Raw genomic sequence first — 115,343 nt, forward strand, 5'->3', positions numbered from 1 at the left:
ATGTCTGCCGTATTTATGAGAAAAATATTTTTTTTGAGATTATATAAAGCTTTGCAATGATCTAGCGCTACTTGTGTTGGACTATGTGACATAGAAAGTATCTGTCCAGCTACAACAACTACCAGATCTTTGTTTCGTTCTTCATAAGGAATCCAATTCCCTTCGTTAGCGATTTGATTATTAAAATACTCAAAATATCTTCGATATATTTTTTTCAATCTGTTAGTATTTTTTTTCGTTTTCAATTTAGGAGTAGTAAAAAGAAGGCTGGTAATTTGCCAATAAATAAAATGAAGCACGTCTATCCTTACTTCTTTTTCTATATATTCAAAAATATCCTCCAAAAACTTCTGATCCTTTGTACATGCGAGTAGAAATGACGTTAAATATAGTCCCCAATTCTTATAATCTGATATCATTTGTTCGATTTCAGTTACTATCTCTTGACGACTATTTGAATTTAGACTTTCAAAGTTTCCATTTAATTTGGTTAACTCATGATCTAGTAATTTGTATACTTCCACAATTGATAGTTTATCATTTGACAGTATTTTTTCTATTTCAAGCGTTACTTTGGAACTTCTCATTAGGAACCTCTTTTCATTCTATAATTAAGATTGTACAGAGGGAAGCTGGATTAGGATTTTAGAAACAATGTAACAAGCACATTAATGGGATGTTCGATATGGATTCAACATATATTCATCGAAAAAAAGCCTTCATTTGATTAATAACAAAGCTCTGCTCATCCACCGACATATTTGTTCCAGAGGGCAAACAAACCCCTTTTTCAAATAATATTTTGCCAATATCCCTGCCATCTTCATGAGTAAAATATACGGCATCTTTAAAGAGCGGTTGTAGATGAAGTGGCTTCCATACTGGTCGAGATTCAATATTATCTTTTCCTAAATACCCTATTAAATCACTAACGCTTGTACCAATAATCTCAGGGTCTATTATCATTGTTGTCAACCATCGAGTAGACTTGCCAAAACTCTTTTCCGGCATAAATTGTATTCCATCCACCCCTGATAGCTCATAGCTGTACTTTTCAAAAACTTCTCGTTTCTGTTGAATGCGTTCGTCCAACACACGAAGCTGCCCTCTTCCTATACCAGCCAGGACATTGCTGAGACGATAATTGAAGCCTACATCCTCATGCTGATAATGTATCGCCTTTTCCCTCGCCTGAGTTGCGTAATATCTTGCTCTACTTAGTGCTTCTAAATCATCTGAAACCAGCATGCCCCCACCTGAAGTAGTAATAATTTTATTTCCATTAAATGAAAGAATGCCGAATTTCCCAAGCGTTCCACTCATTTGCTTGCCGTAAGTTGCTCCGAGTGATTCCGCAGCATCTTCTACAATCGGCACCTCGTAATAATCACATATTTTTTTCAACCGATCGTAGTCTGCACTTTGCCCGTACAAATTGACTATAACTACAGCTTTAGGTTTCTTTCCCTTATCTGCATAAGTCTTGAATGCTCGCTCTAGTGCCTCAGGGGACATATTCCAGCTGTCTGGTTCCGAATCGATAAAGACAGGAATTGCACCTTGATATAAGATCGGGTTAGCACTGGCAACAAAGGTAAGAGAAGAACAAAAAACAATATCATCCTTTTCCACACCAAGCAATATCAAAGACAAGTGAATCGCTGCTGTTCCAGAACTTAGGGCAACTGCACCTCCACACCCCAGATAACTTGCCACCTCTGTTTCAAAAGCGTCAACATTTTTACCCAAAGGTGCAATCCAGTTTGTTTCGAAGGCCTCTGCGATATATTGTTGTTCAAACCCGCCCATATGCGGTGAAGATAAATAAATTCTATCTCGATTGGACATTTTGTTTCATCCCTTATCCTTATAGGTTTTTTATTACTTTGGCCGGACAACCCACAGCTATAACTTTTTCTGGCAAATCGCGGATGACACAAGAAGCTGCACCAACGATGGTATCACACCCTACACGAACACCAGGTATAAGACTTGCACCTATTCCTATATGAGCACAGCACCCGATCTGAACTCCACCTGCCATATGTACACCTGGGGAAATATGCACGAAGTCTTCTATTCGGCAATCATGATCTATAGTAGCCGCCGTATTAACAATGACATGCTCTCCAACAAACGCGTCAGCGTTAATTACAGCATTAGGCATGACAACCGTCCCCTCCCCAATGAATGCGCTGGGTGCGACTACAGCGCTTGGGTGAACAGCAGTACCAAATTGAACTGAAGCAACTTTTAATTGACTTACAATCTTCCTTCTGGTTGTATTATCTCCGATTGCCACAATGAACAGCGCCTCTGGATACAGAGATAATAGTTGAGCAATCTGATTACGGTTCCCCAAGATCGGCAATCCGTTCCATGCTTCTTCTTTACAATGGTCATCCAGAACTCCAATGATTTCTTCACCACAGGACCGTAAAATATCCACGATGACCTTGGCATGTCCTCCTGCTCCAAAAACAATATAGCTCAAGGCCGATCCTCCTTAATAGGTAATGGTCTTTTGAATAAGCTGCTCTGACTTGGATGTTCGGTTCAATATATCTACGATGCGAGAGCTTGTGTTATCTCTACTGTAAATATTGTCGGCTGCTTTAACAATTTGTTGGAAAGACTCAGACATTGCGTACTCCATTGCAGAAGTCAATTCGAGCTCATCAGCTGCAATATCTATTGTGTTCACAGAACGCTCTCTGCCTGTCTGGCGAGTTCCGATATTAATGACTGGAACATGAAAGGAGGCAGCCTCAATAATCCCCGATGAAGAATTTCCAATTAATATTTTTGCATTTTTCAACATCGTCAGATAATCAAGTTGCTCAAAACTGGTTACAAGGTGCAGCCCTTTTCTTGCAGAAAAACGATTATATACATCAACGATCGCATCAGCTCCAGCATCCGAATTGGGCATCACACAAATTACCTCATTCTCCCCAGCCAAGAGAACTTCCATCATCTTACCAAGGATGTGCATATCCGCTTCTTCCGTAGTGACAGGATGATAAGCAAACAGCACATAATTGTTATCTATATTCAGATCGTATTTACGTTTCGTCCTCTCTAGCTCAGGCAGGGATGTATTCATCATCGTTTCAATTCTCGGAGCACCGACTACATGAATTCTCCAAGGTTCTTCGCCAAGCCTAATTAGGCGCTCTCTGCTTCCATTTGTAGCCACAAAGTGAATGTGGGCCAACTTACTAATCGCATGCCGAACAGACTCATCAATCGTGCCGGATACCTCTCCACCATGCAAATGAACAAGCGGAATGTTCATGTGAGAGGATACAATCGCAGCTGCAAGCATTTCTCCCCGATCTCCTAATACAACAACGAAATCTGGTTCCAAAGCTTCTACGGCTTGTGTCATGCCCATGATTGCTATTCCAATAGAGCGAGACATATTAGCATGGGTAGATCCCTGAAGCAGACAGTCTACCTTAGCAGATACACGAAATCCGTCCTTTTGGATAGCGTCCAATGTATACCCATGCTGTGGAGATAAATGCATTCCTGTAACCAACAGGTGGAGCTCCAGAGCATGTTCTTCCTTAAGAGCCCGCAAAACCGGGTAATATATCCCATAATCAGCTCGTGTTCCGGTAATCACCAATACTTTTTTCATTGCACATCATCCCATGATAACAAATAGTCTTCATGTACATCCTTTAAAAGCTGCTTACCAACCAAGTCATCAAAATATTTAGGCTCTATTCCAGTGCCCGGACGCTTGATAACTAGATCTTCTCGAGTTAATTGCTGGCCTGTTTTTTTAGGTGTTGCCATCACAATACTTTTTCTTGCAACGGCTCTGGTGCTTTCCTCGGAAGGCATACATCTTTTAACACCATCCCCTAAAGCCTGCTCCACATTTCGAATCGCAAGAACCATCTTTGAAAAGTCAGCAGGCTCCAGTGAAGCCTTATGGTCAGGACCTGGAAGATTTTGATCCAATGTAAAATGCTTTTCAATAATTCTAGCTCCCAGTGCTGAAGCCGCTATAGCGATCTCAATCCCAGCCGTATGATCTGAGTAACCTGTGACCTTATTAAAGGCAGTAGATATTGTTTTCATAGCTAGCAGATTCACATCTTCTAAAGGCGCCGGATAGTCAGAAGTACAGTGTAGTAATAGTACTTCACTTTTTTTAAATGCTTGTAATGATTCTCCAATTTCATCTAAATTAGACATCCCGGTCGATAGAATAATCGGACGCCCATAGCTATCAAGCTTCTGAAGAAAGGGGATATTATTCATATCTCCTGATCCTACCTTGAATGCGTCAATATGAATTGAATTCAGAAACTCAGCACTTTCTTCATCAAAGGGTGTAGAAAGGAAATCTATCCCTTTATCCTCACAGTACCTTTTCAAAAGAACAAAATCCTCAAAGCTCAATTCCAACTGTTTTAACATATCTAGTTGGCTTTCAGCTGAATTGGTATTTTCTGTCTGATAATTAGCCTTCTGGGCGTACTTGGTCACCAGCTTTTCGCTTTTAAAGGTTTGGAATTTCACTGCATCGGCACCGCATAAAATCGCTTGATCAATACACTCGAATGCAAGCTCCAATGATCCGTTATGATTGACTCCTACCTCCGCGATAATATAGATGGGGTTGCTACCATTATTTAATAAGAGGTTTTTCATGTTATATTCCTCCCTCCTACTGCAAGGATTCCTTGTGATTGGATTCTCTCCAAAAAAACTCTGCCATTTTTAAATCAAACTCGTCATCTATGTCAATAGATCGTTCTTTAGGCATAATGTAGCCACAATTATTAGGACCAACCAAAGTGTCACTATTCATCAACAGATCTCGTTTTACGATATAGATGGCTCCGTTTAAAGCATGCAGTTCTTTCAGATCTTGTCTCCTCAAATGCTCCCGTTCACCTTTCAGGTAGGGCGTAAGCCGTCCGTTATCCATTTCCCTTAGTAGATAGGGTTGCACTCCAGACAAAGCGACACTTTGAAGTGAATCAGCCTGATGGTCTAAAAATATTTTATATGCTTCTTTAATGTCCATAGCATTTCGCAGTGGAGATGTGGGCTGCAGCAGCATAATAACATCAAAAAATTGATTTTGCGTCTGCTCATAAAATTCAACTGCATGCTTCAATACATCAATGCTTTTGGCCTTATCGGTAGCCAGTTCATCGGGCCTTATAAACGGAACATCTGCTCCGGCTTGGCCTGACACACGAGCAATCTCTTTACAATCCGTTGAAACTATAACTTCGTCTACACAACCACTGTTTAGCGCGGCTTCAATGCTATATTGAATGAGCGGCTTATCATGTAACAATCTTATGTTTTTACCAGGTAAACCTTTTGATCCACCCCGCGCAGGAATAATCGCCAAACATTTGTGATTGCTCATCATACAATACCTTTTGTAAAGCCCAATCCGTTCTGTTCAATAAGCTCCCGAATGGCTTTCGGGAAAATCTGTGGTGCAGTCATCGAAGAATATTCTTGACGAATAGCCTTTTTAAAACCTTCATAATCCTGCTCTGCGGTATGAAATAACGAAGGAATGATATACATCTGTCCATTCTCCAATGCTCTTTCAGATTCCTCAAGCGTCATGAGTTCCTCATATAGCTTTTCACCCGGCCGGATTCCGGTCTCAATGATTTCTCCACGATAGGGTTTACCAACTGCCTCTTCATATGAATCAACCAAGCATTGGGCCAAATCCGTAATTTTGAGAATCGGCATTTTTAGTACGAATACTTCTCCGCCTTGCGAATAGTGCGCCGCATTTATGACCAATTGAGCGGCTTGAGGAATAGACATCATAAACCGAGTCATCTCTGCATGTGTGACCGTCACCGGTATCCCTTTAGCAATCTGATCACGGAATAAAGGAATAACAGAGCCCCTGGATCCCATAACATTTCCAAAGCGGACACAAGAAAAGATGGTACGTTTGCTCCCTTTATACAAGTTGGCGGCAGAAATTAAACGTTCTGATAGCAGCTTCGTAGCTCCCATCGTATTCGTTGGATTTACCACTTTATCTGTGCTGATGGCTACTACTTTTTCTACATTATGCTCAATAGCCGTCTCTATCAGATTTTGTACGCCAATAACATTCGTTTTCACTGCTTCCATAGGGTTATACTCACATGCAGGCACATGTTTGAGAGCAGCAGCATGAAAGATATAATCCACATCCTCCATAGCATAACTCAGTCTTTGCTTGTCCCTGATATCACCGATCAGATAACGGATATTCGTATATTCTTTTAATTCCTGCTGCAGATCAAACTGCTTGCTCTCATCCCTGCTAAAAATCCGTAAGGCTTTAGGGTTATACGATAAAATATTACGTACAATTTCGCTTCCAATCGAACCTGTGCCGCCCGTAACCAGTACAATCTTGTTGGTAAACATAATGACCTCCGGAGTGTAAAACGATTAATTTATATATCTTTATGGATCACTGCATCGCTATCTGTTTTTTTATCTAAACGGCGAATCGATTCTGAAAACATTTCTTCAAGTATTGGAATTTGTGCTGTGATATCCTGTAGCAGCTTACCTAGATGCTCATAGATTAGATCAGACTTACGAGTCAACTGATGTTCTGTCACAATCACAGGGAGCACCTGATCAAAACGCGCAATTTCGATAGGCATAATGGACTCAAATATAGGTGAGAACCATTCCCTGTTGGCAATCCCCCCCCACATCTGCTCTATGGATTCCATCATATTTTGAGCCTTTGCTGGTTTAGTCCGGCTAAACTCGCGTAGCTTATTCATAAGCTTGTGAATGGCTGCAATCTCAGAGCGTACATTGGAAAGGTCCTCACGTGTCGCTATCAGCTTATCTCTGACATCCTGCACCTTATTCATATCAACAGCAATATTTATTTTGTTTATCAAATCGGCAATTGCATCATGATCAACAGATTCTGATACCATCCACTCATAGATCTCATCCATAGGCTTGAATGGAGCACCCTCAATCACTGCACCATTGCGGCTTGAATTGACAAATTCAATTCTCGGAAGGGCCGTAATAAGATTTTCGAGTCCATCCTTCATCAAAGAGAAACTCTCGTCTGTAGTGTTGTATGTTCCCTTTACATTCAGTACTTTCTTAGGCGCTTCTTGCACTGTCTTATCCGTAGCTTCGGCTGCAAAATGTTCAATTCCATCTGCGTAAAATTTGTTATCAGGGAACGACAAATCCTGACCTGCAAGTATGATCCGTTTAGCCCCTAAACATGCTGCTGCTTGAATAGCCGTTCCTGCAACCGTTTCTGTGGGGGATATAAAGAGTTCCTCTTTACTGAGTCCAAAGAAATACTGAGATACAGCATCACTTTTCATAATACTATGAATTTTCTCTGCGCAGTTCTGATCCGAAATCTCATAATAAGATGAGGAGGTAAACAATAAAGGCTGCTCCCTTGTTACAGAAGAAGCAAAGATTTTCTTATTGACTGGATGTCCATCCATAATAACAGCAAGGTGAGGCTGTATTCCATGCTTTACTAAAGCTTGAATACTGGAGCCTGCTGAAATAATCAGTACATGAGGACGTAATTTTTTCAACCATTCGATATCTTCTTGTAACGATGGTCCCGATGATACAACAACCACCGTTACACCCTCAAAAGCATAAAAAAGTCGCTCAATGGAAGGAGTGTATAACACATCAGAAAGGTGATATAGATAATTCCGAGTCCATTCTTCTCGAAAACGATTCTCTGTATGTTTATCTACCAGGAAGCTCTGACGATATTCCTGAAATTGTTCCTTTACTTCACGCAATAAATTCATATCATCTGATAGATACTTGCGCAGTGCGATAAACCCCAAATCTTGCAGCATATAACTACTTAACATATGAAACATCATATTGAGCTGAGATTGGCCAACCGATAACCAGTACAAATTGGGATGTCCCAACAAAAGACTGAGATCGTAATCCGTCACTGATTTACGAAACAGCTGCTCATCCGGCTCGTATACAAACAACCAGTGGTTCGGATAGAATTCGAGGAGGTCAGCAATACTGAGCCCCCTTTCAAACCCATATACAAAAATAATCTTCCCATTTCCAATAGATCCATCGACAGCATTGAGCCAAGCGATATCCCTTTCAAAGGGCTCAGTAAACAAAGGTATAGATAAGTCATCATTCAGCAAACTGTTTATTTTGGTTGCAACATGAGGGAACCTTTGCTCTAGAATTGTATGGTTTATTTGTAGTTGAGACAAGGTAATACCACCGTTTCACATTAATATTTGTTAATTAGTATATCGGATTTACTCTTAATGGAATGAACCTTTTCACAAAAATACCCCCATTCTAAATCGAATAGGGGGTACGCTCCATAAAGCATTTTTTATTTGCGATGATCAATAAACAAACTGTCTACAGAATAAGCTTGCTGGTATGCATGCTGCTGCACACGAATGGCTCCGCGTTTCTCCATCCATTGACCAGCCTCATCCTTTAGTACATGCATACGCTGTAAAATTGAAGAATCGTTACTTAGTATGTCACGAATTTTCTGCTTATCATTTTCCGTTAACGATGATTGATAGGGCTGCATCTGTTCTACAATGCGCTGTCTTTGATCTGCAAACTGTTCAAAGTCTTCCTCATTTAAATTCAGAAGGTTAGATAACACTGCTTCTGTCCTATGTTGTAGCTCTTCAAGGAGTACTTGCATATTAGGATCTGCCATCACACACTACCAACTACACCAGGCATTTTCATGGCTTCCAACCAAGCTTCCCGTAGGTCAGTCAAATGTTCCAGCACCTCTTGTGCCGGAGCGGCTATTTTGTGAACATTCGCCTCAATCAGCTCATGCAGCATATATTCATACACTCGCAATAAGTCATGGGACATTGGATACTCAAAATTCAACGCAGATATCAACTCGTGTACAATAGCTTGCGCTTTACACAAATTATTATTTGCTTTCTCGTTATCCTTATTCTCTATCCCCTCAATCCCCGCACGAACGAAACGAATAGCCCCATCGTACAGCATAATCAGCAGTTTAGGTTTGGATGCAGTTTGCGCTTGAGTCTGCCGGTATTTCTGATAGGGTGTATTGATCAATTGTAAAACCTCCTTTATGACGACATGCCTGTAAGACTCGAAGATGTACTATTATACTTGCTAATTGCCGTCTCCATCGCAGTGAATTTTTTATAATAGTTAGTTTCAATCATCGTTAGGCGACTAGTCATGTCACTAATTCGACGGTCCAGGCTCGACAATTGCTCTCCCATTGTACTCGTAGAAAGAAATGAAGCAGTTAGGTCCTTACTAACTTTTGAAGTACCCGCTGTATCGGCCATTCTTTGAAGTGAGGTATTCGAAATTTTCTTTAGTTTAGCAAGAATACCGTCTTGCTGTGTATATTTATTTGTTAGCGCCGTGCTTGGATCCTGTTTCCCAAAAAAATTTGAGATAACATCTGGATCTTTTTCAACCGCTGCGCGCAATTTGTCTGCATCTAGAATAAGCTTGCCTTTCGTATCATACGTACCCGTAGTGATTCCCAGCTCAGACATCATTAAAGGCTTATTCTTACCATTTGCATCAACTCTGCCGATATCTACACCTTGAATCAAAGCATTACGCATTTCAGATAATGTATCCTGCAAGATGGGATCGTTTCTAAGCATGCCACTCTTAGCCTTGGTTGTCCAGAGCTTGACTTCATCATCGCTCATAGCGGCTTTTTGTTCCGTCGTAAGCGGAGTGTATTTTTTATATCTTTCTTCACCAACCTTACCATTGAGTGTAGCGAGAACATCATTATACGCATCGACAAAACTTTGAATATTTTCCACAATCTTATCGGTATCTTTGGTAGCTTCGATCCTTGTCGCAGCACCACCAGCTGCCTTCAGCGTAATATCAATGCCATTAATGGTAAAATTATTTGATGACTTTTTGACTTCAAGTCCATTTACCTTTAGCACAGCATCGGTTCCGTTCGTTGAAGACAGTTTAAACTCACTACTAATTTGAGCATCGATATTGAATATTTGCGAGCCCGTAGTTTTACTTGTTAACGACAAACCAGATTTGGCATCATACAGGGCAGTTACTCCCGTCTTACTGTTATCATTAATTTTTTTGACAAATGACTCAATGGTTTCGTTTGCATCCACATCAATAGTGGTCCCACCAACCTGAACCGTACGAGCTGCCCCATCGGCAAATGCAAGCTCGGTGCTTGCCTTTTCAGACCATGTGCTGTCTGAGACAGATCTTGCGGCAGTAGCGAGATTGGTTACTGAGATATCCAATACTCCACTGGCAGACGATGAAGCCGAAGCAGTCAACGCGTCACTATTTCCCGTTACTGTTACTTTCTGCGGATTCATTGAAGCAGTACGGCTTAATATCGTCAACTTATCTTGTAGAAATGAAACAACTTTAGTACTAGCCTCACGATAGTTTTCTCGTTTCCATTCCATCAATTGTTTCTGTTGATTCATTTTGTCGAGCGGTACACGCTCAGCTGTCATTAGCTTTGTGACTACTGCATCAATATCCATGCCTGAGGCAAGACCACTTATTCTTGTTACCATAATTGTATGTCCTCCTATATTTTCTTATCGATAATAATTCCTGCAATCTCCATCATTCTAGCGGCTATATCCAGAATTTTTTCAGGAGGTACCTCACGAATCAGATCGCCCGTTTCCTTGTTCATCACTTTTATCATGATTGCATGTGTCTTTTCATGCACAGAGATCTCAAATGTCTTCTGCGGACCTTGTATAGCATCAATTACTTTCTGTAGCTCCAAAACTGCTTCCTCATGTGTCGGTTGCTTCTGACTGGTACCACCTCTATTGGTTGTTCGAACAGCATCTTGTGTGGTAACATAATTTACTTCGGCATCTGAAGGGGCTTCACGTTTTATTCCTGCTGATAGCTGAGTCGGCAACGGATTCCCAGTGCTAGGGGGTATCATCGAGTCCATAAAATAACCTCCATTAAAATTTTTTAGACACAATAAATCCGTTCTGTACTTGAAATGCTAATACATTATATATCGGTAGATGGGTGTAATTATTTATGAAAAAACTAAAATAAAAGCAAAAAAAGATCCTGCTTCTCGCAGGATCTTTTTTTTGTAATTGCTGTCGTTTAAAATTAACGAAGCAACGACAGTACGCCTTGTGGCGCGGAATTTGCTTGTGACAGCATGGATTGCGATGCTTGCAACAAGATGTTGTTTTTGGACAGAGCAACCATTTCTTTTGCCATGTCAGTATCACGAATACGGGATTCGGAAGCTGTCAGGTTTTCTACAGTTGTGCCCAAGTTGTTGGAGGTATATTCCAGACGGTTTTGCATAGCACCAAGGTTCGCACGTTGCTTAGCAACTTTTTCAATTGCATTTGTTGTTTGAGACAAAGTTACTCCAGAAGTAAGACCACGGATTTCAGTGGAATCGATACCTTTGATAGTAATTACGAACTTGTTATCATCAGCTTGGATTTTAACACCTGGTCCGCCGGAAATTGCAATACCGTTGAATTTAGTGTTAGACAGAATTGCGTCAATTTGACCACCCAATTGACCAAGTTCTGCTTTGATGTTGGATTTATCGCCAGCACTGTAAGTATCATTGGATTGTTGAACGCTCAGTTCTTTCATACGAGTCAGCATGGAGGATACTTCGTTCATTGCACCTTCAGCTGTTTGTGCGAAAGAGATACCATCTTGAACGTTACGTTGTGCTTGTTCCAGACCACGGATTTGACCACGCATTTTTTCGGAAATGGAGAGACCAGCAGCATCGTCAGCTGCACGGTTGATACGCAGACCTGAAGACAATTTTTCCATGTTTTTGCTTGCTGCCGTGTTGTTCAATTGCATGTTACGGTGTGTATTTACTGCAGGTAAGTTGTGATTGATAATCATTTTAAATTTCCTCCCTGAAATGGTTTGATTCCCACGTCCTTGTGGTATAAGCGTCTTCACAGGTCGGCCGCCCTGAAGAATTACCGCTCTAAAATATATATCGACCCTTAAGCTATAATTGTTTATAGCATTCCAGATTTTTTTAAAAATATTTTCTTAGAAGTTTACGACACTGTTATATAGACGATTATACCTATTACTGTTTCAGATGAATAAGCAAAAACAAAGGCCGACACTTTACTCGTGTCGGCCTTTCTCAATGAATGTGCACTACTATTATTGTTTAATCAGGACTTTCTCTTATCCATTTCTAACATTGCATTATGAATAGCATTCGAATCCATAACAGCAATTTGATTATTTTGCTGAATAGCATCAAAGACTTCTTTTCGGTAAATATCGATATCCTTAGGAGCAGAAATACCGATTTTCACAGTATCTCCTTCAACAGAAAGAACTGTAATGACGATATCATTCTGAATTACAATGGATTCGCCCTTTTTACGTGTTAATACCAGCATTAGGACTCACCGCCTTTGCTGGACTCTATTTCATTCCATAAGGGATGCTTAATAGTATAGTTCGTATTTTGCAAAACAATTTGCTTCCCCGTTCGCTGTTCAATGTTAAAAATTAAAGGTGCAAGCAAATTAACCGTCGTTTTAGACTGATCGCTGTTCCATGTACAAATACATCGTACTGATATTTGTTCCTGACTTGTAATCCCAATATCCTCTAGAGCATCATCAGATAACTCAAATTCATAATCTTCAAAGAAATCAAATGGATTTACGGTGATAAAAATAGTAGCTGGCTGCTCTACTGCACTGAAAAGACTAAATAATTCATTATGTTCCTGCAGCTGAAATTCCCGAAGTTGTTCAAATCCTGGTATTCCTTTTGGAAACACATAAAGACTAGTATTTTTCTCTTGGTTTTCTTCATCTAATTTCTGTTCTGGGGTCATAAGTAACTCCTCCTATAAATAGTAACAAAAAAGCTACGGACCACTCGTCCATAGCTTCAAATCACAAATGTCAAAGATAAAAATCAGCTCATAAAGTCCATCAAAGATGGCTGCATGATCTTAGCAGATGATTTCAGGGCAGCTTCATAAATGGTTTGGGCAGATGTAGCTTGAATCATCAGACTAGCAACATCCGCATCTTCCGTTTTAGCTTGAAGTGTCGTCAAGTTCAAATTTCGCTCTTCCAAACGGGATTGTATCAGTTCAACTCGATTCGTACGTGCACCCACTTCAGACAAACTTGTCTGCATTTTAGTAAAGCGGGATTCAATACTTGAAAGTTGACTCGATATTGCCGTACTATTTCCGCTGCTTAGTGCAGAAGATATAGCATCCATAACCTTAAAAACATTATCCGCCTCTGTTGATTTCCCAAAAAAATCGCTACCGGACGTATTTACCCGAAATGCATCTTGGTCTCCAACTGCATAGCTGACAGCGCCTTGATCCGGATTAATCTGATCATAACTTGTTACCGTAGCAGATAGCTGATACGGCATCTGATCATAATTTTGTCCATTAAAAACATACTTCCCACGAAGCTGGCTGTTACCAATATTCATCATTTGTTCTTTTAACTGATCAACTTCTAGCTTAATCGAATCCAAGCCGGATTGAGGTAGTGTTTCACTTGAAGCCTGTACTGTCAGCTCTTTAAGACGCTTCATTACATCACTGGCTTGTTGCATGGTTGTATCAGTGAAATCCAACCAGCTAACAGCCGCATCTGAGTTCGTCTTGTATTGTTCATTAGAAGCTAACTCAGCTCTGTAACGTAGCGCATAAGTTACCCCCACTGGGTCATCTGAAGGCTTGTTCAGCTTACGACCAGTCGAAATCTGATTCTCCATTTTACCCATATTACTATTATTTCGATTCAGGTTACTGAGCAATTGCATATTAGTCATCCCTGAAGTCACTCGAATTGGCATGGCTTACTCCACCTTCTCATTATACTAGAGACCTACGCGACCTGTACCATTAATCAGCTTTTCCAACAGTTGATCAAAAGTTGTCATGAACCGGGAAGCTGCACTATAAGCATGTTGGAACTTGATCATGTTTGACATTTCTTCATCAAGCGACACCCCGCTGACGGATTGTCGGTTCAAGTCCACTTGCTCGGTCAACAGCTGTGCATTTTTCGATTGACGCTCTGCTTCCTGGGTTTGGACACCTAATTGTCCAACAATTGAACTGAAGAAGTCATCTACCGTAGTAGATTGGGCTTGAGTTGTATTAAAACCAAACTTCACATTTTTTAGGCTCGCCATAGACAATGCCAAAGCATTGTTACCTACAGTTACCTTTTCATTAGCTGTTCCCGTTCCATCTACACGCAAAGAACTGGCAATTTTATTGGGATCATCTTGAATATCCTTATTCAGCGTAATGTTACCGGCTGTAATAGCAGCTCCATCTTTCGAGGTAAAAAACACTCCTCCCTTTTCTGGAGTTGTGCCACTGAGTGTGTATCCCAATTGATGGAGTCCATTAATCCCTTGTACAGTTACTTTCAAATCCGCGGTCAAGGTTCTGTTGTTATTCGCATTTGAGTAAGTAACTGCTGCATTGTTGACACCTGAATTTAGTACCGTTCCCTCAGGCAGAACTGTACCTGCGGGCAAAGTAATTTCAATGTTGCCATTCGCCAGCGTATTAGCTAACTGGTCCATCTGAGTTTTGTAATCTGCTACATATTTATCTCTGGATAAAATCATACCGTACACTTCGCCACCAGTTAACGCTCCACCTTGATATGCAGCCTCAAGGCCAGCCGCTGTAATAGCAGTTACCTCTGTGCCCGCTACAGCTATCTGTCCTGCCACCGTTACCTGATAACCGTTATCCAGCTGAGTTACCTGCACATTTGCAAGCTTGGACAACTTATCAACTGCATAATCCCGCTGATCACGCAAGTCATTTGGATTATCCCCAAGTTGTTCCAACTTGTAAATATTACCATTCAGGTCCGCTATAGACTGCAATAACGAATTCATCTCAGATGTTTTTAATGTAACGTTATTAGTTAAATCAGAACTGAGTGCATCCAGTTGCTTGCTAGCCTGGTTCATCGCATCTGTCAGAGCAAGCGTAGTCTCTTTTACAATTTTGCGATTCGTGACATCCTGAGGGTCTTGGCTCAGATCTGACCATGAATCCCAAAAATTATCCATGACCTTACGAATACCTGTATCCGAAGGTTCATTCATAATGGTCTCAAGCTTGTTCAGTGTGTCATAACGGATGTCCCATCCACCTTGAGAAGAACTTTCATTACGATACTGATCGTCCAGAAAAGTCTGACGGACGCGCTCAATAGCAGTGAATTCAACCCCTGTACCCATTTGACCTCGTACTACGGAACGATTCAAACCGTAGGCTTCCATAGAATCCGAGGCCTTCATACTAACCACTTGTCTGGAGTAACCAGCTGTGTTGGCATTTGAGATATTGTGTCCGGTTGTATTAAGTGCTGCCGTTTGTGTGTTTAAGCTTCTTTTCGCTGTTTCTATACCATGAAATGTTGAGACCATATTTTCCTCCTTCAATTAGGCGCGTGTATCAAATAGTCCCGCTCGTACAGTAGAGGTGCCTTTGTCAGCTGGACGCTGATAGACCGCTTCAGATTCCGCATAATATGACATACTCTCAATAGAAAAATCAATATAGGAAAGCGCCTGTTGTATAAGCTGTTGATTCAACTCATTTAATTTTTTCAATTCTACAAGCGTATCCGCTAGATTTTTTTGAATTTGAAGGAGGCGCTGTTTGTCTTCTACATCAAACACAAGACGAGACAACTCCGTAATATTGAGATTCAACTTAGACTTAATACCACGTTCCTGCAAAAATTCATATGCTGCCTGCAGGCGTCGCTCATCCAACTGTTCAATGTGTCTGGACATCTTCGATTCCTGGTTCATGACTAGAATGAGCTGATCTACCTTATTTGATATCAGTGCTTCTTTTTTTTGATTTCCTAATGCAATCAACTGCCCGTGAGCCTCTCTAAGCTGCTCCAGCACATCAATCAATCGCTCTAAAGGCATATTCCTTCACCTAGCTTTCAGAAGACTGCTTGAAGTAAGGTAACAGCTTCTCTGCAATTTTATCGGCATCCACACGATAGGTTCCAGAAGCTACTTGCTGCTTAAGCTCCTGAATTTTCTTAACACGGTCTGCATCACTGCTGCGGTTCAGCATTTCCATTGCTTCCGGAGAAATCGAAACCTCATCCTTGCGGCGGGACTTCTTAAGCTCCTCTTGACGTCCTGTTTCAATATTTCGCTGATATGGATTAATAGCTCCGATGCGGTTGGTCTCGTTAATTTTCATAACTTCCACCTTCCTTAGTTATTTGATATGGTCAGAATGTATCAGACGACATAGCGTCGAACATGGTTCGTATTATGCCTCACTTCTTTATTTTGTGCATGTTGCTAAAAATAAAAAAACCGATAAGCTCTATAAAGATTATCGGCGGTATTTGAAACTTTTTGAATAGCTGAATGCGTTTTTAATTCCCCTGTACTACTTTCCACGAAGTTTATCAATCGCGCTGTAGGTACCTGAGCCCATATTATTACTTTGATCCTGATTACTACTTTCGCGTACAGCCTGATGCAGGTCTTTAGTCAGACGTGTTCGACAAGAATCGCACATATGCCCTTCACGAATCGGTATCCCGCATACCTCGCAAGGATACGTCATATTGGGCGCATTAGCAATGGAAATACGTCCCTCACGTATAAATGTCGTGATTTGCTTTACAGATACCTCAGTAGCCTCTGAAAGCTCATGCATATGAATGCCCTTATTTTCACGTATATGTTTGACACAACGTTCGTATTCAATTTCAATTTCTTTAATACAGTTCTGACAGATTCCCCTGACGTTCTTAATAAACAGCTTTCCACAGCGAGGACAGTTATCCAAATTCATCCTCTGTAGCGCCCCTTTCCAATTTCCGATCTTTAATTACTTTTATCCTTACATTAACTTATAATGAAGAGCCTCGTCTAGCAAATATTTCAAAAAAAGATTTTCAGATTTTACACAATTGCACATTTTATAAGCTATCATATTAAAAGTATAAGAGAGAATGATCCATCAGCAAAAGTTTCTCTATATTTATATGCATCAATATGCAATGACATAAAAATAAAGAAAGCCCATGAAGGCTAATAGCTCAGCCTAGTGCATGTATCTATTTATCGTCAAACATTACACCGTACTTTAGATAGAAAATAAAATAAGCGCCATTCCAGTTATTTTCGGGAATAGCGCTTCATTATACAATTAAAATAGCTATATATGAATATGAGTAAATGTAGAAACTATCAAGATGAGGGAAAAACCGGGCGAAACAATCCTCAGAAGAATTCATGTTCACCTGTGCCCCGAATGACATCAAGGAAATCCTGTAGATCCGGGGGAACGGCGCCCATACGAATGCTCCGCACATGGAGTGTGGGTATTCATAAATCTCATGGACCTAACATCATCTCAACTTATAACATATCTGAAATCAAGCTAGATGCATCAGTGGAAATTTGCAGCCCAAAAAAACAAGCTATTTTACAATTAATTATTCAAAAAAGCATTGTTTTAATAGAGGCCTTCCCGTATACTATAGTCAAACGCTTGGTTTAAAAAACACACTTCATTATACATTTATAATGATAATTATTTATTTGTGTTTGTTTGCGGCACTTGCAGTTCTTGGCCTACTTTAACCAGGTTATTGATTTTAACCAGTTCTTCAACAGTCACACCGTATTTTTCAGCAAGAGAAGCCAATGTGTCGCCCTCTTGAACACTTACAGTGATTGTATTTACAGTTGCTGGTGTTTCAGTTGTAGTCGTTGCTGGTTTTGTAGTTGTTGCTTGATTGTTGTTCTCAGTAGCTGGTTGAGCTGGTGTTGTAGTTGCTGCATCTTTAGTAGTTACAGTTCCAAAAACTTTTTCTTCAAATGCTTTTTGTGCTGCTTCTTGTTGTTGAATGATCAGTTGCTCCTCATAACGATCCTTATTTTGGTCAGAGTTCGATTTTGCCATTACTTGACCTGTTGCAAGCGGACTCAACAAAGATACTGCACCTAAACTAACTGCCAACATACTAGATACTGCTACTTTTTTCATTACGTTTTTCATGATTTTTTCTCTCCTCTTTTTAACTTTAAATTTTAATTAACTGCTTTACTACTGAGCGAGACACTCCCAATGTCCGCTCTTTAGTCATTAGCTAATCACTTATTACCAATCATGTTAGCTATCAACAGATAGAAATTGTACTCCTCTTTTCCAAAAAAATCAACCTCTAAATTGAAATATTCTGTTTTCATCCCTCACTTCCTTACTTTTTGTTTGTCTCTATATTTTTTATTATATACCTCTCTCTAGCTCGTTGTCAAATCCTGCTGATTGTACGGCTTAAAAGACTTTTACTCTATCATTTAATCCTTCTTTCAAGAGAGTTATAACCTCTTTTTCATAGTTTCAAGCAAAATTTCATGGAAAATACTAGATATTTAGACTTATGATCTTGCTAAGGTCAGGCAAAAAATAGTCAAATGTATTCCTTGCTCTAATGCCTTTTCTTTCAAAACACGTGCACACGCATGCAATGTGCTCCCCGTTGTATAAATATCATCTACAAGCAAAACGGTAACGGAAAGCTTGTTCTCCGTAACACATTGAGATTCAGTTTTTAAAATAAACGACTTCATCAAATTCGCCATATTGGGGTGGACAGAAAACGCATTATTCATGGTGTTCATGCGTTCCTTTTTGGATTTAAAGCTTTGTTTGCCTGTATCTTGTGGACGAGCAAGTAAAGATAGGAAGGGGAGCTTATTCCGCCTAGCAATCTCTTCTGCCAAGATCTGAGCCTGATTGAAGCCTCGCTCTGTCAGCCTCTTCTCACTTACCGGGACACAGGTCACTACATCCACACTCCACAAAGATTGCTTGAAACGAGAATATTTATGGCCTGCAAACTCATACCTCATCGCCTGATAGGCTCGATTCATGATCTCGCCCAGCAAGGAACTATACTTTTCATTTCCACGATATTTGAACTGCCCAATCCATTCTCTCATCATCGGTGTATAGCTGGTTGCACTCCGATTGCACACATAGTAACGTACTAATCGGTCAAGCCTTACGCAATCCGGGCAAGACGTCGGACGTCCACAATAAACACAACGAATATTGTAAACCCAAGGAATTTGAAGCGAACAAGAAGTACAAATTCCGGGGAATTCGGAAAAACGCCCTGTGAGAGTGCCGCAAGCCATACATGTTTGGGACTGGCGATGGAATAGCCAATTCAAAAATAGACGGGTTGTTGGAATCATCCTCATACCAGAATGCACCTTTCTTGGTAGTTTACGTACCGACATTGTTTCAGGTTTCACATTTCCAAAAAAACTTTTTTTATTTAATGCATTTAGTGCTTCGCCTCCTTCAGGTATCCTCTTTTCCGAGCCAGTGCATTCATACGTTTAATCTGTCTAATTGCTCTCTTTTGACCTCGAGTCCATTGGGGGGATGTAAAAATAACACCTCCACATGGGTCATCCTTGGACCTTCCTGCACGACCCGCCATTTGGACAAGAGAGGCTTCATCAAAAAGACTGCTGTCCGCGTCTAATACGTACACATCACTCCGTGGAACAGTTACCCCTCGCTCCAAAATAGTCGTTGTAACCAGAACACGTATTTCAGTAGCTCGAAATAAGCGCACTTTAGCGGTTCTTTCTTCATCCTGTGAGGAGGTGCCTGCAATAGGTACATCAGGTAATTGTTTAATCAGCAGCTTCACAAGTCCCTGAATATGTGAGATTCGTGTCACAAATAGGAAAACCTGTGCCCCACGTTGTATAGATACGCGTAGGCGTTGAATAAAGGATAGGGGAAGCCGACCTTTTTGCAGCCAATGTTGCACTGAAGCAGCCCCCAGGCGAAATGGGACAGGTAAGGGATGACGATGAAAACGAACGGGAACCTTGGCGTGTGGCAGTAGACCGCGTGCAGCCTCTTTCTGCAAGGATTGCGGTGGTGTAGCAGACAAATAGATAAACTTTCCCTTCGGCTTACATACTGCTCGTGCAGCAAAGGCAAGCATAGGATCATTGTGATAAGGGAACGCGTCTATCTCATCAATCACAACCAAATCAAAGGCTTGACGATAACGCAATAGCTGATGTGTCGTAGCCAGTGTCAACTGTCCCCTTTGCCACCGTTCTGCGCTTCCCCCGTAGAGCGTCACCATGCTCACATCGGGAAAAGCAATGGCCAAACGAGGCGCTAACTCCAGTACCACATCACGGCGTGGTGTTGCCACAAGTGCCGTTCCTCCGTGGTCCAACACATATTGCAATAGCGGAAACATCATTTCCGTCTTGCCTGCGCCTGTTACAGCCCAGAGCAGAAAACGTTCTACCGTGGTATCAGGTACCTGCCGATCAGCGTTATGCCTCGCACCTTCGCCAGGTTTTGGCGAAGACTGCTTGCTGTGGGCAAGGGTGCTGCCATGCGAAGCGGCAGCATCTGATCCCCGGCGTGCAACCCTATCGCGCCGGAACAACGCCCGGAGCCCACGGCCTTCCGGGCGAAAACGTCCCCGCACTTCGCCGTGCGGTGCGGCCAAAAAGCGCAGCGCCGCTTCGGCGGCGGCACGTTGTGCAGGGCTCAGCCCCCAGCGGTCGAGTTCCGTCGCCGGGGCCCTGCCTGCTGTGCACGGCAGGACGGGTTTCGCTACGCCACGAAGCAGCAGCGAGCATTCACGGCTGCGCCCCAGTGCGAGACATGTCTCGCAGTAAGCGCACGCCTTACGTCCGCACGATGCGCAGCTCGTGCGATGCACTACCCCGCTGCCACAACGATTGCAGCGAAGTTCATGCGTACGCGCGGCAGACCAGCGCGTACGTGGTGCTGGAGCGAGGCCAGCAGCAAAGCTGAGTCGGCCTTGCAGATATGCAAGTTGTGCAGCGGATCGCCAAGTATGCTCCAAACCTGGCGCTGCCAGCAGCGCTTCGACTTCCGGAACGAGTAACTGGCGTCCTGACAACAAATTAGCCAGTTCATTCGCTTGTCGTGTTAAACACTCCCTATCCAATCCATCAATTCCCGTGATGAGACTCCTTTTTTGAATAGAACGTAAAACTCCGTCTGTTTCCCGTCCCTCATCTCCACCTTTTGTACAGGAAGTCCACCCTTGTACATGATCCCAAATGCATATATTTTCTACTCCTCCAGATAAAATTCGTTCTCCATCAAAAGGCTCAAGAGCCAGTTCACTTTTTAGCTGTGCGAGAATATAAGCCCACCACTGCCCTTTTCCCCATCGCTCCATATCTGCCAATTCCTTAAATGTTTCGCACAACTTTATCCCCCAGGACAAGGGAAGCTCATCTCCTAATAACACCCATCTTTCGACAACATTCTCCTGCCCCTCATCTTGATTCATCCACCATGTCATATCTACTCGAATATCCACAGATAATCGGAGAGTCCAATTCCCTTTATACCTCACTGCATATATTGAAATCTTCACCTTCCCCTGCTCCTCCCATTCATAATTTTTGCGGTTCTTGTTACCCCAGAGAACAGCAAAAAAGCACACTCCTATGGCTAATAGCCTGAAGTGTGCTTCACATCAAGTAGATCTCAACGAAATCCCTGTCGTCTTGCCTATGCAACTGTTTTAAAACATTTATATCCGATTTTAACCACGATGTCCACAATCCCCTATCGCTAAGGAACAAATGGGGCGTCCGCCAACGACTTGACCGTTCTAAGATCAATAACAACCTGCTTTTCACCGCCTGACTTCGGTAAGACCGGGTTCCCCGGTGAAAAACGACTTGAAATGACTGAAACCTCCATATGACTATAGCGTAGTAGCCGTGTCAGAATCGGTAGCGTATCGTCCATAGATTCATCATCCAGTACCGTCACATGTAGCGGCCTCCGGTGTAGCCAGGCAAGTATGTTCAGCGAACGCATCCCCCATTCCACACGATCTCCGTCATTGGACGTAATCACAATATAGCGAGTCGCGCGATGACCTGGAGATATTGTGCGTGAATCTTCACCATTGTGATAAGCCCGAACCGCCTGTCGTATATACATAAGATGAACGACTGCGGCTCCCACACCGTATATAAGCAATATCCAAACCAAGTGAGCCGTCACGAGGGTTCCACCTCCTCCTATAGCGACAATATATGCCGTATAACAGGAAGAGGTGTCACGGTTATGTACTGGGTTTCCGTATGAGCGGACATATCGCTCCCAAAGAAGGGCGGTACAGCATTCATATCTATTAGCATCTGCATCGTCTAATGCATGGAAAGACTACACTTTACAGCGTAACCCATCCATATTTAATTGAGTTAATAACTGCTTGTGTACGGTCATCAACTTCCATTTTTTGCAGAATGCTGCTGACATGGTTTTTGACCGTTTTCTCGCTAATGAATAAATATTCACCGATCATCTTGTTACTCTTACCTTCAGCCATCAGACGCAGCACTTCAGCTTCACGACGGGTCAATGGATTATTTTCACCTGCGACAAACTTCACGCCGGCTTCCTTCGTATGGCCTTCAGCCATAGCCCCTGTTTCATTCAGGTAGGTCATCCGGCGAAGCTGCTGAATAAGCTTACCCGTTACCTTCGGATGGATAAACGCATATCCTTCATGAACCGAACGAATTGCATTAATGAGGGACTCGGCCTCCATATCTTTTAACAGATAACCATTGGCTCCCTTGCGCAACGTCTCGAATACATAGCTTTCATCATCATGAATGGATAATATGATAACTTTGACATCCGGGAACATCTCACGCAGTTTTTCGGTTGCCTCTACACCATTTTCAATTGGCATATTAATGTCCATCAGAACAATATCTGGTTTCTCTACGTTACAGAATTCCAACACTTGAATACCATCGCCACATTCTCCGATGACCTCAATGTCGTCCTCCATATTCAAAATACGTTTAAGTCCTTCACGGAACAACTGATGATCGTCCGCTAAGAGAACTTTAATGGGTGCATTGCTAATTTCCTGATTTTCCATGTTGTTACTCCTTTCCCTTTTCCACGTTGGTTGGGATATGAATCACTATCTTGGTGCCTTGATTCTCAGCTGATTCGATCTCCATTCTCCCCTCGAGCAGTTCAACCCTTTCCCGCATACCAATCAGACCAAAATGCCCATGATCTTTGCTTTTTTGCTGAAAAAGCTCTGGCTTAAAGCCCAAACCATTATCTTGCACCACGATTTTTACAAGCTGCGCCTGATAGGTAATCTCAACAAGCACATAGGTAGGGTAAGCATGCTTGGCAGCGTTGGTCAAAGCTTCCTGGATCAGACGGTAAATGGCTGCTTCCATCGCGGAAGAGAGACGGTGTTCCTTGCCCCTTGTTTCAAAAAGCGATCTAATTTTCGTTTTTTCTTCAAAATCCTGCACATATTTCCGGAGCGTCGGAATAAGTCCCAGGTCATCCAGGGCCATAGGACGCAAATTGAAAATGACCTTTCGCATTTCCTCAAGACTGGAGCGAACCTGTTTCTTCAAGTCTACTATTTCGTCCTGAACCATCTTAAATTCCTGCTTGGCGATCATTCTTTCCACAATTTCCGTCCTAAGCACTAGATGCGCAAGGAGCTGCGCAGGTCCATCGTGAATTTCACGGGATATACGTTTGCGCTCCTCTTCCTGAGCCAAAATAATTTTCAGACCAATAAACTGCCGGTTTTTGGCCGATTCGATGATCCGCGTCACTTGTCCCAATTCACCCGACAAATATTCCAGCACGACCCCCATCTGCGAACCGATGGTTTCAGCGCGCTCGACAGAAGCCTCGACACTTTTGGCCCGCTTTTGAAGATCATCTCTTCTGGCTTTGAGATACATTTCCTTCTCGCGGAAAATCATCACATCGAGTTGAAGCTGTGTTGCCTTCTCATAAGCCTGCTTGATATCCTCTTCCGAATAGCGAACGAAGTCGCGGCTGACCTCAGTCAACCGAATGCGGGACCGCCGATAGTTCATTTCCAGCTGGTCCACCTTTTCGATCGTTTCTGCTGTTTCCTTCAAGACGCTCTGGAGCTCCTGATTTAACGTGACCAGCTCGGTCCGGGCCGTGTCCAATATTTCGAACATCTGATATTTGCTGTTCTCCATCACCTGGATGGCATTTTTAATGACTCGGTCTATGATATCGGCTTGAAAGTCCACAAATGTTCTACTCCAATCCTAGCATTTCAAGTATATATCATACCATATCATGACTGGAGGGTGATGGTCTTCGTTTCTTGTTCCCATTTTACAGTCATTCCTAACTGCTCAGAAACGAGTCTTAATGGGACTAAAGTCCTACCTCCTAGCACAATGGGTGCAACATCAGTGCTTTGACGCTTCCCGTTCAGAACAACTTCTTTTTTCCCTACGGTCAAATCCATCAGCACACCGCCGCGCATAATGGTGATCCGCTGATCGCCCGCATTCCATTTGGCTTGTCCGCCAAATGCGTCCAGTACATACTTGATCGGAACATACGTTGAACCATCGCGAGTCATCGGAGCGGCATCAATCGTGGTCGGCGTTCCGTTCACCGTCATTGATTTTTGTCCAATCGTCATTTGAGCTGTTCCTTTTTTGAGTCCTTCTGTACCGACCGTTCCCGGTGTATTAAAAGAAATATTATCAAAAGCAACATTCCCTGTTTTAGCACGCTCGTCCTGACCCTCTGCTACATTGACCACATAAAGACGCTTCAGCTTCGCCGGATACGAAATATTCAAACCGCTCATATCTGCGTTAATGGTTTTCCAGCCGTTCCAGTCGATCACTTTAGCGAGATCAATATATGCTGTTTTGCCTTGAGCATCCTCTAGCTCCACACGCAGCCAGTTCAGACTCTTATCCCCTCTGACATCAATTGAGATAGAAGTAGCCGCCTGTTCAAGCGTTTTCCCGGATGTGCCGTTCAATTGAGCGTAAGCATACATTTTACCACTGCCGTTCGTCATATCGTAGTTCAGCTCTAGCACTTTGGAATTGGCATGGTCGCCATCTCCTTGTACAACAGCCGCTGTGCCGGTAACACCTTCCACATTCGAAGTAAAATCAACCGGATACGAAACATTTTCAAAGTTCTCCCAGTTGTTTGTACTTGCTCCGCCAGCAGACAGGAAGACGACAGCGCTGAAACCATCATAGCGACCAATGGCATAGCCCGTTTTCACGCCTGCATCCACTGTATTTACCGTAAGCTGATTGTCCTTGACACTTCCCTTAAAGCCGATGAACTCCCATTTGAGCGCATCTGACGTAATGCTGACACTCTGTCCATCTTTTGTCTTTGCCGTTACCGGTACAGCGATTTTAGCTCCAGCGGTTAGCGAGCCACTTCCAGTACCAGCGGTAAGTGATGAAATTTCATCTGCTCCAAGCACCGTGACCTTGGTTGTAGCGCTGGCTGAGCCACTGGATGCCGTTAAAGTAGCAGTTCCCGGTTTGGCTCCCTTTACAGCGCCGCCGCTCACTGAAACAACAGCCGGATTGCTGGATTTCCACGTCACTTGTACTTTCGAGGTATCGAATGGATTGTAGTAATTGTCATAACCTTTGAAGGAATAGCTTCCGGTTTGTCCAATCAGCAGCGTTTTATTGCCCTTGATGGTGAAGCCTTTGAGCGTTCCTTTAGGAGCATTGGTATATACCCCCACTCCATTTACAATACTACGTTGCTCTGTGCCATATTCTGTATTGAACGTAAGCCCCGCTGTCGTATCTCCCAAATCACGAGTCACCATGGTGGTAGAGCCGCCGCCGTCAAGATTCATACCCTTCCAGACGCCAATATCTTTCATCAGCGTTTGCAGCTCACTCAAGGATACACCAACGCTGTTCCCATTCTTCTCAACAGCAATGACATAAGCGTAACGCTTGTCACGAGAATATCCCAGAGCTGTACGCGCACGCGTCCCGCCTATGCTTGTTGTGCTTCGAGAAAAAGAGGTTTTCTGACCGTCATTTACTAATATGGTATGTCCACCAATCATCATTTGAAGGTTAGAAGGATCTACTTCGCTCCCTGTCGATTTAACACGAAGGTGATAGCTTGTTTCTACCGTCTGTCCCACGGTCAGATGCGCTTTGGCATAATCAGCAGCTTTACCATGAGTACGTAAAATATAGCCATCCTGCGGAACGGTCATATTCAACGTAGCATTGTCGGCGACTTGTGTAACCACACCATTTTGTACCAATATCTCGGTGGGCGTTGTCGAACTGTTTTTGGGCCGCTCAATCGCTTTCCAAGCAGATGTATAAATATACATAGCATTAGAGTGGCTATAGCCGCCCCCACTCGTCTCAGGCGAATACGAAGCCTTGTTCATCCCCGCCAAAGAGAAGGATGACCCATCTCCAGCTTTTACTGTACCTTCAAAAGTAAACTGCTCCACCATGGGAGAACCATCCTTGGTTACAGCAAAGGCATACATACCCGTTAAATCAGACGGAGTAGACATCAACACACCCTTGGATACTTGTCCACCGATCGGCGCTCCCTCGCTGGAGGTATTAAAATAATCTCCGTTTACACCAGCAACCGCCCCGGTCTCTTTTGCCATGCCACCTGTACTCTGACGGGTCGTAAACTGTCCATTCTTCCCCGTCATGACATCCAGCTTGACGTACGGATTTTGTAAGTCCACTCGAATGATATCAGCCAGCGCTGTTCCTTTGGACCCTTTAAAACGATATTTCAATAATGTTGCACCCGAAGTAATGATCTCTTCGCCCAATTTTACAGTTGAACCAGAGGCTGCACTTGCGATTGGAGCAGACATCCAACCATTCAAGGGAATTAGAGCCCCAGTTCCAGCAACCGGACCGACCCATAATACCCCTGCCAGTGTTAACACGGCCCATCTTTTAGCAATTCCTCTGCCATTTACTTTCACTTCACTCTGTTTCTTATTACTTAAAAACATTTGGATAATAGCTCCCATCTCCAGTGTATTCAAACGGTTTTATTCCGCACGTGTACTCTATCAATAAACAAAAAAATCCTCTTATGTTAATAGACTTATTATATAGGCAAAAGTTACGAAAATCCCGTCAACTAATTCATAAAATCTAAAACGATGAATTGACGAATGCAATATCGGCGCACTATAATACATTTGAACTTATTAGTTCAAATAATACTGATTAGTTCAAAACTCCAATTATGACCCTATCGGAAGGATTGATAATCATGAATAAACAACGGGCCATCATCATATTCACTTTATCCCTGAGCATCGCAATGACCGGATGTTCTACAGAAAAAAAAGATGCCGCTCTAGGTTCATCTGCACAGCCAACCGTTGTGCGCACCGCAATCGTCAAATCCACGCCACTTCATACGGCCTATAACTTGTCAGGCACTCTTCAGGCTTATGAGGAGAACACACTGGCTTTCCAAAATGGAGGCACTGTAGCCAGTGCATATCTCACTGTCGGTACTGCTGTACAGAAAGGCGCCGTTATTGCTAGTCTGGATGACGCTGACTACAAGCTTCAGGTGGCACAGGCGACAGCCTCCATCTTGGAGGCACAGGCTGGTATTGATAACGCACAGGCTAATTTACAGGCTGCTACCTCCGCGATTCAATCCGCCGATGCCGGCATTACAGGAGCTCGCGCGAATGTTAACAAGGTCAATAAAGGCGCACGTGCTCAAGAGAAACAACAAGCGCAAGCTACTGTAGATAAGGCACAAAGCGCTTATAACAAGGCCAAGACGGATAGCGAGCGTACACAGAAGCTGTTTGAGGCAGGCGCTGCTACCGCATCAGATAATGAAAATGCTCGCCTGAATGCTACCGCAGCCCTGAAAGATCTGGAACAAGCCAAGGAATCCCTGTCCCTTTTGCTGGAAGGAGCCACAGCCGAAGATCATCAATCCGCCCAAGCTTCCTTTCAAGATGCGCTTGCAGGTAAAAGCAAAGCCCTTGCGGCCAGTGAACAGGCTGCAGCTTCCCAAAAACAAGCTCATGCCAACTACGAAAAAGCCCTTGTTGCCAAGGGGCAGGCAGAACTTGCACTTTCACGTACACGTCTAATCTCTCCTGTGAACGGTGTAATCTTAGACAAAATCGTGAATACAGGTGATTTGGTCGCGTCAGGGCAAGCCGTCTATCGCATAGGCTCCATCGACCGCCTCAAAGTACTGCTTCCTGTACCAGACAGTGAAATTAAGGATTGGAAAAAGGGTCAACAAGTAGAAGTGGCGCTCTATGAAGAGACTCGTCAAGGTACGGTGTCTAACATCTATCCTTCGACCAGCACCGACACGGGAAGGGTTAACGTAGAGATTGTTATAAACAATCCACAGCGAGACTGGTTACCCGGTCAGGTCATTAAAGCTGCTCAACAGGTGACTGACAAGAATGGGATTCTCGTTCCTGCCGAAGCAGTCATTAACACGGGAAGCAAGCCTTTTATTTTCAAAGACATTCAAGGAAAAGCTGTTAAAACCCCTGTGGAGCTTGGTAATCAGGTTGTAGATAATCAGTTGCAAATCGTATCGGGACTTCGTGAAGGCGAACGTATTATCGTTAAAGGGGCAGAAAACCTGTTTGATGGAAATGCGATTCAGTCGGAGGAAGGCGGACGCCCATGATTGAGTACATCGTAAAAAAACGAAAAATTACATTGCTGTTTTTTGTCATGCTGATTTTGGTCGGAATCTTCGGCTTTTTCCAGTTACCACAGCAGGAAATGCCGGATGTCACCATACAAAATGCCACAGTAACAACAGTCTACCCTGGTGCTTCACCACAAAAAGTAGAACAAACCGTAACTAAAGAGCTGGAGAAACGCATTAAGGAAGTTGAAGGTGTTAAAACGATTAGTTCGACTTCTGGTAACGGATTCTCCTCTATTTTAATCGAATCCAAAAACGGAGTTGATCCTCAAACGGTTTGGGATAATATGCGTAAAAAAGTGCAGGATGCACAAGCTGATCTTCCTCAAGGCGCTGAAGTGCCTGTTGTAAATGACAAGCTAACCAGCTCTTTTATCGGCTCCTATGCCCTAACAGCTGACTCTTCCGCACCACTGTATAAACTAAATGATTTAACAACAACTTGGAAAGATCAGCTCAACACCATTTCTGGCGTATCTAGCGTCAAATTCAATGGTCTCCCTGATCAAGAAGTACGTGTTCATATTGACAACCAGAAGCTTCAGCAATACCAGCTGTCATGGGGACAAGTAGCTCAAGCAATCCAGTCTCAAATTGATCGGGTTCCAACTGGTAATATTGAATACAACGGACGTACCTATCAACTTATTGTTCGCGAGACCGAAAAAGCTGATGAATTGAATCAGGTCCTTTTGACACGCACCAAAGAAGGTAATCCTGTATATTTGAGAGATGTCGGCACAACGGAGCTGGCACATCCTAATACAGAATACTTTGCCTATGTAGAGGGTAAACCGGCTATTACGCTAAGTATTGGAGCAGAAACAGGCACAGACATCCCTTCTATGAGCGAAAAGGTCAATACCAAGCTCAAAGAACTGGAGAAAACACTTCCCGCAGGTGTTCACTTTCAAACTCTTTTTGCACAAAAGGATCAGGTAAGCCATATCTTTGACGACTTAAAGCGTGAAACGATTCTTGCGATTGCGGCCGTTATTCTCGTTTGTATGTTGGGGCTGAATTTGCTCACCTCTGCATTTGTTGCACTGGCCATTCCTATTTCGGTTTCGATTGCCATTATCTTTTTGCCTATGTTCGGTATCACTCTAAATCAGATTTCCGTTGTCGGTCTGATCATCGTACTCGGCATACTCGTGGATGATGCCGTAGTTGTAAATGATAATATTGAGCGTAGACTTACGGAATTAGGAGAATCACCCTCAGTCGCAGCTGTAAAAGGTACCAAAGTGGTCATGCTTTCTATTTTGGTTGCAACTCTGGCCACCATCTCCGCTTTCGCGCCATTGTTGTTTCTTCCTGGAAATGTAGGTGCCTTTATTAAACCCATTCCTGCTATTGTCTCCCTGACCATGCTTGCCTCTATGATTATGTCGCTCACCATCATCCCTATTTTTCGAGAATGGTATGAGAAGCGCAGACAGGCTCGTCACCCTCAGGGTAAATCTAAACCAGCAGGCTTGCTCGGCCAGCAGATTCATTCTTTAAACAAGCTCTATTCACAAAAACTGATGCCTAAGGTCATTCAGCGTCCCTTGTTGACAGCCATGGTCGGACTCATGCTTGGAACAGCCGCCTATGGATTAGTTCCCTTTACCTCAGTTGAACTTTTTCCTGAGTCGGAAGATCCTCATGTTTCACTAAATGTAAAAATGCCTGTAGGCACTTCAATTGCGGAAACCGACCAGGTCGTTAAAGACCTTGCAGGCTGGGTGAAAAAGCAACCTGAAACTTCCAAGGTCGTCTACAGCGCTGGAGGGACTGCCCCACAACTTTTTAGTGACATTAATAGTTCGGGTGGAAATATTAGTTATAACGAAACGGTGGGGCAGATTGCTGTCGTCGGCAAAGAAAACGTATTCGATCTCAATACGACAGTTGATGCTTGGGAACAACATGTTAAGAAATCCTACCCTGGAGTTACAGTTACGATGTATGTTCCTCGTCTCGGGATTCCAGTGGGTAAGCCCGTTTCTATTCGTATCTCAGGTCAGGATCTGAATGAACTGCAAACCATTGCCCAGAAGGCAAAGGAGCAGATCGCGACAGTAGAGGGCACAACAGGCATCGTGGATGATATAGGAATTGAACGATATGCACTGGAGCTTGAGGTCAACAAACAAGCGATGGATCAATACCTGGTAAGTTACACAGATTTGACTCGCACCCTGCTTCTATTAAAAGAAGGAGCCCAAGTCAGCCAATTTGATACTGGAAACAGTCTGGTAGATATTAAAATGTATTTGAATCACAGCGACGAGAAGCCAAGTAAGCTTTTCCAACAATTAAGTGTAGTTAATGCAGCTGGTAAGCAAATTCCATTAAACCAGCTTGTCCAGATTAAGCCGTCATTTGCTATTCAGCAAATCAAGCATTACAATATGGAGCGGACGATTACGGTGGAAGCCGATTTGAACGGACGAACTGCAAGCGAAGCGATGGTTGATGTTGAAAGTAAGCTGGCACAAATGAAGTTCCCAGAAGGCTACAAATGGGAGGTTGGTGGGGAAACCTCTGACCAATCGACCATATTCAAGGACTTAGGACAGCTGGCGATCGTTGTAGTCTTGCTCATTTTACTCTTGATTACTATGCAATTTTATTCTCTCTCCATTCCTATTATTATTATGACGACCGTGTACCTGGCAGCAGCCGGCGGGATTATTGGTATTTTCTTGACCGGTATGCCTATTGGTTTTATGAGCATCATGGGAATTATTGCACTCGCGGGCATTGTTGTGCGGAATGGGATTGTGTTAATTGAATTTATCGAGGATGCACGACATGAAGGAATGGAATTAAAGGAAGCCGTAATACAGGCGGCCGCTGCTCGCTTCAGACCGATTTTATTGACATCTTTGGCAGCTATTGTAGGTATGATTCCATTAGCACTATTGGGAAGCCTGCTCTTTAAACCACTGGCGTTTACCGTCATTTTCGGTTTGTTATTCTCGACCTTGTTAACCTTGTTTGTCGTGCCGTCCTTGTATATGATCATGGCCAAGTACAAGATGCGCCGTCAACTCAAAAAACAGCAGCACACAGTTATCACACGTGACCAACCTTTGTGATGTATGAAGTGAATTCGATGTTGTCGAGTTGGCCGGTCCCTAGGGGGAAGTATGTATGGAAAGTAAAAAAAATGATATTTTACAGGCGGCCATTCGGCTGTTCTCCAGAAAAGGCTATTATTCAACATCTGTTGAAGAAATAGCCAAAGAAAGTGGGATGGCGAAAGCATCCTTCTATAAATATTTTCAAGGAAAAGAAGAACTCCCTCTAGAAATGTGTATCATTCTGGAAAATAACATTGAACAAGACATCCGGGCTCTCTACAGCAAACCTAATCTTTCTAAGCACGATAAACTGCACGGTTTTATTGTACTTTACTTGAAAAATCTCGTTGAAAACAAAGTGTATCTCATGATGGATCTTCCTGAGCCTTCCATGCTTATTTTTCAGAATGAACAACTCAATTACGCATTCGAGAATCATGAATACAAATTGTACAGATGGGTTCGCGACTGCCTGATTGATATTTTTGGACCGAGCATTGAAGATCATGCATGGGATATGACCTTTGTACTTAAAAGCATTGTGTTTGAATATATTCGCTTCTTTGCCGATCGGATGGATGATGAAACGATTGAACATCTAACACAGTTTATTATCTTCTTATCCAGTTCCTTGGCAACCAGCCTGAACAATGCTGATTCAGCTCCACATTTGTTCTGGAGCAAGCAAGGCTGGTTACCTGAAAGTGCTCTAAGTAATCCCTTTGACCAAGGCCGTCAAATTAACAGCCTTCTCCACTCCTTGGAAGACAGTATACTGCTGTCTTCGTGGAGTTCAGAGGAGAAACAAGAGTGTCAGCAAATCTACGCTCATTTAAAGGAAGAGGCTCTGAAATCGAACCCTCAAAAAGGCCTCCTGAAAGCCCTTTTTGCGTATTTGGAGCAGTACAAGGAACTGCAAAAGGTTTGTCGTTTACTTAAAAATTTATTGGACCATGCACCGATATCCGAGTAGTCACTCAGTATTCGGTACTTCGGTGCAATTCATACTTAACAGCGAAACACATCAAAAAAGACTGTTCATGCAAAGCATGAAACAGTCTTTTTGGGTTATTGCTTTTATTTTGATAATATACGAGGAATTACAGCCCCGCTTGTTCTTTTAGAATTTCAGCTTTATCTACGCTCTCCCATGGTACATCCAAATCTGTACGGCCAAAGTGACCGTAGGCAGCAGTTTGCTTATAAATTGGACGACGCAGATCCAACATGCGAATGATGCCTGTTGGGCGCAGATCAAAGTTATTTCGGATCAATTCAACTAGCTTCTCATCGCTTACTTTACCCGTACCGTATGTATCGACGTTAATCGAAACAGGCGTAGCTACACCAATGGCATAAGCAAGCTGAATTTCCACTTTGTCTGCCAATCCAGCTGCCACGAGGTTTTTCGCTACATAACGAGCAGCGTAAGCAGCGGAACGGTCCACCTTGGTCGGATCTTTACCGGAGAATGCTCCCCCGCCGTGACGCGCATAACCACCATACGTATCCACAATAATTTTACGGCCTGTCAGACCTGCATCTCCTTGAGGACCACCGATAACAAAGCGTCCTGTCGGATTAATGTAATATTTGGTTTGCTCATCCAGTAATTCGGCAGGAACAACTGGCAAAATAACTTTTTCTTTGATGTCTGCTTGAATTTGCTCCAAAGTAGTATCTTCCGCATGCTGCGTAGAAACCACAATAGCATCAATACGAACAGGTTTACCATTTTCATACTCTACCGTTACTTGAGTTTTACCGTCTGGACGAAGATAATTCAGTGTTCCATCCTTACGCACTTCAGACAAGCGTCGTGCAATACGGTGAGACATAGCGATAGGCAAAGGCATCAACTCAGGTGTCTCGTTCGTAGCAAAACCAAACATCAATCCTTGATCCCCAGCCCCAATGTTTTCCGTTTCTTTATCTACTTCAGCAGGATCACGGCTTTCCAAGGCAGCATTAACCCCTTGAGCAATGTCCGGCGACTGTTCATTCAAAGAAGTCAATACAGCGCAAGTATTATAATCGAAACCGTATTTCGCACGTGTATAGCCAATTTCCTTAATCGTATTACGTACAATGGATGGAATATCCACGTATTCCGATTTGGAGCTGATTTCACCAATGACGAGAACGAGACCAGTAGCTACCGATACTTCACATGCTACCCGTGCATTAGGGTCATTAGCCAGAAAGGCGTCCAATACAGCATCGGATATCTGATCACAGATTTTATCCGGATGGCCTTCTGTTACAGACTCGGACGTGAACAAATGGCGGCCTTTTACAGACATGAATTTCAACCTCCCACAATTAAAATACATGAGGATTTATTAAAAAATCCTGACATGGCAATGGCATTATTCAGATACCTTCAAGCCAACAAATGGCGGAAGATATCTTGTTACCTTATTAATAAAAAATGAACCTTTTCCGGTAGGAAAAGGTTGCGTACAAGCCTCAAATGCCATGATATCCTATTTAAAACAAGGTGTCAATTCGTGCAGCCTAATTACAACATTCGAAATTGAGGTAAGTTTACATGCAAATCATTTTCGATTCACATGTAAATAACCCCAATTTATACGCTACTATATGATCAAAAACTGTAGAAATTATTGCTATTTACAATGTACCAAATTCAGATAAGCTTCGTTCAGCAGATTGTATCAGTCGCTTAGTAATTTCACCACCAACTGAACCGTTCTGTCTTGAAGTCAAATCACGCCATGCTACATTTTGGCCCCCCGCAAACTCCCCCAATTCTGCAGCAAATTCACTGTCAGCATTGGGATGTATATGAGTATATTGAGGATTATAAACTGGTAGCCCAAACTCAGCAGCGATTTCATACTTCAAATCATCTAACCTGGCACGGCTTTCGGGAATTAATCGTCTTTGACCTCTTGACGCCATCGTATACACCCTCCACTAAACATATTGTCTTTCATGGGGTTAGTGTGCAGCGATTAGGTTCAATTTAGCCAAGAACAATTTGCTATCCCAAGCAGTATTTAAGAAAAAGAGCCACCGAAAGCAACTTATATACAAAAACAGTTTACTGAACAGTATAACCGCCTCGTACCATAACGACCAGACCAAACTTCTGACCTTCTTTTACTTGAATACCTCTTCCTTCTCTAGGAAAGGATAATAAATGATTTTTTTCGACAGCCTGATTATGGACAATTTCCGTTCCAGAAGTAATATCAATAGCACCACTGGCATCCATACTATACACAACAGCATAACCATTACGTAAAATAAACTCTGACCCTGCTTTGGCAATCAGTTTTTGACCAGGCTTTACATCAACTACCTTTAAAGCCTCTGTCTGCTCTGGTGTGGAAGTTTTTCCTGCACCAGAAGCTCCTGACGCTGTTGTGTTAGAAGTAGCGTTTGTTGTTGGAGTAGTCGAACTAGTCGTTTTACTACTCGTATTACTTGCTGGTGTTCCACCTTTAATTGCCTGAGCAATTTTTTGGTCAACATAGCTTTTGGTTACGACTGGATCATCAGCTGTGCCAGGTTGTCCAGAACTGGAGGCACCATTAACTGAATTGTTCATTAAGGAACCAGCAACAATTCCTCCACCAAGTAAAACAGCAGCCAGCGATACTTTATAGCGTGATTTCATGAAGTCCTCCTACAGCAGGTTATAGCAAGTATAGTTAAGTTTTAATTATTGTGCGCTAGCTCCAGAAGAACCCTGCATAGCCCAAGGCTTATCAAAAGCCAACTTCAAAGTATCAATATTTGTAACTATATCTTCGGCCTGTTGCTCAGCAGTAGTGACTTTCAAATTAGCTTCATAAACCTGAAGCTCTGTAGCCAACCCAACATCAAATTGCTTCTTAGCCATATCTGCCGCACTTCTAGCACTCACCAAACCAGCTTGAATCTGTGAATATTGACTTTCCAATGCTTTGATGTTGTTATAGATTGTTCTTACTGCTTCTTCGAGTTGTCTCTTTGTACCCTCTGTTGCATACTGAGCTTTCTCAACATTAAGCTGTTCGGCTTCGTAAGGTGTGTTACCTGGCGTACTAAAATTGTAGAGCTTCAAGCTCAATTCAGCCAAATCCACTTTTTGCTCACTTAACCAAATGGCAGTGCTGCTAGTAAGTACTTGGCTTACTTTAGTTTCCACATTATCTTTAAACTCTGAATAAACAGGTTTATCCTTTAATTCATAACGGTGCTCAGGTTTGTAACCAATCACTTGGTTCAAGGATACATACGCACTATCTAAATCTTTTTTTGCCTTCTCTAAAGCAGCTTGATTTTGAGTCACCTGATTAGTTGCTTGCGTAACCTCATAATCACTCGACATTTGGTTATCTCTTTTAATTTGTGCAACTTTCAGCTTGCGCTCAGCATCTTCAATATTCAAAGCAGCCAGTTTAACGGCATTCTGCTTTTGAAGAAGCTTATTGTAAAGATCCTTCACATTGTACTCAATGCCTTCTTTGGTCATATCCAAGTTCTTTTTAGCAGCCTCATAATTAAGGTTCGTTTGAGCATAACCTTTGAAAGCCTTATCTTGACCTTCATCACCTGCTTCTGCTGGGACAAAGTCAATATTCTTGCCTGCTTCTTTCATTATTTTTCCAGCTTGATCGATATTGGTTGTAGCTGTTTTAACTGAAGTACTATCAGCTACAGCCAGTTTAACGGCATCATTATAGGTCAAAGAATCATTATAGTAGGTATCATAAGTAACTTGGGTCACAGGAGCTACGAGAGGCTTACTGGACAAACTATTGGTTTGATCGCCTGTAGTGCTACCACTAGCTTGATTGGAAATGGTTACTGTTCGTGTAGTCTGATCCCAATTTACTTTGGCGCCTAATGATTGGCTCACAAAACGTAAAGGAACGAGTACTTGACCCTTTTGAATTTGAGTTGCTGCATCGAGTTGTACAGGATTACTATTTTTATAAGCAAGCTTGGAACCAACATTCAAATCCAATGTATCTTCATTTTTAGAAGCAGTTACTTTTTTAGCTTTGCTGTCCCAATCGACTTTCGCACCCAAGCTTTCAAAAACACCACGGAGAGGCACCAAGGTTGTATTTTGACTAACAACTGGGGACTGGGTATATTGCTGTGTTACACCGTTAATAATAACCTTTATATCACCTGGTTGAGCTCCTGCAAGACTGGCGAACGCAGAAGAAAGAACCAATGTGGACAGTACTGCCACTCCAAAACGTTTCATAATTTCTCTCCTTTGTCAATAAGACTAATAAAAGAAAAGGGCTCCAAAAGGAACCCTCTTCTCATCTAATTCAGTTAACTCAAAAGAGTTGCTCTTAAATTAGTTGTTGTTTTCAACAGTTACTGTTTTAGCAGTTGCATCATAGTTGATGGATGCATCCAGCGCTCTGCTCACCCAGAAGATAGGCAGTACAGTACGGTTTTTGTTAGTTACAGCTTTAACGTCCATACGAACCACAGAACCGTTAATAGTCAACAGGTTTGTGTTCAGTTTGATTTGAGCAACGCGGTCACCTTTAATCAGGGTAACTGTGGAAGTTGCTTTGTCAAACAGGATGTTTTGTGGGGATACACCCAAAGCTTCAGCTGCATAACGTACTGGCAAGTAAGTGCGTCCGTTTTCAGCATAAGCAGCTACATCAGAAGTTTTACTTTCGCCGTTCACAGTGTAGGAAGTGCTTCCCAGTGTGAAGACAGCTTTAGTTTTAGTAGCACCTGGAGCTGGAGTTCCAACAGTTGCGATTGCTACTTCAGCAGCTGCAGTGTTGTTGTCTTTCCAGTTTTGAGTGTTGTCAGTTGCGCCTTTGTATGCAGTGTAAGAAACTGCGCTACCTTTCAGCTTAGCTACGATGTCACCTTGAGCTACAGTACGGTCAACAGTCAGCTTAGGAGCCGAGATTGTGATAGTACTTGGAGTAGCACTTTCGCTGTCGATGTAGAAGCTCAGACGGCCTTTGTTGCTTTCGCCGTAAGTATCAGTAGATACGCTCTTCACTTTAACGTCACCAGCTGTAACTTTTACTTCTGGAGTAGAAGCAAAACGTACACCTGTTGGCAATTCCAAGATTACTTCACGGCTACCGTCTTTCTTAACGAAAGCTTCTTTAGCAGCTTCAGTGATTGTGATATCGCCAACTTGTTGATCGCCCAGACCGATTGTCAAGGTTGGTTTGGAAGCAGCAGCCAGAGTAACTGCTTGTTTCACAGTTGCAACCTTAACAGTACCGCTCAGACCTTGGCTACCAGCAACATCAACGTTCAGATCGCCGGAGAAACCTGGTTGCGTAGCAACTTCAACGTTTTTCAGTTTCAAAGTACCAGCATCAGTTGTGCTGTTAACGTTTTTGAAAGTCAGTTTCAAAGTACGTTTGTCGGAATCAGTGTAAGAAACATCTGCTCCGCCCATTCCGTTAGTGTTCTCCATAGAACCGGAGAAGTTGCTTCCTGGGTTGTTGCTTTCAAAAGTAGACTGCCAACGAGCACCCTCAGGCAGACGCAAAGTTACAGTACGTCCATTAACAAAAGATTTAGCAACAGTTTCTTTGATTACGATGTCGCCAATTTTTTGCTCGTCATGACCTGCAAGGATAGTTGATGGAGTAGCTACGGAAACGCCACCACCGATTTGACCATAGCTACCTACTACGAGGGAGCTAACATCAGTTGTTGCATTACCAGAAATGCTAACTGTTACGTCGCCTTCTTTAGCGCTAGTTTCATCGTCAACGTAGAAACCTACAGGCAATTGGAAAGAAGTTTGCTGACCACTCACTTTATCCAAGGACAAAGTCAAAGTATCGCCGTCAGTAGAATATTTTACATTTTCTGGTTTGATATCAGTACCAAACAGAATAGTAGCTGCAGATTTAGGAGCGGAATCCCATTTGAAACCGCTAGGCAATTTCAACTTAATGTTGTTGTTACCCAATGAACCAGCAGTTTCTTCTTTAACTTTCAAAGTTGCAGTAAAGTTTTCTTCACTAGAAACAGTATCAGCAGCGGACAAAGAAATTTGACCGGAAGAAACCACGTTACCGATTACTGTTTCGCCGCTAGTCAAACCGCTTGCGGAAGCTGCATCAATAGCAACTTTAATAGGGCCATTAGCAGGTCCAGTAACATTTACTTTACCAAAGTTCAGGTAAAGAGTAGCGTCATCTGCAGAGTTGCTGAAGTTCAATTGTACTCTTGCAGAGTTGTTAGTCAGTTTAGTAACTGTTACTGCATTAGCATCGTTATATCCAGTGGATTCAGCATTCTTAGCAAGATTGTTGTCACCTGCATCCAGGAATACGCCCAAGCCATAAGTAGCGTCAGTTGCACTGTTCACACGACCAACACCGTTTCCAGCGCCGGCAAATTCAAAGCCTTTTGGCAATGTTACTGTGAAAGATGCACCAGCAGCGATGGAAGCTTGTGTAATGTTCATTTTCGTTCTGCCCAATTCAGCATTAGGTTGTGCACTGGAGCTAATGCTAGGATTGCTCAGGTTTTGATAGCTAGAAGCTGCATGGATTGCAGTTGGTGCAGTCAATGCTGCGATTGGAGCTGCTACACCAGCAACCAATGTTGCTGTTGCCAGCACGTTGATCATTTTTTTGTTAAACTTTGTCATAACCTTTTTTTCTCCTCCTTGAATATAACCAGAAATATTATTTTTGTCTTTTTGTCGGATCTTGTCACTCATCAGTCGTTACACCTCCTTTCCGAGCTTTATGAGAACCCTTATAAAATGATATCTGTGACAATATCACAGAAGCTTGGAATCTAGTTGAAAGAAAGCGTCCATTTATGACGTACTCCAGTATTATACAATGTGATAACAATGCAGTAAAGATTTTTTTTAGCGAATTTTGTCTTTACGCTTTTGTACCCCTTTGTTTCATACTCACCCAATTAGACGTAGCATGGGTTCAAAAAGTTGCGTCCGTTTCAAAAAAAAATTTTATTTTTTTTGATTATGTATTCCGCTTTCCACAGTCATAATTATACTATTGAACCTGTTCCTCCGTCATCCTACAACTTTTACCTTCTCAACCTTAAATGTACAAGGATTATTTTCGTACATTTAAGTCGGTCTTTAATGGAGTATATTCGTTAAGAATTATCCATAGAATATATAAAGCACATATAGTCTATAGATTCTCTTGAAATCTAATACTCTAATACACTTTAAGTAGTAGGAATGACGGAGTAACAATGATTTACAGTAAATATAACCGAGACAAATTACTTCACTACATTAATCTTCGCGCCATCCGTAAGTAGACTAACACCCTTAACGACAACATTTTGTCCTTCAGCAAGCCCCTTGGTTACCTCAACCTGTTTGGCACTTTCCTGGCCTGTCTGCACTTCTACCCGCTTAGCAACAGTTCCCTCCACTACATAAGCATACTTCTTCCCTGCCTGCTCCGTAATGGCATCCTGCGATACCAAAATGTTTTTAGGAGCTTCTGATTTCATGTATACAGTTACAACCATCCCTGATTTTAATTCACCAGAACCATTAGGGACTGAAATCTCGACAGGATATGCCTTAAGATCATTATCCATTACCGGATTGACAGCCGATACTCTGGCCTCAATCCGCTTATTTAACGAGTCCACGCCTACAGTTACAGATGAACCCACCTGCAACTTAAGAAGCTCAGCTTCAGAAACGTTAACTTTAGCAATAATAGGATTGGTATTCGCAATTGTAGCAACCGCGGATTGTGCACTAACCATTTGCCCCTGGGTTCCTGTTACTACTGATATTGTGCCAGAGATTGGAGCTTTAACTACAGCATCCACCAATTGACTACGAGCTGTGTCTAAACTGGACTTAGCCTGATTGACAGAAGCACGAGCTACGTCAATGCCCGTTTTCTGTTGTGCAAGACGTAATGATTTTTGAGCATTATTATATGTTGTTTGCGCACTTTCCTTAGACGTTTGTGCATTATGGAGTGTGATCTGTGCATTCTCCACCGCAGTTACAGCCCTTCTATGCGCTATTTGAGACTGCTCTAACTCGGATTGAGAAAGAGCACCCGCACTAAACAGCTGTTGGTTGCGATTGAGCGTATTTTGAGCATCACGCACGGAACTCTGAGCATCTACCAGACTGGTCTGAGCTTGAGTGATCGTGTTGTCTTGCTGGACAAGCGCACTTTTGGCTTGATCCACGCTGGATTCTGCCTGCTGCACCGATTGCGCTGCACCTGACTCTGCCTGCTTTAAATTGGCCAGGGCAACCTGGTACGACTCTTGAGATTGCTTAATGGAGTCCCGCAAGTCCTTTTGGTCTATAGTAAACAATGTGTCGCCCTTATTTACTTTTTGCCCCACTGTAAGGTTAATGCTTTGAATTTTGCCACTAATTTTCGGAGACACCTGAGCCGTCTCTTTAGGAGCAAAGCTACCAATGATACCTGTTGAATCGTTAATACTACCTTTGGTCACTTTGGCCACTTGGACCGGAATGGCTTGCTGCGCCGCAGTTGAAGCGGCAGGGGCCTCCCCCCCACCGCAACCCGCTAATGCAACTGATAAAAGCAAAGTTGTAGCAATCAGAGCACTTTTTTTATTCATTATGTTTCTCCACCTCACCTTATATATGAACACTTTTTTGTAGTTTCGCTTCTTTTTTTAATTCTCTCTTCGCTTGTCTTTTTAATTTCCGATTCTTACGTTTTTGTATCATATTATCCATGATGACGTAGACTACCGGAATTAGAATCAATGTAATAACAGCTGCGAAGGATAACCCGAATACAACAACTACTGCCATCGGTGCTTGTGTTTCGTTACCCTCTCCTGTAGCGAATGCCATTGGGAGCAAAGCTAGTACAGTAGCCAGCGTGGTCATCAAAATTGGACGCAACCGCTCAGACGCTCCATGAATAATAGCTTCATCCCGATCTTGGCCGTCTTTTCGGAGCTGAATTATAAAGTCAATCATAACAATGGCATTGTTGACAACCAACCCGACGAGCATGATGTAACCCGTCAAAGCTGAAACGCTGAGACTCGCCCCGGTTACAGCTAAACCGATAAGCACACCAATTACCGTAGGTGGAACGGAAAACATAATAACAAACGGTGTGAGCAACGATTCGAACTGTCCTGCCATAACCATATAAATGAGCACGACAGATAGTAAAATAGCTATCGCCAAGTTCGTAAAGGACTCCAGCATTTGTTCATTTTGTCCACCACCCGTATCTGCACTGTAGCCTTCAGGGAAGTGAGTACTCTTCAAAAGAGCATCTATTTTTTGATTAATAGTAAGAATATCCCCTGTTCCATCAATATCAGCTGTAATCTGCACTTGACGCGTTTGGTCTTCACGAGTAACAGTATCGGGTACAGTCCGTTTATCAATACTTACTACGGAAGACAAAGGTACATCAATACCTTGCGAAGTGGTAATCCGTAAGGCTTTTAGATTTGACAAATCATGGCGGTTTTGCTCTGGCAACGATATCTTCACATCAATCTGATCCTCACCTGTACGATAGCTTGTGGCGACTGATCCATTAAAAGAAGTATTCACTGCTGATAAAATTTGAGTTGCTGATAAGCCATATCGACTCGCAAGCTCCCGATTAACGGTAATCTCATATTCTTCGCGAACAGCACTCAAGGTACTTTTCACATTGACCGTACCTGGTATGTTTTTTACGTCCGCAACGAGATTGTCCGAGAGTTCTCTCAGGACGTCAATATCGTCACCTTTTAAGTTAATATTAACAGCCGCTCCGCTTGAAAGGCCTGTTGTAGACGCCATTGTAATCTCTGCATCCGGAATGCTATCAAATTTTTTACGAAGACCCTCAACTATAACATCTGTTGCCTGATGTCCATCCTTCAGTGTTACACTTAGATCTGCTGAGTTGGTTGGAGCTGCCCCTGAATAACCAGAATTGCCACCAGAACCAACAGTCACTGTCATTTTATCCAGATCCGGAACTTTCAAAATTTCTTTTTCTATATCTTGAACAACCTTTTCCGTTTCTTCCAAGACCGTTCCATTAGGAAGTTTCACGTTAATTGTGAATTCCCCAGTATCGGATGCTGGGATAAATTCAGCCTTAACGAAAGGAACTAGAGCCCCAGCTGCCACAAACATTAATAAAGTAATAATTAACACAGATTTTCTATGGTTAATTCCCCACTTCAGTATACGGCGATACCCACTCTTAAATTTCTCGAAGCCAATATTAAACCACACAATAGGGTTAACACCCTTATAAGTACCTGAAGAATAAATGGATTCATCTGGCACGGTAGGTAGCCAACGTGAGCCCAGCATCGGCACAATCATAAGGGATACAAGCAAGGCTGCAATGTGAGAGAAAATAACTGTTAACGCCAACGGTTTAAATAGAACTCCCGCAATTCCGTCAACAAAAACAACTGGTAAAAATACTACGATCTGCGCAAGTGCAGATGCCATAACGGCATTACCCACCTGCTTGGAGCCATCAATAGCCCCTTGTAGCATGCTTTTCCCTTCATGTCGCTGTCTAAAAATATTCTCAATAATAACAACCGCAAAATCGACAAAGGATCCTAACCCCAGAAGCAAACCGCTCAGTGAAATAATATTAATGGTTTGTCCGGTGAAATACATCATCATAAACGTAGCTACGAAGGAAATTGGAATAACGATAGTAGCAATAATGGTAGAACGTATACTATTCAAAAATAATAGCAACACAATAGCTGCGATAATAAGTCCCAATATAGCATGCTCTACTAATGAGTGTACGGAGTCGCTAATGGGTTTGGATGCATCTGTTACCATCTCCAATTGAGTTCCCGGAGGCAATTCCTTCCGTATCGAATCTAAACTATCCTTTACAGAATCGGCGATTGAAAGGGTATTCCCCCCTGTAGCTTTAGTAACAGAAATATTGATACTTGGCTTTCCGTTATAGGTAGAAATGGTTGTAACATCATCCAAGGAATCTTCAACTTTCGCGATGTCCTTTAGCTTAATGCTTCCCTTCCCTACTGGAATTGGCGTTTCACCCATTTCTGAAACAGCTTTGTATTCACCTTGAACCCGAAGTTGGATTTCTGTATTGCCTCGGTACACCGAACCAGCAGAACCCGCTACGTTATTAGACGATAGCGCTTGGCTGATTTGATCTAGCGTAATGCCATAGCTTTGAAGTTTGGCTTGATCTACGGTAATCTTCACAAGCCGAGCTTGCCCACCTGACATGTTGGCTGCAGCTACTCCCGCAATTCTTTCAAGCCGCGGCTCAATAATATCTTCAGCAATAGGCTTCAACTTGTTAATATCCTGGTCTCCTGTAAGAGAGAGCGTAATAACCGGCGTTGCGTTGAGATCCACCTTAAGGACACGCGGCGAATTAGCCGCCTTGGGAAGAGACCCTTTAACCCCATCAACTTTATCTCGCATGTCGAGGGTTGCTTGATTGATATCTACTCCCCAGTTAAATTGAATCATGACCATAGATGTTCCTTCTGAAGACTCGGACATGACCTTATCCACGTTCTCAATAGAAGCCAGACTCTTCTCAATAGGTTTAGTAACCAATTCCTCAACTTCTGTAGGCGTTGCATTTGGAATACTAGTCACCACTGCAGCGAATGGCAGCTTCATATCCGGCATTTGCTCTACAGGAAGTCTTAACGCAAAAATACCGCCCCCGATTAACAAAGCAATAATTAACATAAATACTGTTACAGGACGGCGTATTGAAAACTGAGACATCTCATCACTCCCCACTCACTTCTCTATGTAATATTTAAGCACACTCATCCACTACTACGATGAAATAGGCGTAAAGTTTCAGATAAATGTGCAAAAAAAACATATAAAAAAATAATAAACACATTTTGAGATAAACACTTAAAAAAAAACAGTTAATTACATACGTTTAATGTGAATCAAAAATAAAAAACGTTGTAATGCTTAGCCAAAGTTTTCATCTCATTGATATTATGGCATAGGCCCTTAATCCCAGTCAAATAGCTGATTTATAAAAAACATCCCTCACATGTATATGAAAGGGAATTACCATTTCGCATGGAGGGATGTTTAATAAATTCAGGTGTTTTGTTGATTAGATTTTAGGAAGCAGTTTTTTATCAGCCATAACTTTAGCTACAATAATCGCTGCATCTCCGCGCAAGGTCAAGGAAGTAGGATTAAACATATATCCTTTTTTCAGATCACTTGCATCCACAGGTGACCCTGTGATAAAGCCTTTCTTGGCGATAGCCAATATAGATGCTTGCGCATAGTAATCAATCTTGTCCGCATCTTTAAAGGTTTTAGACAGGTTCTTCATGATTTTGTCATGATCTGTTTCCAGCTTCAAATTCAATGCCTTGGCAATAATGACTGCTGCATCTTGACGCGTGATTACATCTTCCGGCATAAAGATTCTTGGTTGTGAACCTTTGACAATACCGGCACGCGCAGCTGTTTCAATATAACGATAATCATAGAGCGCATCTGCTGATATCGTATTTGGAATAGACACGTCGTCAAAATGCTTCGCTCCGCTGAAATTAAGCGGAATTTGCAGACCTTTGACGATCATAGACGTAAATTCGCCTCTTTTAATGTAGCTGTCAGGTCCAAAGCTATTAATTGGATCCATTGGGTTCATGACACCTTTAGCCAAAATGGCTTCGATGTAATCTCTGGCGTATTTGTGCTTAATGACATCACTATACGTTTCTCCAACTTTAGCAACTACATAGTAACCGAAACGATCAAACGGTACTTTAATGGTGTGTTTTTTCGGATCCACCACACCACCAATGTTCTGCCAGTCTTTAAGATCAGAATCAAAATAGAACACCGACATTTGTTTCCCTGCATCCTGAGCAATACTGCTATCATACGTCAGCGTCAATGTAGCACGCTTGGAAGGTACTAGCTCGTTAGATGGGTCACGCCAGTAGAAGTTTTTGATCTTGCTATTGTCATTTTGCGATTTGTTAGCCAATTGATATGGATCAGCACCATATGTCACCGGATCGTAAGCATCCGTTTTGATATCATCTGCGGTACCAGGGTCAATCCAGAATACCGGACTGGACTTGGTAAAGCGACTTGGAAAATCCCGGTTGAAATATTTACTTCCATCTGCGATCAAGCTCCGCATATCGGACAATGCTTTTTCAGTTTCAAATTCATGACGATCTACCACACCATCTTCGCTATTTGCTATCGCAAAGTACAAAGTATGGCCAGAGAAAACCTGGTTTTTGAATTGCTGTGGTTGATCGTAATCCCGGCGAATTAGACTCGTTCCCTTCGCAAAAGCAAGTGTAAGATTACCATCGAACACTTTGTGCGATGTTTTCATCGCTTCCATGTACTGCTCGCCAGGGATATTAGTAGGCACATATTTAACAGTAATAGTCTGTTTCAGTTTTTCTTTGCCTACAGTAACCACTACATCAATTTTATTATCTTTGTTGGCTTTTAGACCTGTAACGATGGCTTTGTAAGTTGATGGATAATCAATGGTGCCATCATAATCAGAGTCGAAACCCTCTTGAACTGCTGTTTCTTTACCTACCGTAACACTATCTGCATTACCTGCATTTACAACAACTTGCACAAAGTTTTGATTCACGATTCTCTTTTCAGGGAGTGGACGCAAAATATCAAAAGATGTGGATTGACCGGATACTTGCAGTCGGAAAGTAGCAAATGGTCCGCCCTTGCCGCTATTGTACAAGGTAATGTTATAAGCTACTGGTGTTCCATCTTGCGAAATAGTTTGGTTTTTCAACACAAAGCTGAAATACTTTTTGTCCGGATGGTAGTACACAAGCAGGTCTTTTAAATCTTTATTTGTAAATTTATCTGTAGTAGAACCGGAATTGTATGTTGTCTTAGCATCTTCTGCTGAGAAAAACTCGTTACTCAGTGTCCAGTTGACTTCACTGTCATCCGATCCCTTAATCTCCAAAATATATTGATCTTTATTAGCAATATCACTTAACGAACCATTTACCTGATCTGCTTTACCCAAATCAGCAATACTGAAAGTACCAAATACATTGATATTTTTCAGAGATGTATTGTAGTTGGTGTCATCCACTTTGGTGAAATTAGCATCTTTTGATTTCGGAGCAATTTCGCTATATTTCGGCGTATTGCTCAAGCCGCTAACTGGTGTAAAAGGGATGATTCCTTGTGTGTTGGGAACAGGAATTACTGGAATATTCGTCTGTGTAAAGTTTACTTTTACCGTATTGCTGTACTCAATACCTGGCTTGTATACAAACTTGATTTCATTATTTCCGTTCGCCAAGGCATTGGCTGCGGCTGTCTCCGAGGAAGCAGCAAGCTTGAAGTCCGCTCCTGAACCATCCAAATCAACCAATACATTATTAATATACAGAAATACATTTCGGTTACTTCCAGTGTAATGAATATCTGCTGCGTTGCTCACATCAAGCAATTTACCTTTAAAGTTGCCCAGCTGAGTCAATTTATAGGTATTCAAGTTTGAGCTGGATGTATTCAACGGAATTTGTTGCCCATCATAAATCGTGTCGTATTTCATGAACGGACCCTGCAACAGATTCACCGTAGCTTTAATTAACTTGGTCGAATCACCATTCAGATAAAAATTCAGTACATTTTGTCCTTCTTTAGGCAAAGTGTCTACATAAGCAACAATTTTCTTCACTTGCGTTGACTTACCATTAATTGTACGAATCACATCTTGAGGCGACCCTACAGTATGAACCGTTACTCCGGAAAGCTCACTAATTGAAGAAGGTGCACCATTAACAACGATAAACTCCATACCTACGGGTACAGATGCAGCATCTGTAGTCTTGTTCTTCATAGAGCTACCTGTTAATTTCATAGCTTCATCTAGGGCAGCTGCCTGATCAGACCCGCTTCCTTTAGTTCTGTTCAACAATTGAGTATTAAAATCAGGAAGATAGTTAACATCATCAATATACGGCTGAGTGCTGCTGCGCAATGTAAATTGGACAGCCGATGGAGCTGGAGGTGTACTGCTATCCGTATAAGTTATGCCCAAGGATGCTCTGGTCAAATGATCAAGTACAGCTTCCGAAGGTACAGTCACCTGAAATGGATATACTTTATAACCATTTGATGTAACTACATTTGCAGTATCAATTGTGGCATCAACCCCAGTCGCACTACCTACAGCACTACCATTGTTACTCACATCGGTAAAACGTGCATTGATTGTGGCCACTCCTGGATCGGTTGCACCGCCTGGCACCAAAACATTACCTTTTAAAACCACACCACTTGTAGACGATACGGTAAAGTCAGGCGAAGTGGTCAAATCAGCAGAAACATTCCCATCCTTATTCAGGGTCAAATCAGAGAATTCCGGTTTACCCGTATAAATCGTAATTTCACGTGTAACTGTGAGGGCCTGAGTTCCGTTGCCCACTTTAATAGTCACTATATTTTTACCTGGACTGAGTACCACACTACCTGTTAATTTATATGCGGTATAAGAGTTAACTGTATACGTATTACTGCTTTTTGCAGACGTGAGCGTTACACTGTCAGCATTAGGAGCCGTACCTTGAATGACTACTTTCACATCATCCGTACCGCTATTGCGTGCGTCTGTCAGCACCGCTGTCTGATTCTCAAGCAACTGCTCGGTTTCACCATTCAACGTAGCAGATAGATCATAAAGCTTAGGCCCATCCTGATACTCAATGTAAATGGAGTCCTTCATATCAGCCGAATTTTGGCTACTTTGAAATGTAATCCGGTTCAAACCAGGAAACAGTTTAATGTCTGTAACTTTAAGCGTAGAGCCACTGACTGTAATTCCGCCTTTTTGACTCTCGTTCTTATTAACCACGTTAAGGTTTGTTCCATTTTTAGAGAGTTGGAATACACTATAAGATATAGTACTTCCGTTCACTCCGTTAATCGTACCGTTAACTGTAACTCGGTCAGTGTTTACCATTCTAGCCGAATCCACATCATATTTTTCACTTGGAAAAATAAAATAAGTTCCCGTCGCAGCATGAGCCGTACCTACCAGGGCCGCCGGCACCAAGCCAATGATGAGACCAACCGTCAGCAACATGGATAGCAATCGTTTCAAATCATTGTCCTCCTTTGATTCTGTCGCACCTTGGGGTACGTAATCATTCAATACTTTTTTTATCGGTAGTAAACATACAAAAAATTAGTAAATTCTCAAAAAAGGAGGGATTTTTTTTACAGCAAACATCAAAAAAGCCTTCAAACCCGCGGTATACCGCCAAGCTTGAAGGCTTACTTTTTAAATTAAAATTATAATTTCGAACGCGTTTGGGAATCTGGCTTAGCCAGCAAGCGAATCAGTGTGTTTATAACTGGGCGTTTGGTTTTGCCAACAAGACCAATAACCTCTGCACCAATCTGTAGGAAGAACATCATAATACAAATCACGACAAAGGTGACCCAGTTCGCTTCATTAAGCGCAGCAGACGATTGAATCACGGCCAATACACCGAAAAATGCCGCAATACCGTAGATAATCAACACCGTCTGTCTGTGACTGAAACCTAGTTCGCGTAAGCAGTGATGCAAATGACCTTTATCCGGAGAGAAAATCGGTTTTTTCTGCAACTTGCGACGAATGATAGCAAAGAATGTATCTGACAAAGGTACACCGATAATAATCAATGGCGTAATAAAAGATACGATAGCAATTTGCTTGAAACCAAGCATGGATAGCATGGCCAGACAGAAACCTAAAAATAATGACCCTGTATCACCCATAAATATTTTCGCAGGATGAAAGTTGAAAAATAAAAATCCGATAATACTGCCCAGCAGTACAAGACAAAGCATAGCTACCATGTAATTGCCCATCAATACCGACATCACAAAGATAGTCCCAATCGCAATTCCTGAGACACCTGCAGCCAGTCCATCCAGACCGTCAATCAAATTGATGGCATTCGTTACACCTACGATCCAGAAAATCGTAAGCGGAATGGAAATCCAGCTTTCCAAAGATGAGTATGCATCCTGAAAAGGTACATTTACAAAATCTACACGAATATCAAAAGCAAACACGACCATACACGCAACGGCAATTTGAGCCAAAAATTTCAATTTTGCATTGAGATCAAAACGATCATCGAGAGCACCAATCAGTGTAATCAGCGTGCCGCCAATCAGAAAGGCTGCGATAAAGTTAATATCCCGAGAGGACAGCATTCCGTCAGGCACAAAAGGTAACACCGCCAATAAGGACAACAGAAATGCCAAGAAAATCCCCAGTCCGCCAAGACGCGGCATAATTCGGGTATGTACTTTTCGGGCATTCGGTACATCGACGGCTCCAACCTTCACAGCGAATTTCTTGACGAGCGGTGTCAGTAACAGCGCAAGTCCCAGTGCCATGATGAACCCAATAATATAGATCAATAACATTTGATCATTCGACCCCCAATTTTAAAGCAATCCCTTTTCAGATGTAACCGCATTGAATTATACTCTGATCAAAAATAAATACCAAGCTTCATATTCTGGCAAATTAGCGGGTTTTGAAGGCAGATTCAAGCTATTTATCACACTTTTGTGACGTTTTCTTTTTCGCGCATCACTTTCGCGGCGAATTTCGGCAGCGCAAGCATTCTTTTGTATCGGCTTGGCTCTTTGAGGAGTCTATATAACCATTCAGCCCGTAGCTTTTGGAACAATTTAGGTGCGCGTTTGGTTCTGCCTGATATAACATCGAAGCTACCGCCAACCCCCATCATCACCGGCACACCCAGTTGTTCCTTATATTTACCAATCCAGGGTTCCTGTGTGTCCGCTCCACGTGCTACAAACAACAAATCGGGATTTGCTTCACGAATGGCTGCAATCACCGCTTCATCCTCTTTAGGTCCAAAAAAGCCATCACGCTTGCCACAAACCGTAATCCGGGGATAAAGCTCATGTACCCGCTTTGCGGTCGCTTGAATCACCTCAGATGTTGATCCCAGTAAATAAACCTTCCAATGATAGTTTTCTCCAGCTGCAAGTAATTCATGTAACAAGTCAAAGCCCGCTACCCGCTCAGGCACAGGATGTCCTACATAGTTTGCAGCCCAGACCACGCCAGTCCCATCTGGAACAATCAACTCTGCCTTTTTCATCACATTCATGTACACTGGATCTTCCAATGCAGCCATGACCATAATCGGATTGGCAGTGATCACTTGATGGGGCTGGCGAGACTCCACTGCTTGAATTAATACCTTTAATGTATCTTTCATATTAAGCCTTGATACCGGAACACCGAAAATCGGGACGGTAGGCACATTCGTAACCTTATCAACTGTCACTGTATCCATCATCCTTTGCGACACAAGTAATTAACGATATGCTGTGCCGGTAAGCGAGCCTCACTTTTTAACAAAGCAATGGCCGCTCCCTGGCTCTCGATCCATTGACTTCGCTGATCCAGCAACCGTATAGACTCATTAGCCAGCTTTTGTCCATCCAGTGCCTCTGTAGTGCCTACAGGCTGGCTACCGACACGGCTGAGGAAATGATCAATTTTGGGATCGTAGGATATCCCCAACGGAGGCACTTGGTGGGATGCTGCATAGATCAAGCTGTGTAATCGCATCCCGATCATCAAACTGCAACGACTGACTTCCAAAAGCATCTGTTGAGGATCGGTGACTTGATCGCACATGCTGACAAGGCTTCCCGTCCCCCTAATATCCCCCAACAAATCCATTACCATCCTTGAAGCCTGCTCGTCATCAGGCAGATGGAAAGGTAAAAAGCGTAAGTGTACACGGCGCTCAGCAGCTAATTTTTTCAAGCCGTCCGCAATAGCCGTTAAATCGCGACGCTCCTTATCCCAGTAACGTACAGATACACCAACGATCGGAAGTTTATCCTTATCCGTCTCAGTTGCTGCTTTATGTTGCTCGGAACCCGAGGGCAATGGAAGCCCCATTACCGGATCAGGAACAACTTCGACAACCGGTTTTTTTAGTTTCATAGTACCCAGTAGTGCGGCAGACTGCTCATCTCTTACAGAAACATATTCACAACGCTGAAACACAGAACGGATCATAGGATAAAATATCTTCCGTTGTACCGGACCAATGCCCTGAGCATATACAAACGTCGGTTTTCCAGCCCATTGGGCCAGTTTCAGAATCGCCAGATAATACGGAATACTTTTAGGGCTTGTTGCATCCTGGAGCAAACTACCGCCGCCACTTATTAGCCCATCGCTGTTTTTAATCGCTCTACGAACTTCCCCCAGACTCATCCGTGGTACAGCTTCTACTCCGTACATTTTCTGTGTCCAAGCGGGGTCAGAAGACAGAACAACAGGCTTGATTGTAATCCCCGCCTGACGACTCTCCTCCTCTAAAGCTGTCAAAATCGACTTAAGCACCGCCTCATCTCCACTATTGTTAAAGCCGTAATAACCCGAGATGATTATCGTTTGAGCTGTGGTGACCATTTCTTCCAACACCCTTCCAGCACTTGCCACACGACAATTGCGATGATTCCCAGCACCAGGCCCAAGCCCAAGCCTAACAGCCCGCGACTAAGCGACAATGCCGCTGGAGAGTGAATGTGAGCAAAGGTATCCACCATAGAGGCTTGACCAATAGCAGCTATAATCAGCAAATAGATTGCTTTGCGATATTTCAAAGCCAGGAATGCCCCTGCAATAAACAGTGGGTGAGCCATCAAAAATTCCTTATTGCGCGGACGTACACCAAACGCATTTTCAAGGAAGTTCCGGAAGACCAACTCCGTGTTCGACACCGTACCCGCATTTCCGGTACGAGTCAAATAGTAATAACCTGCGGCTGCGATAACAGCCAGTGCGATAACCCACAATACAGTAATCGGCGTACGTAGCAGCTTGGAAATTTCCTCCCGTATAGAAACGCCACGATAAAAGAAAATATATATCGCTGCCAAGAAGATCGGCAGAATGTGAAGCAAGCTTACACCTCTAAATTGATTCAGCACAAGGCTGTAGGCAATACTGTTCAACAGCGCAATAACGAAAGGCACCGCAGCCAGCGACAAAATCGCCGTCTGCACGTACAGTATAAACGTTTGAATCAAACGCTGACCTACAGAAAGTTCAGCACCCTGTTCACGTTTAATTCTAATCGTACGCACAGCGATGATCATTGCAACCGTAGGTCCGCTAATCGCTGCGAGTAGAGCCAGGCCTTGCTCCATCAAGCTAGAGTTCAAAACATAAAGTCCTGCTGAACCTACCAAGCCAAGTGCAAATGCCAGCAAAGTCAATGCCGGGACGAAATAGGACACCGTAATGGAGAAGAATGCCAGTGCACCTAGTACGACAATCATTTTCAGATAGCGCTGAATGGACGAATCGACGACTTGGAACGGTTCAGCCTGTCCGAGTTCAAACCCCTTTTTCTCCATCCGTTGTACAGCGTTACCCGGCTTGTCCAAGCTGTGGATTAGGTTATCTACCGAATCCTTCACCTTGGCTTCAGCAATACTACGGCTAGGCGCGGTATTCAGATACAACATGCGAATATTACGGTCCTTGGTGGCCAATGCAAAACGATCGGCCAACGTTTCAACATCGAGCGTTGAATCTTTATCACTCAATGAGTATAAACGCACAACATTATAGTGGATATCGTAAGCGAGCTTATTGAAGCCTGCTTGCGGTTTTTTTAAGTTTTCGATAGCAGCTAGGCCAATATCGTATTTGTTCAGCAATTTAGCAAATGCCGCTAAGCTATGCTCTTTCTCGTTATCGGTGAAGCCTTTGACTGAATCACCTTCAAACAAAATGCGTTTTACACCATTTTGCTGAAAGGAAGCAAGCATCTCTTCCGTCAACTCCTGGTTGTAAGGAAGACTGTCGCTCATCCGTGGAACAATAAAAAATCCTTTGCTCCGAAGCTGCTTCATCGCAATCGGGTCAGGCTGCATGGGCTTGAGATACGCATCCTCTGGAGATGTTTCCACAACTAACCCTTCCTGTCCCTGATAAGTCCAAGGTTTTACATTGATGTCCAGGCTTGTAAACGTACGTAAAATTAACGGCTTTAATGCCTCGGCATTTTCTTTATCAGCGAAAACAATATACGTAAAATTCTCATTTGCAGGTGAAAGCCGTTTTTCCATATCGGCAACGTTCTGAGTTGTATAGGTTACGACGCGACCCGCTTTACGGAAATCATCCAACGTACTTTCATACATCGCCATGCTGTTCACACCCGCTTGCTGTAAGCGGTCAAGTTGCTCATTCAGATAGTCCTGCGGGTGAGCCTGATACGAGGCTGCCTCTGTCAAATCCCGATAATCGAATACAATCTCTACTTTTTTACTCGAGGATTCTGTCTTCACACGATCGGCGATGACTGGAATGGAAGCCAGCAAGCCGACAGCCACCAAAATCCATAACCATTTTCGAGAAGCCGTATTCCAATACTGCCATTTCTGATACACCAAAGAACCTCCTTAATATTCGGGATTTTGCAAAATTCAATGCTGCCCACCTCGTCATACTCAGCCTTTTGGTAGGTCACTCATTGAATTTTGCAAAATCCTCCGTTGCCGGAATAAGCCTATTTTCCCAAAGCCTCTTCCAGGTTATTCTGCAATACAGAAATGACCTCCACGGCGTACTGCCCTTTGCCGTGAGAGGTCACCGATTACTATATCTTATCCAATTACCTTAACCTATTCTATTATAAAGGGATTTTTCTCAAGCGTCTACGCGAGCCATAACAGCATCGACCAGATGGCTGATTCTTTGCTCCGCGTCTGACAGCGAGGAACCGCGTACCGCAAAGTATACTTTGATTTTCGGCTCTGTGCCCGAAGGGCGCAGGCAAAACCACGAACCGTCCTCAAGTAAGAATTTGAGTACATTTTCCTGTGGAAGTCCGTCCAGACCTTGTGAGTAGTCCAGTACCTTGTCTACCTTCACGCCTGCAATCTCTTGAGGCGCGTTGCTACGCCAATCGGTCATTTTGCCCTGAATTTGTGCCACTCCATCCTTACCCTTAAGGGTACGAGACTCCAGCTTCTCAAGGAAGTAGCCAAACTGCTCGTACAGCTCTTGTAAAACATCATAGAGCGTCTTACCTTGTGTGCTGTAATAAGCAGCAGCTTCAGCGATCAGCATAGCCGCCAAGACAGCATCCTTATCGCGAGCATAATTCCCTGCCAAATAACCATAGCTCTCTTCATAGCCAAACAGGTAGGTGTACTCGCCAGTTTGGTCAAATTGGTTCATTTTCTCGCCAATATACTTGAAGCCAGTTAGTGTGTTAAACACGGTTGCTCCAAAATGTTCGGCAATGACTGCACCCATTTCGCTGGTTACGATGGTTTTGATAACAGCCCCATTATTCGGAAGCTTGCCTGTTTCTTTCAGTTGATTCAACAAGTAGTAAACCATGATCGCGCCAGACTGATTACCGGACAATACCACATATTCGCCATCACGGTTTTTCACAACTGCACCCATACGGTCAGCATCAGGGTCTGTTCCAATCAACAGATCTGCACCAATTTTCTCACCCAGCGTAATTGCCAGCTTAAACGCATCACGTTCTTCTGGGTTTGGCGACTTGACAGTCGAAAATTCAGCATCTGGCAACTCTTGCTCAGGCACAATATGCACCTGTTCAAAACCGATTTTCTCCAGCACACGACGAACCGGTACATTTCCAGTGCCATGGAGAGGTGTAAACACAACTTTGAAGTTTTTGCCTGGTCCGGCTGCAATCAGCTCACGGTTCACACTCACACTGGCTACCGTATCTACAAACGCTTCATCTTCCTCTTCTCCAAGCCAAACCAACAATCCCTGTGCCTCTGCTTCCTCACGTGTCAGACTGCGAATGTCGGCAAACGAAGGAACCTCGCGAATATAACCAATTACCTGCTCAGCCTGATCTGGAACAAGCTGACCCCCTTCATCGTTGTATACCTTGTATCCATTATACTCAGGAGGATTGTGACTCGCTGTCACAACAATCCCTCCACTGGCTCCCAAATGACGTACACTAAACGAAAGCTGTGGCGTTGGACGCAAGGAAGGGAACAACTTAGCCACGATACCATTGCCCGCCAGCACCAAAGCTGCATCCAGAGCAAATTCTGGTGAAAAATGACGCGAATCATGTGCAATGACAACCGAAGGTTTGCCTTCTTTACCAGCATGCTGTTCTAAAATATAGCGAGCCAGCCCTTGAGTCGCACGTCCAATGACGTAACGGTTCATCCGGTTACTTCCTGCCCCGATCACTCCACGCAGACCGCCTGTACCAAATTCCAGCTCTTTGTAAAAGCGATCCTCCAGTTCCTGCTCGTTGCCTTCCAATGCGCGCAACTCCTGTTTGGTCTCTTCATCAATATAAGGGTCTTGCAGCCAGCTCTCAATGCCTTCTAGTGCTTTTTTACTCAACTGCGTCATACGGAATTTCCCCTCTCCATTTTTGGGTTGTCAAAACAGGATTTCTATGTACACATGCACTCGGTTCGGACGTCGTGCTTATGTTGGCAGAGCTTTATTTATTGGGGAGGGTCAGATAAAGCAAACATAATTTCGCCCTCAGCTACTACCGTATCGCCTACTTTAGCTGTAGCTTTCCCTTTGCCAAATGCGCCTTTGGAACGAGTGATTTCCACTTCAAGCGTGAGCGTATCTCCAGGAACCACCTGTCCACGGAAACGGAAACCATCCAACCCTGCCAAGAACCCGATTTTGCCACGATTGCTTTCTAGGTGCAGTAATGCGACAGCCCCAACTTGAGCCAGTGCTTCGGTGATCAACACACCAGGCATAACAGGATACCCCGGAAAATGTCCAATGAAATGAGGCTCATTCATCGTTACATTTTTAATGCCTACTGCTCTTTTCCCTTCCTCCAGCTCAATAATACGATCCACCAATAAAAAAGGCGCTCGATGTGGGATAATCTCCTGAATTTGATTAACATCCAATTGCAATTTGTCCATTTACCTTAATAACTCCTCCCGCTTGCAGGTTTGACTCTGTATCAGTCATGAGTTACTGCAAGCATAATATTACCCCGCTTACGCTGCATAAAAACAGCTCATAACGGCAACAATGTTAGATATCCTTCACCTACTGCAGAAGTGGAGGTTGAGATAAGGGGCTTTTTCCGCCGGTTATGCAACCTGAGGCGCGAAGAAGCCCTTTTGCCCGTGCTTGGTTTTACCCCGCAGTGTTATAAACTTCCCCATCATTATACAGTTAACAGATGCAAAAAGAAAATTACGCGGAAGTACCATATTGGGTGCTCCGATTATGGGGTGAAGCGGAGATTCAATTGAGCAAAGCGGGAGGGGCTGCACGATTTATTTGATCTTCCGATCGCTGTTGCCCCTAAATTTTCTCATTTTATAAAACCTGCAGGGTTAAAATTTAGGGGCAAAGGCGAACGCTATCGCTTCTCCAGATTCAAATAAATCCCTCCGCCGAGTTACTTTTGGCTCAAAAAGAAAGCTCGCTTCAATAATGCTCGCTTGCCGTGAAGGGCAGAGAAAACCGAAGGCCTCTGTGATGGCCTTCATTGGCCACAATCCATGCGTGCTACGCTGGAGGCCCCTCCCTTAAAAGCATAACAAAACCCTGCGCCACTGGCACAGGGTTTTGTTATATACTACCCACACAAATTGCGGGTGGTTTATTTTAATAAAAGTGGCCCTGATGGCGGGTAGCCAGCCGAGCGGGCAGAATTGTTCTGAAGAAGCGCAGCGTTTGCCTTTATCCCCGGATTCAAACCTCCAATGTTTTATAATCAAAAGGAATCTGGGGATAACAGCAATCGGAAGAACAATCTGCACGCGGAGCGGTCTTTTCCCGCCACCCCACTCTTTTAAAGTAAAATTAAGGCGCAAATATAAGATCAATGACATGCTGCCAGGTTTTCCACTCGAACACGCCTGACAACCCTTGCTTACCTACAATTACATATCCTGCAATTAAGCCGCCTAACAGCGATAACAAGAGCAGCAACGGAACTATGAAATAACGAGCAGTACGCCAGCGGGACTTCGTCTTTTCAGGCACCGGACGGGAATCAGATTGTTCTTCTTTCATCACCAAATCCTTAAGCCCTCAGATTGTTGGCCAGGTTCATCATCGTATCGCTAGAAGTTAGTGCCCGTGCCGCCATTTGATACATCCGCTGAACTTGCATCATATCCGTCATTTCGCCCGCTAAATCCACATTAGATTCCTCAAGATAACCGGAACGCACAGATACGTCCGCTGGAACAGCACCTGCCACACCTGCTGCTCCGAATACATTTGCCTCTGTTACACCATTCAACAACACGAATAGGTTATCATCCCGCTGTTCCAGTCCCTCTGGACGCTGTACATCCATTAGCTTGATTCTCTGACCAACCGTCGGATTCCCGATTCCATTAGCACGAATCAGCAATTCGCCATCCGAGTTAATAGCCACCTTGGAACCCGCTGGAGCAGTCACAGGAACATCATTGTTATCCAGCACGGAGTAACCTTCAGCAGTGGTCAACATCATCGTCGCACTATCATTTGGATCAGGAACAAAATGAAAGCTACCGTCACGGGTCCAAGCTTTTTGCCCATTCCCCTGGACTTCAAACATGGCATTACCTTGAATCGCCAGATCGGTAGGAAGTCCCGTCTCCTTGAGCGGACCTTGCTCCATATTTTTCATGATTGCAGCCGTTTTAACTCCGTAGCCCAAATTATAGCCGAGCGGCATGGCCCGTCCATTTTGGAGATACGTTGAAGGCTGTTGCTGCACATTGGCCAATACATCTTCAAAGGAACCCTGTTTACTCTTATAACCCACTGTATTGATATTAGCAATATTATCGGCAATTAAATCCAAACGCTGCTGCACACTGGCCATAGATACCATTGCGCCAATCATGGAGTTGTTCATCACTTACCCCCTGTTATACACGGCCTACTTCATTAACGGCCTTGTCTAAGCTTTTATCATAAAATTGAATTACCTTCTGATTCGCCTCATACGCTCTTAACGCAGCCATCATATCCACCATCGACTGTGAAGCATCTACATTAGATACCTCCAGATAACCTTGACGAACGGATACAGCGTCATTAGCGGTCATCATTCTAGCTGTAGCACCGTCCGTATCATTCAGGCGGAAATTTCCATTGCCCTCACGAACGAGCTGGTACGGACGATCAATGACACTAATACCGAGCGTCGTCCCTAACGTCTGGTTGGACTGGCTATCTACCAATTCGCCCAGCTCATTTACTTTAAGCGCTGAGACAGCCCCCGTCAATTGAATTGGCTTTCCATTCGTATCCAGCACCGCTGAGCCAGTCGATGAAAGCAATGCTCCTGCTCCATTTACTTGAAAATGTCCATCACGTGTATAACGAACGTTACCATTACTGTCCCGCACCGTAAAAAACGCTTCTGGACGGTAGGTGACTTCACCGTTAGCATTGATGAATTTCCCTGCCTGATCAAAAGCCATAGGTTGACCAGTAGCTGGGTCGTTCACATTAATATTGGACTGTATCGCGAAATCCGTCGCTTGTCCACTGTCCTTTAATGCTCCCTGAATGTAAGGGGAGAGGCTTTCCTCAGCAAAAACGCCAGTATTGAGCTTGCCGACCGTACGGTCCGGGTTATCAGGGTTACCACCCGTCATGGAAATAAGCATCTCGGGGAAAGAACGCTGAACACTGTTCTCCTGTTTGTATCCCGTCGTATTCATATTAGCAATATTTTGCGTCACGGTGTCATGGCGTCGTTGTTGTGTCATCAATCCGGCGGCCGCAGTATATAAACCTCTCAACATGTATGGTGCACCCCAATCCTATACTCTGCTAAAATCATATGCTCGCGCGGAGGCAGGCAACCTGTCTGACCGCACACGAGTCTCTTATAGTCACTATCGGCAGATTAGAACTTTTTCTTAACCACATGATCCAAATTATCCAGCATAATTCCTGTACCTTTAACGACACAATGCATCGGATCTTCGGCGACCAGTACCGGAACACGCAACTCTTCAGCAAGCAGCTCGTCCAATCCGCTAAGCAAGGCACCGCCACCAGTCAAAATAACACCACGGTCAATAATATCAGCTGACAGTTCCGGTGGGGTCTGCTCCAATACAAACTTGGCCGCAGCAACAATCGCCGACACAGGATCTCTAAGCGCATCCTGCACTTCATCCGCAGAAATACTTAACGTTTTGGGCAATCCGGATACCATATCCCGTCCACGGATGTCCATTTCTGCACGCCGTCCGCTCGGATGCACGGTTCCGATAGCAATCTTGATATCCTCAGCCGTACGTTCCCCGATCAAAAGCTTGTACTTCGTTTTTACATATTTCATGATGGCTGTATCAAATTTGTCCCCTGCCATTTTAATGGAAGAAGCTGTTACGACATCCCCCATAGAGAGGACTGCAACGTCAGTCGTTCCGCCACCAATATCCACTACCATGTTGCCACTAGGCTCAAAAATATCCATTCCTGCCCCGATGGCAGCCGCTTTTGGTTCTTCCTCCAAAAATACTTCCTTGGCCCCGCTACGCTCCGCCGCTTCACGAATCGCTTTTTGCTCCACTGAGGTAATGTTCGTCGGCGCACAAATTAGAATACGAGGGTGGCTGTACCAGCTTTTTCCCCCTACCCGATTGATAAAATATTTTAACATCGCTTCTGTTACTTCAAAATCGGCGATGACACCATCACGTAATGGACGGATGGCTATGATATTACCAGGAGTACGTCCCACCATACGGCGCGCTTCCTCTCCGACAGCCAGAACTCTTTTTGTATCGCTTTCTATCGCGACAACGGAAGGTTCGTCAAGAACAACCCCCTTCCCTTTGACGTGGATAAGCACGTTGGCCGTACCGAGGTCGATACCGATATCATTACTGAACATATTAAAAAGGCCCCCAAAGTGATATTTTAAAAGCTAAGATTCGACAAGAAGCGGCAAATATATGTATAAACCTATGGTTACATGTCATTTTTCGTCTTGTACCATCTTTTAACATATCATACTTCAGGGGGTTGATTCAATGGCTTTGCCAGCCAATTCACTATATATTTTTAGGACTTGCCGGAAACGAGAATCTCCCTTCGTTTGCCACTCGTTTTTTTGTACTTAATTTTCGTTGCTTCTCCTCCCCTCAGATGGCGGATGGATTTATGGTATTCGAGAATGTGCTTCACCTGATCGGCAAGATCCGGGTTGATTTCAGGCAGCCGTTCGGTCAGATCTTTATGCACCGTGCTCTTGGAGACACCAAATTCCTTGGCAATCGTACGGACCGTATTCCTTGTTTCCACGATACAGCGACCGATTTTGATGGTCCGTTCCTTGATGTAATCGTGCACGCTCCCGCCTCCCTACTGTGGATAGTTTGGTACATTATATGAGGAGCGTGCCTATATATTCGCGGTTTGGCGGGAAGACATGCTTCGGAAGGCCTATTTATTTGGCAAAAGCAGCTTATGTTTACCTTATGCACAAAAACAACAAAAGAAAAAAGCAGGGAATATGGATTCCCCGCTTTGCATGCAAAGCCATGACCAAATTTATTTTTTAGGAAGCAGACCTGCTGGATTCACCGGCTTGTCATCCTGATACACTTCAAAATGCAGATGTGTTTTCAAATCCTTCTCAAGCTCGTTACGACCCGCTAAAGCAATCACATCGTTTTGTTTCACTTGATCGCCTTCTTTTACTTTCAGATCACTCAAGCTTTGGTACACCGTTTTGAGATTATTATCATGCGTGATTTCTACGACATTACCTACCAGCGGATGTTGTTCTACACGAGATACTTTGCCACTCAGGGCGGCTCTCACTTCAAACGCCTGATCGTCGGCCCGGGAAAGATCAATTCCAGTGTTAGCGGTAAATGTTTTATCGTACTCTACCATAGCTGCCGCCTGCTCATCAGCTGTTGCGTTCTCATCAAAGAACGGCTTTACGACTTGTACTGCGCCAGCATCTGCCACTGGCCATGCGATATTTTCCGACTGGGCAACTACTTCCACGCTTTCTGGCTGTTCTCCGTTAACATCGGTATTCACTGCACTTGTGCTTTGTACCGATGGACTAGCTGGGTCAGGTTTGAAAGACTTCTGGCTGGCATCCTGATAGACCCACACTAAGGTTAGTATAATGGCTGCTGCGGCAATGTAGGCTGCCGGGTATGCCCACCTTTTGGACAACAGCTTTTTCCACGAAGACGGCCGTGAAGCTCTTCCACCCTGAAAGGTTTTGGGTGTTTCTTCATGGTTTTGGTTCTGGTTTTTATTTTGTTCATTCATTTGCTCATCACCTCAGTAACCAGTGTTACCGGGTGCAACTCTTTTATACTTCAAAGTTTCGAAATATTTACTAACTTAGAATACGAGAGGCTTGCGCAAAAGAAATGCCAGTATAGTAGTGAAGGAGAATTTGAGTGGCAGTATGACCTTCCTTAGCCATTCCATTGGCTCCCCACTGACTCATACCAACACCATGACCATAACCATAGGTTGTTATAGCAATCCGATCCCCCTCAGCCTTCCACGTAAACTCAGCCGAACGTAACCCCAGTTTGTTACGGATTTCCGGCCCTGTAAAGATTGAGCCACCAACCTCAATCTTCTTGATGCGATGCCCTTCTGTCTTGGAGAGTATACGAATCTCTGGCATACTTCCTCCTCCAGTAGAGGCGGCAATTGCAGTACGACTCAATCCCAATCTATCGAACACACTCTGACGACTCAGTGTGACGGTTTCTGTATAACGTGGGGCCAGCTGCTTGTCCCATGGACTTGACACACTTCGTAAATAGGGCACTGCCTTCGCCCATACATCCTCTGAATTTTCGGTATAGCCGTTGCTAGTAGAAAAAAAAGAAGCGGTAATGGGCTTACCCTCATATACCATGATGGTATCCTTGGTGTCGCGTACGGCCTGCTGAATTTTAGCCAGCTCTGCGGATTTACCAGAACGCCCCCATTCTCTAGTAAGTTTGGCTTTGGAGATATAAGCCTGATGTTTAACAGTATCCGTCACATCTGCTCCCGCCGGCGCACCGCTAGTGTCATCAGCCAGCAAACGTCGGGCAATGAAGGTACGCGCGGCAATAGCCTGTGCTTTTAGTGCCTCGCCCTCGAAGCTGGGCGGCATTTCGGCGGCTACTACGCCGACAATGTATTGCTCCAGCGGTAACGTCTCCGTGCGACCGGTAGACGTGACGTACACGTGCACGTCCGGCTCTGCTGCCACCGGCACGCTGCGCGCTGGAGCAGCGGGCACCGCCGGTATCGGCGGGACGCCCGGCAAGCGCGTGACGGGAGTCTCGCCCTTTGCCGTCACGCTAGGCGCAGCTGGTGCTGCCGTGCGACTGCTCGGCGGCAACGGCTGCGCCGTCTGGCGAGGCCACGCCATTAGCGCGGGCACAGCCATGGCAAGCACCAGCACCCCTGCCATGGCAGCGAATGGCAGCCATGGGCGTCTGCTGCCCCAGCGCGGGGTACGCCCGGCGGATGGACGCAGGTGCGGCAACGTCACTTGCAGCGGGGTTGCAGTGCGTGTGTCATGGGCCGCTGCTCCAGCGATAGGCAGAGCCGTTTCAACGGAGTTCACAGCGGAAGGCACGGCTGTTGTACGCCGATTGAGCTTGACGCCAGTCGGCAATGTACCTCTTGTGTCCGGCTGCTGTTGCATAAGCTTATTTTTCTGTAACGAAGTAGCTATAGAGCCAGAGCGTTCCTCCGCAAGTGAAGCCTGGCAATGTTCCTTAGGATGATGAATGGGTATACGGATGCGAACCTGTGAATCTTTCATAGGCTGAAACCTCCATCAAAGGGCTAAGTGTCCGGCTGGAAGTACAGATATACTCCAGCAGATATTTTCAATCATATGAAGTCGTCCACTTTGATAGAACCATTTTAAGAGAACTGAAAGAATGAAAAAGACTGGCTGCAAACAACAAAAAACCAAGCCCTTTCGGACTTGGTTCTTTATTGTACAAGAATATACTTATGCAACATGAAGCTACATACGTTAAGGCTTAGGCGAGGGAAGGCTGGATCTTCTTAAACAGATTCCCCGACGTCTCTTCCGGCATTACGCGCTCTGTACTGGGTGAATGATCCAGTTTGGACTCTTCCACGGTCACTCTGTAAATGTCCGCTCCCAATCCAGTCAGCTTCTCAGCCAAATGAACGTAACCGCGATCGATGTGATGTACGCCGGATACCTCCGTTGTACCTTCCGCAATGAGTCCGGTCAGAATTAACGCAGCACCTGCACGCAAATCTGTAGAGGTTACTTTCGCACCTGTCAGCTTAGCATTACCAGTTACAATGGCGGAACGACCTTCGACCTTAATTTCGGCATTCATGAGATGAAATTCATCCACATGCATGAAACGATTTTCAAACACGGTTTCCGTAATAATGCTCGTTCCTTCAGCGGCAAGTTGAAGTGCCATCATCTGAGACTGCATATCGGTAGGAAAACCAGGATAAGGCAATGTTTTAACATCAACGGCCTTTAACGGCTTATCTGCAATGACACGAATTCCGTTCTCATCAGGTTGAATGGTTACACCCATTTCTTCCATCTTGGAAATAACCGGTCCCAAATGATCGGATATTGCGCCTTCTACATATACGTTCCCGCCTGTGATCGCAGCAGCAACCATATAAGTACCTGCTTCTACCCGGTCGGGAATGACGGTATGTTTTACACCATGCAGCTTCTCGACGCCTTCAATACGAATAACGCCCGTGCCCGCACCGCGTACTTTGGCACCCATTCCATTCAGGAAATTTGCGAGATCAACAATCTCAGGTTCCTTAGCAGCATTCTCGATGGTAGTTACGCCCTCAGCAAGAGTAGCGGCCATCATAATATTCTCGGTTGCTCCTACGCTGGCTACATCCAAATAAACTTTAGCTCCACGCAGACGCCCGTTACTTTTAGCTTCAATAAAACCTTGGCCCAGGCTAATCTCCGCGCCCAATGCCTCAAAACCCTTTAAATGCTGATCAATTGGTCGCGTTCCGATTGCACATCCGCCTGGAAGCGAGATTCTTGTACGTCCCAAACGTGTAAGCAGCGGTCCCATAACCAAGAATGATGCGCGCATTTTCCTAACCCACTCGTAAGGGGCTTCACAGGAAATTATCTTCCGCGCGTCAACACGAATGACCTCATCTTGGTATGTAACGCCTGCTCCTAAGGACTCCAGCACTTTGTTAATGGTCATCACATCGTCTAGAGGAGGTGCATCAATAATAACACTTTCTCCTTCTTCTCCTAGCAGAGAAGCGGCGATGATCGGCAGAACTGAGTTTTTGGCTCCGCTGACTTTGACACTCCCGGTCAATCTGTTGCCACCGCGGACGATAAATTTGCTCATCTATGGTTCCCTCCGCGCGTCATTTCCCTTTTCCATTCTGGAAAAAAAGAACATATTCCGCTATTTTCATGCCTTGCTTTTTCATTACATAAAAAAACAAGGTTTTACTAATACCCTAACTGCCATCATACCACTGATTAAAACAAGTATACAAGCGTTTTTTGTACTTGATGACCATTGTACTCTAACTGATTCAGCCAGCTATACATGTATGGTTCTTTTGTTTACCATTGTTAACAATATGACGCGATGTTATTCGACAATTCCCGCAGAGACACAGTCATAAGGTCATATAACCCGCCTACTTCATGTTAAAACAAATTCTAGAGCATCTGGCTCCAAGAGATGTAGCTCAACAGGAACCCAGAAACCAACTGTCCCAAGATTATAGCAAGAAACAAGTGTAGCAATCTGCCCTGCGGTCCTTTGGGTTGCCGAATTAACAAATCCAGCTTTAAGCTCTGTAAAGCCCACCAAGCTAACGCTATACAGATAAGCGACACGATCATGGAGATCAGCGCGGTCATACTCGCCGATTGACTTAGCTGTTCAGCCAATTGCTGTTTCCCGTTCAACCATAATTCCTCCCATCTGCGTCACAGACTTCTTTATAATACTCGGCGAACGCCTAATATGCCAGTGCTATTTCTGCTTTTAGGACATTTATTTCGACAAAATGTGATTAATCACTTCTGTTTCGTGAATTTAAAAGGTACTAAATACCTAGCAACCGGGCAAGAAATAGGACTGTACATTTGGTAATAACAGCTAAAAAAGGGCCCGATCACAGTGATCGAAGGAAGCAAGGTTCTTCCTCACCTTCTACCGGACATTCTTTGGCAGAAGTTATGAAGTGGTCTCCTTGTCGTTCCATCCGTATACTATGCCGAACCCTTTTAAAATTCCACTTAAAATCCAATATTAATTCTTATTGGTTCTGATGCTTGTAGCATTTAAACGGTTAAGCGCCCGTTGCAGAGCTACTTCCGCCCGATGGTGATCTATCTGTTCCTGTTTGCTCTGGAGCCGCAGTTCTGCCCGCTCCCTTGCCGCACGGGCACGCTCCACATCAATTTCTTCGGAACGTTCCGCACTCTCAGCCAAAATGACCACTTTATCCTTGCGGACTTCAAGAAAGCCCCCATTGACCGCGATCACTTCGGTTTGACCACCGATTTTAATACGTATCGGTGCAATCTTCAAGGGAGTGACCAAGGGAAGGTGTCCGGGTAAAATCCCAAGATCGCCTTCCGAGCCGCGAACACTGATGCTGTTTACCTGTTCTGTATAGACCAGGCGCTCCGGCGTCACAATCTCTAGTAAATACGTGCTCACTTGAATCCCTCCTGGAAACTGTCCACAGACAGCTCACTTCGTAAGGCTCGGCTATTCTTTGCCTGTTGTTTACAACGTTTTAGCTTTTTCAACTGCTTCTTCGATGGCTCCTACAAAAAGGAAAGCCGCTTCTGGAAGATGGTCATACTTGCCTTCCAAAATTTCTTTGAAGCTTCGTACAGTTTCTTTAACCGGCACATATTTACCTGGGAAGCCGTTAAATGCTTCGGCAACGTGGAAAGGTTGAGAAAGGAAACGCTGGATTTTACGTGCACGTGCTACCAACATTTTATCTTCTTCACTCAGCTCATCCATACCCAAGATCGCAATGATATCCTGAAGCTCATTGTAGCGGGCCAAAATTTGTTTTACCCCTTGCGCTACATTGTAATGCTCTTCACCCACAACGTCTGGAGCCAAAATACGGGAGCTTGATGCGAGTGGATCAACCGCCGGGTAAATACCCATTTCGGAAATTTTACGTTCCAGATTCGTTGTAGCGTCCAAATGGGCAAACGTCGTAGCAGGAGCCGGGTCAGTGTAGTCATCCGCAGGCACATAGATCGCCTGAATGGAAGTAACAGAACCTTTTTTAGTAGAAGTAATCCGTTCTTGCAATTGACCCATCTCAGTAGCCAGCGTAGGCTGGTAACCTACTGCTGAAGGCATACGTCCCAACAAGGCCGAAACCTCAGAACCCGCTTGAGTAAAGCGGAAAATGTTGTCAATAAAGAGCAACACGTCACGGCCTTCTTGGTCACGGAAGTATTCCGCCATCGTCAGACCTGTGAGAGCTACACGCAAACGTGCACCCGGAGGTTCGTTCATTTGTCCGAACACCATCGCTGTTTTGTTGATAACGCCGGAATCTCTCATTTCATGATACAAGTCATTTCCTTCACGTGTGCGTTCACCTACACCCGCAAATACAGAAATACCACCATGCTCCTGAGCGATATTGTTAATCAATTCTTGAATGGTTACGGTTTTACCTACACCAGCACCACCAAACAATCCGACTTTACCACCTTTGGCATAAGGAGCTAGCAAATCGATAACTTTAATACCTGTTTCGAGCATCTCTGCTTGAGTTGTCAGCTCATCGAAAGAAGGAGCTTGACGGTGAATCGGATTTCTAGCCGTTTCACTCATATCAGCACCATTATCAATTGGCGTTCCAAGTACGTTAAATACGCGTCCAAGAGTAGCTTCGCCGACAGGTACTGAAATAGGTGCTCCCAGATCTATGGCTTCAGCTCCACGAACCAGACCATCTGTGGAAGACATGGCAATACAACGCACACGGTTGTCACCTAGATGTTTTGAAGCTTCGAGCGTCAGGTCAATTTTGACTCCGCTCTCCAGCACAGTCCCAATATGAATGGCATTCAGGATTTCCGGAAGCTGTCCACGTTCGAACTCAACGTCGACAACCGGACCCATGATGCTCACTACGCGTCCTTTGTTCATCTTTTGGTTTCCCTCCTACAAGCTTGCACAGCCGCAAATCCGAACCACTCTGATTTGTTTTGCGCCCGCAATTTATCATAATAGTGTAGACATGCTATAAAACAGTCGCAACAAGCCTGATTAAGACTGAGCGCTTGCCCCTGCAACGATTTCCGTAATTTCCTGGGTAATAGCCGCTTGACGAGCACGGTTATAGGTCAAGGAAAGCTCACCAATTAACTTGGAAGCATTCTTCGTAGCAGATCCCATCGCCGTCATCTTCGCTCCCAGTTCACTAGCTTTACCATCCAGCAAAGCGCCGTAAATGAGCGTTTCCGCGTAACGCGGCAGCAATACTTCCAGCACTCCTTCTGGTGAAGGCTCATACTCATAGTTAATTGAGGATGAAGCTGTAGCTGAATCCGGTGTTGCCATTGGTAACAGACGGTCAACTGTTGGAATTTGAGTCAATGCGTTGACAAAGCGGTTATAGCATAGATAAAGCTCATCAAATTCTTTAAGTTCAAAGCCTTGTACAGCCTTGCTTGCAATTGTTTTGATATCTGCAAAAGCAGGTGTATCTGACAGATCTGTTACCGATTCAGCGATAGGAAATTCACGACGTCTGAAATAATCCCGTCCTTTTCGCCCAATGATGAAAATCACAAATTCATCCTGTGAACGGTGACGTTCAGCAATCGTCTGCGTAACCTGTCGCAAAATATTGGCGTTATAACCACCAGCCAGACCACGATCAGATGTAATGATGAGATAAGCAGTCTTTTTAACCGGACGCGTTTCCAGCATTGGATGCTTGATGTTATTCGCTCCAGAAGCAATGCTACTCACAACTTCCTTAAGCTTTTCTGAGTAAGGACGAGCCGACTCCGCTTTCTCCTGAGCTTTTCTCAGCTTGGATGCAGCGACCATTTCCATCGCTTTCGTGATCTGTTTCGTACTCTGCACACTTTTAATCTGACGTTTAATCTCGCGCATACCTTTTGCCATGATTTCACCACCTTTAAGCTCTAGCAAAGCCAAAGCTAACTTCGTAAGCAATCCCTTAGCTTAGCTTGGACCAAGTCTAAGCACTTCGTAAGATTCAAATCCAGCCGGACATATGTTAAAGGGCCTGTTATAGAGGGTAAAACATGCCAAGGAAGCCAAAACCCGGAGGGCACGCTTCCTTAGGACATCTTTCATCATAAACAGGCAATTCCAATGTATTAAACCGACGTGGCGAATGATTTTTTGAATTTCTCGATAGCCACCTTCAAAGCCGCTTCGTTATCAGCCACCAAGTCTTTCGTGTCGCGGATAGATTGAAGCACGTCCTGATGGTCAGACACCATGAAAGACAGGAAGTCTTTTTCAAAACGTTTTACATCCGCTACAGGGATATCATCAAGGAAGCCTTTTACTGCAGTATACAAGCTCACTACTTGTTGCTCTACAGCAAGCGGTTGGTTAACGCCCTGTTTCAGAATTTCCATCATGCGTGCGCCGCGATCCAGACGGGCTTTTGTGGATTTATCCAAGTCGGACCCGAATTGGGAGAACGCTTGAAGCTCACGATATTGAGCAAGATCCAGACGCAGGGAACCTGCTACCTTTTTCATCGCTTTAATCTGAGCAGAACCACCTACACGAGATACGGAAATACCTACGTTGATCGCTGGACGTTGCCCTGCATAGAACAAGTCAGCTTCCAGGAAGATCTGTCCATCCGTGATGGAAATAACGTTAGTTGGGATATATGCAGAAACGTCGGAAGCCTGTGTCTCGATGAACGGCAATGCGGTAAGTGATCCGCCGCCCAACTCATCATTCAGCTTCGCTGCACGTTCCAGCAAGCGAGAGTGAAGATAGAAAACGTCACCCGGATAAGCTTCACGACCCGGTGGACGACGCAGCAACAGGGACAGTTCCCGGTAAGCTGACGCTTGTTTAGTCAAGTCATCATAAACAACAAGGACATGCTCGCCTTTGTACATGAAATACTCACCCATGGCACAGCCAGAGTAAGGAGCAATGTACAGCAATGGTGATGGTTCGGAAGCAGATGCCGTAACGACAATCGTGTATTCCAGCGCACCGTGACGCCGCAATGTTTCAACAACTTGAGCTACCGTGGATTGTTTTTGACCAATAGCGACATAAATACATTTCATGCCATTGCCTTTTTGGTTCAAAATTGCATCGATTGCGATAGAAGTTTTACCTGTTTGACGGTCACCGATGATCAACTCACGTTGACCACGACCAATCGGAACCATTGCATCAATAGCTTTAATCCCCGTCTGCATAGGCTCATGTACCGATTTACGGGCCATAACACCTGGAGCCTGACTTTCAACCGGACGGAATTCTGTTGTAGCAATCGGTCCTTTACCGTCTACCGGTTGTCCCAGTGGGTTAACTACACGTCCGATCAGTGCTTCCCCTACAGGGACCTGCATGATCTGACCTGTACGTTTTACTTGACCGCCTTCACGAATGTCGGAGAATTGACCCAAAATAACAACACCGACATTGCTTTCTTCCACGTTGAGCGCCAAGCCCAATACGCCAGTGTCGAATTCAACCAATTCACCGGCCATAACTTTTTCCAGTCCGTAGACGCGGGCAATACCGTCGCCGACTTCAACAACAGTGCCGACTTCAACGACCTCGATATCATTTTTATATTGTTCAATCTGACTTTTAATCAATGAACTGATTTCCTCAGGTTTGATACTCAAGTGTGTTCACCCCTATCTTCTATACTCGTCTGTTAAAGGATTTCTCGAGACGATCCAGCTTGCCGGCCAGACTGCCGTCGTACAGTGTATCGCCGATAACCACTTTCAATCCGCCCAGCAGACTCGGGTCCACTATATTTTCCACGCGGATTGTTTTATGTTCACGGGCTCCGAATTGCTCGGCTACCGCTGTTTTTTCCTGATCACTTAAAGCATAAGTCGAATACACCTTTGCATGAGCAAGTCCCAGCTTATATTCCTGAATATCGAGGTATCCGGCAAGGAGAGATTCGAACAAATCTGCTCTACTACGCTGAATCAACAGTTTGATCGTGTTAATTAGCGAGGCAGACAGCTTGCCTTCAAAACTGTTAGCCAGAACTTGAAGCTTGACCGTTTCCGTAATGTTAGGAGAATTAATGAATTTACGGATTTCAGCATCCCCCGATACAGCCTCTACAAAAGCACGTAGCTCCTGCTCGGTTTCCATAATGGTCTGTTCTTGCTCTGCCACTTCAAACAAAGCTTTCGCATACCGTTTGGCAACTACCGTATCCCGGCTCATGCTTTGCCTCCTACCTCTTTAAGGTATTGGTCGACAAGCTCTCCTTGGACTTGGTCTTCCTTGATTTCCTTTTGAATCAGTTTGGAAGCAATTTGTACCGAAGCTTTACCCACTTCGCTGCGCAGTTCGGCAACCGCCTTATTACGCTCGCTTGTGATTTCACGAACAGCTTCGTCTTTCAGGCGGACAGCTTCGTCTTTAGCCTGAACAATAATTTGCTCCGCTTGCTTGTTACCTGTTTGTTTTGACTGCTCAATAATGTCGTACGCTTCCTTACGTGCCTGCTGGAGAGCCTGCTTTTGCTCCTCAACATAAGCAGCAGCCTGTTCACGCGTCTGTGCCGCTTCATTCATTTGCTGTAATACAAGCTGACGGCGCTTCTCCATAACGGAAAAGAGAGGGCCGAATGCATAACGCGTCAGTAACCAGTACAAGATCAAAAATGCAATGATTGTGAAAACGATACTTGTCCAATTTAAACTCAATTGAAGTCACTCCTTTCCGGTGAACGTCGGTTCTGGATCTTTCATGTTCAAACGAACAAAGAAGGCGCGGATGGCTGTGCCTTCCCCGCCAAACCTTGCTTCCATTCAATTAAGCACCTGCGTAGAAAATGAATGCCAGAACGACCCCGATGATTGGCAGGGCTTCGACCAGACCTACACCGATAAACATTACCGTTTGCAACGTTGCTTTTGCTTCAGGCTGACGAGCGATACCTTCAACTGTTTTACTTACGATCAGACCGTTACCAATACCTGCGCCCAAAGCGCCCAAACCTACTGCGATTGCAGCTGCGATATATGCCCAAACTCCCATTTTAAAAATCCTCCTTAGTGATGTGTATTTGTATTGTACATGTATTTGCAGTTAAGAGCGAAGCGTACTCCTGAACTTAACTAAAAACCGGAAAACAAGCTTGTCTAATGCTCTTCTTCATGCGTGTCAATGGACTGCGAAATGTATACAAACGTCAGAATCGTGAAGACGAACGCTTGAATACTGCCGACAAAAATACTGAATCCTTGCCAAACAACGAGTCCCAATACGGAAGCAATCCAGCCTCCTACACCAAGTGCTGTCAATTTCAGCAGAACACTGATCAAAACTTCGCCGGCAAAAATATTACCGAATAGACGCATACCATGTGTCAAAAGTTTTGAGAACTGCTCAATCAAGTTAATTGGCAAAAAGAATGGAAATGGCTGAACGTAATGCTTGAAGTAAGCTTTGGTATTGCGGAAGATCCCCAGGAAATGAACCAGGACAAAGATCATCAAAGCGAGTCCAATAGATACCCCTGCATCTGCAGTAGGTGATTTCCACCAGCTGATGCCTACATGGGCAGCTTCGCCCGGGTGAGACGCCTGTGCTTGTTCTAATGCTTCTTTGACTGGAATGATTTCATGTCCAAATACTTGGGCACTTTGCACATTATCGAATTCGGTCACAATCCCGAACGGTAAGCCCAGCATATTCCCCACGAAAATGAACATGATCAGCGTCATCCCCAAGGAGAGGAATGGCTTCCCTTTTTTCAAATCCATCGTGCTGGTAATCAGTCCTTGAACGAATTCTACGACCCATTCCATAAAATTTTGCAGCTTGCTTGGATTGTCCACAGACAAATTGCGCGTTGCAGCAAATGCCAGTCCAAATACAATCGCACAAGTCACAATAAGCATAATAATGACGGACAAGTCAATGTTAAACCCGCCCAATTGGATAATCGGTGATTCATGCAACATGTTTTCTCACCCCTTTCTCAGTTGAGCCATCATTTTTCCTGAAGCGCGAATATGATGCCTATAATTAACAGAAGAAATTGCCCAGTCACCAGGCTTGCCATTACAGCGATCTCATGGAAATAGGCCGGAAATTCTATCGCCAGCACCACTGCCAAAATTGAGGTCCCTAATCGAACGCCAAAGCCAATACCAAACACTCTCTTCTTTCTTTCACCGGCGGCCGCACTCGCAACCTGTCGAATTTTGTAGGCCATATACAGCACATTTAGACAGCTTACTCCCGTTCCCAGAATGATTCCGTGAGCAATGTCACGATGTTGGGGCATGAAGGCGGAGACCAGGAAACACAGAGCCATAATACCAAGCGCTACGATCCATAACATTTTTTGCATACGGGTCATCTCATTCATGGTTATCCCTCAGTACCTTTCCGATCACAAGGGCAATACTTAATGCGCCTACAACCAAGCCTGCGAGAACGCTTACGCCAATCCAAATTCCGGAGCCACCAAGTTTGGCATCAAGCCATTTTCCTGCATAGAAGCCACCCAGTGTGCATATCGCCAAATCAATGCCGATCGCGCTCACCAGTCCTATAGCCTTAAAGGCATTTCCGGTGTTATTTCGGTTGTTGTTTTGCTTGGAAGGTTTGACCACTTTTCCATGTCACCCCTGCAATTCCAGTCCATTTTACTTAAATATAAGATGCTTTGTCAATTGAGATATTTTAGCGCCCTAAAGTATAAAATCAAACGACAAAGCATCTTAAATTGCTGTATCCCTTGGTAACCGTACAGTTTAACTGTATGCTTGCCTTGTAAAGAATAATTATATCGGACGAACACCTTTTGTGAACATTGTGTGAAATTCTTCAGGACGTTCAGTTTGAACACCATAATGGTGCAAAATCGCATTGACAATTCTTACTGATGCCTGTCCATCGCCGTAAGGATTCGCTGCCTGGCTCATAGATTCGTATAACGTGGAATCTGTCAAAAGTGCCTTGGTCCGATTGTACACGTTCTCTTCACTCGTACCCACCAGTTCCAAGGTGCCCGCTTCAATTCCTTCCGGTCTTTCAGTCGTATCACGCAGCACCAGAACAGGTACTCCGAACGAAGGTGCTTCTTCCTGAAGCCCACCGGAATCCGTAAGGATCAGATGTGTATGTGGATAAAAATTGTGCAGATCCACGACATCCAGCGGATCAATCAGCTTAATACGCGGATGGTTGCCTAAAATCTCAAATGCAGGTTCCTTCACAGCCGGACTCGGATGAACCGGATAAACAATAGCGATATCCTCAAACTCATCCGCAATTCGCTTAACTGCATTAAAAATCTGACGATGCGGTTCCCCTTGGGATTCCCGGCGATGTGCTGTCATGAGAATCAGACGTTTGCCCTGAGCCCAGTCCAGTACGGGATGCTCGTAATCCTGGCGAACCGTATACTGAAATACGTCAGTTACTGTATTGCCTGTAACATATATTCGCGATTCAGGCTTATTTTCCTTCCGCAAATTTCCAGCCGATAAAGAAGTAGGCGAGAAATGCAGATCAGACAGCACGCCTGTGAGCTGACGGTTCATTTCTTCAGGATATGGAGAAAGCTTGTTCCACGTCCGCAAACCCGCTTCCACATGCCCTACTTCAATCTGCTGCATAAAGGCTGCATAGCTGGCCAGGAAAGTCGTCAGCGTATCACCGTGAACTAACACGATATCGGGCTTGGCCTCACGCAATACAGGTTCCAGACCTTGAAGTACCCGCATGGAGATTTCATTCAGTGTTTGGCGATCCTTCATTACGTCCAGATCATAGTCAGGGTGAATATTGAAAACTTCCAGAACCTGATCAAGCATCTGGCGATGTTGAGCCGTAACGCATACCACGGACTCGATATGCTCCGGGTGACGCTGAAGCTCCAAAATAAGAGGAGCCATCTTAATCGCTTCCGGACGCACACCAAAAATTGTCATCACTTTGATTTTGGACATTTTCTGTTGAACTCCTTTTCATAATAAATGTCCGCTTCACAGGTCTTCCATTATTCAGAAAAACGACCTGTCATAACGTTCATAGATTTTGCCGAACCGCCAAGGGCAGTCTACTTGGTTCCGTACAAGCGGTCTCCCGCGTCGCCAAGACCCGGAATGATGTATCCATGATCATCCAGACGCTCGTCCAATGCAGCGACATAGATGTCTACATCAGGATGCGCATCCTGCACAGCTTTGACTCCTTCAGGAGCAGCAATCAGATTCATCATTTTAATTTGAGTACAGCCTCTCTTTTTCAATACATCAATCGCCGCAATTGCCGAACCACCCGTTGCAAGCATCGGATCAATCACGATCAATTCGCGCTCAGTTACATCTGTAGGCAGCTTCGTATAGTATTCTACGGGTTGCAGCGTCTCAGGATCGCGGAACAGTCCCACATGGCCTACCTTTGCTGCAGGCAGTAGCTTTACTACGCCATCCAGCATACCCAAGCCTGCACGCAGAATCGGAATAAGACCCAGCATACGTCCTGAAATCACTTTACCTTCTGTCTCAGCAACCGGTGTCTGCACCGTAATGCTTTCCAGCGGGATATCCCGTGTAATTTCATAAGCCATCAATGTTGCTACTTCATCCACCAGCTCGCGGAAATCCTTGGTGTTGGTCCGCACATCGCGGATAAATGTAAGCTTGTGTTGGATCAAAGGGTGATCGCAAACCACCAGTTTCGCCATAATATATTCCCTCCGGTATTATCGTCACGTTCTTTCGCGCCAGCATATCGAACTATCCTGAGTCGAAAGGATCTATGTAACCTATTTGCACAAACCAAATAAGCACAGATGCAATGCGTGCCTGTAAATCCTGTTTATTATAACATTCCCTTGATTGATTTAACACCTGCCACCGCAACCTTTTGTCAAGGGAAAGATATGACATGTAAAATACTTAATAGGACCGCTTCACGTGTGACTTTCGTCACATAAAACCACATCAAAAAGGCCCTGACGGCACTTGACCGTCAAAGCCTGCTGGCTTTAAACTTCCTGCCCATGCTATAGCCTTTGCTTCCTCATGCAGCGGTATTCTTTTATCTATACTTCAAATTGTCCCATGCCCCCTGAAATTGCTGAAGCATTTCGTCCTTCGTGATAACCCCTGCAATATAGGCTTGCATACTACTGCTTAAATCCTGATTTAGCCCTTTCGGAAAGCGTTGAAAGTTCCAACTCCATATCTTGCCTTCCCTCACATGTCGAGATATTTCTGCACCTAGATCACCTGTCGTCTCGTCACTGGACGTGATACTTTTGAAGGCAGGAACAAACTTAAACTCCTTGGTGATATAATGTTTGCCTGTTTCTGATGTGACCAACCAATTGAGAAATTCTTTTGCCTCCTGCTTCACAGGCGAATTTTTATTGATCACCCAGTTCGAGGCCACTCCCACCGCGAGTCTACCTCCTGTGGAGGGATCATTGTCTATAGGCGCAGGCAGAATACCCAAATTCAAGTTAGGATTAATTCCATCCATTTGCGGTTGCGTCCAGTTCCCCTGGTGCATCATAGCAGCCTTACCTGTCGAAAACAGTGTCACTTGTGTATTGTAATCCGTCGTGAGCGGATTGCGGTTCCCATATTTTATAGTCAGGTCAAGCAACTTCACCCACTGATCGAACACGGGGTTACCGGGGATGCGAGCCGTTCCTTTGTTTAAATCCTCAACATAACTTTCCGGGTTCGGCTGTCTGGCAAACGGGATATTGATAAAATGGTTCCCCAGAACCCACCATTCCGCATACCCGTTAGCAAAAGGTATAATCCCTGCCGCTTTCAGTCGCTTGGCTGCTTCCTCCAGTTCATCTATTGTCTGAGGCAGTTTGGTTATGCCCGCTTTTTTAAACAAATCCTTGTTATAAACAAATCCAAATCCTTCCAGGTTCATAGGCTGTCCATAAATCTTACCGTTAACCGTCATCGGCTTACGAGCGAAATCATCCAGATCCTTCACCCATGGCTGATCCGACAAATCCTCCAAGTACTCCAACCACGTATCCCGATCCTGGTAGCCCTCATTTGTAAAAATGTCCGGCTGATCGCCTGATGCGAATTTAGCCTTCAACGAAGCACCGTAGTCCGTACCACCACCGACAGATTGGATATCCAGCTTGATGCCAGGGTGGGTCTTTTCATATTCAGCCTTCAGCTTGTTTAACGGTTCCGATATCTCTACTTTGAATTGATAAATGTGTATCGTTTTTGTCTCACTCTGTTGAGCCTTCGTATTTCCACAACCTGCAAGTGTACATGCGAGCAGCACCATCAAGGAGATGACAAGTAACGCTGTTTTTTTCATCGATTATCTCTCCCTTCAGCCTTTGACCGCGCCGGCTGCAATGCCAGAAACGATGTATTTTTGCATCACCAGAAAAAACACAACAATTGGCGTGATCCCCAACACTAGTGCTGGCAACGCCAAGTCCCATTGCTTGGTGTACTGACCAAACAACATATAGGTTGCAATCGGAATGGTACGCAGCTCAGGATCATTCAAAATGAGTGAAGGCAACAGATAGTCATTCCAGATCCATAAGGTATTCAAGATAAGTACGGTTACGAACATAGGCAGCAGCAGTGGACAAACGATGCGAAAGAACACCCCGTACCGGGATGAACCGTCCACCCTTGCCGCCTGCTCGATCTCAATAGGTACCGTTTTAATAAAGCCATGAAAAAGAAAAACGGATAAAGGCGCTCCAAAACCCAGATAACATAAGATCAGTCCCGGTATACTGTTGTTCAAGCTCAATACGTTGGACACTTCCATAAGCGGCAACATAATCGATTGAAAGGGAACTACCATCGCAGCCACAAGCAAACCGAACAGGAACCGGTTAAAACGAGTGTCATGCCGAACCATCTGGTAAGCGGCCATCGAGCTGATTAGTAGCAAAAGCGCATTACTGACGATCGTGACAATCAGTGAATTCCCCAGTGCTGTGGGAAAGTTTATTTTATTCCAGGCGTTAGCATAGTTTTCAAAACGGAAGGTTGTCGGCCACGAAGCGGAATGGGCCAAAATGTCGCCAAAGGATTTAACGGAGTTTACGAGCAAAAAATAAAACGGAACCAGAAAGATTAACCCGATCACAATTAGCATTATTTCAGCAGCCCATGTGCCCAAACGATAGTTTGACGTTTTTCCCATTACATTTCGACCTCCTTTTTCTTCGTGAGACGCACCTGAATGCTGGTTATGATTGCAACGACCACAAAGAAAATCATAGCTTTGGCAGTCCCTAATCCAAGTCGGTTATTTGTAAACGCTTCATTATATATGTCCAACGCTACAGACTCTGTCGACTTGAAAGGTCCCCCCTTTGTGAGAGCCAAATTCAACTCAAATACTTTAAAGGACCAGGATATCGCCAGGAACAAGCAGACGGTCACCGCTGGCATAATAAGTGGCACTACAATATGACGCAGAATCTGTCTTCGACTCGCACCGTCGATTTGTGCCGATTCAATAAGGGCATGCGGGACATTATTTAACGAGGATATGTAAATAACCATGAGATAACCTGCATATTGCCACACAAACACAATGACAGTTCCCCAAAAAGCAGTTGGCCCATCACCCAGCCACGGCAGTTTAAAAAAAGAAAGCCCTGTTGCCTCACCTACTGCAGAAAAGCCGCGTACAAATATAAATTGCCAGATAAAGCCGAGCAGCAAGCCGCCAATCATATTGGGCATAAAAAATACAGTTCGCAGTGCATTACGGGTACGCAACGGTTTGGTAAGTGCATAGGCTAGGAAAAAGCCAATCAGGTTCGTCAGAACGACACCACATACGGTAAACCGGACCGTAAACCAGAATGCATTACGAAAATCTGGATCATCCCTAAAAATATGAATGTAATTCCCCAGTCCGAGCGATCGGATATTTTCAGATACTCCATCCCAGTTGGTCATAGAATAATACAGCCCCAGCAGGAACGGAATGACCATAATCAAGACAAAAAACAACGCCATCGGTCCTACAAATACGAGTTGCTGCAAAAATTGCGCGGATTTTCTTTGACTCAATGCAATCACTCCTTTGTCGTAGATCATGAAGGATAGCGCGCATAAACCCTTACTGTAATCGCTTATTACCCAAAAATGTATGTTTCGAGTCGTTCGGAAGCAAAAAAAGACTGTTCTCCTCCGGCTTACGGAAGGAAAACAGCCTATAACATAAAAATTATGAATGTCGATGAATTAGTATTGAGTTCCTGGATAAATCGGGAACTTATCTGTCAACTCGCCAACCGCTTGGCTTGCTTTGGACAATACAGTATCATCTTTCGGGTTTTTAAGGGTTTCAGCAATAATTTTACCGATTTTGACCATAGCCTCTTCATCCATACCACGAGATGTTGCAGCAGGTGTACCAATACGAATTCCGCTTGTTACGAATGGACTGGTCGGGTCAAAAGGAATCGCATTTTTATTGACTGTGATGCCCACCGAATCCAATACATGCTCTGCTTCTTTACCTGTGATATTCAAATTGCGCGTATCCAACAGCATCAGATGGTTATCCGTACCACCGGATACAATGTTAATCCCTTCAGCCAACAGTGTTTCAGCCAGCACCTGTGCGTTGCGAACTACGTTTTGCGCATAGGTTTTGAACGATGGCTGGAGCGCTTCGCCCAAAGCAACCGCTTTGGACGCGATCACATGCATCAGTGGCCCCCCTTGAGTACCAGGGAAAATAGCTTTATCAATCGCTTGTGCCCATGCTTTGCGAGTCAGAATCAGACCCCCACGCGGACCACGCAGCGTTTTGTGTGTCGTTGTTGTTACAAATTGGGCATGCGGAACTGGGCTTGGGTGAATTCCCGCTGCCACGAGACCAGCGATATGTGCCATATCCACCATAAACAGAGCGCCTACATCATTGGCAATGGAAGCAAAAGCTTCAAAATCAATAGTACGCGGATATGCACTCGCGCCAGCTACAATCAGACGAGGACGGTGCTTAAAGGCTGCCTTGCGCACTTCATCGTAGTCGATGCGGAAGTTGTCTTCGCGTACACCGTAAGCAGCAAAGTTATACAACAAGCCGGAAGCGTTAACCGGACTTCCGTGTGTTAAATGGCCACCATGCGCCAGATTCATACCCAGTACAGTATCTCCAGGTTTGAGAGCTGCCAGATACACCGCCATGTTGGCTTGTGCTCCAGAGTGAGGCTGCACGTTAGCATGCTCGGCGCCGAACAATTCTTTTGCGCGGTCACGTGCGATGTCTTCAACGATATCTACATGCTCACAGCCACCATAGTAACGTTTGTTCGGATAACCCTCAGCATATTTATTCGTCAGCACGGAGCCCATGGCTTCCATTACTGCTTCACTGACAATGTTCTCGGATGCGATTAGCTCGATATTGTGGCGTTGTCGTTTCAGTTCAAGTCCCATTGCTTCCATCACTGCCGGGTCACTTTTACGCAGGTGTTCCATCATGATTGATTACTCCCTCTCCATAGTCAATTGTTGGGTATACAAGCAAACGCCTGCTCCTCTGTTGGGTACCTCATCATCAATGCAAAAAAGATTAGTACAAACATGCCGCCATGCCAGATGCTAATCGCAGTTTCCGCCGACTTCTTGCTCCAGACTATACACTGCCCGTTGTCCACCAATAAGTGGAGGACGGGTGAATGCCGCTGTCACACGTGCTTCGCCAATCCAGCGAAGACTTGGGCGAAATGGAACAGCAATGGGTCGCAGATGCATGCCAATAAGCGTTTCGCCGATGTCTATCCCGGCATGGGCCTGCACGTTCGCCGCCAAACACGCGTCACTCATAGAACGATAGGCGACGGTGGCCATAGAGCCTCCTGCTGTACGAACAGGAACAGCTGCAACCTCCGTCAGTCCCAGTCGCTCCAGCACAGCCCGTTCAACGACCAGCGCTCGGTTCAAATGCTCGCAGCATTGAAACGCCACATCAAAGCCATACTCCCTGCGAACGGACTCTACTCCAGACAACAGTTGCTGAGCCACATCGAGCGCTCCCGCCGTACCAATCCGACTTCCAGCCACTTCACTTGTGCTAACGCCAATAACCAGCAGGCGGCCAGCCTTGAGACTGGCTGCTTCTGCGATTTCCCGCACAACAGAAGTGGTCTGTGCTTCTAGCGAAATCTCATGATCCAATTGTCCCACTATTGGAACCTCCTTTGGTTGAACAGCCTCTCAGAGACTAGGCACGGTCTCATGCCCCAAGTTCAACACACTCTCTCCTGATCACAATCTGACTATATTATAGCCGATGTTTCAGATTTCGAGCAGAAAAAATGGAAGAACCTTTAAAGGAATCAACTCTCAGCTAACAATCTGGCTCAACTTGTATATGAAAAAAAGAGCAGTCCACACCTATGTGGAATTGCTCTTTTGCCCAGGCGACCGGCCGTATATCCGATGCTCCATCGTGGTTAATCCCACTTTTGTCGCCAGTTACATCGGATTCTCATTTTTCCACCTTATCTTAACGGATTAGCCGCCGAAAATCAACAGATTCCGTACAAAACAGATGAGTAATACCAATTTTATTCGGAAGAAGCCTTTAGCTTGTCCAGCAGCTTATGCAGCGCCGTACGGATTTCTGCAGCTGTGACATCGTAGTCTTCTCGCGAACCGCCAAACGGATCTGAAATATCAAAGCCCGGAATCCGTTGGTGTAATTCAATCATTCGTTCACGCTCCTGCGCCGATAGCTCTTGTCCGAGTGAAGCCATCAACTGCTGTGAAGCATATAACCCATCCAACTCCTGTACATCATTCAACACCGCATCCCGGTTCTCCACATATTCCTTAAGTGTAAATACTTTGCCCGCCGTTTGGGGAAAGCGCTGAATTACGTGCTGTTTATGTCCTTGCGTCAAGGTTAAGATCAGATGCGCCCACCCGGCAAGCCCGTCGCTCAAAGGGGTTGAAGTGATCTGATCGGATATATCGTGATCACGTAGAACCGCCTCTGCATGTCGGGATATCGGCGTGCCTTCCATCGCGGCTACTCCCGCAGAACGCACTTCCAGTTCTAGCCCCTGCTCAGCAGCCAACTTACGCAGCATCCCTTCAGCCATTGGACTGCGACAGGTATTCCCTGTGCATACGAATAAGATATTCTTCAACGTTTTCACCCCCCGTATGTTAAAAAAATATATAAACAGAGGATTACTATAATCCTAATCCTTTACGATAACCCTGCACTTATTTTACACTGTCTACGCTAAAATCAAAACATAAACATAAAGCCGAATGCCAACAAAATGGCACCACCCACTGCTTCCCCATAATCTCCTAGATTACGGCTGACCTTGCGACCCAGCAGCAGGCCCAGCATCGCCATTGCTCCCCCGCAAAAACCAAACGCCAGAACGGACAGCACCAGATCACTCTGGAACATACCTAGTGACACTCCTACAGAAAATGAGTCAACGCTCACCCCAAGTGCAAACAGCAAAAGGCCTAAAGGCGAACGATGATCCAATACCTGTACGCCGTCCCCTTTAAAGGAATTATACACCATATGCCCGCCCAAAAGGATGAGTAGACCCCCTGCGAAGTAGGCCGTCACATGACCTAATAAAGAACTCATATAATGGCCTGTGAACATTCCCAGTAATGGCATCAGAATATGAAAAAAGCCAATGACAGTACTGATGCGCAGGACGTCTCGCAGGCGTATCCCCTTCATGCCGATCCCTACGCCCAGCGATAACGCATCCATTCCTAGCGCTACCGCCATGATCAGAATCGTTACAACCTGCCCGGCATGGGCAGAGGCTGCCAGCATACTCCATCCCTCCATTATCCGTCTGTTCTTGTACACGTTATGCGGACAAGGGGCAAATCAGTACAAGCATGTACTGGAAGTACCCAATACCGAGACGAGGAGGGAGTAAAATTTAATATAAGAGGCTCTGATTCGACAGAAGCTACAAGCGGACGATTCGGTGACCTGCCGCTTTAAGCAGGCGGTTCATGACGGCGTCTCCCAATCCCTTCGGCGGACAGGATTCCGCCAAAATGTAGGTGACGCCGTCCTCGTCGCAGCGACGCAGCACGCCGTACAGGCGCTGCGCCGCCTCATGGAGCGCGTCCAGCTTGCCTAGCGTATAGACGCGTTCTCCGGCGTAACCGGCGGCATGCTCGTCGAACGCGAGCACTGCCGTGCGCTCCCCGCGCGCGGAAGCCTCCGCCAGCGCGGCGCGAATCCAGCCCGTCACCTCAACGGACGACGGGCCTTGTACCACGCTCAAGCGGCCTCGCGGCGCGTAGTGCGTGTACTTCATGCCCGGCGAGCGCGGCGCTGGGCTGTCCGCGTCTTCCCCGGGCGTAACAGTCAACGCCGGGTCCAGCACGACGGCGCGAGCAACCGCAGCGAGCAGCTCAGCCGTCACGCCGCCGGGGCGCAGGATGGTGACGGTTCCGTCGTCACCCGCCTGCACCACCGTGGACTCCAGCCCCACCCCCGTGGGACCTCCGTCCAAAATGCCGCCGATGCGGCCCTCCAGATCCTCTCGCACATGCTGTGCAAGGGTGGGACTGGGTCTTCCCGACCGGTTGGCGCTTGGCGCAGCCAGTGGACAACCCGCTTCAGCGATCAAACGAAGGGCTATCGGATGATCCGGCATGCGCACTCCGACTGTATCCAGCCCGGCTGTCACACGCGATGACAGTGCCTGCGGCACTACCGGCAATACGAGAGTCAGCGGTCCCGGCCAGAACATATTCATCAGCGCTCGGGCCGTATCGTTTATTTCTGCTACCATACCCTCTAATTGATCAGCATCAGAGATATGTACAATGAGCGGGTTATCGGAGGGACGTCCTTTGGCAGCGAATACCGCCTCCACCGCTTTTGTACTACGAGCATCGGCCCCCAGGCCGTACACGGTCTCCGTAGGAAAGGCTACCGTCTCTCCAGCTTGGAGGAGTACGCCGGCCTCCCGTATGCCCTTTTCCGCCGCGATCCGAGTCTGTTCAGCCCAAACTTCGTCAGAAACATCCCCGTCAATGTTGCTCACAGGAACCAAACATCTTACATCCCACCATTGGGTATGGGAAGACCTCAATGCCTGCTTCAGCTCGCAATTTTCCTGTTCGTCCAGCTTTTGCTCCGATTTTTCTTTTTGCACAAAATCTCCGCGCAAGTCTTGCATTTGATTCGATTTATCACTCATATCAGATCATCCCATATCTTATTGTCATATACAGGCCAGTGATTTCGCTTGATCCTATAAGGCTACTTTGAAAGATCAGTTTATTTGGCTCTGCCATGTGTATATCTATCGTAAGCTCCATTATAGCATATGGGGAAACTTACACTCCTCAACGTTTAGGCAAACAAGCCACTCACCCAGCTACACAGTCCCGCAAGTGCATCCCACAGAAAAAAACGTACTTCCGGCTCCTTGTCAGCGGCATTCGTCCGACTTTCTCCGTGATCCGTTTTTGCTGATACTGTTTGTGCCGATGCTTCACCACTGCCTGCATCAATAAAGCACAGCGGAGGAAACAGCACGCACCACCAATTTTGCCCTTTTCCTTGCCCCAGCGTAACCCGAAGCGCTTCATAATTCCCTGCTGGGTAGACCAGACCACCGTACATTTTCGTCGGGAAAGGTACGCTCGCCAGTTCCACCTGATGATCATATGCAATGCCGCGACGAGCCAGTTCCGTACCTACCAAACGGTCAATTTCAGGTAAATGAGCACCAATCAATGATCTAGCTTGATCTAAGCTTTGCGGGTTTTCCAGCTCACCCACCCAGGCATTCATCTGCTGTACAATAGCGTCCCGTATTTCGCGTTTAACCAGCTGATCCTCCGGACGATCCGAGTTGGCCAAAATACGCAGTCGAATGGAGTCATGTGGAATCACATTCAGCCCTGTTGTAGCTACTCCTGATGCTAAGGTTCCTCTTGTTCCAGTGGTCATAGCAGCATCCGTCTTTTGACCTTCCCAAGACATCATTAATATCGAAATACAAAATAGTATCATTGCAGCTTGCTTGATCCAATTTCTCATCTTCGTCTCCCCCAAACCCAAACTCTATCATGTCTATCAGTCTGTCCGGTTTGGGAGAGTCTAAACCTATGAATCTTGTAAAAGATTCAGGAACACTTTACAGATTTTCTTCAATACACCCTCAAATCATGCTACACCAAGCTTCTGACCCTCACCGAGGCATATAAAAAAGCCCAGATTTCACAATCTGGACTCTCTGGTTGCACCGTTTCAACTCACACAAATACCAATCAGTTTCAAGCCAAATCCACCTGCACTAGGCTTTTTTCGCCTTCGTCAAGCTTACTCTGGAAGGCTGCGGCAGATCGTCCTCCAGCTCTTGGCCGTGCACCTTAATACTCATAACCAAGCCGATACTAGCCATGTTAATAAGCAACGAGGTACCACCATAACTTATGAACGGGAGCGTAATCCCCGTAAGCGGCATAATGCCCAGAAACGCACCAATGTTCTCAAAAATCTGGTACAGCAACATGGACACAATCCCGACAATAATATACGGTCCGGCGCGATCCCGGCATTCCAGCGAAATCAGGATCATGCGGTGAATCAAAATAAAATATAACAATAGCAGCACTGAAGAGCCTACAAAGCCAAATTCCTCCGCTACGACCACAAAAATAGAATCCGCGTACGTATAAGGAACACGCCCGGACTGTACCGAGGTTCCTTGCAAAAAGCCCTTGCCAATCATCCCGCCAGAGGCTATCGCCAGCTTGGCATTTTTGGTATGATAAGACGCCTTCGCGGTTGCCTCTTCCGGTACCAACCAAGGGTCCAAACGCTCAACCCAGTGACTACGGCCAATTCCCTTCATAAAGGAATCAATCTCATCGTGAAACGAAATATAAGCCTTGATCCCGCCGCCAACGGCGACTGCAAATACGATGAATCCGATCAACGCATGAGATGCCTTCACATTACCAATCCATAGCATACCAATGACGATGACAATGTAACCGAGCGCATTACCCAAGTCATTTTGTGCCATAACCATGGCAAACGGGACAAAGCTCACCAGAGCGACTGGAAGAACATCCTGAATAAAATACAGCTTGCTCTTGCGCTTTTTGATCAGCATATAAGTCAGAAAAATGATAAGGACCAGCTTGAATACTTCAGCAGGCTGAAGATTCAAGCCACCAATTTTCAAAAAGCCCTGAGAGTTGTTAACCGTCCCGCCAAAAAATCCGAGACCCAACAGGAATATTCCGCCCCCATATACGTACAGGGCTTTTTTAATGAATATCCGAAAATCGACCATCGCTAAACCCAAGATCGCCACAAAACCCAATATATAATACCCAATCATCCTCTGGTAATCGTTGCCGTGATCAGGCAGGTTCGTAGGAGCTCTACCTGCGCTGTATACTGTTACAATACTAATCGCCATGAGCAAAATCAGAATAAAGATAACCGGACCGTCAATTTTTTTCAATTTCTGAAGCATGATTTCCCCCTGAGCCGTTTCTCGGTCATACCCCTCTTATTCTAAAGGAAAGACTCGCAAAAAGAAAATGCAGCACTACTCCGAGACACCTAGGACATGTCGTTCGATCCCAGCAAGGTCAGGAACGATTATAATGTTCTTCCAATGACCCGCCTGTTCCAGCAGGTCAGCCACGTCTCTGGCCTGTCCCATCCCCAATTCAAACCCGATTAGCCGGGGCGGAGCCTGAAGGAGTCCGAGCTGCTCCAGCATTGCCCGATACGGGCCGAGCCCGTCAGGACCACCATCCAACGCCATCCGTGGCTCATGGTCGCGGACCTCCGGCTGTAAGCCAGCGATGTCAGCAGCCGGGATGTACGGCGGGTTGGACACGAGAATGTCCACCGTCGTTCCCGCAAATGGCGCCAGCAGATCGCCCTCGCGGAATTCTACGGCTGCGCCGTTCGCAACGGCGTTATGAGCCGCTACTTTTAACGCGGCAGCCGAAATATCCCCTGCCGCCACGCGCCAGCTCGGTCGCTCAGCCGCCAGCGTCACGGCAATCGCACCGCTGCCCGCGCCGATGTCGAGCGCCTGCGGAGCGCCGCTTGGCCACAGAAGATCGCCGTGCTGGAGTATCGCCTCGACGAGCAGTTCTGTCTCGGGGCGTGGGATCAGCACCGACGGCGAAACCATGAACGAGCGGCCATAAAATTCCTGCCGTCCGATAATATACTGCGCCGGTTCACCCGCAGCTTTGCGGGCTATGATCCGTTCCCACGCCTCCTTGGCGGTGGAAGGGAACGGATCACCCAGAGCGGCGTAAAACGCCGTACCTTCCAACCCGAGCACATGCTCCAGCAGCAAACGGGCATTATGCTGCGGCTCCAGAACGCCACAGCTTCCTAAAAAAGAAGAAGCCTCAACTAAGGCTTCTCTGACACTCATGTTCCGTTCCGGCGACATCCGATACACACAATCGCGCTCGTTCCCCAAAACTTAAACCTCTTGTTCCATCAAATCAGCCTGCTCTGCAATCGTGAGCGCCGATACGATTTCTTCGATCTCCCCGTTCATCACCTGGTCCAACTTATGCATAGTTAGGCCAATACGATGATCCGTTACACGGCTTTGCGGGAAATTGTAGGTACGTATACGCTCACTGCGGTCTCCAGTACCTACTTTACTCTTACGCTCGCCTGCATATTTGGCTTCCTCTTCCTGACGCAACATATCCGAAATACGGGCACGCAAAACTTGCAGCGCCTTCTCCTTATTGGAGTTCTGGGATTTTCCGTCCTGACAGGTTGCCATAATACCTGTTGGCATATGCGTTACACGCACCGCCGACTTGGTCGTATTAACGGACTGCCCGCCCGCACCGCTGGAACAGAACGTATCCACGCGAATATCCTTATCGGAAATTTCAATATCCACTTCTTCGGCCTCAGGCATAACGGATACTGTAGATGTCGACGTATGAATACGCCCACCTGATTCCGTCGTCGGAATCCGCTGTACGCGGTGTGCGCCGCTTTCGAATTTCATCTTGCTGTATGCACCACGACCGTTAATCATGAAAATAACCTCTTTAAAGCCCCCGAGATCATTCATGTTCGCGTCCATCAGCTCTACACGCCAGCCTTGAGTATCGGCATAACGAGTATACATCCGATACAAGTCAGCTGCGAACAGTGCCGCTTCGTCACCACCTGCTGCACCACGAATCTCAATAATAACGTTCTTATCATCATTCGGGTCCTTTGGCAGCAGCAAAATACGGATTTTTTCATCCAACTCCCGCTTGCGAACACTCAGTTCTTCAATCTCCATTTTGACCATTTCACGCATCTCGTCGTCCAGCTTTTCACCCTGCATGGTTTTTGCAGCTTCCAGCTCTTCAACGACATTTTTATATTCGGTATATGCTTCATAAGCAGGCTGTAAATCAGACTGTTCTTTGGAATAATCTCTAAGTTTTTTGCTATCGTTCGCTACATCCGGATCGCAGAGCAGTTCGCTCAGTTTATCGTAGCGGTCCGCCAATGATTGCAATCGGTCCAACAAGCGATTCACCTCTTCAGTTAAATTAATATGAAACCAGCTTCAATTCCACTGGCTACAGCTCTTTATTATACCAACTAATTCATGAATTAGCTACAAGAAATACTGACTAATTTAGGATTTTGCAAAAATCCACACAACAGCAATACAATAAAAAAGTCGCCGCCCTAATATAGGCAGCGACCACGTAATCTAGCACCTTTCAGAACACACATACATGAAGTCATCGTCTTTTATATATCCGAATCAGGTATTGTATTCTGGAAATTATATATTAAACATTAAAACGGAAATGCATAACGTCTCCGTCCTGCACTACATATTCCTTACCTTCCAGACGAAGCTGACCACGTTCCTTAGCCCCGTTCATCGAACCAGCAGCGACCAAATCGTTGTAGGATACAACCTCAGCACGAATAAATCCGCGTTCAAAATCCGTATGAATGACGCCCGCAGCACCCGGTGCTTTCGTTCCTTTGTGAATCGTCCAAGCGCGTACTTCCTGCACACCTGCTGTGAAATACGTATACAGGCCCAGCAAGCGATATGCTGCTTTAATCAGACGGTTCAATCCGGATTCAGCTAATCCCAGCTCCTCGAGGAACATCGCTTTGTCTTCGCCTTCCAGTTCAGCGATTTCAGATTCTACCTTGGCGCTGATCGGCACCACTTCTGCATTTTCCGCCACGGCAAAATCGCGTACCTTTTGCACATATGGATTGCTATCCGCTTCCGTTACGCCATCTTCGCTAACATTAGCTGCGTAGAGTACAGGCTTCATCGTAAGCAAATGAAGATCGCGTACAATCAACCGTTCTTCATCCGACAATTCTAAGCTACGCGCAGGTTTATCAGCATACAGCGATTCCTTGATCCGCTCCAACACTTCTACCTCTTGGGTGTACTGCTTGTTGCCACCCTTCATGTTTTTGCGGGAACGTTCAATACGCTTGTCTACACTTTCGATATCCGCCAGAATCAGTTCCAAATTAATGGTCTGAATGTCGCTGATCGGGTCAATTTTGCCGTCCACATGGGTAATGTTCTCATCTTCAAAGCAACGTACCACATGTACAATCGCATCCACTTCACGAATATGAGCCAAAAACTTGTTACCCAGACCCTCGCCCTTGCTCGCACCGCGCACAAGTCCTGCAATATCAACAAATTCAAATGCCGTTGGCACCGTTTTATTCGGCACAACCAGTTCGGTCAGCTTATCCAGCCGCTCGTCTGGTACTTCAACGACGCCTACATTGGGGTCAATCGTACAAAATGGATAGTTTGCGGATTCCGCACCCGCCTGCGTTATTGCGTTAAAAAGTGTTGATTTGCCCACGTTCGGCAAGCCCACAATCCCCGCTTTTAAAGCCATAATCAGAACAACTCCCGTTTATATAAAATATGCGTTATGCCATCCGTTAGTTTACCAACCCACATTATATATGAGAACCTATACACGCGGCAAGCATACGGTTATGAAATTCAGGATATTGCTATATCCCTATTTAGATTTCTTTGCTCATCTGGATATCTGTAATCCGATAGCCCGACTTGCGATATACATGCAAAGCTCGCTCATTGTGCCCAAATACATGCAAACCGATGCGGACTGCTCCCAGTCTGCGAGCCTCCTGTTCCAAAGCCCCCATCGCCAGCGTGCCTAGACCCCTCCCCTGATATGAATCGTAGACAAGAATATCCAGTAGGAAAGCTTCTTTTCCTTGCACCCCATCCGTAATATTGAACCAGATGTAGCCAGCTTCCTCCTGACTCTGCCTCCCGGCATCGGAAAACATCAACATATACAGGTGAGCATGAGGTGTGTCTAGTCTCTGTGGCAGGTATCGAGCAAAACTTTCTGCCGCACGTTCTGGTGCTTCTTCTACCGTCCATGTACCTGCTTGGATTTTCTCATCCGCATAGTCGGCAAGCGAGCGTTGTTCAAATCGATCATATTGCTCTGCATTCATCGGAACCAATGTAATAAGTCCGCTCATCCGTTTACCTTCTTTCTTAGTCGAGTCGTATCTTTGAGTCCTTCTATTCCATCTACCCCAATACCAAACATAACCGTGCGGAGTTCCAGTTCGACCTGCTCCAAACGTGCCTCCAGCGCTTCACTAGAGGCAACCGCAGAACCGAGCAAAGAACGCCCGAAGCCTGCCATGTCAGCTCCCAAAGCAAGCGCCTTCGCTGCATCGACACCGTCTCTCAGTCCACCGCTGCCGATCAGAGCACCATGTGGCTCAGCGGCTCTGACTTCCACGATACAATCAGCGGTCGAGTTGCCCCAATCCGCAAATGCCTCCGCCGCCGCGCGACGCACAGGATCAGGATTGCGAAATTTCTCCACTTGGCTCCAGCTTGTCCCGCCTGCGCCAGCGACATCTATAAAGGCTGCACCCGCATCATACAGTCTCGATGCCGTCTCGCCATCTATGCCCCAACCTACTTCCTTCACTCCTACAGGCACTGAAAGCTGACGACACAACTCCTCAATGCGCTGAAGCAAACCACTAAAATCCAAATTCCCTTCAGGTTGAAAAATCTCCTGCAATCCGTTCAAATGCAGCACCAACATATCTGCTCCGGCAATTTCCACTGCACGGCGACAGTCATCCACACCAAATCCGTAGTTCAGCTGCACCGCACCCAGATTGGCAAGGATCGGGATACTGGGTGCCAGACGGCGAACCGCAAAGGTTGAAGCCAGTTCTTCCCTTTCCACCGCAGCCCGTACCGAACCGACGCCGAGCGCCCAGCCGCGTCTCTCCGCTGTCTCTGCTAGTCGCTCATTAATCGCTCCTGTCTCGGTGCTGCCGCCTGTCATGGAGCTAATAAGCAGCGGTGTTCGAACAGCTCGTCCTAAAAAAGTACTATCCAGACGAACCTCGTCAAAATGCAACTCCGGCAGAGCGCAGTGCTTAAAGGCATATCGCTCCAGCCCGCTGGTGATGCCTTGTCCTGCCACATCTTCTTGCAAACAAAGGCGGACGTGCTCAATCTTCCGTTCACCTGTCCTTGCGGCAGGCAACAAAGAGCCAGATCTGTTAAAACCGTCAGATGCTCCTTTTCCATTCTCTGTACTACTCATCTATGTCCCACCTCATCCAAAGTCACTCTGTTATTGCATCAAGTTCAAGAAGCACAAATAAGACCGTTCCCGAACACGGTAACCGATCTATTTATCGTCTCTTATATTCAATATCGTAGCCCTTAAAGTGGCTATTTTAAGATACTTTCATTGTATCATGGATGGAAAAATATATACACGATCGTGAACATTTTTTCTTACCCATGGCCATGTTCAAAATTTGCAATAAACCAGTTATTACGGAAACTCTACAGAAAAGCCGCTCCTAATTGAGCTGCCGCTTTTCTGCAAAATGCCTATTCGAAAGGACGATCCCTATCCCAGCAAGATAAAGGCCATACAATCTCCTTCATCCCTTCATCGAATCAGGTACAGATGAAATGCTTTCTGCTTGTTCCTTCGTACGCCCATGTCCAAATTTGAATACGAGAATACCACCGATAATGACCAATACTCCGATCAACTTGTTAAAGGTAAAAGGAATCTTTTCTAATCCTAGCCATCCTAACGAATCCCACAACAGGGCCGTACCTAATTGCGCCGTCAATACAATGGAGATCGCATAGGTCGGGCCAAGTCGCTTCATTCCTTGCACCAGACAGAACACAACACCGACGCCAATCATGCCACTGAACCAGTACCACGGCTGCATATGCTGTAAAGTAAATGTATTTTTCCCTTCAAAAATAAGACTTCCGAGTAAGGAAGCCACGAACCCTGTTCCCAGCACCAATGTTGTTGTAGCCCACGATCCTGTCCGTTCATTCACCTTATTATTGAATATCGTTTGCAAACTGACCAAGGCACCTGCGATAATCGCCAATACAACTCCTAATAACATATGTTAACTCTCCCTTGATGATCCTTGATATTCTTCTGCTTTCATAAATGCCCATATTACAATGATTCATAAATATTATGTCCTGCCAGTTCACTCAAACCTTTTCTGTCCCGAATGACAATGTAGCCTTTTGTCCGTTCAACCCGTCCATCTTCAATCATTTTGCGAATAACACGGTTGAGATGTCTATAGCTGGTTCCGATCAAATTCGCCACATCTACCAGACTGGATGCAAGTAATTCCTCATGAAAAGCCGTATTCGATTCGTCAAAAGAAACCGATAGCAGGTAGCTCGCCAGCCTGACTTCCACCGGATACATGAGATTGAAACTGGAAAAGTCGGAGTCCAGGCAAAACTTTCGCGTGACAATATCCAATAGAAATTGCAGCAAAGGAGCATAGTCTCTGCCGTATTTGTTCATCCATTGGTGGTGAATACCGATCACATAGATCGGGGACACTGCCTCTACTGTGTTGATGACGTGACTACTCCGAATATATTCAACATCTCCTATAACCTCGATCGGTGTTTTGAAGCAAAGGATCAGGGTTTTCCCTTCTGTAGAGCTGGTATAAATCTTGACCTTGCCCTGCACCAGTATATATAGATGCTCGATGGGGTCCCCCTGTAAACAGAGCTTTTCCCCTTGCTCCAAACGATGCAACGACAAATAAGGATGTAGTGGCTCGTAGAGTATGGATTCCAACTCATGCAGCTGCAAAAAATATTTTAGCTGCTCTTGATCCTGAATTTCTCTCATTCCTAAGCTCACCTTCAATCTCTACATTCTAAGCTTTCTTTACAAGTTAAATTTCTATTTTAAAGCTTCAGAATAATTACACCCGCGATCATCATACCAATACCTATAAATTGTGGCAGCTTCATCTTTTGCTTCACTATACCGAACCATCCCTTAATATCTACCAGGAAGGTTAAACACAACTGCGCAATCAACAACGCCGAGATCGTGAATGTAACCCCAATATGTTGGATTGCCGTGACTTCACTAAATATAATAATTGCTGCAAAGGCACCGCCCCAAAGATACATCGTCTTTACCTGTTTCAGTTCAGCCACATTGCCATCCCTTGTAAACATCCAGACTAATGCTGCCAAAATAAAGCCTATTAGCTGAGTAACAGTGGCCGCCTGCCATGTACCGATATCCTGACTAATTCGTGTATTCGCTACCCCCTGTAGCGTAATACACGCTCCTCCCAGAAAAGCAAACAAGATTCCTCTCATAAATCGTTATTCTCCCCATGTAAATGACTTTTCTATATATTAAATTATAGGGCAGACTTCCTATAAAGGACATATGTCCTCAACGAATAGTAAAGCATCTTCCATTTCATTCTATTTAGTATCCGCGTCAATCCTGCACACTTGCGTTAATAACTTGACAGTATCCCATCATAAAACTGCATGTTCCGGCACGATAAAATGGAATGCAGCATTCAATTGAGGAGTTGATCGTCATATGACTACACGTGATCCGCTACATTCTGTGCCGGAATATCAAAGAAGAACTGAGAAAAAGGGTCGGGCTTTTAAAATCGCCATTCTGGTACTTATCCTCTGGCTGATTGCCGTCATGCTGTATCAGACCCACAAACCATTGCCTCCGTTCGTCTCTTATGAGAGTCAGGAGTATTCGACCCATGAAGTAAACTTCTGGACAGATTTGACCTATCCCACCGGGGATGGAAGCACTGTACAGCATGAAGGCCAAATTTTGAATCGTATGCTCGGGATCATTGATGAAGCTGAGCAATTTATTGTCATCGACCTGTTTCTGTTCAATGACTATAAGCATAAAGGTCAGCACTTCCCCCAAGTCAGTGCACAAATGACCGATCATCTTATTGCCAAAAAGAAAGCTCATCCGGATATGCCTATCTTTTTCATTACAGATGAAGTCAATACCAACTACAATTCTGCCCCCAATCCTTTGTTGGAGAATATGAAGCGAGCAGGGATTCAAGTCGTGCAGACCGATGTAGACCCGTTGCGGGACTCCACCCCCATCTATTCGGCAGTGTGGCGTACCTTTTTCCAATGGTTCGGGCAGCAGGGCACAGGTTGGATTCCCAACCTGATGGCCAGTGACGGACCTGATGTTACGGCTCGCTCCTATCTTAAGCTGTTAAACGTCAAGGCCAATCACCGAAAATTGGTTGCCAACGAACAGACAGCGCTCATTTCTACAGGCAACGTGCACGACGCGAGCGCCTATCACTCCAATGTAGCGCTGGAGGTGAAGGGGCCTATCATTGGAGACATTTTACAAACAGAGCAGGCGGTATTGGACTTTTCGGGCGGTGGACAGCTTCCTGCCTATACACCACAGGCCGAATCCAAAGTTCCATCGAGAAAGGACAGCTATCGGATCAAATATCTAACTGAGGGCAAGGTGTACACCTCAGTTCTGGATGGCATTGCGCAGACGAAGAAAGGGGACAGCATTCATATGGGCATGTTTTATTTGGCTGACCGCAAAGTATTGAACAGCCTGCTGGATGCCTCTGCGCGCGGTGTAAACATCCAATTGCTGCTGGACCCCAATCAAAACGCGTTTGGTCAGGAAAAAATCGGCATCCCCAATCGTCCGGTCGCCCAGGAGTTGTCCGATAAATCGGGCGGGAACATTCAAATTCGCTGGTATCATACCACCCATGAGCAGTTCCATACCAAACTGATTTATATTGCCAAAGCGCAAGGGGAGCATATCATTTGGGGTGGCTCTACCAATCTGACCCCCCGTAATCTGGATGATTTGAATCTGGAAAATGAGTTGTGGGTGGCCGCTCCGGCGGACAGCAAGCTGACCCGACAGGTTGCGGCCTATTTTGATAAGCTATGGAATAATCAGGGGGCTGAATACAGTTTGGATCTAGCAGCTTACGAGGATCATTCAACATTTTGGAAAGATATTATATACCGTCTACAGGATATTTTAGGCTTTACTACATTTTAACTACGGGATACTGCTGTAGCGAATTCGTTTATGCTTACAGCAGTGGTGAAAGCAGCCGCGCGAGCGATTCCATCAAACGTTTGAACAGACGTTTTTTCATGAATTCTTCGCGTACGATCAGACTGGTAGAGTGCAAATCTCGTTCGTAGTCTGTTACCATCTGCTGCACACTGTGCGTTTGAATTAACAGAGCGTTAACTTCAAAATTCAAATGAAAGCTACGCATATCCATATTGGCTGTCCCAATCGTCGCAACTTCCCCGTCAATGATAAGGAGCTTGGAGTGGAGGAACCCCTTCTCATATTCATATACCTTGACTCCAACCTCCAGTAACGACTGGAAGTACGAATGAGACGCGAGGAACGGTAGCCATTTATCCGGTTTAGCGGGAAACAGAATACGCACGTCCAACCCGGACAAGGCAGCCATCCGTAAGGCAGTCAGGATATCTTCATCCGGGATAAAATAAGGAGTGGCAATCCAGACTGATTTTCGGGCGGACGTGATCATGGAGAAAAAGAGATTTTTGAGCACTCTCCGCTCATTATCCGGGCCACTGGCAATAATCTGCACGCCTCCGTCCGTAATTGGTTCAATATTGGGAGACAGATATTCGCTATCGAGCACCGACTCACCCGTCATGTGAAGCCAATCTTGTAGAAATATAAGCTGCAACGTCCGTACAGCTTCGCCCTTCACAATCATATGCGTATCACGCCAAAAGCCGTAGGCTTTGTTGCGGCTGAGATACTCATCTCCCACATTTAGACCGCCAATTAATCCGATATTACCGTCGATGACTACAATTTTACGGTGATTACGATAGTTTACCCGGCTGGAGAAGAACAAGATCCGAGCGCCGCCGTACGCAACAACCTCTACTCCTGCATCTCTCATTTCCTTCAAAAATGACTTCGACAACTGAATACTGCCCACCGCATCGTACATAAACCGAACCTTAACACCCGCTTTAGCCTTTTCGATCAAAATTTTCTGAATGCTGGTACCGATATCATCCGACCGGAAAATGTAATATTCCATATGGATATGATGCTGCGCCTTGCGCAGTTCTTCCAGCAAAGTGGAGAAGGTTTCATCTCCATTGTTCAGAATGTGAGTTTCTGTCGCAAAATAAATCGGGGAGCGGGCCAGTCTGCGGGCCAAACGCATCAACTGCTGCTGCTCATCTGTAAAGCAGGTCAGATCTCGTTTGACTCGCAAAGCATCCTTTTCTATGCGGTCGTAAGCCTGTTGGTCACGCAATGCCTTTTTATCATACTTGCGACGCTTGAATACATTTTGCCCAAACAGAAAATAAAGAGGAAGTCCAACGACTGGCAGCAATGCCAGCAGCAAAATCCAGGACATCGTAGTGGAGGGATTACGATTCTCCGTAAAAATAATCAGACTGATGGAGATCACTGTCAGGGTGGAAAAAATACTGATGACAGTTCCTTCATTTTTGCCGATGTAATTAAACAAGCCAAAATAATAAATAATAAACACCATAGCCGCGATCAATACGGCCAGTAAGCTTCGCCTCATAACTAACCTCACTTCCAGTGGACTGCATTTGACAAGTATTCTTCATTATATTGTACATGAGCCCCTTATTTCTTCCCACTTTTTTATTAAAATGTTGATAAAAAAAATCCAAAGAAAAGCTTTATGCAAAAACGCAATGATGCTGGGTTGACACTTACTTTTTTTCGTGCAAGAATAAACTAACGAACGTTAGGTAGGTGACAATAATGGGGATGGAAGAGATTCGAAAGGCCGCTCTTTTTCAATTTGCCACCAATGGGTATGAGGGAGCCTCCTTGAGCTGTATTGCCGCTGAGGTTGGTATCCGAAAACCATCTATATACGCGCATTTCCAAGGCAAGGAGGATCTGTTTCTACAGGTAGCTAGGTACGCTTTTCAAGAGCAGAATTTACGTATTTTCGAATACTTTACGGAACGTAAAGATCAGCCGCTTAAGCATACCCTGCATGACTTCTTGTTTTGGATGGGACAGGAATATGAGAGCAACGACTCAGCCAAGTTTATGCTTCGCTTTTCCTTCTTTCCGCCTGTATCGTTGTATCACGAGGTGCTGGATATTGTTAATCCTTTTCTGGACAAAATGGAGCGAAAATTAACTCGTCACCTCCGGAATGCTCGGGATCGGGAACCTTTTGGGCATATGGAGCCAGTGGATGTGGCTTTAGCCTTTATGACACTGGTGGACGGAGTCATGGTGGAGCTCCTGTACAGTGGAAGCGTCAACTACCACCGAAGACTGAACGCTGCATGGCCTATTTTTTGGCGTGGGATTACGTTAACCTCACCTCATGAAGCGTGAAGCCGTCGAACTTATAAAATTTATTTTTGAGGAGAACATTCATCATGAATCGCAGTTGGATTTACGTTTTTGTTGGAGGCCTGATTGAGGTTGTATGGGTATCGGGTTTGAAGCATGCGGACTCTATACTCGCCTGGATTGTAACGGTGCTGGCCGTGGTGGCCAGCTTTTATTTAATCATGAAGGCTGCGAACCGACTGCCTGTAGGCACAGTGTATGCTGTATTCACCGGACTAGGGACAGGGGGAACAGTCGTAGGCGAAATGCTGCTATTCGGAGAACCGTTTCAATGGTCCAAAACACTATTAATCGCCCTTTTGCTGGCAGGTGTGGTCGGTCTGAAGTTAGTTACCGACCGTGATGTTCAGGAAGGAAGTGGCGCATAATGGCTTGGATTGCATTGGTTATCGCGGGGTGCTCGGAAGTGTTAGGAGTCATCGGTATGAAGGGAGTTACGGTGGGCAAAGGCTGGAAGTCCTTAGTGCTTATGGTCTTATCCTTTGTTCTTAGCTTCTCTCTACTCAGCTATGCCATGAAAAGTTTGCCTATGGGCACCTCCTATGCGGTATGGACAGGCATCGGAACGGTTGGCAGCACAATTACAGGCATGTTCTTGTACGGTGAACAAAAAAGCGTACTGCGCGTTTTATTCATCGCCATGATTCTTGCCGCAGCATTGGGATTAAAGCTAATATCTTAGCATGAGCGAATGGCATCAAATATTGCGAATTGCTGATCTTAAAGGAGTGACGCCTTGTGATTACCACCGTAACGCTTAACGCGGCTGTGGATAAAATCTACACGGTTGCAGGCTTCGGTTTGAATGCCGTCCACCGCATTGAAGGCGGCCTGACGGTACCGGGCGGCAAGGGCGTGAATGCCGCCCGCGTCATCCGCACGCTAGGCGAGCCTGTACGAGCGACCGGGTTTGCTGCCGGACACACGGGACGGCTGCTCATTGACGGGTTGAGCGCAGAAGGCTTAAGCGCCGATTTCATTGAAACGGCACACGGGGAGACCCGTCTCGCCATTACCGTGCTCGACCCGTCCGCGCGCACGCAGACCGAGCTGATTGAGAGCGGACCGACCGTTGGGCCGCTTGAATTAGCCGCACTGCGGCGCAAAATCGAGACCCTTGCCGAGGAATCGGCTTGGGTCGTCCTCTCCGGCAGCCTGCCACCCGGCTGCCCGCCCGATCTGTACGCCGAGCTGTGCACGCTGGCGAAGGCGCGCGGCGCGCGGGTAGCGCTGGACGCGAGCGGTGAGGCGCTGCGCTTGGGGCTACGCGGAAAGCCCGACCTCGTGAAGCCTAACGAGGACGAGGCCGCTCGCTTCGCGGGAATTGACGCCGCGCGCCCGGATGCCGCTGAAGCGGCGGCAGCAAAGCTGCTGGAAGCCGGAGCGCAGCTGGCCGTCATCTCGCTCGGCGCGCGCGGGGCGCTGGCGGTAACGAGCGATGCGCGCTACCGCGTGAGCCTGCCAGACGCGGACATTGTCAGCGCGCTCGGCAGCGGTGACGCTATGGTCGCCGGGCTGGTCACCGGCGCAGCTACGGGGCTGGATCTCCCTGCCATGCTACGGCAGGGAGCGGCCTGCGGCACAGCGGCAGCTCTGCACGCCATGGCCGGGAAGATCGAGCTCCAGGACGTGAAGCGTCTGGAGCAGGGCATTACGGTGACGCTGTTGTAATTCAGCGTCACTTTTGTTATTTCATCCAAGCATTCGCTTATCTTCATTTCACAAATACAGTTATTCCGAATGCTCTATATTCCAAATGTGGGTTTTCGAGTTGCTTACAGCAAAACCCTGTTTTCCAGTATATTTTTCATACAAATATGCGACTTCGAAGGCCCTAGCTTAACTAATGAATCCTGAAGCTCTGCAATTTCCTCTACCGACGCGGTTTGCACCTTAATGAGATAATTAAATTCCCCACTGATGCGAAATAAATCAGTGACTTCCTTCGCCTCTCTACAAAATTCAACCAACTCTTGGCAATGTTCCGTCTTTATTAGAATAAATGTAGTCGTTCCTCGATTCAGTTCCCGTAAATTAAATACGGTACTATATCCCGAAATAATCCCTCGTTCTTCAAGCTTGATTACCCTTTCTTTAACAGACGGCTGTGACATCGAAATTTCTTTACTGATTTGGGAAATAGTTATCCGGGCATCATGCTGTAGCAATTTCATGATTTTGTGATCTATATCGTCTATGTGATGCTGCATATCGAGCCCCTCCTGACCTGAATTTAAAAAATAATATTTTTCATCCAAATTAACTTTTATTTAATAATTAATATAGTATAAAAACCTTACTTTAAATATATATATACCCCATAATTACTCATATAATAAGGTTCACTTACATATAAGGAGGATCTGAAATGAGTGTGAAGGGATTAGCGCATGTTGCCATACAAGCCAGTAACTATCAAGCGACCATTGCATTTTATACCAAAGTATTGGGATTTAAAAGAGGACATCACTGGAGTCTTCCGTCTTTTCGAATTCAAGAGGCTTCCATGCTGATCTCACCCGATCAGAGAACCTGTATCGAAATTTTTGATAATGATGCTGTCATTCCTGCCCAAGGAAAAAAAGCTGCATCCGAGCAAGAGATTGCCCACGGGGCTTTATTACACTTGGCATTTTACGTAGACAATGTGGATGAAATATATCAAAAAGCCCTTGCCCACGGAGCAAGAACCTTTGTGGAACCCAATCAGCTTACACTTGGCGAACCTCCTCTAGTTGTAACAAATGCATTAGTCCACAGCCCCAATGGTGAGGTTATCGAATTTATCGAGGATGTTGATTTTGATATGTCCTTATCTAGCAATAAGTAATTCTCATAGCTATTAAACGGTTCCTAAAAAACATCCGATATATTGATTATCGCTTTGTTTAAAGGAGTGGATTATCATCTCAATTGATTTCAATGTATATTGGTTTCATTTTAGTTCCGATTTGCTGATGCCATTGTTCAGCTTGATTGGACTGCTACTCATCTATTTTGGATTCAGAACGATCCGTCGTCATCGTTATCGCAAACGCCACTGGGTCCGTACCAAGGGGCAAATCGTTGATGCGCATATCGAAGTAGACATTGATGTCGTTCCCTTTGACCGAGATGATCCGGTAGATACTAGCTACACCCGCCGATTAAAGGTGCGCTTCTATACAGCTTCAGGTGAAGCCGTAGAATTCTGGAATCCTTATAGCACCAACCTAAGCCTCAACCGGGTTGGCAGCAAGATTAAGGTATTATACAATCCATCTAACCCTCGGGACGCCCGAATTGCAGGCGGTGTAAATGGTGCAGGCTGTCTGGCCTTTATGCTGTTTTTGATCGGTGTTCCCTTTGCTTTGAGCGGGGTATTCGCTGTATTGAAGTTTTTCCTCTAACCAGGCTGGGATCACATACTGGTAATAAAATTTATTGCCATATACATTGCCAGGCCTAAAATAATCAGTGCCGATATTTTGTTGAGCACAGTCCCAAATTTCCCTTCTGAATCCATACGTCCCACGAGACGCCCTGCCGTTGCCAGACCGATAAACCATATCCAAGATACGGACACGGCGGCCAGACCAAAGGCCCAGCGTTCCCCGCCGTCATATTGAAGGGAGCTGGTTCCAATTACGCCAACCGTGTCGAGTATGGCATGTGGATTCAATAGCGATACCGAAGCGGCAAAAATCATCTGGCGTTTCGGCCGCATCGCCTGACTTTCTCCCGAGGAAGCTGCCTTCGATCTCCATAAAGTCCAGGCCATATACAGCAGAAACAAACAGCCCGCCGCATAGAGTACGTTCGTGAGCCATAGAAATTGCTGCAAAATAAGAGACACGCCCCCAACCGCAAGCGTGATCAGGATTGTATCACAGACACCCGCTGTAATGACAGCAGGCAGTGCATTGTGAAACCGCGACTGGGACGCCCCCTGATTAAACACAAATACATTTTGTACCCCCAAAGGCAAAATCAATCCCAATGCCAATAAAACGGCATGTATAATAGCTTCCAGCATAATTATATTCCCCCAAATTTAGTCCATCATATTTCTCTAGTTTTTGCTCTCCTAAATAGTCCTCGCGCAGGAAGCTTGTACGTTTCTAATCCTCTCGTATTCCCTTTAAATTCTTCACGTTCTGCGTGTTCTGTTGTACACTATGCTTCAACTGCTCTAACGCAAGCTCGTAGTCCCTCGGATTATTCATATTGAACGCGGCCTTATGCCACATGTCTTCACTCACCCGCGGCAAATCCTCTACCGTCGCATAACGAACGTTCAGCTTGTTCAACCAATCGGTGAGACGAAGCTGTCTATTGCGCAAACATTCCTCGGCAGACGGCAGCACGCTCCGATGGTACACAGCCAGCAACGGATGTATACGTCCATCCATAGAAGGTATTACTGCTTGCAATGTTGGTTCCGTCGTTCCATGCAACTCCGTCCATTTCTCAGTTACAACGAGCAGGTCTTGCAGCACCTCTAGCTGTATAAAAGGCATATCACAAGCGACAACCATTCCCCACTCCGTAGTAGATGCAGATAATCCCGCATGAATACCGCTTAGGGGTCCCATACCTGGAAAAACATCAGACACAGTTTCCATACCACTCAGACCATATCCTTGGTTGTCACGAGTGACTATTACAACCCGCTGGGCAACCTGCTGCAATGTAGTATACGTCCGTTCAAGCATAGTGGCTCCATTGATCTCAAGCAAAGCCTTATCCTGTCCCATTCGGCTGGAACGTCCTCCTGCGACGATAATACCAGTCACTTTCACAAAAAAATCCTCCTTTTTTTTCAGAAAACAATTGCAAATATGCATATGAATTTTTGAACAAAATTTAATTATTACATAATTGTTAATTTATTGGTTTGTTAACCCTTTCAACACATGATACATTGGAATAAAGAACCTCCCCACAGATCGGCATCGATGCGCAGTTCTCTATCGGGCTAAGAAAGGAATGGCTTGTCTTGCAAAAGAGAGAAATTCAAGAGACTCCTCTATATTCCTTAAAACTGTATAATTTTTTTCTATATGGAGCTATGGTCATTTTCTCCAGCTTCTTCCCGTTGTATCTGCAAGATATCGGCATGGACAAGCTGGAGATCGGGAGTCTGATGGCCATCGGACCTTTTGTATCCGTATTCGCGAACCCTTTTTGGGGCTATACAAGCGACCGGAGCCGTAACCTCCGACGTATTCTGCTATTTATGATTATAGGTACCTTGTTATTGCTACAAGCTTTGTTTCATGTCCATACGTATATCATGATTTATGTGTCGATGATTGGTTTTTATTTTTTCCAAAGCCCTTTATTTGCGCAAAGCAACAGCCTAATTCTCAGCTATATTGAGGGCACAGACCGGAAATTTGGCGCATTCCGTATATGGGGCTCCTTCGGTTGGGCTGTGACAGCAGCAGTTGCCGGCATAGTTATTGACCAAACGGGGATATCCAGCATATCCACCATCTTTACGGTACTTCTTCTGGCTGCATTGATCTGCACCTTGTCGATTCCACCACTGAAAAGCACTGTGGAGACAGCAACCATCCATTTGCGCGGCTTTGGCAGTGTTTTAATGAACGGATACTTTATATCCTTTATTTTATTGGGCATCCTTGTATCCATCCCGAATTCGATCAACAGCGCCTTTATGTCCCTGTACATCACCGAGCTGGGTGGGTCCAAACAGATGCTTGGTTTTGCTGTTTTTATGTCATCGGTATTCGAAATTATTGTATTTTTGCTGTTTGATCGCTTCTTGAAGAAAAGAATGACTGTGATGGTCGGCTGTTTGGCACTCGTCAGTTTGCTGTTTGCCTTACGTTGGGAACTGATGGCTCTGGCCACAGACCCGATTCAGATTGTGTTCATTCAGGCACTTCATTGCGTCACCTTCGGTGGATACTTCTATGTAGGCACCCAGTTGACCGTCCTATTTACCCCTGCAGCATACCGATCATCCGGACAGGCCGTATATACCTTGACCTGGAGTGGTATATCCGGTATCGTAGCAGGTTTTGCGGGAGGATGGCTATTCCAGAACTTTGGTGGAGAAATGATGTACCATGCAGGGGTGTTCTTCGCCCTACTTGGATCTGCGGGATTCGCTATCATGTGGTATATGCTGTACAAAAACGGTTATCAGCCAGGACTGCCAGCGGGCACAAACGAATAGAAGAAGCCCCTTAACAACACTAGAGGAATAAGCTATCCCCTCTTCCCTTCTGGCTTGTTAGCAAAGACAATAGAGTATCGTCAAGTCAATGATCATGTATAAAGAGTGTGCATGCGTAAAATAAAGGAGTCTGCCGACGGCAGACTCCTTTTCAACTTGGTCGCACGAAGCTCCCCTCTCTCCCACACTTTCCACTAGCCTATTGCTTAGGCAATTGGAAAGAGCTTTTCAACGATACAACACGGTTAAATACAGGTTTACCCGGTTGGGAAAGCTTCGGATCGACACTGAAATAACCATGACGGAAAAATTGGAACTTGTCCTGCGATTGAGCTTCTTTCATGTTCGGCTCGACATAGCCATGAGCAATTTCCAAAGAGTTCGGGTTCAATTGGTCAAGGAATGTTTTTTCCGATGCATCCTCTTCAATCTCTTCCGTGTCCTCTGCGTTAATCAAAGGCTCATACAAACGGAATTCGGCAGGTACAGCCTGAGTAGCCTCTACCCAGTGGATCGTGCCTTTCACTTTACGTCCAGTAAAGCCTGATCCGCTCTTGGTTTCTACATCATAGGTACAGTGGATTTCCGTTACATTTCCGTCTGCGTCCTTAATCACATCGTTACATTTAATGAAGTAAGCATGCTTGAGACGTACTTCATTACCAGGGAACAAACGGAAGTATTTGCTCGGCGGATTTTCCATAAAGTCCTCACGCTCGATATAAATCTCACGGGAAAACGGAATTTGACGTGTACCGAGTTCCGGATTTTCAGTATTGTTTTCCGCCTCCAGCATTTCAACTTGTCCTTCAGGATAGTTTGTGATAACCACCTTCAACGGATCTATAACTGCCATGGTGCGGGGTGCCTTAAGCTTCAAATCCTCACGTACAAAATGCTCCAGTACCTGCAAATCGATGACTCCGTAGGCTTTGGAAATGCCTGTCTCATATACGAAGCTGCGGATGGCTTCCGGCGTGTAGCCGCGACGACGTAAACCGGAAATCGTCGGCATACGCGGATCATCCCAACCATCTACGTGCTTTTCATCGACCAGAAGCTTGAGCTTACGCTTGCTGGTTACGGTTTGAGCCAGGTTCAGCCGTCCAAATTCGTATTGGTGCGGTACCTTTTCCATCTCACATTCAGCTACAACCCAATCATACAGCGGGCGCTGATCTTCGAATTCCAGCGAACAGAGCGAGTGCGTTACTCCCTCAATCGCATCTTCCAGCGGATGAGCATAGGAGTACATTGGATAGATACACCATGTGTCGCCTGTATTGTGATGTGCTGTGTGTGAAATGCGGTAAATAACCGGATCACGTAAATTAATATTTCCTGAAGCCATATCAATTTTGGCACGCAGCACCTTTTCACCATTTTGGTATTTGCCTGCACGCATCTCTTCAAACAGCTTCAGATTGTCTTCCACACTGCGATCCCGATAAGGGCTATTTTGCCCCGGTTCGGTCAGTGTACCACGAGTTTCACGGATTTGGTCCGCGCTTTGGTCATCCACGTAGGCTTTACCCTTTTGGATCAGCAGGATGGCACGCTTGTACATTTCTTCGAAATAATTGGAGGCAAAATGTTTTTCCTCCCATTCATAACCGAGCCACTTCACGTCCTCCTGAATGGAGTTCACGTATTCCGTGTCTTCCTTCGCCGGATTGGTGTCGTCAAAACGCAGATTTGTGCGTCCTCCGAATTCATCTCCCAACGAGAAATTGATCCAGATAGCTTTGGCATGTCCAATATGCAAATATCCGTTTGGTTCAGGCGGAAATCGTGTAACAACCTCCTTTACCTTACCCGTACGTAAATCCTCTTCAATAACATTTTTAATAAAATTGGGGGGAGTGATCGGCTTCTCCACGCTAATCAACCTTTCTTCCGTATAATCTGTGTAAAACCTGTTCCCTTAAATATACCCTTTCACACCGCATAACTCAATAAAATGAAAATCCTTATGCTCTCTTCAGCAAAAAAAGTGACAAGTTATGAAAAAGAGTTAACATTTTCGGCAAATAAATTCGTTATAGTGTATATATCTTTTATTTTGCCCGGAAAAGGAGACCCACCCGTGTTTAAGCTGCTCATTGTGATCCTGCTGTCTATGCTTTTGTCCTCTTCCGTCATGACTTCCGGCCATCCTTCATCGGACCCAGTGAACGAAACCGTACAATCTCGTCCGCTAGCCAGCGCTCCAGAAGACTCATCCGTCCGCTTATATGCCGTTAATCCGTCACAGGGATTATTCCAATCAGCTGTACTGGAAATCGGCCAGCAACGCCGCACATTCCGATGGTCAGGCTCGGCGGATATCTCCACCGCACCACAATTATTTTACAGGGATGTGAACGGGGATGATGTCCGTGAAGCCGTCGTGATCCTCACGCGTGCCTCGGGAACGGGTGTCGAATTGCAGGAATTGCATATTGTTAACGCACGCACGATGGAAGAATATGCGGTCGAATCGGCAGTAGATGCTGTGTCCCAGCGCGTACATAGCTCAGTGGAGCTACGTGACCACAACCGCCAGGTTCATATTGCTGTCACGATTGACGGTGTTACACACACGATAAACCCTAAAGCATCCGTATTTTACGATGATCCAGCCCAATTTACAAAGTATCTCGATTTTAGCTCTGTCGTAATGTATGATGCTGAACAGCTTCCTCTGCAAGCCACTGTATCTGGCAGTGTATCCCCAACCGAATTTGTAGGGGATTTGGATCTAAAATATGTATACGAGCATGAACGGTTCCGGGTGGGACCTATTGAATTTGAAGCTTCCTCTCCCTTTTGACGACTCTCGCAGAATAAGGTAGCATGGGATTAAATGCTAGACTGGCTGGTTTAGCGATTTTCCGAGTGAAAGAGGGGATCAATCATGTTTACATATGCGTTGGACGAACGCACAGTCCTTCGGCCGCTCACCAAGGAGCATGTGCAGCCTCTGTTTGAGCTGATCGAAATGTCCCGTGACCGCCTGCGTCAATGGCTTCCATGGGTAGACTCTACCACGGAAATCAGCCACACAGAGCAGTTCGTGCAGGGCGCCTTGAAACAAGCCGCAGAGAACGGTAGTCTGACCGCCGGAATTTGGATAGACAACGAGCTTGCTGGCATCATCAGCTACCATGAGATCAATTGGACTCACCGCTCCGTTAGCATCGGATACTGGCTTGGACACGGGTACGAAGGACAAGGTCTAATGACCAGCGCCTGCCGCGTATTCGTTGAATATGCTCTGATGGAGCTGGACTTGCATCGGGTCGAAATCCGTTGCGCAACTACGAACCGCCGCAGCCGCGGTATTCCAGAACGTTTGGGCTTTGTGCTCGAAGGCATTGTACGCGAAGCGGAATTGCTGCCCGACGGCTACATGAACCACGCAGTGTACGGTATGCTCCAAAATGAATGGAAGCAACTTCGGTAATATTGTATTGTACAACAACGCCGCAGACCTGATCAGGTCTGCGGCGTTGTTGTTTTAGGCCGGCATACAACCGAATTGCTGTCTGTAGCCTCCCGCCTATTTCAAGAAATAGGCCATTAACACATCATCTACGAATTGGCCTGCTATGTAAAACTCCTCATGCAAACGTCCTTCAATCGCGAAACCGCTTTTTTCATAAAACATAAGGGCTTCCGTGTTGCATGAGAGTACACGCAAACTCAACTTGCGTATGCCCTCCGCAGCTGCAATGTCCTTCATGGAGTTCATGAGGGCCGTCCCAATACCTTTGCGATGATAAGCTGGATGTACAGCTATATTTATTTCGAGTACATGACAGTTACTAGCCAACAGCGTTGGAGGACGAAATCCAATATACCCGCAGAGTACTTCCTGTTCGATGGCAACCAGTTGAGAGCCTGGAGGCGTATTGCGCAGAAACTCTCCACGCGACTTCCAAGACAATGAAGCGGGAGCCGTGCGTTCATTCCATACCAATTCATCCAGCGCAATCAGATCAGGAGCATCCTTCATCTCCGAATGACGTATCGTCAAGGGTTGACTTGTAAACAATTCCTTTCAATCCTTCCTGTGAAGGCTTTCCTGAAGCAATAACTACAACCATCCGTCACTATTGTACCATAATCACAGCATATTACTGCACTTTTATTAGGACTTAAGAACTGGGAGCATCCACCTTGGACGTCGTAGTATCCAAAGTATCCGAATGATGCCGGAAACGGTTCAACCAGCTATGCAGGACGAAAAACAGGATCGACAACACCGCTACGCCTGATGCCAGCCAAAGTGTAGGCGGTAACCCACCGCCATCATACAACTTCCCCATAATATAAGGCCCCATTACCCGTCCGGCTGCGCCAATGCCCCCCACAAGCCCAATGTAAAAGGGTGCACCCCGACCTCCATGATCAGACAGGAATGCTGGAACGGCAGGTGCAATCAGCATTTCTCCCAGGGTCGCCAGAACCATAGCGAATATCATTCCAGTATAGTTCTGTGTGCCCAGCATGACAATATAAGCCGCCAAATAAAATCCTCCGGCCCATGTCATTTGCGCTGAAGCGTGATGAGCGTACAGTCGTTTTATCCAAAAAATAATGGGTTGTGCGGCAAAAATAAGGATACCATTCAGTGTCCATAGTAATCCATACATCGTTTTAGGCAAGCCCTGCTCAATAATATGGGGAGACACTCCTGTATTCCAGATCGAATTCCCGAACCATAAAAAAAGCGAACCTAACCCCACAAAGAGATACAGTCTGGTATCACGAAACAGTAATCGAGCTGGTATTTCCTCTCTTTTTTTCACGGACTTACTGAGCTGCACTTCTCCCTCTTCCCGATCCACCCTGCTTAGATAAGACCAGAAGAACCCGGCAAATACCGCAGAAGTCACTCCGTTCATCACGAAGCTGAGCTGATAGGAAAGGTCAGCCAGAACGCCACTCAATCCCGTACCCACTGCAACCCCAATATTGTTAGCGACATAAATAATATTAAACAGCTCACCACGACGGTCAGCAAAACGAAAACCTACAAAGGCCTGGATCGCAGGCACAGATACGACATTAAAAAAGCCGATAAAGCCCATCATGATGACAAACGCTACCCAATGACCACTGGTAAATGGAAGCGCGAGAAGTCCCAGCGCGTTCATCGCGAGTGAGCCAACAATCAGTTTCTTGGCTCCAATACGGTGATAGAGGGCTCCTCCCAGCACTTGACCAAAAATTCCGCCCAGAGATTGCACTAAAATCGCAATCCCTGCATCTCCCATACTACGGTTTAGCTCGTCAAACACATACATGCTAACCAACGGCCACATCAGGGAACTTCCAGCGGAATTAATCAGGCTAGCAACGAGAAACACTTTCACTTCTTTCGGATAAGACTCCAACCATTTCATATCTTTTGTTTCTCCTTTTGCATCTGACGCCATAAAAGGCATTATCTCATTGGCGCTTCACATTCACCACCGTTGAGAAGAAAGTAGCCCCCTGTCCCATATCCGACAGCCGATCAGAGGTTAACACATTGGCACGCTGTCTGCGTCCTTTGCCTTCCCACCATAATCCCTGACTAATCACTGTACCGGGCAGCATTAGATCGGTGACTTTCGCTTTCAGCTCATACGTCCCCCGATCATTCCATACGGTAACCAGGTCCCCATCCGCGATGTCCCTTGTCTGAGCATCCTCCGGGTGAATTTGTAGCAAGGGCTCCCGCTCCAGTCGCTGATGCTTGGGCAAGTTAGCGAAAGTAGAATTCAGAAAATTATGGTTTGGCGGTGAAATAAACATTAATGGATACCGCTCGTCCGCTTGCGGTCGATGCTCTCCGTCGTACCCTTCAATCAGCGGCACATAAGAAGGCATCGCGGGCAGACCTGCTTGTTTCATTTTGTCCGAATACAACTCAATCTTGCCTGAAGGCGTGGTTAAACGATCCAAATAAGTAGCCTTTGGCGTCATATCGAGCTTTACAAAAGGTGACTTCTTTAAGGCTTCCAAAGTTACACCGTTGAGATAAGGGTTCGTTGGATTATCAAGCGCACCTGCGATCATCTCCTCTTCACTTTCCGTAAAGGCAGCTTCGTCAAAGCCCATAGCCCGTCCGAGCAGGCTAAACAGCTCATAATTGCTTTTGCTTTCCCCGAGTGGAGCAATGACGGGTTCCTGCATCTGAACATAGTGATGCCAGTAGGATTTATATAGGTCTGTACCTTCAAAGGAAGACGCTGCAGGCAGCACAATATCGGCATAACGGGCCGTATCCGTAAGAAACAGGTCATGAACGACTGTGAACAAATCCTCTCGTCCAAATCCTTCAGTCACCCGTTCCGAATCGGGGGCTACAACTACCGGGTTACTGCAGTATACGAATAACGCCTTAATCGGCTGTTCCTTCTGCAGCAGCGCTTCTCCGATCCGGTTCATGTTGATCACCCGGGCATCCGGATTCTGTCGCAGATCAGGACGCGCCAGATTGGCGCCGTTAAACTTGCCATAAGCGCCATTAGAGCGTGACGCTCCCCCGCCGTGCTTCAGCCATTGTCCAGTGAGCGCAGGCAAGCATGTAACCGCACGTACGTTCATACCGCCATTATCATGATGCTGAAGCCCATTGCCGATATTGATATACGCTGCTCGCGCAGTTCCGTACATTTCCGCCAAACGGATGATATCCGCTTCCGGTACGCCGGTAATCCGCGAAACTCGCTCTGGTGTATATGTCTTAACATGCTCGCGCAGTTCCTCATGGCCTACCGTGTAGCGATGTAAAAATTCGTCGTCCGTCAGTCCCTGAGCGAACAGCACATTCATAACACCCAGTGCAAGCGCCGTATCCGTCCCCGGATATAACGGAATGAACCAATCCGCCCATTGCGCCGTCCGGTTGCGATGAACGTCAATAACGACCACCTTAGCACCTTTTTTACGTGCTTTCTCAGCCAAAACGACCTGATGCATGTTGGTGCTAATGACATTTCCACCCCACACAATAATGAGGTCTGCATCCTCCGTGTCCTCCGGGCTGGTGCCGCCCTTAAAACCCATAACGGACGCCCAGCCTTCATTCCCTGCCACGCTACATATCGTCTGATCCAGTTGGCTTGAACCCAGCGCATTAAAAAATCGGCGGTCCATTCCATCCACACTCAATACGCCCATATTGCCATAAAAGCTGTAGGGGAGAATAGATTCCGGTCCGTCCATACGTATCAGCTCCTTGAACCGACCTGTAATGGTATCGACTGCCTCCTCCCAGCTAATACGTTCAAATTTCCCTTCTCCTTTGGGGCCTATACGTTTTAACGGATAGAGCACCCGATCAGGATCATATACCCGCTCCGTCATATTGCGAACTTTGTTACAAATAGCCCCTTTGGTAATAGGATGATCCGGGTTCCCAGTCACCTTGACTATCTTTCCATTTTCCTTGTGAAGAAGGAGCCCACACGTATCCGGGCAATCTAACGGGCATACAGCCGGAAAAATACCATCCTGCTGCTCCGTCATCCGCTGTCCCCTTTGTAAGTCTTGTTGAAGCGTGGCCTCAGGAGGCGCGCTATTACGATGATCCATAGTGTTGATGCTCCTTTCCGTTACCGTTTCCAAAAATTACACTGATCTTATCATATCCACAGCTTTGGCCTATGGCAAGAGAAGGATTTTCCCACACAGCCGCTCTCCAAAATATTAAAAAATCCGTCTGCTGCATAGAGCAAAACGGATTTTTTTAGAATCATAATTTTTTTCGAAATCCTGTTTCATCATATCTTACCGAGGGTAAAAGAGATCAAGGCATTATGGGACGAGAGCACACTCATCCTCCATGCCAAATCATGGACCACTCCCAAAAAAATCCGCCATGACAGGTTTCGTTCCCCCGGGCCTGTCATGGCGGATTTGCTTTGTTCATTGCTTTTTAAAGTACCGTAATTAAGCAGGATCACTCAACGGATTTGATGTGCAACCGAAGAAGTAGTTGGAGATTCATTCGCTGGAAGTGCGTTGGTTTGAGGCTTTTTCAAATAGGCCAGCCAGTAGGCTCCAGCCACAAACAGGCTACCTCCTACCAAATTCCCCAGCCAGACCGGAATGAAGTTCATAACATAATCTGCCCACGAAAAGTGGCCTGCAAAAATAGCCGCCGGAATGAGAAACATATTGGCAACAACGTGCTGAAATCCAATAGCGACAAAGGCCATTGTCGGGAACCAAATCCCCATGATTTTGCCACCGATAGAGTCTGTGCTATATGCCAGCCATACAGCCAGTGCTACGAGCCAGTTACATCCTATACCCGATATAAAAGACTGCAAAAAGCTTTCATGTAGCTTATGTCCTGCCATATCCACCACTTTGTCCAGGTAAGGGCCCGTTTCTGTCAAACCCAGCACATGCCCAAAGAAAAATGCAACGAATAACGCACCTGCAAAATTACTGAGCGTAATAATCGCCAAGTTACGAAGCAAGGCTCCTGTCTTAATCCGTCCTGCCCATCTCGCCAAAGGGACCGCCATCATATTGCCGGTCAGCAATTCTCCGCCGGCGATCAAAACTAATACCAGACCTACGGGGAACACCGCAGCTCCAATAAAGGTGGCAATGCTTCCCCATTCTTTAGGCGCACTTGCAATAACACGTATATCCAGCAAAAAACCGAGTGCAATAAATGCACCTGCCAAAAATCCCAGTACCACCGCCACAGTCCACGGGTTGTTCGCCTTGGCCACTCCTGTTTCCACCGTCTTTTCAGCAATTTGCCCCGGTTTATAGCTCGCCATATGTCCCCGCTCCTTTAATATCTTTTTACTAAAATATTCTTCTTTCATATTTTATTTAAAATCAGTGATTATGTTTGTGAAAAAAATCACTTTCTCAACTATAAAAAAACAGCCCTTGGAAAAAGGACTGTCTTTCTGTATTATTACATCTACTGCGCTACTACGCGCTTTACATTTAGTTGTATTCTTCCTTTTCAACTGCTCTCAAGAACCAAATAACTCCACCGAGGCCTACCAGGGCCACGACTACAAGAAAAAGGATATAAAACAAATCCATAAGCTACTTACCCCCTAATCCTTATGCTACTCTATATTGTACTATAAGGATTCGTCCGTACGTCTCAGATTGTTGACAAACTTATGAACAATGTCACAGACAAATCTAATTATACAGTAACTGGGTTCCGTTCGGATATTGTAGGCAATGCTTGCAAGCCTGCTGCATTCAGGAAATTCCAAGGCTTGTTATAATGCGGCTGGAAGAAGAAATCGACAAAGGCCAACTGGTCAATGGTCATATGATTTTGAATGGCTACGGATAGTGTGTTAATGGATTGCGTCAAATCCACCTTCGACATAATTTGAGCCCCCAAAATTCTTCGTGTCTCCTGCTCATATACCACTTTCAGTAATACCTTTTCGGAGGTTGGCATAAATTCAGGCCGGTAGCTGTCCTCAATGGTTACAGCTTCTACAGTCATGCCTTCGTCCGTTGCCGCCGCTTCCGTCAAGCCTGTTCCTGCGATATTGTCTTCGTAAATTTTGATACCCGAAGTTCCTTGGGTTCCCATGTAGGCAATCGTTGGTTGTACCAGATTACGTGCTACCAGCGTACCCATACGAACTGCGTTGGTTGCCAAAGGGATATAAGCCGTTTTACCTGTCGGATTATAGCGGATTGCACAACTATCACCTGCTGCAAACACGTCCGGGCAGCTACTTTGCATATAGTTATCCACAATGATCGCACCGTTAGGCAACATATCTACCTGACCTTTGAGCAGATCCGTTTGAGGTCGGAAACCGATGCAGAGAATAACAAGCTCTGTTTCATATTCTCCTTTAGAGGTCACGACTTTACTCACCTTACCGTTCGTACCCTCAAAACGACTCACCGTTTCGCCAAGTACCAGCTTAATGCCATGTTCCTTCAGGGAACTTTCAATCCGGTCTGTATACTCATGGTCCAAATACTTATTCAATATACGATCAGCACTGTCGATCAGCGTTACGTTTTTACCGTTCATTTGGAAAGCTTCTACCAGTTCAACACCAATGTATCCAGCCCCGACGACTGTAATGTTCTGTACGTGCTGGGCTTTCTCAATGATATCATTGGAATGATTATAGTTTTTACAGAGCAAAATATGATCAAGTTCAATGCCCTCCAGCTTTGGAATAATGGGCCATGATCCTGTGGTCACAATCAATTTATCAAATGTGTCTGTAAATTCTTCACCTGTTTGGAGATTACGTGCATGCAGCGTCTTGCCTGCCGTATCCACACTCGTTACCTCGTGAAGCATCTTGGTCACTACACCCAAGTCAGACAGTTGATCTGGAGACGAATAAAACAGGCCGTGTGGATCTTTAACGACACCACCTACATACAGGGCAATACCACAAGATAAAAATGAAATATTATCATTACGCTCGTAAACGGTAATTTCTGCATCTGGATAACATTTAGCTGTGTTGACGATAGCTGCCGTGCCTGCGTGTGTACATCCGATAACTGCTACTTTCATGTAAAATTCCTCCTTGGTGTGTGGGCATAAAATGTATAATAATTGTGAATAGTTTCACGTAAACAGCTCGTTTGCGTTTGTGATTTATTTCACTTCATGCGCTTATTATAGTGTGATATTTTTCACATTACAATAGCTTTTCGTGATATTCACAATTTGTCCACATTTAAAAAAGAAAGGATATACAAAATCAACGGTTTGCTGAAATATTTTTTTGCTCCATTCAGTTTTCCCTGTAAGCCCCCTGATTATGCCCTTGGAATCGACTTTCACATGATGCGCCCCCCTTAAACAAATGCACATGTAGAGAACAAAAAAAGGTCCGTTTCCCGGAGACACGCAGGAAATCAGACCTTTTTAAACATATACTTTGGAGTTAAGGCAAAGCTACTATAACAATTGCTCAATGGCTGCTTTCATCGCTTCTGGTGACTCCTTCGGTTCAAAACGACCCACAGGTACACCTTCACGATTCACAATGAATTTCGTGAAATTCCACTGAATTGTTCCATCTTCCTGTTCTCCAGGCTGTTGCTTTTTCAAATATTCAAACAGAGGCGCTGTATCCGGTCCGTTGACGTCCACTTTGGCGAATACCGGGAAACTAACCCCGTAATTCAGTTGGCAAAATTCAGCCGCTTCCTCGCTGCTGCCCGGCTCCTGACCGCCAAATTGGTTGCAAGGAAAGCCTAATACAACTAATCCCCGATCCTTATATTC

The 115,343-nt window shown here is 45.2% G+C and carries 103 protein-coding genes, 1 pseudogene and 1 riboswitch (2 of these 105 running past the window's edge); of the genes and pseudogenes, 13 read left to right on the top strand and 91 right to left on the bottom strand.

Going from position 1 to position 115,343, the window contains the following annotated elements:
* The 27 genes from ACUYLD_RS14620 to ACUYLD_RS14750 all read right to left on the bottom strand — a co-directional run.
* A protein-coding gene (locus ACUYLD_RS14620) for a glycosyltransferase (RefSeq protein ID WP_446675370.1) crosses the window boundary here: on the bottom strand, positions 1-587 show its 5' end (the start). Its footprint begins 964 nt before the window's first position; only the first 587 of its 1,551 coding nucleotides appear in the window; it begins with the start codon at positions 585-587; the stop codon falls past the left edge of the window.
* A gap of 115 nt (positions 588-702) precedes the next feature.
* Entirely contained in the window at positions 703-1,848 is a 1,146-nt protein-coding gene (locus ACUYLD_RS14625; RefSeq protein WP_446675371.1) for a DegT/DnrJ/EryC1/StrS family aminotransferase, read from the bottom strand.
* Between the two features lie 19 nt (positions 1,849-1,867).
* Positions 1,868-2,494, bottom strand: coding sequence for an acetyltransferase (locus ACUYLD_RS14630; protein WP_446675372.1), 627 nt, complete (start codon positions 2,492-2,494; stop codon positions 1,868-1,870).
* A 12-nt stretch (positions 2,495-2,506) separates the two neighbouring features.
* Positions 2,507-3,646 carry a UDP-N-acetylglucosamine 2-epimerase gene (gene neuC, locus ACUYLD_RS14635; protein WP_446675373.1) on the bottom strand — a complete coding sequence of 380 codons (1,140 nt, stop codon included), beginning with the start codon at positions 3,644-3,646 and terminating at the stop codon, positions 2,507-2,509.
* The gene (gene neuB, locus ACUYLD_RS14640; protein ID WP_446675374.1) at positions 3,643-4,671 is read right to left on the bottom strand and encodes an N-acetylneuraminate synthase; all 1,029 of its coding nucleotides are present in this window, start codon (positions 4,669-4,671) and stop codon (positions 3,643-3,645) included. The genes neuC and neuB overlap by 4 nt, the downstream gene beginning before the upstream one ends.
* Positions 4,672-4,687: 16 nt before the next feature.
* Positions 4,688-5,407, bottom strand: a complete 720-nt coding sequence (locus ACUYLD_RS14645) for an acylneuraminate cytidylyltransferase family protein (RefSeq protein WP_446675375.1) — start codon at positions 5,405-5,407, stop codon at positions 4,688-4,690.
* The gene (locus ACUYLD_RS14650; RefSeq protein WP_446675376.1) at positions 5,404-6,423 is read right to left on the bottom strand and encodes a UDP-N-acetylglucosamine 4,6-dehydratase family protein; all 1,020 of its coding nucleotides are present in this window, start codon (positions 6,421-6,423) and stop codon (positions 5,404-5,406) included. The genes ACUYLD_RS14645 and ACUYLD_RS14650 overlap by 4 nt, the downstream gene beginning before the upstream one ends.
* A 29-nt stretch (positions 6,424-6,452) precedes the next feature.
* Entirely contained in the window at positions 6,453-8,261 is a 1,809-nt protein-coding gene (locus ACUYLD_RS14655) for a motility associated factor glycosyltransferase family protein (protein ID WP_446675377.1), read from the bottom strand.
* Between the two features lie 128 nt (positions 8,262-8,389).
* The gene (locus tag ACUYLD_RS14660) at positions 8,390-8,734 is read right to left on the bottom strand and encodes a hypothetical protein (protein WP_446675378.1); all 345 of its coding nucleotides are present in this window, start codon (positions 8,732-8,734) and stop codon (positions 8,390-8,392) included.
* Positions 8,734-9,117, bottom strand: coding sequence for a flagellar export chaperone FliS (gene fliS, locus ACUYLD_RS14665; protein WP_446675379.1), 384 nt, complete (start codon positions 9,115-9,117; stop codon positions 8,734-8,736). Before fliS ends, ACUYLD_RS14660 begins: the two co-directional genes overlap by 1 nt.
* 14 nt (positions 9,118-9,131) lie before the next feature.
* Complete coding sequence (gene fliD / locus ACUYLD_RS14670) at positions 9,132-10,604, bottom strand: flagellar filament capping protein FliD (RefSeq protein WP_446675380.1); 1,473 nt, start codon at positions 10,602-10,604, stop codon at positions 9,132-9,134.
* A gap of 14 nt (positions 10,605-10,618) precedes the next feature.
* Entirely contained in the window at positions 10,619-11,002 is a 384-nt protein-coding gene (locus ACUYLD_RS14675; RefSeq protein ID WP_446675381.1) for a flagellar protein FlaG, read from the bottom strand.
* A gap of 173 nt (positions 11,003-11,175) precedes the next feature.
* Complete coding sequence (locus ACUYLD_RS14680) at positions 11,176-11,949, bottom strand: flagellin N-terminal helical domain-containing protein (RefSeq protein WP_446675382.1); 774 nt, start codon at positions 11,947-11,949, stop codon at positions 11,176-11,178.
* Positions 11,950-12,236: 287 nt separating this feature from the next.
* Positions 12,237-12,470, bottom strand: a complete 234-nt coding sequence (gene csrA / locus ACUYLD_RS14685; protein WP_053326244.1) for a carbon storage regulator CsrA — start codon at positions 12,468-12,470, stop codon at positions 12,237-12,239.
* The gene (locus ACUYLD_RS14690; RefSeq protein ID WP_322158810.1) at positions 12,470-12,916 is read right to left on the bottom strand and encodes a flagellar assembly protein FliW; all 447 of its coding nucleotides are present in this window, start codon (positions 12,914-12,916) and stop codon (positions 12,470-12,472) included. The genes csrA and ACUYLD_RS14690 overlap by 1 nt, the downstream gene beginning before the upstream one ends.
* Positions 12,917-12,999: 83 nt before the next feature.
* Positions 13,000-13,908 (bottom strand): flagellar hook-associated protein FlgL, encoded by a 909-nt coding sequence (gene flgL / locus ACUYLD_RS14695; RefSeq protein WP_446675383.1) that lies wholly within the window; start codon positions 13,906-13,908, stop codon positions 13,000-13,002.
* A 24-nt stretch (positions 13,909-13,932) separates the two neighbouring features.
* Complete coding sequence (gene flgK, locus ACUYLD_RS14700; protein WP_446675384.1) at positions 13,933-15,513, bottom strand: flagellar hook-associated protein FlgK; 1,581 nt, start codon at positions 15,511-15,513, stop codon at positions 13,933-13,935.
* Positions 15,514-15,528: 15 nt separating this feature from the next.
* The gene (locus ACUYLD_RS14705) at positions 15,529-16,029 is read right to left on the bottom strand and encodes a flagellar protein FlgN (protein WP_446675385.1); all 501 of its coding nucleotides are present in this window, start codon (positions 16,027-16,029) and stop codon (positions 15,529-15,531) included.
* Between the two features lie 10 nt (positions 16,030-16,039).
* Complete coding sequence (flgM, locus tag ACUYLD_RS14710; RefSeq protein WP_039271505.1) at positions 16,040-16,315, bottom strand: flagellar biosynthesis anti-sigma factor FlgM; 276 nt, start codon at positions 16,313-16,315, stop codon at positions 16,040-16,042.
* A gap of 195 nt (positions 16,316-16,510) precedes the next feature.
* Positions 16,511-16,921: a TIGR03826 family flagellar region protein gene (locus tag ACUYLD_RS14715; protein ID WP_044648603.1), complete on the bottom strand. Its 411-nt coding sequence runs from the start codon at positions 16,919-16,921 to the stop codon at positions 16,511-16,513.
* Between the two features lie 744 nt (positions 16,922-17,665).
* Entirely contained in the window at positions 17,666-18,133 is a 468-nt protein-coding gene (locus ACUYLD_RS14720; RefSeq protein ID WP_446675386.1) for a LysM peptidoglycan-binding domain-containing protein, read from the bottom strand.
* Positions 18,134-18,516: 383 nt separating this feature from the next.
* Entirely contained in the window at positions 18,517-19,116 is a 600-nt protein-coding gene (locus ACUYLD_RS14725; RefSeq protein ID WP_446675387.1) for a ComF family protein, read from the bottom strand.
* Positions 19,117-19,430: 314 nt separating this feature from the next.
* Positions 19,431-21,539, bottom strand: coding sequence for a DEAD/DEAH box helicase (locus ACUYLD_RS14730; protein WP_446675388.1), 2,109 nt, complete (start codon positions 21,537-21,539; stop codon positions 19,431-19,433).
* A gap of 200 nt (positions 21,540-21,739) precedes the next feature.
* Entirely contained in the window at positions 21,740-22,180 is a 441-nt protein-coding gene (locus ACUYLD_RS14735; protein WP_446675389.1) for a hypothetical protein, read from the bottom strand.
* 169 nt (positions 22,181-22,349) lie between these two features.
* Positions 22,350-23,072: a response regulator gene (locus ACUYLD_RS14740; protein ID WP_007432713.1), complete on the bottom strand. Its 723-nt coding sequence runs from the start codon at positions 23,070-23,072 to the stop codon at positions 22,350-22,352.
* Positions 23,073-23,076: 4 nt separating this feature from the next.
* Positions 23,077-24,237: a sensor histidine kinase gene (locus ACUYLD_RS14745; RefSeq protein WP_013312293.1), complete on the bottom strand. Its 1,161-nt coding sequence runs from the start codon at positions 24,235-24,237 to the stop codon at positions 23,077-23,079.
* 47 nt (positions 24,238-24,284) lie between these two features.
* The gene (locus tag ACUYLD_RS14750) at positions 24,285-27,002 is read right to left on the bottom strand and encodes a stalk domain-containing protein (protein WP_446675390.1); all 2,718 of its coding nucleotides are present in this window, start codon (positions 27,000-27,002) and stop codon (positions 24,285-24,287) included.
* Positions 27,003-27,268: 266 nt separating this feature from the next.
* Here ACUYLD_RS14750 and ACUYLD_RS14755 point away from each other — a divergent pair, with 266 nt between their 5' ends.
* The 3 genes from ACUYLD_RS14755 to ACUYLD_RS14765 are packed head-to-tail and all read left to right on the top strand — an operon-like array spanning position 27,269 to position 32,749.
* Positions 27,269-28,678 (top strand): efflux RND transporter periplasmic adaptor subunit, encoded by a 1,410-nt coding sequence (locus ACUYLD_RS14755; protein WP_254328265.1) that lies wholly within the window; start codon positions 27,269-27,271, stop codon positions 28,676-28,678.
* Positions 28,675-31,791 carry an efflux RND transporter permease subunit gene (locus ACUYLD_RS14760; RefSeq protein WP_446675391.1) on the top strand — a complete coding sequence of 1,039 codons (3,117 nt, stop codon included), beginning with the start codon at positions 28,675-28,677 and terminating at the stop codon, positions 31,789-31,791. The genes ACUYLD_RS14755 and ACUYLD_RS14760 overlap by 4 nt, the downstream gene beginning before the upstream one ends.
* A 55-nt stretch (positions 31,792-31,846) precedes the next feature.
* Positions 31,847-32,749, top strand: a complete 903-nt coding sequence (locus tag ACUYLD_RS14765) for a TetR/AcrR family transcriptional regulator (protein WP_446675392.1) — start codon at positions 31,847-31,849, stop codon at positions 32,747-32,749.
* A gap of 127 nt (positions 32,750-32,876) precedes the next feature.
* On the opposite strand, the gene metK is transcribed toward ACUYLD_RS14765, so the two are convergent.
* From metK to ACUYLD_RS15030, 53 genes are all read right to left on the bottom strand, one after another.
* Positions 32,877-34,079, bottom strand: coding sequence for a methionine adenosyltransferase (gene metK / locus ACUYLD_RS14770; protein WP_013312298.1), 1,203 nt, complete (start codon positions 34,077-34,079; stop codon positions 32,877-32,879).
* A gap of 331 nt (positions 34,080-34,410) precedes the next feature.
* Positions 34,411-34,701, bottom strand: coding sequence for an alpha/beta-type small acid-soluble spore protein (locus ACUYLD_RS14775; RefSeq protein ID WP_061831635.1), 291 nt, complete (start codon positions 34,699-34,701; stop codon positions 34,411-34,413).
* 142 nt (positions 34,702-34,843) lie between these two features.
* A complete protein-coding gene (locus ACUYLD_RS14780; RefSeq protein ID WP_446675393.1) occupies positions 34,844-35,422 on the bottom strand; it encodes a hypothetical protein in 579 nt (192 codons plus the stop codon).
* 45 nt (positions 35,423-35,467) lie between these two features.
* Positions 35,468-37,006 (bottom strand): stalk domain-containing protein, encoded by a 1,539-nt coding sequence (locus tag ACUYLD_RS14785; RefSeq protein WP_446675394.1) that lies wholly within the window; start codon positions 37,004-37,006, stop codon positions 35,468-35,470.
* A 99-nt stretch (positions 37,007-37,105) separates the two neighbouring features.
* Entirely contained in the window at positions 37,106-39,472 is a 2,367-nt protein-coding gene (locus ACUYLD_RS14790; protein ID WP_446675395.1) for a copper amine oxidase N-terminal domain-containing protein, read from the bottom strand.
* A 542-nt stretch (positions 39,473-40,014) separates the two neighbouring features.
* Positions 40,015-41,361: an efflux RND transporter periplasmic adaptor subunit gene (locus ACUYLD_RS14795; protein WP_254328259.1), complete on the bottom strand. Its 1,347-nt coding sequence runs from the start codon at positions 41,359-41,361 to the stop codon at positions 40,015-40,017.
* A gap of 19 nt (positions 41,362-41,380) precedes the next feature.
* Positions 41,381-44,518 carry an efflux RND transporter permease subunit gene (locus ACUYLD_RS14800; RefSeq protein ID WP_254328258.1) on the bottom strand — a complete coding sequence of 1,046 codons (3,138 nt, stop codon included), beginning with the start codon at positions 44,516-44,518 and terminating at the stop codon, positions 41,381-41,383.
* 352 nt (positions 44,519-44,870) lie between these two features.
* Positions 44,871-48,890 (bottom strand): S-layer homology domain-containing protein, encoded by a 4,020-nt coding sequence (locus ACUYLD_RS14805; RefSeq protein WP_446675396.1) that lies wholly within the window; start codon positions 48,888-48,890, stop codon positions 44,871-44,873.
* A gap of 191 nt (positions 48,891-49,081) precedes the next feature.
* A complete protein-coding gene (locus ACUYLD_RS14810; protein ID WP_013312307.1) occupies positions 49,082-50,212 on the bottom strand; it encodes a glycosyltransferase family 4 protein in 1,131 nt (376 codons plus the stop codon).
* Positions 50,213-50,349: 137 nt separating this feature from the next.
* A complete protein-coding gene (locus tag ACUYLD_RS14815) occupies positions 50,350-51,111 on the bottom strand; it encodes a WecB/TagA/CpsF family glycosyltransferase (protein WP_254328256.1) in 762 nt (253 codons plus the stop codon).
* Between the two features lie 8 nt (positions 51,112-51,119).
* Positions 51,120-52,256: a polysaccharide pyruvyl transferase CsaB gene (gene csaB / locus ACUYLD_RS14820; protein WP_446675397.1), complete on the bottom strand. Its 1,137-nt coding sequence runs from the start codon at positions 52,254-52,256 to the stop codon at positions 51,120-51,122.
* Positions 52,232-54,247 (bottom strand): DUF5693 family protein, encoded by a 2,016-nt coding sequence (locus ACUYLD_RS14825; RefSeq protein WP_446675398.1) that lies wholly within the window; start codon positions 54,245-54,247, stop codon positions 52,232-52,234. The genes csaB and ACUYLD_RS14825 overlap by 25 nt, the downstream gene beginning before the upstream one ends.
* A 259-nt stretch (positions 54,248-54,506) precedes the next feature.
* On the bottom strand, positions 54,507-56,225 hold the full coding sequence (locus ACUYLD_RS14830) for a phospho-sugar mutase (protein ID WP_446675399.1): 1,719 nt from the start codon (positions 56,223-56,225) through the stop codon (positions 54,507-54,509).
* Positions 56,226-56,323: 98 nt separating this feature from the next.
* Positions 56,324-56,770, bottom strand: a complete 447-nt coding sequence (gene fabZ / locus ACUYLD_RS14835) for a 3-hydroxyacyl-ACP dehydratase FabZ (RefSeq protein ID WP_013312312.1) — start codon at positions 56,768-56,770, stop codon at positions 56,324-56,326.
* Positions 56,771-57,665: 895 nt separating this feature from the next.
* On the bottom strand, positions 57,666-57,878 hold the full coding sequence (locus ACUYLD_RS14840; protein WP_061831651.1) for a DNA-directed RNA polymerase subunit beta: 213 nt from the start codon (positions 57,876-57,878) through the stop codon (positions 57,666-57,668).
* 10 nt (positions 57,879-57,888) lie between these two features.
* Entirely contained in the window at positions 57,889-58,716 is an 828-nt protein-coding gene (locus ACUYLD_RS14845; protein ID WP_061831646.1) for a flagellar hook-basal body protein, read from the bottom strand.
* A 13-nt stretch (positions 58,717-58,729) separates the two neighbouring features.
* Positions 58,730-59,614 carry a flagellar hook-basal body protein gene (locus ACUYLD_RS14850; protein ID WP_446675400.1) on the bottom strand — a complete coding sequence of 295 codons (885 nt, stop codon included), beginning with the start codon at positions 59,612-59,614 and terminating at the stop codon, positions 58,730-58,732.
* Positions 59,615-59,718: 104 nt separating this feature from the next.
* Positions 59,719-60,717: a rod shape-determining protein gene (gene mreB / locus ACUYLD_RS14855; protein ID WP_023990703.1), complete on the bottom strand. Its 999-nt coding sequence runs from the start codon at positions 60,715-60,717 to the stop codon at positions 59,719-59,721.
* Positions 60,718-60,887: 170 nt separating this feature from the next.
* A complete protein-coding gene (spoIIID, locus tag ACUYLD_RS14860) occupies positions 60,888-61,175 on the bottom strand; it encodes a sporulation transcriptional regulator SpoIIID (RefSeq protein ID WP_007432737.1) in 288 nt (95 codons plus the stop codon).
* A gap of 201 nt (positions 61,176-61,376) precedes the next feature.
* Positions 61,377-62,117 (bottom strand): peptidoglycan DD-metalloendopeptidase family protein, encoded by a 741-nt coding sequence (locus ACUYLD_RS14865; RefSeq protein ID WP_446675401.1) that lies wholly within the window; start codon positions 62,115-62,117, stop codon positions 61,377-61,379.
* A 70-nt stretch (positions 62,118-62,187) separates the two neighbouring features.
* Entirely contained in the window at positions 62,188-63,627 is a 1,440-nt protein-coding gene (gene spoIID, locus ACUYLD_RS14870; RefSeq protein WP_446675402.1) for a stage II sporulation protein D, read from the bottom strand.
* Between the two features lie 226 nt (positions 63,628-63,853).
* Entirely contained in the window at positions 63,854-65,209 is a 1,356-nt protein-coding gene (murA, locus tag ACUYLD_RS14875) for a UDP-N-acetylglucosamine 1-carboxyvinyltransferase (RefSeq protein ID WP_013312320.1), read from the bottom strand.
* Between the two features lie 323 nt (positions 65,210-65,532).
* Entirely contained in the window at positions 65,533-65,784 is a 252-nt protein-coding gene (locus ACUYLD_RS14880) for a DUF1146 family protein (protein WP_013373430.1), read from the bottom strand.
* A 346-nt stretch (positions 65,785-66,130) separates the two neighbouring features.
* Entirely contained in the window at positions 66,131-66,544 is a 414-nt protein-coding gene (locus ACUYLD_RS14885; protein ID WP_013312322.1) for a F0F1 ATP synthase subunit epsilon, read from the bottom strand.
* A gap of 69 nt (positions 66,545-66,613) precedes the next feature.
* Entirely contained in the window at positions 66,614-68,014 is a 1,401-nt protein-coding gene (gene atpD, locus ACUYLD_RS14890; protein ID WP_013312323.1) for a F0F1 ATP synthase subunit beta, read from the bottom strand.
* A gap of 120 nt (positions 68,015-68,134) precedes the next feature.
* Positions 68,135-69,001: an ATP synthase F1 subunit gamma gene (atpG, locus tag ACUYLD_RS14895; protein ID WP_039271553.1), complete on the bottom strand. Its 867-nt coding sequence runs from the start codon at positions 68,999-69,001 to the stop codon at positions 68,135-68,137.
* Between the two features lie 218 nt (positions 69,002-69,219).
* On the bottom strand, positions 69,220-70,734 hold the full coding sequence (atpA, locus tag ACUYLD_RS14900) for a F0F1 ATP synthase subunit alpha (RefSeq protein WP_446675403.1): 1,515 nt from the start codon (positions 70,732-70,734) through the stop codon (positions 69,220-69,222).
* Positions 70,735-70,753: 19 nt separating this feature from the next.
* On the bottom strand, positions 70,754-71,299 hold the full coding sequence (locus tag ACUYLD_RS14905; protein ID WP_061832042.1) for a F0F1 ATP synthase subunit delta: 546 nt from the start codon (positions 71,297-71,299) through the stop codon (positions 70,754-70,756).
* Complete coding sequence (gene atpF, locus ACUYLD_RS14910) at positions 71,296-71,784, bottom strand: F0F1 ATP synthase subunit B (protein WP_023990709.1); 489 nt, start codon at positions 71,782-71,784, stop codon at positions 71,296-71,298. The genes ACUYLD_RS14905 and atpF overlap by 4 nt, the downstream gene beginning before the upstream one ends.
* Before the next feature lie 109 nt (positions 71,785-71,893).
* The gene (gene atpE, locus ACUYLD_RS14915; RefSeq protein ID WP_007432750.1) at positions 71,894-72,118 is read right to left on the bottom strand and encodes a F0F1 ATP synthase subunit C; all 225 of its coding nucleotides are present in this window, start codon (positions 72,116-72,118) and stop codon (positions 71,894-71,896) included.
* Positions 72,119-72,222: 104 nt separating this feature from the next.
* The gene (gene atpB, locus ACUYLD_RS14920; protein WP_013312328.1) at positions 72,223-73,047 is read right to left on the bottom strand and encodes a F0F1 ATP synthase subunit A; all 825 of its coding nucleotides are present in this window, start codon (positions 73,045-73,047) and stop codon (positions 72,223-72,225) included.
* Positions 73,048-73,076: 29 nt separating this feature from the next.
* Complete coding sequence (locus ACUYLD_RS14925; RefSeq protein ID WP_013312329.1) at positions 73,077-73,457, bottom strand: ATP synthase subunit I; 381 nt, start codon at positions 73,455-73,457, stop codon at positions 73,077-73,079.
* Complete coding sequence (locus tag ACUYLD_RS14930; protein ID WP_023990711.1) at positions 73,450-73,704, bottom strand: AtpZ/AtpI family protein; 255 nt, start codon at positions 73,702-73,704, stop codon at positions 73,450-73,452. Before ACUYLD_RS14930 ends, ACUYLD_RS14925 begins: the two co-directional genes overlap by 8 nt.
* Before the next feature lie 171 nt (positions 73,705-73,875).
* Entirely contained in the window at positions 73,876-75,045 is a 1,170-nt protein-coding gene (gene wecB, locus ACUYLD_RS14935) for a non-hydrolyzing UDP-N-acetylglucosamine 2-epimerase (RefSeq protein ID WP_446675404.1), read from the bottom strand.
* Between the two features lie 110 nt (positions 75,046-75,155).
* Positions 75,156-75,785 carry a uracil phosphoribosyltransferase gene (gene upp, locus ACUYLD_RS14940; protein WP_013312332.1) on the bottom strand — a complete coding sequence of 210 codons (630 nt, stop codon included), beginning with the start codon at positions 75,783-75,785 and terminating at the stop codon, positions 75,156-75,158.
* Positions 75,786-76,141: 356 nt separating this feature from the next.
* Positions 76,142-77,407 (bottom strand): ABC transporter substrate-binding protein, encoded by a 1,266-nt coding sequence (locus tag ACUYLD_RS14945; protein WP_039271557.1) that lies wholly within the window; start codon positions 77,405-77,407, stop codon positions 76,142-76,144.
* 15 nt (positions 77,408-77,422) lie between these two features.
* Positions 77,423-78,259, bottom strand: coding sequence for a carbohydrate ABC transporter permease (locus ACUYLD_RS14950; RefSeq protein WP_061832038.1), 837 nt, complete (start codon positions 78,257-78,259; stop codon positions 77,423-77,425).
* A complete protein-coding gene (locus tag ACUYLD_RS14955; protein WP_446675405.1) occupies positions 78,259-79,140 on the bottom strand; it encodes a carbohydrate ABC transporter permease in 882 nt (293 codons plus the stop codon). Before ACUYLD_RS14955 ends, ACUYLD_RS14950 begins: the two co-directional genes overlap by 1 nt.
* 174 nt (positions 79,141-79,314) lie before the next feature.
* A complete protein-coding gene (locus ACUYLD_RS14960; RefSeq protein ID WP_013312336.1) occupies positions 79,315-80,565 on the bottom strand; it encodes a serine hydroxymethyltransferase in 1,251 nt (416 codons plus the stop codon).
* Positions 80,566-80,685: 120 nt separating this feature from the next.
* A complete protein-coding gene (locus ACUYLD_RS14965) occupies positions 80,686-81,273 on the bottom strand; it encodes a TIGR01440 family protein (RefSeq protein WP_209947923.1) in 588 nt (195 codons plus the stop codon).
* 220 nt (positions 81,274-81,493) lie between these two features.
* A riboswitch (ZMP/ZTP riboswitch) is annotated at positions 81,494-81,575 on the bottom strand.
* Between the two features lie 78 nt (positions 81,576-81,653).
* Positions 81,654-82,238: a low molecular weight protein arginine phosphatase gene (locus tag ACUYLD_RS14970; protein ID WP_061832035.1), complete on the bottom strand. Its 585-nt coding sequence runs from the start codon at positions 82,236-82,238 to the stop codon at positions 81,654-81,656.
* A gap of 104 nt (positions 82,239-82,342) precedes the next feature.
* Entirely contained in the window at positions 82,343-82,903 is a 561-nt protein-coding gene (locus tag ACUYLD_RS14975) for a manganese efflux pump MntP (RefSeq protein ID WP_023990719.1), read from the bottom strand.
* Positions 82,904-83,045: 142 nt separating this feature from the next.
* On the bottom strand, positions 83,046-84,293 hold the full coding sequence (locus tag ACUYLD_RS14980) for an L-threonylcarbamoyladenylate synthase (protein WP_446675406.1): 1,248 nt from the start codon (positions 84,291-84,293) through the stop codon (positions 83,046-83,048).
* Between the two features lie 155 nt (positions 84,294-84,448).
* Entirely contained in the window at positions 84,449-85,141 is a 693-nt protein-coding gene (gene spoIIR / locus ACUYLD_RS14985) for a stage II sporulation protein R (RefSeq protein ID WP_446675407.1), read from the bottom strand.
* A 256-nt stretch (positions 85,142-85,397) separates the two neighbouring features.
* Positions 85,398-86,591, bottom strand: coding sequence for an FtsW/RodA/SpoVE family cell cycle protein (locus ACUYLD_RS14990; protein WP_446675408.1), 1,194 nt, complete (start codon positions 86,589-86,591; stop codon positions 85,398-85,400).
* A gap of 75 nt (positions 86,592-86,666) precedes the next feature.
* On the bottom strand, positions 86,667-87,566 hold the full coding sequence (prmC, locus tag ACUYLD_RS14995) for a peptide chain release factor N(5)-glutamine methyltransferase (RefSeq protein ID WP_446675409.1): 900 nt from the start codon (positions 87,564-87,566) through the stop codon (positions 86,667-86,669).
* A 3-nt stretch (positions 87,567-87,569) separates the two neighbouring features.
* Complete coding sequence (prfA, locus tag ACUYLD_RS15000; protein ID WP_013312344.1) at positions 87,570-88,637, bottom strand: peptide chain release factor 1; 1,068 nt, start codon at positions 88,635-88,637, stop codon at positions 87,570-87,572.
* 271 nt (positions 88,638-88,908) lie between these two features.
* Positions 88,909-90,009 carry a redox-regulated ATPase YchF gene (gene ychF / locus ACUYLD_RS15005; RefSeq protein ID WP_039271572.1) on the bottom strand — a complete coding sequence of 367 codons (1,101 nt, stop codon included), beginning with the start codon at positions 90,007-90,009 and terminating at the stop codon, positions 88,909-88,911.
* A 133-nt stretch (positions 90,010-90,142) separates the two neighbouring features.
* Positions 90,143-90,634, bottom strand: a complete 492-nt coding sequence (locus ACUYLD_RS15010) for a GNAT family N-acetyltransferase (RefSeq protein ID WP_061832119.1) — start codon at positions 90,632-90,634, stop codon at positions 90,143-90,145.
* A complete protein-coding gene (gene fni, locus ACUYLD_RS15015) occupies positions 90,631-91,731 on the bottom strand; it encodes a type 2 isopentenyl-diphosphate Delta-isomerase (RefSeq protein ID WP_446675410.1) in 1,101 nt (366 codons plus the stop codon). The genes ACUYLD_RS15010 and fni overlap by 4 nt, the downstream gene beginning before the upstream one ends.
* 349 nt (positions 91,732-92,080) lie before the next feature.
* Positions 92,081-92,572: a DMT family transporter gene (locus ACUYLD_RS15020; RefSeq protein WP_446675411.1), complete on the bottom strand. Its 492-nt coding sequence runs from the start codon at positions 92,570-92,572 to the stop codon at positions 92,081-92,083.
* A gap of 56 nt (positions 92,573-92,628) precedes the next feature.
* On the bottom strand, positions 92,629-93,333 hold the full coding sequence (locus ACUYLD_RS15025; RefSeq protein ID WP_446675412.1) for a Crp/Fnr family transcriptional regulator: 705 nt from the start codon (positions 93,331-93,333) through the stop codon (positions 92,629-92,631).
* A 59-nt stretch (positions 93,334-93,392) separates the two neighbouring features.
* Entirely contained in the window at positions 93,393-93,818 is a 426-nt protein-coding gene (locus tag ACUYLD_RS15030; RefSeq protein ID WP_250266829.1) for a DMT family transporter, read from the bottom strand.
* A 235-nt stretch (positions 93,819-94,053) separates the two neighbouring features.
* Here ACUYLD_RS15030 and ACUYLD_RS15035 point away from each other — a divergent pair, with 235 nt between their 5' ends.
* Positions 94,054-95,550, top strand: coding sequence for a phospholipase D family protein (locus ACUYLD_RS15035; RefSeq protein ID WP_446675413.1), 1,497 nt, complete (start codon positions 94,054-94,056; stop codon positions 95,548-95,550).
* A 34-nt stretch (positions 95,551-95,584) separates the two neighbouring features.
* Here the strand turns inward: ACUYLD_RS15035 and cls are convergent, their stop codons facing one another.
* Complete coding sequence (gene cls / locus ACUYLD_RS15040) at positions 95,585-97,096, bottom strand: cardiolipin synthase (RefSeq protein ID WP_446675414.1); 1,512 nt, start codon at positions 97,094-97,096, stop codon at positions 95,585-95,587.
* 206 nt (positions 97,097-97,302) lie between these two features.
* On the opposite strand from cls, the gene ACUYLD_RS15045 reads away from it, so the two are divergent.
* Genes ACUYLD_RS15045 through ACUYLD_RS15060 form a run of 4 tightly spaced genes read left to right on the top strand, consistent with a single transcriptional unit; the run spans position 97,303 to position 99,585 of the window.
* On the top strand, positions 97,303-97,896 hold the full coding sequence (locus tag ACUYLD_RS15045; RefSeq protein ID WP_446675415.1) for a TetR/AcrR family transcriptional regulator: 594 nt from the start codon (positions 97,303-97,305) through the stop codon (positions 97,894-97,896).
* Between the two features lie 44 nt (positions 97,897-97,940).
* Entirely contained in the window at positions 97,941-98,282 is a 342-nt protein-coding gene (locus ACUYLD_RS15050; protein ID WP_039271586.1) for a DMT family transporter, read from the top strand.
* A complete protein-coding gene (locus ACUYLD_RS15055; protein ID WP_013312355.1) occupies positions 98,282-98,596 on the top strand; it encodes a DMT family transporter in 315 nt (104 codons plus the stop codon). Before ACUYLD_RS15050 ends, ACUYLD_RS15055 begins: the two co-directional genes overlap by 1 nt.
* A 56-nt stretch (positions 98,597-98,652) precedes the next feature.
* Positions 98,653-99,585 (top strand): 1-phosphofructokinase family hexose kinase, encoded by a 933-nt coding sequence (locus ACUYLD_RS15060; RefSeq protein ID WP_446675416.1) that lies wholly within the window; start codon positions 98,653-98,655, stop codon positions 99,583-99,585.
* 104 nt (positions 99,586-99,689) lie between these two features.
* On the opposite strand, the gene ACUYLD_RS15065 is transcribed toward ACUYLD_RS15060, so the two are convergent.
* Positions 99,690-100,124, bottom strand: a complete 435-nt coding sequence (locus tag ACUYLD_RS15065; protein ID WP_254326157.1) for an Lrp/AsnC family transcriptional regulator — start codon at positions 100,122-100,124, stop codon at positions 99,690-99,692.
* 158 nt (positions 100,125-100,282) lie between these two features.
* On the opposite strand from ACUYLD_RS15065, the gene ACUYLD_RS15070 reads away from it, so the two are divergent.
* Positions 100,283-100,744, top strand: coding sequence for a VOC family protein (locus ACUYLD_RS15070; protein WP_322158847.1), 462 nt, complete (start codon positions 100,283-100,285; stop codon positions 100,742-100,744).
* A gap of 127 nt (positions 100,745-100,871) precedes the next feature.
* On the top strand, positions 100,872-101,303 hold the full coding sequence (locus ACUYLD_RS15075; protein WP_202403975.1) for a DUF3592 domain-containing protein: 432 nt from the start codon (positions 100,872-100,874) through the stop codon (positions 101,301-101,303).
* An 11-nt stretch (positions 101,304-101,314) separates the two neighbouring features.
* Here the strand turns inward: ACUYLD_RS15075 and ACUYLD_RS15080 are convergent, their stop codons facing one another.
* Together ACUYLD_RS15080 and mobA are read right to left on the bottom strand one after the other, a co-directional pair.
* Positions 101,315-101,929: a LysE/ArgO family amino acid transporter gene (locus ACUYLD_RS15080; RefSeq protein WP_446675417.1), complete on the bottom strand. Its 615-nt coding sequence runs from the start codon at positions 101,927-101,929 to the stop codon at positions 101,315-101,317.
* A gap of 85 nt (positions 101,930-102,014) precedes the next feature.
* On the bottom strand, positions 102,015-102,695 hold the full coding sequence (mobA, locus tag ACUYLD_RS15085; RefSeq protein ID WP_446675418.1) for a molybdenum cofactor guanylyltransferase: 681 nt from the start codon (positions 102,693-102,695) through the stop codon (positions 102,015-102,017).
* Positions 102,696-102,892: 197 nt separating this feature from the next.
* Here mobA and ACUYLD_RS15090 point away from each other — a divergent pair.
* A pseudogene (locus ACUYLD_RS15090) lies at positions 102,893-104,115 on the top strand (MFS transporter).
* A 185-nt stretch (positions 104,116-104,300) separates the two neighbouring features.
* Here ACUYLD_RS15090 and ACUYLD_RS15095 read toward each other — a convergent pair.
* Positions 104,301-105,980: a glutamine--tRNA ligase/YqeY domain fusion protein gene (locus ACUYLD_RS15095; protein WP_322158852.1), complete on the bottom strand. Its 1,680-nt coding sequence runs from the start codon at positions 105,978-105,980 to the stop codon at positions 104,301-104,303.
* A gap of 207 nt (positions 105,981-106,187) precedes the next feature.
* Between ACUYLD_RS15095 and ACUYLD_RS15100 the strand changes: the two genes are divergently transcribed.
* Both ACUYLD_RS15100 and ACUYLD_RS15105 read left to right on the top strand, forming a co-directional pair.
* Positions 106,188-106,913: a copper amine oxidase gene (locus ACUYLD_RS15100; protein WP_069290562.1), complete on the top strand. Its 726-nt coding sequence runs from the start codon at positions 106,188-106,190 to the stop codon at positions 106,911-106,913.
* Between the two features lie 84 nt (positions 106,914-106,997).
* Entirely contained in the window at positions 106,998-107,546 is a 549-nt protein-coding gene (locus ACUYLD_RS15105) for a GNAT family N-acetyltransferase (RefSeq protein ID WP_028540721.1), read from the top strand.
* Between the two features lie 96 nt (positions 107,547-107,642).
* Here ACUYLD_RS15105 and ACUYLD_RS15110 read toward each other — a convergent pair whose 3' ends face one another.
* From ACUYLD_RS15110 to ACUYLD_RS15135, 6 genes are all read right to left on the bottom strand, one after another.
* Positions 107,643-108,137 carry a GNAT family N-acetyltransferase gene (locus ACUYLD_RS15110; protein ID WP_039271600.1) on the bottom strand — a complete coding sequence of 165 codons (495 nt, stop codon included), beginning with the start codon at positions 108,135-108,137 and terminating at the stop codon, positions 107,643-107,645.
* Between the two features lie 103 nt (positions 108,138-108,240).
* Positions 108,241-109,491, bottom strand: coding sequence for an MFS transporter (locus ACUYLD_RS15115; RefSeq protein ID WP_069290563.1), 1,251 nt, complete (start codon positions 109,489-109,491; stop codon positions 108,241-108,243).
* Positions 109,492-109,537: 46 nt separating this feature from the next.
* Complete coding sequence (locus tag ACUYLD_RS15120) at positions 109,538-111,670, bottom strand: molybdopterin-containing oxidoreductase family protein (protein WP_446675419.1); 2,133 nt, start codon at positions 111,668-111,670, stop codon at positions 109,538-109,540.
* Between the two features lie 371 nt (positions 111,671-112,041).
* Positions 112,042-112,875 carry a formate/nitrite transporter family protein gene (locus ACUYLD_RS15125; RefSeq protein ID WP_155765235.1) on the bottom strand — a complete coding sequence of 278 codons (834 nt, stop codon included), beginning with the start codon at positions 112,873-112,875 and terminating at the stop codon, positions 112,042-112,044.
* 386 nt (positions 112,876-113,261) lie between these two features.
* On the bottom strand, positions 113,262-114,623 hold the full coding sequence (locus tag ACUYLD_RS15130; protein ID WP_069290565.1) for an FAD-dependent oxidoreductase: 1,362 nt from the start codon (positions 114,621-114,623) through the stop codon (positions 113,262-113,264).
* 390 nt (positions 114,624-115,013) lie between these two features.
* A protein-coding gene (locus ACUYLD_RS15135; protein WP_039271605.1) for a glutathione peroxidase crosses the window boundary here: on the bottom strand, positions 115,014-115,343 show its 3' portion. 147 nt of this gene lie beyond the right edge of the window; only the last 330 of its 477 coding nucleotides appear in the window; its start codon lies beyond the right edge, outside the window; the stop codon is at positions 115,014-115,016.

The sequence above is a fragment of the Paenibacillus sp. SER-28 genome (assembly GCF_052906305.1).

What these genes read in the sequence shown, in the direction of transcription:
- ACUYLD_RS14650 (WP_446675376.1), bottom strand. Translation starts at nt 6,423, where the DNA reads ATGTTTACCAACAAGATTGTACTGGTTACGGGCGGCACAGGTTCGATT.
- neuB (WP_446675374.1), bottom strand. Translation starts at nt 4,671, where the DNA reads ATGAAAAACCTCTTATTAAATAATGGTAGCAACCCCATCTATATTATC.
- ACUYLD_RS14830 (WP_446675399.1), bottom strand. Translation starts at nt 56,225, where the DNA reads ATGACGCAGTTGAGTAAAAAAGCACTAGAAGGCATTGAGAGCTGGCTG.
- csrA (WP_053326244.1), bottom strand. Translation starts at nt 12,470, where the DNA reads ATGCTGGTATTAACACGTAAAAAGGGCGAATCCATTGTAATTCAGAAT.
- flgM (WP_039271505.1), bottom strand. Translation starts at nt 16,315, where the DNA reads ATGAAAATTAACGAGACCAACCGCATCGGAGCTATTAATCCATATCAG.
- ACUYLD_RS14645 (WP_446675375.1), bottom strand. Translation starts at nt 5,407, where the DNA reads ATGATGAGCAATCACAAATGTTTGGCGATTATTCCTGCGCGGGGTGGA.
- cls (WP_446675414.1), bottom strand. Translation starts at nt 97,096, where the DNA reads ATGAGGCGAAGCTTACTGGCCGTATTGATCGCGGCTATGGTGTTTATT.
- ACUYLD_RS14795 (WP_254328259.1), bottom strand. Translation starts at nt 41,361, where the DNA reads ATGAATAAAAAAAGTGCTCTGATTGCTACAACTTTGCTTTTATCAGTT.
- ACUYLD_RS15075 (WP_202403975.1), top strand. Translation starts at nt 100,872, where the DNA reads ATGCCATTGTTCAGCTTGATTGGACTGCTACTCATCTATTTTGGATTC.
- ACUYLD_RS14980 (WP_446675406.1), bottom strand. Translation starts at nt 84,293, where the DNA reads ATGAGTGATAAATCGAATCAAATGCAAGACTTGCGCGGAGATTTTGTG.
- fliD (WP_446675380.1), bottom strand. Translation starts at nt 10,604, where the DNA reads ATGGTAACAAGAATAAGTGGTCTTGCCTCAGGCATGGATATTGATGCA.
- atpB (WP_013312328.1), bottom strand. Translation starts at nt 73,047, where the DNA reads ATGTTGCATGAATCACCGATTATCCAATTGGGCGGGTTTAACATTGAC.
- ACUYLD_RS14680 (WP_446675382.1), bottom strand. Translation starts at nt 11,949, where the DNA reads ATGATTATCAATCACAACTTACCTGCAGTAAATACACACCGTAACATG.
- spoIIR (WP_446675407.1), bottom strand. Translation starts at nt 85,141, where the DNA reads ATGAGAAATTGGATCAAGCAAGCTGCAATGATACTATTTTGTATTTCG.
- ACUYLD_RS14740 (WP_007432713.1), bottom strand. Translation starts at nt 23,072, where the DNA reads ATGGAAAATCAGGAAATTAGCAATGCACCCATTAAAGTTCTCTTAGCG.
- ACUYLD_RS14810 (WP_013312307.1), bottom strand. Translation starts at nt 50,212, where the DNA reads ATGTTATTGATCTATATTATTGGGTTCATCATGGCACTGGGACTTGCG.
- ACUYLD_RS14780 (WP_446675393.1), bottom strand. Translation starts at nt 35,422, where the DNA reads ATGAAATCACGCTATAAAGTATCGCTGGCTGCTGTTTTACTTGGTGGA.
- ACUYLD_RS15035 (WP_446675413.1), top strand. Translation starts at nt 94,054, where the DNA reads ATGACTACACGTGATCCGCTACATTCTGTGCCGGAATATCAAAGAAGA.
- ACUYLD_RS15080 (WP_446675417.1), bottom strand. Translation starts at nt 101,929, where the DNA reads ATGCTGGAAGCTATTATACATGCCGTTTTATTGGCATTGGGATTGATT.
- spoIID (WP_446675402.1), bottom strand. Translation starts at nt 63,627, where the DNA reads ATGAAAGATTCACAGGTTCGCATCCGTATACCCATTCATCATCCTAAG.
- ACUYLD_RS15105 (WP_028540721.1), top strand. Translation starts at nt 106,998, where the DNA reads ATGTTTACATATGCGTTGGACGAACGCACAGTCCTTCGGCCGCTCACC.
- csaB (WP_446675397.1), bottom strand. Translation starts at nt 52,256, where the DNA reads ATGGTCACCACAGCTCAAACGATAATCATCTCGGGTTATTACGGCTTT.
- ACUYLD_RS14840 (WP_061831651.1), bottom strand. Translation starts at nt 57,878, where the DNA reads ATGAAAGAAGAACAATCTGATTCCCGTCCGGTGCCTGAAAAGACGAAG.
- ACUYLD_RS14785 (WP_446675394.1), bottom strand. Translation starts at nt 37,006, where the DNA reads ATGAAACGTTTTGGAGTGGCAGTACTGTCCACATTGGTTCTTTCTTCT.
- mreB (WP_023990703.1), bottom strand. Translation starts at nt 60,717, where the DNA reads ATGTTCAGTAATGATATCGGTATCGACCTCGGTACGGCCAACGTGCTT.
- ACUYLD_RS15010 (WP_061832119.1), bottom strand. Translation starts at nt 90,634, where the DNA reads ATGAGCGGACTTATTACATTGGTTCCGATGAATGCAGAGCAATATGAT.
- ACUYLD_RS14720 (WP_446675386.1), bottom strand. Translation starts at nt 18,133, where the DNA reads ATGAAAAACGTAATGAAAAAAGTAGCAGTATCTAGTATGTTGGCAGTT.
- ACUYLD_RS14760 (WP_446675391.1), top strand. Translation starts at nt 28,675, where the DNA reads ATGATTGAGTACATCGTAAAAAAACGAAAAATTACATTGCTGTTTTTT.
- ACUYLD_RS14790 (WP_446675395.1), bottom strand. Translation starts at nt 39,472, where the DNA reads ATGAGTGACAAGATCCGACAAAAAGACAAAAATAATATTTCTGGTTAT.
- ACUYLD_RS14945 (WP_039271557.1), bottom strand. Translation starts at nt 77,407, where the DNA reads ATGAAAAAAACAGCGTTACTTGTCATCTCCTTGATGGTGCTGCTCGCA.
- ACUYLD_RS15130 (WP_069290565.1), bottom strand. Translation starts at nt 114,623, where the DNA reads ATGAAAGTAGCAGTTATCGGATGTACACACGCAGGCACGGCAGCTATC.
- ACUYLD_RS15120 (WP_446675419.1), bottom strand. Translation starts at nt 111,670, where the DNA reads ATGGATCATCGTAATAGCGCGCCTCCTGAGGCCACGCTTCAACAAGAC.
- atpG (WP_039271553.1), bottom strand. Translation starts at nt 69,001, where the DNA reads ATGGCAAAAGGTATGCGCGAGATTAAACGTCAGATTAAAAGTGTGCAG.
- fni (WP_446675410.1), bottom strand. Translation starts at nt 91,731, where the DNA reads ATGAGTAGTACAGAGAATGGAAAAGGAGCATCTGACGGTTTTAACAGA.
- ACUYLD_RS14675 (WP_446675381.1), bottom strand. Translation starts at nt 11,002, where the DNA reads ATGGACTCGATGATACCCCCTAGCACTGGGAATCCGTTGCCGACTCAG.
- ACUYLD_RS14690 (WP_322158810.1), bottom strand. Translation starts at nt 12,916, where the DNA reads ATGACCCCAGAACAGAAATTAGATGAAGAAAACCAAGAGAAAAATACT.
- ACUYLD_RS14775 (WP_061831635.1), bottom strand. Translation starts at nt 34,701, where the DNA reads ATGGCGTCAAGAGGTCAAAGACGATTAATTCCCGAAAGCCGTGCCAGG.
- flgL (WP_446675383.1), bottom strand. Translation starts at nt 13,908, where the DNA reads ATGCCAATTCGAGTGACTTCAGGGATGACTAATATGCAATTGCTCAGT.
- ychF (WP_039271572.1), bottom strand. Translation starts at nt 90,009, where the DNA reads ATGGCTTTAAAAGCGGGGATTGTGGGCTTGCCGAACGTGGGCAAATCA.
- ACUYLD_RS14960 (WP_013312336.1), bottom strand. Translation starts at nt 80,565, where the DNA reads ATGATGGAACACCTGCGTAAAAGTGACCCGGCAGTGATGGAAGCAATG.
- ACUYLD_RS15045 (WP_446675415.1), top strand. Translation starts at nt 97,303, where the DNA reads ATGGGGATGGAAGAGATTCGAAAGGCCGCTCTTTTTCAATTTGCCACC.
- ACUYLD_RS15020 (WP_446675411.1), bottom strand. Translation starts at nt 92,572, where the DNA reads ATGTTATTAGGAGTTGTATTGGCGATTATCGCAGGTGCCTTGGTCAGT.
- ACUYLD_RS14950 (WP_061832038.1), bottom strand. Translation starts at nt 78,259, where the DNA reads ATGGGAAAAACGTCAAACTATCGTTTGGGCACATGGGCTGCTGAAATA.
- ACUYLD_RS14905 (WP_061832042.1), bottom strand. Translation starts at nt 71,299, where the DNA reads ATGAGCCGGGATACGGTAGTTGCCAAACGGTATGCGAAAGCTTTGTTT.
- ACUYLD_RS15070 (WP_322158847.1), top strand. Translation starts at nt 100,283, where the DNA reads ATGAGTGTGAAGGGATTAGCGCATGTTGCCATACAAGCCAGTAACTAT.
- ACUYLD_RS14975 (WP_023990719.1), bottom strand. Translation starts at nt 82,903, where the DNA reads ATGCTGGCAGCCTCTGCCCATGCCGGGCAGGTTGTAACGATTCTGATC.
- ACUYLD_RS15025 (WP_446675412.1), bottom strand. Translation starts at nt 93,333, where the DNA reads ATGAGAGAAATTCAGGATCAAGAGCAGCTAAAATATTTTTTGCAGCTG.
- neuC (WP_446675373.1), bottom strand. Translation starts at nt 3,646, where the DNA reads ATGAAAAAAGTATTGGTGATTACCGGAACACGAGCTGATTATGGGATA.
- ACUYLD_RS14705 (WP_446675385.1), bottom strand. Translation starts at nt 16,029, where the DNA reads ATGCCTTTAGAGCGATTGATTGATGTGCTGGAGCAGCTTAGAGAGGCT.
- ACUYLD_RS14800 (WP_254328258.1), bottom strand. Translation starts at nt 44,518, where the DNA reads ATGTCTCAGTTTTCAATACGCCGTCCTGTAACAGTATTTATGTTAATT.
- ACUYLD_RS15030 (WP_250266829.1), bottom strand. Translation starts at nt 93,818, where the DNA reads ATGAGAGGAATCTTGTTTGCTTTTCTGGGAGGAGCGTGTATTACGCTA.
- ACUYLD_RS14660 (WP_446675378.1), bottom strand. Translation starts at nt 8,734, where the DNA reads ATGGCAGATCCTAATATGCAAGTACTCCTTGAAGAGCTACAACATAGG.
- ACUYLD_RS14925 (WP_013312329.1), bottom strand. Translation starts at nt 73,457, where the DNA reads ATGAATGAGATGACCCGTATGCAAAAAATGTTATGGATCGTAGCGCTT.
- ACUYLD_RS14750 (WP_446675390.1), bottom strand. Translation starts at nt 27,002, where the DNA reads ATGTTTTTAAGTAATAAGAAACAGAGTGAAGTGAAAGTAAATGGCAGA.
- metK (WP_013312298.1), bottom strand. Translation starts at nt 34,079, where the DNA reads ATGTCTGTAAAAGGCCGCCATTTGTTCACGTCCGAGTCTGTAACAGAA.
- flgK (WP_446675384.1), bottom strand. Translation starts at nt 15,513, where the DNA reads ATGGTCTCAACATTTCATGGTATAGAAACAGCGAAAAGAAGCTTAAAC.
- ACUYLD_RS14715 (WP_044648603.1), bottom strand. Translation starts at nt 16,921, where the DNA reads ATGAATTTGGATAACTGTCCTCGCTGTGGAAAGCTGTTTATTAAGAAC.
- ACUYLD_RS15065 (WP_254326157.1), bottom strand. Translation starts at nt 100,124, where the DNA reads ATGCAGCATCACATAGACGATATAGATCACAAAATCATGAAATTGCTA.
- ACUYLD_RS15050 (WP_039271586.1), top strand. Translation starts at nt 97,941, where the DNA reads ATGAATCGCAGTTGGATTTACGTTTTTGTTGGAGGCCTGATTGAGGTT.
- ACUYLD_RS14850 (WP_446675400.1), bottom strand. Translation starts at nt 59,614, where the DNA reads ATGTTGAGAGGTTTATATACTGCGGCCGCCGGATTGATGACACAACAA.
- atpD (WP_013312323.1), bottom strand. Translation starts at nt 68,014, where the DNA reads ATGAACAAAGGACGCGTAGTGAGCATCATGGGTCCGGTTGTCGACGTT.
- ACUYLD_RS14865 (WP_446675401.1), bottom strand. Translation starts at nt 62,117, where the DNA reads ATGAATGAACAAAATAAAAACCAGAACCAAAACCATGAAGAAACACCC.
- atpE (WP_007432750.1), bottom strand. Translation starts at nt 72,118, where the DNA reads ATGGGAGTTTGGGCATATATCGCAGCTGCAATCGCAGTAGGTTTGGGC.
- ACUYLD_RS15125 (WP_155765235.1), bottom strand. Translation starts at nt 112,875, where the DNA reads ATGGCGAGCTATAAACCGGGGCAAATTGCTGAAAAGACGGTGGAAACA.
- wecB (WP_446675404.1), bottom strand. Translation starts at nt 75,045, where the DNA reads ATGTCCAAAATCAAAGTGATGACAATTTTTGGTGTGCGTCCGGAAGCG.
- ACUYLD_RS14765 (WP_446675392.1), top strand. Translation starts at nt 31,847, where the DNA reads ATGGAAAGTAAAAAAAATGATATTTTACAGGCGGCCATTCGGCTGTTC.
- ACUYLD_RS15055 (WP_013312355.1), top strand. Translation starts at nt 98,282, where the DNA reads ATGGCTTGGATTGCATTGGTTATCGCGGGGTGCTCGGAAGTGTTAGGA.
- murA (WP_013312320.1), bottom strand. Translation starts at nt 65,209, where the DNA reads ATGAGCAAATTTATCGTCCGCGGTGGCAACAGATTGACCGGGAGTGTC.
- ACUYLD_RS14755 (WP_254328265.1), top strand. Translation starts at nt 27,269, where the DNA reads ATGAATAAACAACGGGCCATCATCATATTCACTTTATCCCTGAGCATC.
- ACUYLD_RS15115 (WP_069290563.1), bottom strand. Translation starts at nt 109,491, where the DNA reads ATGAAATGGTTGGAGTCTTATCCGAAAGAAGTGAAAGTGTTTCTCGTT.
- ACUYLD_RS14845 (WP_061831646.1), bottom strand. Translation starts at nt 58,716, where the DNA reads ATGAACAACTCCATGATTGGCGCAATGGTATCTATGGCCAGTGTGCAG.
- ACUYLD_RS14625 (WP_446675371.1), bottom strand. Translation starts at nt 1,848, where the DNA reads ATGTCCAATCGAGATAGAATTTATTTATCTTCACCGCATATGGGCGGG.
- fabZ (WP_013312312.1), bottom strand. Translation starts at nt 56,770, where the DNA reads ATGGACAAATTGCAATTGGATGTTAATCAAATTCAGGAGATTATCCCA.
- upp (WP_013312332.1), bottom strand. Translation starts at nt 75,785, where the DNA reads ATGGCGAAACTGGTGGTTTGCGATCACCCTTTGATCCAACACAAGCTT.
- ACUYLD_RS14990 (WP_446675408.1), bottom strand. Translation starts at nt 86,591, where the DNA reads ATGCTTCAGAAATTGAAAAAAATTGACGGTCCGGTTATCTTTATTCTG.